Annotated in this window: 110 protein-coding genes and 1 riboswitch (2 of these 111 running past the window's edge); of the genes, 65 read left to right on the top strand and 45 right to left on the bottom strand. The window is 70.6% G+C overall.

Annotated elements, in window-relative coordinates:
• Positions 1-87: the beginning of a glycogen debranching N-terminal domain-containing protein gene (locus ACN26Z_RS18060; protein ID WP_421462495.1), read on the bottom strand. 1,971 nt of this gene lie to the left of the window's left edge; 87 of the gene's 2,058 nt are visible here — the first part of the coding sequence; its start codon is at positions 85-87; its stop codon lies off the left edge, out of view.
• Positions 84-527, bottom strand: a complete 444-nt coding sequence (locus ACN26Z_RS18055) for an SCP2 sterol-binding domain-containing protein (protein WP_421462494.1) — start codon at positions 525-527, stop codon at positions 84-86. Before ACN26Z_RS18055 ends, ACN26Z_RS18060 begins: the two co-directional genes overlap by 4 nt.
• A 455-nt stretch (positions 528-982) precedes the next feature.
• Between ACN26Z_RS18055 and ACN26Z_RS18050 the strand changes: the two genes are divergently transcribed.
• Positions 983-1,303, top strand: a complete 321-nt coding sequence (locus ACN26Z_RS18050; protein ID WP_421462493.1) for a TraR/DksA family transcriptional regulator — start codon at positions 983-985, stop codon at positions 1,301-1,303.
• A 25-nt stretch (positions 1,304-1,328) separates the two neighbouring features.
• On the opposite strand, the gene ACN26Z_RS18045 is transcribed toward ACN26Z_RS18050, so the two are convergent.
• Both ACN26Z_RS18045 and ACN26Z_RS18040 read right to left on the bottom strand, forming a co-directional pair.
• Positions 1,329-1,820: an ATP-binding protein gene (locus tag ACN26Z_RS18045; protein ID WP_093405902.1), complete on the bottom strand. Its 492-nt coding sequence runs from the start codon at positions 1,818-1,820 to the stop codon at positions 1,329-1,331.
• Between the two features lie 62 nt (positions 1,821-1,882).
• Positions 1,883-2,755 (bottom strand): SDR family oxidoreductase, encoded by an 873-nt coding sequence (locus tag ACN26Z_RS18040; protein WP_396885240.1) that lies wholly within the window; start codon positions 2,753-2,755, stop codon positions 1,883-1,885.
• Between the two features lie 206 nt (positions 2,756-2,961).
• Here ACN26Z_RS18040 and glpK point away from each other — a divergent pair, with 206 nt between their 5' ends.
• Entirely contained in the window at positions 2,962-4,479 is a 1,518-nt protein-coding gene (gene glpK, locus ACN26Z_RS18035; protein WP_093405899.1) for a glycerol kinase GlpK, read from the top strand.
• 135 nt (positions 4,480-4,614) lie between these two features.
• Positions 4,615-5,940: a metallophosphoesterase gene (locus ACN26Z_RS18030; RefSeq protein WP_421462490.1), complete on the top strand. Its 1,326-nt coding sequence runs from the start codon at positions 4,615-4,617 to the stop codon at positions 5,938-5,940.
• 61 nt (positions 5,941-6,001) lie between these two features.
• Here ACN26Z_RS18030 and ACN26Z_RS18025 read toward each other — a convergent pair whose 3' ends face one another.
• Entirely contained in the window at positions 6,002-6,832 is an 831-nt protein-coding gene (locus ACN26Z_RS18025) for a TetR family transcriptional regulator (protein WP_421462489.1), read from the bottom strand.
• A 105-nt stretch (positions 6,833-6,937) separates the two neighbouring features.
• Here ACN26Z_RS18025 and ACN26Z_RS18020 point away from each other — a divergent pair, with 105 nt between their 5' ends.
• From ACN26Z_RS18020 to ACN26Z_RS18010, 3 genes are all read left to right on the top strand, one after another.
• The gene (locus ACN26Z_RS18020; RefSeq protein WP_093405890.1) at positions 6,938-7,858 is read left to right on the top strand and encodes an ABC transporter ATP-binding protein; all 921 of its coding nucleotides are present in this window, start codon (positions 6,938-6,940) and stop codon (positions 7,856-7,858) included.
• Entirely contained in the window at positions 7,855-9,480 is a 1,626-nt protein-coding gene (locus ACN26Z_RS18015; protein ID WP_421462488.1) for an ABC transporter permease, read from the top strand. The genes ACN26Z_RS18020 and ACN26Z_RS18015 overlap by 4 nt, the downstream gene beginning before the upstream one ends.
• 195 nt (positions 9,481-9,675) lie before the next feature.
• Positions 9,676-10,149, top strand: a complete 474-nt coding sequence (locus tag ACN26Z_RS18010; RefSeq protein WP_421462487.1) for a DUF559 domain-containing protein — start codon at positions 9,676-9,678, stop codon at positions 10,147-10,149.
• Between the two features lie 17 nt (positions 10,150-10,166).
• Here ACN26Z_RS18010 and ACN26Z_RS18005 read toward each other — a convergent pair whose 3' ends face one another.
• Genes ACN26Z_RS18005 through ACN26Z_RS17995 form a run of 3 tightly spaced genes read right to left on the bottom strand, consistent with a single transcriptional unit; the run spans position 10,167 to position 12,560 of the window.
• Positions 10,167-10,898: an amino acid ABC transporter ATP-binding protein gene (locus ACN26Z_RS18005; protein ID WP_282238280.1), complete on the bottom strand. Its 732-nt coding sequence runs from the start codon at positions 10,896-10,898 to the stop codon at positions 10,167-10,169.
• Complete coding sequence (locus ACN26Z_RS18000; protein WP_421462485.1) at positions 10,895-11,674, bottom strand: amino acid ABC transporter permease; 780 nt, start codon at positions 11,672-11,674, stop codon at positions 10,895-10,897. The genes ACN26Z_RS18005 and ACN26Z_RS18000 overlap by 4 nt, the downstream gene beginning before the upstream one ends.
• A 37-nt stretch (positions 11,675-11,711) precedes the next feature.
• Entirely contained in the window at positions 11,712-12,560 is an 849-nt protein-coding gene (locus ACN26Z_RS17995) for an ABC transporter substrate-binding protein (RefSeq protein ID WP_421462484.1), read from the bottom strand.
• 263 nt (positions 12,561-12,823) lie between these two features.
• A riboswitch (SAM riboswitch) is annotated at positions 12,824-12,936 on the bottom strand.
• Between the two features lie 337 nt (positions 12,937-13,273).
• On the opposite strand from ACN26Z_RS17995, the gene ACN26Z_RS17990 reads away from it, so the two are divergent.
• The 8 genes from ACN26Z_RS17990 to ACN26Z_RS17955 all read left to right on the top strand — a co-directional run bounded on the left by ACN26Z_RS17990 (position 13,274) and on the right by ACN26Z_RS17955 (position 19,849).
• Complete coding sequence (locus ACN26Z_RS17990; protein ID WP_093405864.1) at positions 13,274-13,576, top strand: urease subunit gamma; 303 nt, start codon at positions 13,274-13,276, stop codon at positions 13,574-13,576.
• Complete coding sequence (locus ACN26Z_RS17985) at positions 13,573-13,896, top strand: urease subunit beta (RefSeq protein ID WP_282238283.1); 324 nt, start codon at positions 13,573-13,575, stop codon at positions 13,894-13,896. The genes ACN26Z_RS17990 and ACN26Z_RS17985 overlap by 4 nt, the downstream gene beginning before the upstream one ends.
• The gene (locus ACN26Z_RS17980; protein WP_421462482.1) at positions 13,893-15,596 is read left to right on the top strand and encodes an urease subunit alpha; all 1,704 of its coding nucleotides are present in this window, start codon (positions 13,893-13,895) and stop codon (positions 15,594-15,596) included. The genes ACN26Z_RS17985 and ACN26Z_RS17980 overlap by 4 nt, the downstream gene beginning before the upstream one ends.
• Entirely contained in the window at positions 15,596-16,279 is a 684-nt protein-coding gene (locus tag ACN26Z_RS17975; protein ID WP_093405858.1) for an urease accessory protein UreF, read from the top strand. The genes ACN26Z_RS17980 and ACN26Z_RS17975 overlap by 1 nt, the downstream gene beginning before the upstream one ends.
• Positions 16,269-17,006, top strand: coding sequence for an urease accessory protein UreG (gene ureG / locus ACN26Z_RS17970; protein ID WP_170863470.1), 738 nt, complete (start codon positions 16,269-16,271; stop codon positions 17,004-17,006). Before ACN26Z_RS17975 ends, ureG begins: the two co-directional genes overlap by 11 nt.
• The gene (locus tag ACN26Z_RS17965; protein WP_421462479.1) at positions 17,006-17,788 is read left to right on the top strand and encodes an urease accessory protein UreD; all 783 of its coding nucleotides are present in this window, start codon (positions 17,006-17,008) and stop codon (positions 17,786-17,788) included. The genes ureG and ACN26Z_RS17965 overlap by 1 nt, the downstream gene beginning before the upstream one ends.
• Positions 17,766-18,731, top strand: coding sequence for a DUF6968 family protein (locus tag ACN26Z_RS17960; RefSeq protein WP_282238287.1), 966 nt, complete (start codon positions 17,766-17,768; stop codon positions 18,729-18,731). The genes ACN26Z_RS17965 and ACN26Z_RS17960 overlap by 23 nt, the downstream gene beginning before the upstream one ends.
• A gap of 95 nt (positions 18,732-18,826) precedes the next feature.
• The gene (locus ACN26Z_RS17955) at positions 18,827-19,849 is read left to right on the top strand and encodes a serine hydrolase (protein WP_282238288.1); all 1,023 of its coding nucleotides are present in this window, start codon (positions 18,827-18,829) and stop codon (positions 19,847-19,849) included.
• A gap of 141 nt (positions 19,850-19,990) precedes the next feature.
• Here ACN26Z_RS17955 and ACN26Z_RS17950 read toward each other — a convergent pair whose 3' ends face one another.
• Positions 19,991-20,437: a MarR family winged helix-turn-helix transcriptional regulator gene (locus ACN26Z_RS17950; RefSeq protein WP_093405847.1), complete on the bottom strand. Its 447-nt coding sequence runs from the start codon at positions 20,435-20,437 to the stop codon at positions 19,991-19,993.
• Positions 20,438-20,534: 97 nt separating this feature from the next.
• Between ACN26Z_RS17950 and ACN26Z_RS17945 the strand changes: the two genes are divergently transcribed.
• The 7 genes from ACN26Z_RS17945 to ACN26Z_RS17915 all read left to right on the top strand — a co-directional run bounded on the left by ACN26Z_RS17945 (position 20,535) and on the right by ACN26Z_RS17915 (position 29,124).
• Entirely contained in the window at positions 20,535-21,662 is a 1,128-nt protein-coding gene (locus ACN26Z_RS17945) for a substrate-binding domain-containing protein (protein WP_421462477.1), read from the top strand.
• A 453-nt stretch (positions 21,663-22,115) separates the two neighbouring features.
• On the top strand, positions 22,116-23,360 hold the full coding sequence (gene urtA / locus ACN26Z_RS17940; protein WP_093405844.1) for an urea ABC transporter substrate-binding protein: 1,245 nt from the start codon (positions 22,116-22,118) through the stop codon (positions 23,358-23,360).
• 64 nt (positions 23,361-23,424) lie between these two features.
• Positions 23,425-24,312, top strand: a complete 888-nt coding sequence (gene urtB, locus ACN26Z_RS17935) for an urea ABC transporter permease subunit UrtB (RefSeq protein WP_093406136.1) — start codon at positions 23,425-23,427, stop codon at positions 24,310-24,312.
• Entirely contained in the window at positions 24,309-25,478 is a 1,170-nt protein-coding gene (gene urtC / locus ACN26Z_RS17930; protein WP_421462474.1) for an urea ABC transporter permease subunit UrtC, read from the top strand. The genes urtB and urtC overlap by 4 nt, the downstream gene beginning before the upstream one ends.
• Positions 25,475-26,248 (top strand): urea ABC transporter ATP-binding protein UrtD, encoded by a 774-nt coding sequence (gene urtD, locus ACN26Z_RS17925; protein WP_421462473.1) that lies wholly within the window; start codon positions 25,475-25,477, stop codon positions 26,246-26,248. The genes urtC and urtD overlap by 4 nt, the downstream gene beginning before the upstream one ends.
• An 8-nt stretch (positions 26,249-26,256) precedes the next feature.
• Positions 26,257-26,940: an urea ABC transporter ATP-binding subunit UrtE gene (urtE, locus tag ACN26Z_RS17920; RefSeq protein WP_247672881.1), complete on the top strand. Its 684-nt coding sequence runs from the start codon at positions 26,257-26,259 to the stop codon at positions 26,938-26,940.
• A 207-nt stretch (positions 26,941-27,147) separates the two neighbouring features.
• Entirely contained in the window at positions 27,148-29,124 is a 1,977-nt protein-coding gene (locus tag ACN26Z_RS17915; protein ID WP_421462471.1) for a cellulase family glycosylhydrolase, read from the top strand.
• A 138-nt stretch (positions 29,125-29,262) separates the two neighbouring features.
• Here ACN26Z_RS17915 and ACN26Z_RS17910 read toward each other — a convergent pair whose 3' ends face one another.
• The 7 genes from ACN26Z_RS17910 to ACN26Z_RS17880 all read right to left on the bottom strand — a co-directional run bounded on the left by ACN26Z_RS17910 (position 29,263) and on the right by ACN26Z_RS17880 (position 34,686).
• Entirely contained in the window at positions 29,263-29,775 is a 513-nt protein-coding gene (locus ACN26Z_RS17910; protein WP_093405829.1) for a Rieske (2Fe-2S) protein, read from the bottom strand.
• Between the two features lie 26 nt (positions 29,776-29,801).
• The gene (locus ACN26Z_RS17905) at positions 29,802-30,365 is read right to left on the bottom strand and encodes a DUF6529 family protein (RefSeq protein WP_232511286.1); all 564 of its coding nucleotides are present in this window, start codon (positions 30,363-30,365) and stop codon (positions 29,802-29,804) included.
• A gap of 68 nt (positions 30,366-30,433) precedes the next feature.
• On the bottom strand, positions 30,434-31,234 hold the full coding sequence (locus tag ACN26Z_RS17900) for a hypothetical protein (RefSeq protein WP_282238292.1): 801 nt from the start codon (positions 31,232-31,234) through the stop codon (positions 30,434-30,436).
• 47 nt (positions 31,235-31,281) lie between these two features.
• Positions 31,282-32,961, bottom strand: a complete 1,680-nt coding sequence (locus ACN26Z_RS17895; protein WP_282238293.1) for an MFS transporter — start codon at positions 32,959-32,961, stop codon at positions 31,282-31,284.
• A 191-nt stretch (positions 32,962-33,152) separates the two neighbouring features.
• On the bottom strand, positions 33,153-33,821 hold the full coding sequence (locus ACN26Z_RS17890) for an STAS domain-containing protein (protein WP_282238294.1): 669 nt from the start codon (positions 33,819-33,821) through the stop codon (positions 33,153-33,155).
• 85 nt (positions 33,822-33,906) lie between these two features.
• Positions 33,907-34,176 carry a GlsB/YeaQ/YmgE family stress response membrane protein gene (locus ACN26Z_RS17885; RefSeq protein ID WP_093405816.1) on the bottom strand — a complete coding sequence of 90 codons (270 nt, stop codon included), beginning with the start codon at positions 34,174-34,176 and terminating at the stop codon, positions 33,907-33,909.
• A gap of 45 nt (positions 34,177-34,221) precedes the next feature.
• On the bottom strand, positions 34,222-34,686 hold the full coding sequence (locus tag ACN26Z_RS17880) for an STAS domain-containing protein (RefSeq protein ID WP_421462467.1): 465 nt from the start codon (positions 34,684-34,686) through the stop codon (positions 34,222-34,224).
• Between the two features lie 153 nt (positions 34,687-34,839).
• Between ACN26Z_RS17880 and ACN26Z_RS17875 the strand changes: the two genes are divergently transcribed.
• The 4 genes from ACN26Z_RS17875 to htpG all read left to right on the top strand — a co-directional run bounded on the left by ACN26Z_RS17875 (position 34,840) and on the right by htpG (position 39,527).
• Positions 34,840-35,529 carry a response regulator transcription factor gene (locus ACN26Z_RS17875; RefSeq protein ID WP_093405811.1) on the top strand — a complete coding sequence of 230 codons (690 nt, stop codon included), beginning with the start codon at positions 34,840-34,842 and terminating at the stop codon, positions 35,527-35,529.
• Complete coding sequence (locus tag ACN26Z_RS17870) at positions 35,526-36,881, top strand: HAMP domain-containing sensor histidine kinase (protein ID WP_093405809.1); 1,356 nt, start codon at positions 35,526-35,528, stop codon at positions 36,879-36,881. Before ACN26Z_RS17875 ends, ACN26Z_RS17870 begins: the two co-directional genes overlap by 4 nt.
• Positions 36,878-37,522, top strand: a complete 645-nt coding sequence (locus ACN26Z_RS17865; RefSeq protein ID WP_282238296.1) for a GerMN domain-containing protein — start codon at positions 36,878-36,880, stop codon at positions 37,520-37,522. The genes ACN26Z_RS17870 and ACN26Z_RS17865 overlap by 4 nt, the downstream gene beginning before the upstream one ends.
• Before the next feature lie 88 nt (positions 37,523-37,610).
• A complete protein-coding gene (gene htpG, locus ACN26Z_RS17860; protein ID WP_421462464.1) occupies positions 37,611-39,527 on the top strand; it encodes a molecular chaperone HtpG in 1,917 nt (638 codons plus the stop codon).
• Between the two features lie 144 nt (positions 39,528-39,671).
• Here the strand turns inward: htpG and ACN26Z_RS17855 are convergent, their stop codons facing one another.
• The 3 genes from ACN26Z_RS17855 to ACN26Z_RS17845 all read right to left on the bottom strand — a co-directional run bounded on the left by ACN26Z_RS17855 (position 39,672) and on the right by ACN26Z_RS17845 (position 42,450).
• Positions 39,672-40,889, bottom strand: coding sequence for a helix-turn-helix domain-containing protein (locus tag ACN26Z_RS17855; protein ID WP_421462462.1), 1,218 nt, complete (start codon positions 40,887-40,889; stop codon positions 39,672-39,674).
• Entirely contained in the window at positions 40,879-41,043 is a 165-nt protein-coding gene (locus tag ACN26Z_RS17850) for a hypothetical protein (RefSeq protein WP_421462460.1), read from the bottom strand. The genes ACN26Z_RS17855 and ACN26Z_RS17850 overlap by 11 nt, the downstream gene beginning before the upstream one ends.
• Before the next feature lie 216 nt (positions 41,044-41,259).
• Complete coding sequence (locus ACN26Z_RS17845) at positions 41,260-42,450, bottom strand: helix-turn-helix domain-containing protein (protein ID WP_421462458.1); 1,191 nt, start codon at positions 42,448-42,450, stop codon at positions 41,260-41,262.
• A 203-nt stretch (positions 42,451-42,653) separates the two neighbouring features.
• Here ACN26Z_RS17845 and ACN26Z_RS17840 point away from each other — a divergent pair, with 203 nt between their 5' ends.
• From ACN26Z_RS17840 to ACN26Z_RS17830, 3 genes are all read left to right on the top strand, one after another.
• Entirely contained in the window at positions 42,654-43,619 is a 966-nt protein-coding gene (locus ACN26Z_RS17840; RefSeq protein WP_421462456.1) for a diacylglycerol/lipid kinase family protein, read from the top strand.
• Positions 43,620-43,689: 70 nt separating this feature from the next.
• On the top strand, positions 43,690-44,235 hold the full coding sequence (locus ACN26Z_RS17835) for a GNAT family N-acetyltransferase (RefSeq protein ID WP_421462454.1): 546 nt from the start codon (positions 43,690-43,692) through the stop codon (positions 44,233-44,235).
• A gap of 39 nt (positions 44,236-44,274) precedes the next feature.
• A complete protein-coding gene (locus ACN26Z_RS17830; protein WP_421462451.1) occupies positions 44,275-45,018 on the top strand; it encodes an SDR family NAD(P)-dependent oxidoreductase in 744 nt (247 codons plus the stop codon).
• Between the two features lie 44 nt (positions 45,019-45,062).
• Here ACN26Z_RS17830 and ACN26Z_RS17825 read toward each other — a convergent pair whose 3' ends face one another.
• Positions 45,063-45,827, bottom strand: coding sequence for an arginase family protein (locus tag ACN26Z_RS17825; protein WP_421462449.1), 765 nt, complete (start codon positions 45,825-45,827; stop codon positions 45,063-45,065).
• A 104-nt stretch (positions 45,828-45,931) separates the two neighbouring features.
• Here ACN26Z_RS17825 and ACN26Z_RS17820 point away from each other — a divergent pair, with 104 nt between their 5' ends.
• Complete coding sequence (locus ACN26Z_RS17820) at positions 45,932-46,798, top strand: NAD(P)-dependent oxidoreductase (protein ID WP_421462448.1); 867 nt, start codon at positions 45,932-45,934, stop codon at positions 46,796-46,798.
• A gap of 100 nt (positions 46,799-46,898) precedes the next feature.
• Positions 46,899-47,438 (top strand): DUF6993 domain-containing protein, encoded by a 540-nt coding sequence (locus ACN26Z_RS17815; RefSeq protein WP_421462446.1) that lies wholly within the window; start codon positions 46,899-46,901, stop codon positions 47,436-47,438.
• Here the strand turns inward: ACN26Z_RS17815 and ACN26Z_RS17810 are convergent.
• The 3 genes from ACN26Z_RS17810 to ACN26Z_RS17800 form a co-directional block, all read right to left on the bottom strand.
• Positions 47,389-48,657, bottom strand: coding sequence for an MFS transporter (locus tag ACN26Z_RS17810; RefSeq protein WP_421462444.1), 1,269 nt, complete (start codon positions 48,655-48,657; stop codon positions 47,389-47,391). The two genes, ACN26Z_RS17815 and ACN26Z_RS17810, sit on opposite strands and share 50 nt — an antisense overlap.
• A gap of 77 nt (positions 48,658-48,734) precedes the next feature.
• Positions 48,735-49,214 carry a hypothetical protein gene (locus tag ACN26Z_RS17805; protein WP_282238309.1) on the bottom strand — a complete coding sequence of 160 codons (480 nt, stop codon included), beginning with the start codon at positions 49,212-49,214 and terminating at the stop codon, positions 48,735-48,737.
• A 41-nt stretch (positions 49,215-49,255) separates the two neighbouring features.
• Positions 49,256-49,582: a hypothetical protein gene (locus tag ACN26Z_RS17800; protein WP_198413178.1), complete on the bottom strand. Its 327-nt coding sequence runs from the start codon at positions 49,580-49,582 to the stop codon at positions 49,256-49,258.
• 329 nt (positions 49,583-49,911) lie between these two features.
• Between ACN26Z_RS17800 and ACN26Z_RS17795 the strand changes: the two genes are divergently transcribed.
• The 5 genes from ACN26Z_RS17795 (at position 49,912) to ACN26Z_RS17775 (ending at position 56,415) form a co-directional block, all read left to right on the top strand.
• The gene (locus tag ACN26Z_RS17795) at positions 49,912-52,359 is read left to right on the top strand and encodes a M14 family metallopeptidase (RefSeq protein WP_093406133.1); all 2,448 of its coding nucleotides are present in this window, start codon (positions 49,912-49,914) and stop codon (positions 52,357-52,359) included.
• A 104-nt stretch (positions 52,360-52,463) separates the two neighbouring features.
• Positions 52,464-53,132, top strand: a complete 669-nt coding sequence (locus ACN26Z_RS17790) for a HEAT repeat domain-containing protein (protein ID WP_421462442.1) — start codon at positions 52,464-52,466, stop codon at positions 53,130-53,132.
• 6 nt (positions 53,133-53,138) lie between these two features.
• Positions 53,139-54,143 carry a MerR family transcriptional regulator gene (locus ACN26Z_RS17785; protein ID WP_421462440.1) on the top strand — a complete coding sequence of 335 codons (1,005 nt, stop codon included), beginning with the start codon at positions 53,139-53,141 and terminating at the stop codon, positions 54,141-54,143.
• A 45-nt stretch (positions 54,144-54,188) separates the two neighbouring features.
• Positions 54,189-55,040, top strand: coding sequence for a pyridoxal kinase PdxY (gene pdxY, locus ACN26Z_RS17780; protein WP_093406123.1), 852 nt, complete (start codon positions 54,189-54,191; stop codon positions 55,038-55,040).
• Between the two features lie 238 nt (positions 55,041-55,278).
• Positions 55,279-56,415 carry a nucleotidyltransferase domain-containing protein gene (locus tag ACN26Z_RS17775; protein ID WP_421462438.1) on the top strand — a complete coding sequence of 379 codons (1,137 nt, stop codon included), beginning with the start codon at positions 55,279-55,281 and terminating at the stop codon, positions 56,413-56,415.
• Between the two features lie 357 nt (positions 56,416-56,772).
• Here the strand turns inward: ACN26Z_RS17775 and ACN26Z_RS17770 are convergent, their stop codons facing one another.
• The 14 genes from ACN26Z_RS17770 to ACN26Z_RS17705 form a co-directional block, all read right to left on the bottom strand.
• Positions 56,773-57,882 (bottom strand): 2-oxo acid dehydrogenase subunit E2, encoded by a 1,110-nt coding sequence (locus ACN26Z_RS17770; protein ID WP_421462436.1) that lies wholly within the window; start codon positions 57,880-57,882, stop codon positions 56,773-56,775.
• Positions 57,875-58,897, bottom strand: coding sequence for a transketolase C-terminal domain-containing protein (locus ACN26Z_RS17765; protein ID WP_282238316.1), 1,023 nt, complete (start codon positions 58,895-58,897; stop codon positions 57,875-57,877). The genes ACN26Z_RS17770 and ACN26Z_RS17765 overlap by 8 nt, the downstream gene beginning before the upstream one ends.
• Positions 58,890-59,801 carry a thiamine pyrophosphate-dependent dehydrogenase E1 component subunit alpha gene (locus ACN26Z_RS17760; protein WP_282238317.1) on the bottom strand — a complete coding sequence of 304 codons (912 nt, stop codon included), beginning with the start codon at positions 59,799-59,801 and terminating at the stop codon, positions 58,890-58,892. The genes ACN26Z_RS17765 and ACN26Z_RS17760 overlap by 8 nt, the downstream gene beginning before the upstream one ends.
• Positions 59,794-61,293, bottom strand: coding sequence for an AMP-binding protein (locus ACN26Z_RS17755; protein ID WP_421462433.1), 1,500 nt, complete (start codon positions 61,291-61,293; stop codon positions 59,794-59,796). Before ACN26Z_RS17755 ends, ACN26Z_RS17760 begins: the two co-directional genes overlap by 8 nt.
• Positions 61,290-62,195, bottom strand: coding sequence for a diiron oxygenase (locus ACN26Z_RS17750; protein ID WP_421462431.1), 906 nt, complete (start codon positions 62,193-62,195; stop codon positions 61,290-61,292). The genes ACN26Z_RS17755 and ACN26Z_RS17750 overlap by 4 nt, the downstream gene beginning before the upstream one ends.
• Positions 62,192-62,434, bottom strand: a complete 243-nt coding sequence (locus ACN26Z_RS17745) for a phosphopantetheine-binding protein (protein ID WP_093405757.1) — start codon at positions 62,432-62,434, stop codon at positions 62,192-62,194. The genes ACN26Z_RS17750 and ACN26Z_RS17745 overlap by 4 nt, the downstream gene beginning before the upstream one ends.
• A gap of 1 nt (position 62,435) precedes the next feature.
• Positions 62,436-63,347, bottom strand: a complete 912-nt coding sequence (locus tag ACN26Z_RS17740) for a transglutaminase domain-containing protein (RefSeq protein ID WP_282238320.1) — start codon at positions 63,345-63,347, stop codon at positions 62,436-62,438.
• The gene (locus tag ACN26Z_RS17735) at positions 63,344-65,704 is read right to left on the bottom strand and encodes a peptidase domain-containing ABC transporter (protein ID WP_421462428.1); all 2,361 of its coding nucleotides are present in this window, start codon (positions 65,702-65,704) and stop codon (positions 63,344-63,346) included. The genes ACN26Z_RS17740 and ACN26Z_RS17735 overlap by 4 nt, the downstream gene beginning before the upstream one ends.
• Complete coding sequence (locus ACN26Z_RS17730; RefSeq protein ID WP_421462426.1) at positions 65,701-66,429, bottom strand: SDR family NAD(P)-dependent oxidoreductase; 729 nt, start codon at positions 66,427-66,429, stop codon at positions 65,701-65,703. The genes ACN26Z_RS17735 and ACN26Z_RS17730 overlap by 4 nt, the downstream gene beginning before the upstream one ends.
• Positions 66,422-67,621: an AMP-binding protein gene (locus ACN26Z_RS17725; RefSeq protein ID WP_282238323.1), complete on the bottom strand. Its 1,200-nt coding sequence runs from the start codon at positions 67,619-67,621 to the stop codon at positions 66,422-66,424. The genes ACN26Z_RS17730 and ACN26Z_RS17725 overlap by 8 nt, the downstream gene beginning before the upstream one ends.
• Before the next feature lie 3 nt (positions 67,622-67,624).
• The gene (locus ACN26Z_RS17720) at positions 67,625-67,891 is read right to left on the bottom strand and encodes an acyl carrier protein (protein WP_093405745.1); all 267 of its coding nucleotides are present in this window, start codon (positions 67,889-67,891) and stop codon (positions 67,625-67,627) included.
• A gap of 3 nt (positions 67,892-67,894) precedes the next feature.
• The gene (locus tag ACN26Z_RS17715; protein ID WP_421462423.1) at positions 67,895-69,691 is read right to left on the bottom strand and encodes a condensation domain-containing protein; all 1,797 of its coding nucleotides are present in this window, start codon (positions 69,689-69,691) and stop codon (positions 67,895-67,897) included.
• Positions 69,692-69,766: 75 nt separating this feature from the next.
• The gene (locus ACN26Z_RS17710; protein WP_421462421.1) at positions 69,767-71,272 is read right to left on the bottom strand and encodes a class I adenylate-forming enzyme family protein; all 1,506 of its coding nucleotides are present in this window, start codon (positions 71,270-71,272) and stop codon (positions 69,767-69,769) included.
• Between the two features lie 64 nt (positions 71,273-71,336).
• Entirely contained in the window at positions 71,337-72,260 is a 924-nt protein-coding gene (locus tag ACN26Z_RS17705; RefSeq protein WP_421462419.1) for a ParB N-terminal domain-containing protein, read from the bottom strand.
• A 492-nt stretch (positions 72,261-72,752) separates the two neighbouring features.
• Between ACN26Z_RS17705 and ACN26Z_RS17700 the strand changes: the two genes are divergently transcribed.
• The 14 genes from ACN26Z_RS17700 (at position 72,753) to ACN26Z_RS17635 (ending at position 84,187) form a co-directional block, all read left to right on the top strand.
• Positions 72,753-73,937: a radical SAM/SPASM domain-containing protein gene (locus ACN26Z_RS17700; protein ID WP_170863465.1), complete on the top strand. Its 1,185-nt coding sequence runs from the start codon at positions 72,753-72,755 to the stop codon at positions 73,935-73,937.
• Positions 73,927-74,835, top strand: a complete 909-nt coding sequence (locus ACN26Z_RS17695) for an aKG-HExxH-type peptide beta-hydroxylase (protein ID WP_421462417.1) — start codon at positions 73,927-73,929, stop codon at positions 74,833-74,835. Before ACN26Z_RS17700 ends, ACN26Z_RS17695 begins: the two co-directional genes overlap by 11 nt.
• Before the next feature lie 66 nt (positions 74,836-74,901).
• Positions 74,902-75,060, top strand: a complete 159-nt coding sequence (locus ACN26Z_RS17690; RefSeq protein ID WP_170863464.1) for a hypothetical protein — start codon at positions 74,902-74,904, stop codon at positions 75,058-75,060.
• 81 nt (positions 75,061-75,141) lie between these two features.
• Positions 75,142-76,287, top strand: a complete 1,146-nt coding sequence (locus ACN26Z_RS17685) for a YcaO-like family protein (protein ID WP_421462415.1) — start codon at positions 75,142-75,144, stop codon at positions 76,285-76,287.
• Entirely contained in the window at positions 76,280-76,993 is a 714-nt protein-coding gene (locus tag ACN26Z_RS17680; protein WP_421462413.1) for a TfuA-like protein, read from the top strand. Before ACN26Z_RS17685 ends, ACN26Z_RS17680 begins: the two co-directional genes overlap by 8 nt.
• A gap of 8 nt (positions 76,994-77,001) precedes the next feature.
• Complete coding sequence (locus tag ACN26Z_RS17675; RefSeq protein ID WP_421462411.1) at positions 77,002-77,844, top strand: class I SAM-dependent methyltransferase; 843 nt, start codon at positions 77,002-77,004, stop codon at positions 77,842-77,844.
• Complete coding sequence (locus ACN26Z_RS17670; RefSeq protein ID WP_421462409.1) at positions 77,838-78,554, top strand: hypothetical protein; 717 nt, start codon at positions 77,838-77,840, stop codon at positions 78,552-78,554. Before ACN26Z_RS17675 ends, ACN26Z_RS17670 begins: the two co-directional genes overlap by 7 nt.
• An 11-nt stretch (positions 78,555-78,565) precedes the next feature.
• Positions 78,566-79,225, top strand: coding sequence for a TylF/MycF/NovP-related O-methyltransferase (locus tag ACN26Z_RS17665; RefSeq protein ID WP_093405719.1), 660 nt, complete (start codon positions 78,566-78,568; stop codon positions 79,223-79,225).
• Positions 79,222-80,124: a protein kinase gene (locus ACN26Z_RS17660; RefSeq protein WP_421462406.1), complete on the top strand. Its 903-nt coding sequence runs from the start codon at positions 79,222-79,224 to the stop codon at positions 80,122-80,124. The genes ACN26Z_RS17665 and ACN26Z_RS17660 overlap by 4 nt, the downstream gene beginning before the upstream one ends.
• Positions 80,121-81,056 carry a hypothetical protein gene (locus ACN26Z_RS17655; protein WP_421462404.1) on the top strand — a complete coding sequence of 312 codons (936 nt, stop codon included), beginning with the start codon at positions 80,121-80,123 and terminating at the stop codon, positions 81,054-81,056. Before ACN26Z_RS17660 ends, ACN26Z_RS17655 begins: the two co-directional genes overlap by 4 nt.
• Positions 81,053-81,733 carry a dTMP kinase gene (locus ACN26Z_RS17650; protein WP_421462402.1) on the top strand — a complete coding sequence of 227 codons (681 nt, stop codon included), beginning with the start codon at positions 81,053-81,055 and terminating at the stop codon, positions 81,731-81,733. Before ACN26Z_RS17655 ends, ACN26Z_RS17650 begins: the two co-directional genes overlap by 4 nt.
• Positions 81,726-82,178, top strand: coding sequence for an NUDIX hydrolase (locus ACN26Z_RS17645; RefSeq protein WP_093405712.1), 453 nt, complete (start codon positions 81,726-81,728; stop codon positions 82,176-82,178). The genes ACN26Z_RS17650 and ACN26Z_RS17645 overlap by 8 nt, the downstream gene beginning before the upstream one ends.
• 34 nt (positions 82,179-82,212) lie before the next feature.
• Positions 82,213-83,265, top strand: a complete 1,053-nt coding sequence (locus ACN26Z_RS17640; RefSeq protein WP_421462400.1) for an aminotransferase class I/II-fold pyridoxal phosphate-dependent enzyme — start codon at positions 82,213-82,215, stop codon at positions 83,263-83,265.
• Complete coding sequence (locus tag ACN26Z_RS17635; RefSeq protein ID WP_421462398.1) at positions 83,252-84,187, top strand: Rossmann-like domain-containing protein; 936 nt, start codon at positions 83,252-83,254, stop codon at positions 84,185-84,187. Before ACN26Z_RS17640 ends, ACN26Z_RS17635 begins: the two co-directional genes overlap by 14 nt.
• A gap of 102 nt (positions 84,188-84,289) precedes the next feature.
• Here the strand turns inward: ACN26Z_RS17635 and ACN26Z_RS17630 are convergent, their stop codons facing one another.
• The 4 genes from ACN26Z_RS17630 to ACN26Z_RS17615 all read right to left on the bottom strand — a co-directional run bounded on the left by ACN26Z_RS17630 (position 84,290) and on the right by ACN26Z_RS17615 (position 89,504).
• Positions 84,290-85,267 carry a sugar phosphate isomerase/epimerase family protein gene (locus ACN26Z_RS17630; RefSeq protein ID WP_421462396.1) on the bottom strand — a complete coding sequence of 326 codons (978 nt, stop codon included), beginning with the start codon at positions 85,265-85,267 and terminating at the stop codon, positions 84,290-84,292.
• A 21-nt stretch (positions 85,268-85,288) separates the two neighbouring features.
• Positions 85,289-87,421, bottom strand: coding sequence for a PQQ-dependent sugar dehydrogenase (locus ACN26Z_RS17625; RefSeq protein ID WP_421462394.1), 2,133 nt, complete (start codon positions 87,419-87,421; stop codon positions 85,289-85,291).
• Positions 87,422-87,813: 392 nt separating this feature from the next.
• On the bottom strand, positions 87,814-88,416 hold the full coding sequence (locus ACN26Z_RS17620; protein ID WP_421462392.1) for a dihydrofolate reductase family protein: 603 nt from the start codon (positions 88,414-88,416) through the stop codon (positions 87,814-87,816).
• Positions 88,389-89,504, bottom strand: a complete 1,116-nt coding sequence (locus ACN26Z_RS17615) for a DUF418 domain-containing protein (RefSeq protein ID WP_421462390.1) — start codon at positions 89,502-89,504, stop codon at positions 88,389-88,391. The genes ACN26Z_RS17620 and ACN26Z_RS17615 overlap by 28 nt, the downstream gene beginning before the upstream one ends.
• Positions 89,505-89,649: 145 nt before the next feature.
• Between ACN26Z_RS17615 and ACN26Z_RS17610 the strand changes: the two genes are divergently transcribed.
• Together ACN26Z_RS17610 and ACN26Z_RS17605 are read left to right on the top strand one after the other, a co-directional pair.
• Complete coding sequence (locus ACN26Z_RS17610) at positions 89,650-90,795, top strand: sensor histidine kinase (RefSeq protein WP_421462388.1); 1,146 nt, start codon at positions 89,650-89,652, stop codon at positions 90,793-90,795.
• Positions 90,792-91,433: a response regulator gene (locus tag ACN26Z_RS17605; RefSeq protein WP_421462386.1), complete on the top strand. Its 642-nt coding sequence runs from the start codon at positions 90,792-90,794 to the stop codon at positions 91,431-91,433. Before ACN26Z_RS17610 ends, ACN26Z_RS17605 begins: the two co-directional genes overlap by 4 nt.
• 13 nt (positions 91,434-91,446) lie before the next feature.
• Here ACN26Z_RS17605 and ACN26Z_RS17600 read toward each other — a convergent pair whose 3' ends face one another.
• Complete coding sequence (locus ACN26Z_RS17600; protein WP_421462384.1) at positions 91,447-91,809, bottom strand: MmcQ/YjbR family DNA-binding protein; 363 nt, start codon at positions 91,807-91,809, stop codon at positions 91,447-91,449.
• Between the two features lie 131 nt (positions 91,810-91,940).
• On the opposite strand from ACN26Z_RS17600, the gene ACN26Z_RS17595 reads away from it, so the two are divergent.
• The 3 genes from ACN26Z_RS17595 to ACN26Z_RS17585 all read left to right on the top strand — a co-directional run bounded on the left by ACN26Z_RS17595 (position 91,941) and on the right by ACN26Z_RS17585 (position 95,812).
• A complete protein-coding gene (locus ACN26Z_RS17595) occupies positions 91,941-92,324 on the top strand; it encodes a nucleotide pyrophosphohydrolase (protein ID WP_421462382.1) in 384 nt (127 codons plus the stop codon).
• A gap of 121 nt (positions 92,325-92,445) precedes the next feature.
• The gene (locus tag ACN26Z_RS17590) at positions 92,446-94,395 is read left to right on the top strand and encodes a DNA/RNA helicase domain-containing protein (RefSeq protein WP_421462380.1); all 1,950 of its coding nucleotides are present in this window, start codon (positions 92,446-92,448) and stop codon (positions 94,393-94,395) included.
• 127 nt (positions 94,396-94,522) lie between these two features.
• Positions 94,523-95,812, top strand: coding sequence for a serpin family protein (locus ACN26Z_RS17585; RefSeq protein ID WP_421462378.1), 1,290 nt, complete (start codon positions 94,523-94,525; stop codon positions 95,810-95,812).
• 37 nt (positions 95,813-95,849) lie between these two features.
• Here the strand turns inward: ACN26Z_RS17585 and ACN26Z_RS17580 are convergent, their stop codons facing one another.
• Entirely contained in the window at positions 95,850-96,482 is a 633-nt protein-coding gene (locus ACN26Z_RS17580) for an NADPH-dependent FMN reductase (protein ID WP_421462376.1), read from the bottom strand.
• 64 nt (positions 96,483-96,546) lie between these two features.
• Here ACN26Z_RS17580 and ACN26Z_RS17575 point away from each other — a divergent pair, with 64 nt between their 5' ends.
• From ACN26Z_RS17575 to ACN26Z_RS17530, 10 genes are all read left to right on the top strand, one after another.
• Positions 96,547-96,921, top strand: a complete 375-nt coding sequence (locus tag ACN26Z_RS17575; protein WP_421462374.1) for a MerR family transcriptional regulator — start codon at positions 96,547-96,549, stop codon at positions 96,919-96,921.
• Positions 96,922-97,002: 81 nt separating this feature from the next.
• Positions 97,003-98,169: an erythromycin esterase family protein gene (locus ACN26Z_RS17570; protein WP_421462372.1), complete on the top strand. Its 1,167-nt coding sequence runs from the start codon at positions 97,003-97,005 to the stop codon at positions 98,167-98,169.
• A gap of 156 nt (positions 98,170-98,325) precedes the next feature.
• Complete coding sequence (locus ACN26Z_RS17565; protein WP_421462370.1) at positions 98,326-99,342, top strand: tripartite tricarboxylate transporter substrate-binding protein; 1,017 nt, start codon at positions 98,326-98,328, stop codon at positions 99,340-99,342.
• A 1-nt stretch (position 99,343) separates the two neighbouring features.
• A complete protein-coding gene (locus tag ACN26Z_RS17560) occupies positions 99,344-99,805 on the top strand; it encodes a tripartite tricarboxylate transporter TctB family protein (RefSeq protein WP_421462368.1) in 462 nt (153 codons plus the stop codon).
• A 17-nt stretch (positions 99,806-99,822) separates the two neighbouring features.
• Positions 99,823-101,328: a tripartite tricarboxylate transporter permease gene (locus tag ACN26Z_RS17555; RefSeq protein ID WP_421462366.1), complete on the top strand. Its 1,506-nt coding sequence runs from the start codon at positions 99,823-99,825 to the stop codon at positions 101,326-101,328.
• A 71-nt stretch (positions 101,329-101,399) separates the two neighbouring features.
• Positions 101,400-102,365: an NAD(P)-dependent alcohol dehydrogenase gene (locus tag ACN26Z_RS17550; protein ID WP_421462364.1), complete on the top strand. Its 966-nt coding sequence runs from the start codon at positions 101,400-101,402 to the stop codon at positions 102,363-102,365.
• 223 nt (positions 102,366-102,588) lie between these two features.
• Positions 102,589-104,127 carry an arabinofuranosidase catalytic domain-containing protein gene (locus tag ACN26Z_RS17545; RefSeq protein WP_421462362.1) on the top strand — a complete coding sequence of 513 codons (1,539 nt, stop codon included), beginning with the start codon at positions 102,589-102,591 and terminating at the stop codon, positions 104,125-104,127.
• A 124-nt stretch (positions 104,128-104,251) separates the two neighbouring features.
• Entirely contained in the window at positions 104,252-105,865 is a 1,614-nt protein-coding gene (locus ACN26Z_RS17540) for a flavin monoamine oxidase family protein (protein ID WP_421462360.1), read from the top strand.
• Positions 105,866-106,022: 157 nt separating this feature from the next.
• A complete protein-coding gene (locus tag ACN26Z_RS17535; RefSeq protein ID WP_421462358.1) occupies positions 106,023-107,825 on the top strand; it encodes a RyR domain-containing protein in 1,803 nt (600 codons plus the stop codon).
• On the top strand, positions 107,815-108,321 hold the full coding sequence (locus tag ACN26Z_RS17530; RefSeq protein WP_282238361.1) for a hypothetical protein: 507 nt from the start codon (positions 107,815-107,817) through the stop codon (positions 108,319-108,321). Before ACN26Z_RS17535 ends, ACN26Z_RS17530 begins: the two co-directional genes overlap by 11 nt.
• Before the next feature lie 36 nt (positions 108,322-108,357).
• Here ACN26Z_RS17530 and ACN26Z_RS17525 read toward each other — a convergent pair whose 3' ends face one another.
• Both ACN26Z_RS17525 and ACN26Z_RS17520 read right to left on the bottom strand, forming a co-directional pair.
• Positions 108,358-110,979: a caspase, EACC1-associated type gene (locus ACN26Z_RS17525; protein WP_421462356.1), complete on the bottom strand. Its 2,622-nt coding sequence runs from the start codon at positions 110,977-110,979 to the stop codon at positions 108,358-108,360.
• 15 nt (positions 110,980-110,994) lie between these two features.
• Positions 110,995-111,420: a hypothetical protein gene (locus ACN26Z_RS17520; protein ID WP_093405676.1), complete on the bottom strand. Its 426-nt coding sequence runs from the start codon at positions 111,418-111,420 to the stop codon at positions 110,995-110,997.
• Between the two features lie 242 nt (positions 111,421-111,662).
• Between ACN26Z_RS17520 and ACN26Z_RS17515 the strand changes: the two genes are divergently transcribed.
• Positions 111,663-111,723, top strand: the start of a protein-coding gene (locus tag ACN26Z_RS17515) for a WD40/YVTN/BNR-like repeat-containing protein (protein ID WP_421462354.1). Its footprint extends 1,055 nt past the window's final position; the window shows 61 of its 1,116 coding nt (coding positions 1-61); its start codon is at positions 111,663-111,665; its stop codon lies off the right edge, out of view.

The raw sequence follows: 111,723 nt of genomic DNA, 5'->3' as shown, positions 1-111,723 counted from the left end.
CGGATTGGTGGGGCTGAAGTCCATGTCGCCGTTGTCGTCGCTCAGCGCGAAGATGTTGCCGTCGAGGATGCGGACCAGCTTCCTCACCGCGGCTCCCCGTCGCCGGCCGGGGGCGCCGCCTCATCCGGCGACGGCCGTCGGTATTCGGCCGGTGCCCGCGGATGCTGGCGGGCGGCCACCTCACGGGGGTGGTGGGCGTCGGGCGGTGGTGCGAACAGCCGCTCCAACATGACGACGAAACGGAACTCGCCGTCGGCGGTGAAGTCGTTGCGCAGCCACGCCGGCAGGGGCTTGACCTCGCCGTGGGCCATCCGCAGGAAGAACTGCGCGTCGGTGTAGATCACCGTGTCCGCGTCCGTCATGTCGCCGCGCGACACCGTGATCCGGCCCTGGTCGATGCTGACCAGCCAGTGGTCGACCCGGTCGGGGTAACCCAGGTCGAATCGCACGGTGCCGCAGACCTGCCGAAGCATCCGCCCCCCACCCTCGGCGAGGCCGTCGAAGAAGTCGCGCACCGCCTCCGACATTCCGGCACCTCCTGCGGGGCGTTGCCGGCCGACGAGGGCTGGCGCCAGGGTGGCCCGAGCCGGCGGCGAAGCGCCGGTCAGACTCCTCCGCCATCGTCACCTTAACGGCTTTGGTCCGCTCTGGTGCTGGTCTGTGTTGGCTGGCCACCTTCAGGTAGATCCGGACGGCCCGACCCGCGCCTGGGAAATCGGCATTGGTTTCCTGCTGGCCGCCGCCTATGGTGGTCCGATGCGAACCGCCGCGCCGCTCAACCGCGCCGCCGCCGTCACGGCGGCGGCGGTTGTGCTGCGCGTGCCCGGCGCGGCCACCCCCGCGCCCCGGGTCTGCGGGCGTGCCGGTCACGGCCAGCCGCGTCCCGCGGGCCGCAGCCCTCCGGAAACCGTGCACGGACACGTGACGGCCCAGGGGCGAAGCGCAGAGCTTCGGCCCTTTTTCTTTTCCGGAAGGACCCGAAATGAGCGAACGAACCGGCACCTACGACCAGCAGTGGCGCACCGAACTCGAGGCGACGCTGAACCACGAGTTCGAGGCCCAGACGACTCGGCTGACCGAGTTGACGGCCGACACCGGGGATCCGGCGGAGGCACACACGAATGCCGCGCTGATCGCCGCCACCCGGCAGAGCCTCGACCAGATCTCCGGGGCGCTGCGACGCCTCGCCGCCGGTGGCTACGGCAGCTGCGAGCGGTGCGGAACGGACATCCCCCGGGAACGCCTGGAGATCCTGCCGCACGCGCGGTTCTGCGTGTCGTGCCAGCAGAAGCAGAACGGCTGACCAGGTGGACCGGCCGCCGCTCGTCTCACGGGTGCGGCGGCCGGTCCGTGGCCTCGGGCGACCCGGACGGCTCGTCGCGCAGGCTGGCGGTGACGGTCGCGGTAAGACCATCGGGCCGGCGGGTAAGCGTCAACGCCCCGGTCAGGTGATGGGCGAGCCAGAGACCCCGGCCACCCGGGGTGTTCGTCGCGGGCAGGTTCACCGGCAGGTCGCCACCGTGCTCGTGGCCGTGATCGGTGACCTCACAGACGAGCAGGTCGGCCCGCCGGAACAGGTCGAGTCGCCCCCGGCCCCCACCGTGCAGCACGGCGTTGGTGACCAGCTCGTGCACGGCCAGGACGAGATCCTCGGCCACATCGCCGGTGAGGCCGGCGGCGGCCACCCGGGCGGTGAGCAGGTGCCGTAGCGCCGTCACGGTCTGCGCGGTGAACGACTCGGACAGCAGTGGGGTGGTCTCGCCGCCGCCGGGGGACGGGTCGCGGGAATCCCGGGCGTCCGGCGGGCCGAGGTAGTTCATGCAGGCAGGGTACGTCGTCCGCGAACATCCGCGACCTTTGCCGAGGGGCAACCATCCGGAAGCTACTGGCCACCCTCCACCGACGTCCGACCGAAGGATCGGCCGAGACGGTGTACCTCCGCCTCCAACCGCTCGGCCAGTTCCGCGCCGCCGAAGCGGTCGATCAGCCGGTCGGCGAACCCGCTGAGCACCATCGGGCGCAGCGCCTGGACCAGGGCGATGGACCGTGGCACGTAGACCTTGCGTCGCCGACCTTCGATGCCGCGCAGCAGTGCCTCGGCGCACCGCTCGACACTGACCACGGTGTTCAGCGGCCAGGGCAGTTTGCGCTGCGCGGCGTGGAAGGAGGCGAGGTCGTCGCGGAAGTCGCGCACCAGGTCGGTGTCGATCCAGATCGGGTGCGCGGTGCCCACGGTGAGTCCCCGCCGACGGTTCTCCAGCCGCAGCACGTTGCCGAACTGCTCCACCCCGGCCTTCGACGCACAGTACGCGGCCATCCCGGGCATGGCGGCGAAGGCCGCCGCCGAGGAGACGATCAGGACGTGGCCGCGGGCGGCGCGTACGTGCGGCAGCGCCGCGCTGACCGTGCGGACCACGCCGGTCAGGTTCACCTCGATGGTGCGTGCCAGGGCGTCGACCGGGCCGGTGGACACGGTGCCGATGTTGGCGATGCCGGCGTTGGCCACCACCACGTCGATGCCGCCGTAGCGCTGCACGGTCGAGGCGACGGCGTCGTCGAGGCCCGCCTGGTCGGTGACGTCGCACTCGTACCAGTGCCCGCCCACCTCGGCGGCGACCTGCCGCAACAGCACCGGTTCCAGGCCGACCACGGCGACCCGGGCGCCCCGGGCCGCGGCGGCCCGGGCCAGTTGAGCGCCGATACCCCGCGCCGCTCCGGTGATCAGGATGGTCCGGTCGCGTAGGTCTAGCCGCATGCTGCGCTCCTGGTCCCGGTCGCCGCCGGCGGCGACCCAGTGGTGGTCTGCCGAACGGTACCGGGCTTGCGTCGGCCGACCCACCCGGTGCCGTCCGCCCGCCGCAGCCGACGTCCGCGCCGGCCGTTCGTGGTGAGTGGCGCGGACATCGGGAAGGATCTACCCCGAGGCGGTACCGCAGCGAGGACCAGGAGAAGGAGAACCGCATGGCTGACTTCGTCGGCGCCGTGGACCAGGGCACCACCAGCACCCGGTTCATGATCTTCGACCACGGTGGCAACGAGGTCGGCCGCCACCAGCTCGAACACCAGCAGATCCTGCCGCGCGCCGGCTGGGTCGAGCACAACCCGCTGGAGATCTGGGAACGGACCCAGACGGTCGTGCGTACGGCGCTGAACACGCACAGCCTGGCGGCGGGTGACCTGGCGGCCCTCGGTGTCACCAACCAGCGGGAGACGACTGTGGTGTGGGACCGGCGCACCGGCCGGCCGTACTACAACGCCATCGTCTGGCAGGACACCCGGACCGATCGGATCGCCTCGGCGTTGGAACGCGACGGGCGCGGCGAGATCATTCGGCGCAAGGCCGGTCTGCCGCCGGCGACCTACTTCTCCGGTGGCAAGATCCAGTGGATTCTGGAGCACGTCGACGGGGTGCGGGCGGCCGCCGAACGCGGTGAGGCGATCTTCGGCAACACCGACACCTGGCTGTTGTGGCACCTCACCGGCGGCCCGGACGGCGGTGTCCATGTCACCGACCCCACAAACGCCAGCCGGACCATGTTGATGAACCTGGAAACCCTGGACTGGGACGACGAACTGCTGTCCATCTTCGGCGTTCCACGCGCCATGCTGCCCCGGATCGTTCCGTCGTCCGATCCGGACGCCTACGGCGTCACCCTGCCCAGCGGCCCGTTCGCCGGACCGGTTCCGATCACCGCGGATCTTGGTGACCAACAGGCGGCCACCGTCGGTCAGGTCTGCTTCGCCCCGGGCGAGGCGAAGAACACGTACGGTACGGGCAACTTCATGCTGTTGAACACCGGGTCGGAGATCGTCCGCTCCGAGGCCGGGCTGCTCACCACCGTGTGCTACCAGTTCGCCGGCCAGCCGCCGGTCTACGCGCTCGAAGGCTCCATCGCCGTCACCGGTTCGGCCGTGCAGTGGCTCCGCGACCAGCTGAAGATCATCAGCAGTGCGGCGCAGAGCGAGGACCTCGCCCGCCAGGTCGACGACAACGGCGGGGTCTACTTCGTACCGGCCTTCTCCGGCCTGTTCGCCCCGTACTGGCGATCCGACGCCCGGGGCGCGATCGTCGGCCTGTCCCGCTACAACACCGACGCGCACATCGCTCGGGCGACGCTGGAAGCCATCTGCTACCAGAGTCGCGACGTGGCCGAGGCCATGGCGCGGGACTCGGGCGTACCGCTGGAACGCCTCAAGGTCGACGGCGGCGTCACCGTCAACGACCTGTGCATGCAGTTGCAGGCGGACATCCTCGGCGTGCCGGTCAGCCGGCCGGTGGTCGCCGAGACCACTGCCCTCGGCGCGGCCTACGCCGCCGGCCTGGCCGTCGGATTCTGGCGGAACACCGAGGAACTGCGGGAGAACTGGAACGAGAGTCGGCGTTGGCAGCCGTCCTGGTCGCCCGAGCAGCGCGCGGCCGGCTACGCCGACTGGCGCAAGGCGGTGCAGCGCACGCTGGACTGGGTCGACGTCGGCTGACGACGCCGCGCCCTGTGACGTTTCGGCCAAGTTAACGTCACTGCGTGTCAATGTCGCGGTGCCGGAATGTCCGGTGAGTCTGCCTTAGCATCCCGATGTCCGGCAGCTGCCGGGGGTGGGCACAGGGAGGCATCCATGCGGATCACGCGCGCGATCATGGCGGTCGTGGTCGTACTGTCGGCCGGCGTACTGGCTGGCGCGGCGCACGCGGCGTCACCGTTCACCGTGGTCAACGGCTCGATCCAACCGGCGACGGGCACGCCCCGGCCGCCGTCGGGCACTCACGCCACGCTGTGGCACAACGCCAGCTACGCCAGCATTCCGGTACGGGGCGCCGGCCGGCTGGTCGTCGGGGCGATCGGCGATCACTGCGACGGCTGGCCGACCCTGCGGGTCAGGGTGGCCGGCGAGGTGATCGGCGAGATCACCGTGACCAGCGCCGCCGACTACGGCGGCTATCCGGTCGGTGAGCAGCTGCCGGAGGGGCGGCACGACGTTCGGATCGAGCTGGTCAACGACAGGTACACCGGCGCGTGCGACCGCAACGCACACCTGGCGTACGTGCGGGTGCAGCCGCCGCCGGCGGTCGACGCCACCTTCACCTTCGCCGTGGTCCCGGACACCCAGGAGGAGGTGCTGTCCGCGGGCGACACCCGGCTGCGTCAGCGCGTCGACTGGCTGGTCGACCAGCGCGCCACCCTCGACCTGCGTTTCGTCACGCACTCCGGCGATGTGGTGAACTACGACTCTCCCGGCCACGTGCAGTACGAACGGGCCCGGGCCGCGTTGCGTCCACTGGAGACGGCCGGCATGCCGTACACCCTCGCCGTGGGCAACCACGACACCCAGGCCGCCGGGCCGGACGGGGAGTTGCGCAGCCCCGCCGGGCAACTGCTGCGTGACACGACGGTGTTCAACAGGTACTTCACGGCGGGCCGGTTCGGGGCGGTGCGTGGCCAGTTCGAGGCCGGCAAGGTGGACAACGCCTACGCCACCTACACGGCCGGCGGCGTGCGGTGGCTGGTGCTGAGTCTGGAGCTGTGGCCGCGCCGGGCGGCGGTCGCCTGGGCGAAGGCCGTCGTGGCCGCCCATCCCCGGCACAACGTCGTGATCGTCACTCATCACTACCTGGAGAGCGACGCCTCGATCGGCCAGTCGGCCGGCTACGGCTCGACCAGCCCGCGGTACCTTTTCGACAACCTCGTGGCGCGATACCCCAACATCCGATTCGTCTTCTCCGGCCACACGGGCACGGCGGCCTCCCGGGTGGACACCGGCGTGCACGGCAACCGGGTCCACTCCTTCCTCCAGACGTTCCACTCGCGCCGGACCAACCCGGTGCGGCTGGTGGAGATCGACACGGCTGCCGACTCGCTGCGTACCTGGATCTACGCGCCGCACACCGACGAGGAGTTTCCGGCGCACGAGCGTACGTACGCCGGGCTCGGCCTGGTGCGGTGACCTGCCGGCGGCGGGGCGCCCCGCCCCGCCGCCGGACCGGCCGGCCGAGGCTGTCTCGAAACTATCTTAGAACTGTCTCGTTATCGTCGTCCGCGTCGAGGTGGCGGTAGACGGTGGCGCGCGAGACGCCGAACTCGGCGGCGATCTCGTCGGCCGAGTGGGTGCCCGCCAGATGCATCCGCCGGGCGGACCGTACCTGTTCCGGGCTCATCGACCGGGGTCGCCCCGGCCGCCGCCGCCCCACCCGCTTGGGCGTCGCGGAAGCGGTGCCGGAGGCCACTTCGGTTACCGGTGTCGTCCGGTCGGTCGCCGGTGCGGACCGGTCCACCGGCTCCGCCACGTCGGGTGGTGTCTCGCCGAGCAGGCGACAGGCGCCGTCGAGCATGTCGCCCCGCAGCACCGACGCGGGCACGTCGATCATGAACACCACCGGATCGCTGCACATGGCGATGGCCTGAACCGCCCGGACCCGATCCCGGCGTCCGGCGTCCGGTCCGGCGACGATCTCGTTGGCGCGCATGGCGATCTGCATCAGCCGGTGGTACGTGCTGCCCCGGTCGACGAGCGCGAGGTCGTGAAAGAGCATGCCGAGCGGGCCGCGGTGCGCGAGCATGGTGTCCACCCAGCCCGCCAGCAGCGTCCATCTCGCCTGCTGGCCGGGCAGTGCCCCGGCCTTGTCCAGCAGCGCCTCCAGGTCGCGGATCAGCGGCTCGGCTAGTGCGGTGAGCAGATGCGCCTTGCTGGGGAAGTGGTAGAGGATGGCGGCCTTGGTCAGCCGCAACCGTTCGGCGATCTGCCGCAGCGAGGTGCGTTGGTACCCCTGCTCGGCGAAGAGGTCCGATGCGGTGCGCAGGATCCGGCTGCGGGTGCCGTCGGTCTCCTCCCAGCTCATGCGCCAAGCGTAGTGCCTCCTGACCGCCGGGCGGGACGCCTCGTATCGACCCCTTACCATCGGTCAGTACAGTGGTCCGGTAGACACCGTACGACGGGAGGCACCATGTCCGTGATCTCCATCGAGAACCTCGTCAAGACCTTCGGCGGCGTACGCGCGCTCGACGGGCTCGACCTGACGGTGGAACCGGGGGAGGTGCACGGATTCCTCGGACCCAACGGCTCGGGCAAGTCCACCACCATCCGGATCCTGCTCGGCCTGCTGCGCCGCGACTCGGGGCAGGTCCGCATCCTCGACGGCGACCCGTGGCGCGACGCCGTCACGCTGCACCGGCGCTTGGCGTACGTGCCGGGCGATGTCAACCTCTGGCCCAACCTCTCCGGCGGGGAGGCGATCGACCTGTTCGGCGCGCTGCGCGGCGGGTTGGACCGGCGTCGCCGTGACGAACTGCTGCGACGCTTCGATCTGGACCCGACGAAGAAGTGCCGCACCTACTCGAAGGGCAACCGGCAGAAGGTCGCCATCGTCGCCGCCTTCGCCTCCGACGTCGAGCTGTACGTGCTGGACGAGCCCACCTCCGGGTTGGACCCGCTGATGGAGGCGGTGTTCCAGGAGGAGGTCCGCCAGCTCACCCAGGCCGGCGCCAGCGTCCTGCTCTCCAGCCATGTGCTGGCCGAGGTCGAGGCGCTCTGCGACCGGGTCAGCATCATCCGGGAGGGCCGGATCGTCGAGTCCGGCACGCTGTCCGAGCTGCGGCACCTGGCGCGTACCACAGTCACCGTCGAGACCGGACGGCCGGCGACCGGCCTCACGGAGCTGCCCGGCGTGCACGAGGTTCGCCCGGTCGACGGTCGCGTCCGGCTGGAGGTCGAGCCCGAGCACCTCGACGCGCTCCTGGCCCACCTGGTCCGTTTCGAGGTCCGCGCGCTGACCAGCACACCGCCCACGCTTGAGGAACTGTTCCTGCGGCACTACGGCGAGGCCGTCAACGGTGACCGGCAGGCGACGACCGGAGGCACCCGATGAGCGCCTTCACCGGAACCGGCCGGCTCACCCGGCTGGCCCTGCGTCGCGACCGGGTCCGCCTGGCCATCTGGACGCTCGGCAGCCCGCTGATCGGCTACGCCCTCGCCGAGAGCGTGGCCAGCATCTACCCCGACGAGCAGAACCGCATCGGGTACGCCGAGGTGGCCAACACAAGTGTCGTCGCCCGCGCCTTCAACGGCCCGGTCGCCAGCACCGACCTCGGTGCCGTGGTGGTCACCGAGACGTACCTCACCCTGGCCGTGCTCGCCGCGCTGCTCAGCACCTTCGCCGTGGTCCGGCACACCCGGCAGAACGAGGAGACCGGCCGCGCGGAACTGCTCGGCGCTGCCGCCGTCGGCAGGTACGCGCTGCTCACCGCGGCCCTGGTCGTCGTGGTCGGCGCCAACGTGCTGGCCGGTGCGCTGCTCGCGCTCGCCTTCGTCGGTGCCGGGCTGCCGGCCGCCGGCTCGGTGGCCGCCGCCGCCGCGATCGTCGGGGTCGGCCTCGCCTTCACCGGGGTGGCCGCCGTCACCGCCCAACTCTCGGTGACCTCCCGGGGTGCGAACGCGCTCGCCGCCGCCACGGTCGGGGTGGCGTTCCTGCTGCGGGCCACCGGTGACGTGCTCGGTCAACGCGCCGCCGACGCGGTACGCCTGGACAGCGCCTGGCCGACCTGGTTGTCGCCGCTGGGCTGGGGCACCCAGATCCGTGCCTTCGGCGGCGAGCGGTGGTGGGTTCTCGCGCTGCCGGTCGCCCTGCTGGTCGTCGGGGTTGCCGGGGCGTACGCGCTCGCCGAACGGCGCGACCTTGGGGCCGGCCTGCTCGCCGCCCGCCGGGGGCCGGCCACCGCCGCCGCCGGCCTGCTCAGCCCGGCCGGACTCACCTGGCGTCTGCACCGTGGCGCGTTGACCGGCTGGGCGGTCGCGGTCGCGGTGCTCGGCCTCGCCATGGGCCTGGCCGGCAACGAGGTCGACGACATGATCGCCGACAACCCGGCCGCCGCCGAGGCGATCGCCCAACTCGGCGGCGGGGCCGACCTGGTCGACGCCTTCCTGGCGGCGATGCTCGCGCTGTTCGCCCTGACCCTCGGGGCGTACGTCGTGCAGGCCCTGCTGCGGGTGCGTGGCGACGAGTCCGACGGCATCCTCGAACCGTTGCTCGCCACTGCCGTCAGCCGCTACCGGTGGTTGGGCACTCAGGTGGCCGGCGCGGTGCTCGGTGCGCTGGCGCTGATGCTGCTGGCCGGTGCCACCACCGGCCTCGGGTACGGGCTGGCGGTCGGTGACCCGGTCGGCTGGACCGTCGAGCTGACAGGTGCGGCGCTGCTGTGGTTGCCGGCCCTGCTTGTCGTCGCCGGGGTGGTGACCGCCCTGTTCGGCGCGCTGCCGCGTCTGTCGGTCGCGTTGAGCTGGGCGGTGCTCATCGTGTTCCTGCTGCTCGGCCAGCTGGGTGCCGCGCTGGACCTGCCGCAGGCGGCGCTGAACCTCTCCCCGTACACCCATGTGCCGTCGGTGCCCGCCGTCGACGTCACCGTCCTGCCCCTGGTGGTGCTCACCGCCGTCGCCGCCGCGCTGCTCGCGCTCGGCCTAACCACCTTCCGCCGCCGCGACACCCCCACCTGAGCCCGCCTGAGCCCGCCTGATCCGTCTTGATCGTTTGCAGACGAGTGACTCGACACGCCGCTGCCACTGTCACTCGACTGCAAACGATCAAGACCCCTATCACAAGCAGCGCTGGGACGACGTGTTGTGCACAGCTTGTCGCGGCGTCCACAGGGGGCTGCGGGGTCGGCGTGGCCTGGGGCAGGCTCGGTCGCCGTGGATGCCGTGCTCCGATCGCTCGTCGAGGCTGGTGGTGGTGTGGTGACCCGCGCCCAGGCCCTTGAGGTGGTACCGCCGTGGACGTTGCGGCGGGCGTACCGCAGTGGCTGGCTGCGTCGCGTGCTGCCGGCGGTCTACGTCGACGGCTGCCGCAGCCCGCTGGAGATCTGGGGTCATGACCGGGTCTTCACCGGTCCGGGGATGCCGGTGCTGATGCGACAGGTGCGTGTCCGGGTGAACAAGCGAACCATGTACCTGGACCTGTTCGCCGAGCAGGAGCGAGTCAACATCGAGCTGGACGGTGCCACCTCGCACGGCGACCCGCGCCAGCGTGAGATCGATCTGCGGCGCGACGCGTTACTCGCCACGGTCGGCATCCTGGTGGTCAGGTTCAGCCACCGTCGCCTCGTGCGGGAGCCCGACGAGGTGCGCCGGGAGACCCTCGCGATCCTCGCCGGCCGCCGTCGCTGACCAACGACTGCCCGAGGTCACAGCACCTGGGACAGGAAGCGGCGTAGCCGGGGGTGCTGCGGCGACTCGAAGACGGACTCCGGCTCGCCGGCCTCCAGCACCACCCCGGCGTCCATGAAGGCGACCGTATCGGCGACCTGGCGGGCGAAGCCCATCTCGTGGGTCACCACCACCATCGTCATGCCCTGGGCGGACAGCTCCGCCATCAGCGCCAGCACCCCCTTGACCAGTTCCGGGTCGAGCGCGGAGGTGGCCTCGTCGAAGAGCATCACCTGGGGCTGCATGGCCAGGGCCCGTGCGATGGCGACCCGCTGCTGCTGGCCGCCGGACAGGTGAGCGGGCCGGGCGTCGGCCTTGGCGGCCAGGCCGACCCGGTCGAGTTCGGCCCGGGCCCGGGCCACCGCCTCGTCCTCGCCGAGCCGGCGGATGCGACGCAACGGCAGCGTGATGTTGCGCAGCACGCTCATGTGCGGGAAGAGGTTGAACTGCTGGAACACCATGCCGATCCGCTGCCGCAGGGCGTCCGGGTCGTCGCGCAGCACGCTGCGCCCGTCCAGCAGCACGTCGCCCCGGTCCGGTTCGAGGAGCCGGTTGACGGTACGCAGCAGGGTGGACTTGCCCGACCCGGACGGGCCGATGACGCACGCGGTGCCGCCGCGCGCCACGTCCAGGTCCACCCCGCGCAGTACCCGGTGACGCCCGAAGGCGAGGTGCACGTCGCGCAGGCTCAGGCTGACCGAGGTGTTCATCGTTGGTTGCCTCCGGCGGCGCCGGGCAGCGCCAGGTCCAGGTCGTCGGGGTCGTCGGTCGGTCCGGCCGCCGGCCGGCCGTGCCGCAGTCGCTTGTCGATCCAGTTGACGGCGTGGGTCAGCGGCACGGTCAGCGCGAGGTAGAACAGCCCAGCCAGCAGCAGCGCCGACTGGTTGCCGGTGTTGGCCGCGTAGTCCTGACCGATCCGGAACAGCTCGCGCTGACTGGCCAGCAGGCCGAGGAAGTAGACCAGGCTGGAGTCCTTGATCAGGGCGATGAGCTGGTTGACCCAGGCCGGCAGGATCCGCCGGATGCCCTGCGGGATGATCACCCTCCGCATCGCCTCGCGCCAGGAGAAGCCCAGCGCACGGGCCGCCTCCAACTGGGTGGCCTCCACCGACTGGATACCCGAGCGGAAGATCTCCCCGAGGTACGCCGACGCGATAAGCGACAGCGCCAGGATGCCCAACGGGTACGGGTTCGGCCCCCACACCTGCATGCCCAGCGGGGCCAGGCCGACCCCGATCAGCAGGATCGTCGCCGCCGCCGGCAGGCCCCGGAACACGTCGGTCCAGACCCGCGCCGGCCACTGCAGCCAGCGGGTACGCGAGATTCCCGCCACCGCCAGCAGGATGCCGAGTGCCGAGCCGAGCAGGGCGGCGGTGACCGCCAGGATCAGCGTGTTCGGCAACCCGACGGTGAGCATCTCGGGTAACGCCTCACGCATCGACTCCCAGTCGAAGAACGTCTCCCACAGGGTGTGCAACGGATCCACGGGTCAACCTCCGCCCTGCTCGCTCGTGCTCCTACCGTCAGGAAGCGGCCGGAGCCGACACCTCGCCACTGCCCGGGGTGAAGTCGACCGGGATCGGCCGGCCCGGGTAGTACTGCTCCTGAAGGCGGGTCCAGGTGCCGTCGGCGATCACCTCGTCGAGGGCCCGGTTCAGCGCCTCGCGCAGCGCGTCGTTGCCCTTGGCGAAGGCGTACGCCGTCGGTGCCGGGCTGAGTTCCTTCGCCGCCACCGTGATCTTGCCGCCGCTGTCCGCGGCGGTCTTCTCGCCGATCTCGGCGGGGGCGATCCAGGCGTCGGCGGTACCGGCCTTGAGCTGGTTGATCGCGCCGTTGTAGTCGGGCACCCGGACCGGGTCGAGGCCCTTGTTCGTGGCGTAGTCGTCCTGGACGGTGCCCTGCACGACCACCACCCGCTTGCCGGGCAGTTCGTCGAAGCTGCGCAGCGCCGATCCGGCGGGCACGTCGAGCCCGAAGTAGCCGAAGTCGTACCCGTTGCCGAAGTCCACCGTCTTCTTGCGTGCCTCGGTGATGGTGATCGAGGAGCTGCCGACGTCGAACTTGCGGTTGCCGACCTGGGCGAGCAGGGCGGAGAAGTCGGTGCCGACGAACTCCACAGTCAGGCCGAGCTTGTCGGCGGCGGCGACCAGCAGGTCGTTGTCGAAGCCGGTGAACTTGCCGTCCTTGAGGTACACGTTCGGTGGTGCGTCGGTAATGGTGCCGGCCCGCAGCACGCCCGGCTGCACCAGGTTGTACGGGTTGTCGGCCGCGTTGCCGGCGGAGTTCGAGCCGCAGGCGGTGAGGGTGGCGGCGCCGAGGATGGCGGCGACGCCGACGGCGGCGGCCCGGGTCAGGGCAGGAAGGAATCGCACAGGTGTCTCCTGGTTGAGCTGCGGCGGGCACGGACGTGCCACACCGACGGTCCGCCGCAGGGCGGACCGCTGGGATGGGGATCGATGACAGATCGGTCAGCCGACCCGTCAGGGATCAGTGACCGGGGCGCTGCGGTCAGCTACACGCGGCGCTACAGACCCGCATCATGTCGACGTGCCGACGCCGGGTCAGGCCCGGGCGGGCCACAGATCGATCGCGGTACGACATGGTTCTCCTCAAGGTCGTGATGACCTGGGAACCCAGGCCACGCTTGCACCGGTGGTTGCACCGATGCCTGGTCCTCACCCGGGGCACCCCTGCGCGGTGGAGGGTTGCCGGCCAGCGAGCCGGGGCTTGGCGCTGGCACTCATGACCTGCGGCCGAGGCTAGCAGCCGCTGACCGCCCAGCGTCCACCCGTTATGACCACCCTCACCCCGACCCCCCGTACGCCGACCTCCCACCCGGGGCGTACGCCGGTTGGGGTGTTGCCGGGGAAGCGCGTGATCCCTTACCGTCTGCTGAGCGGTGGGCGGTGCGGTCCGCATCCGAGAAGCCACCGCCGGTGATCCGTCACGTGGGCCGGGAGGGTGGAACTCCCAGGCCCGATGCGCGTGGCGGGTCGGGCCGGCGGGCGAACCCCGAACCGTGCGGCGGCGCGTCGAGGCGCCGGGCCGGCGGCGTCGGGAGCGCGGACATCCACCGGGAGCACCCGTGTATCTCACCCCTCACGAGCAGGACCGCCTGCTCGTCCACGTGGCGGCCGACGTCGCCCGACGTCGCCGCGAGCGCGGCCTGCGTCTCAACTATCCGGAAGCCGTCGCGGTGATCACCGCCTTCCTGCTCGAAGGGGCCCGCGACGGTGCGTCCGTGGTCGACCTGATGGCCGCCGGACGCACCGTGCTCAGCCGGGACGACGTGCAGGACGGCATCCCCGAGTTGCTGGGGGAGGTGCAGGTGGAGGCGACGTTCCCGGACGGCACCAAACTGGTGACTGTGCACCACCCGATCCCGTGATCCCCGGGGAGATCCTGCCGGCGGACGGGCCTGTCGAGATCAACGCCGGGCGGCCGGTGACCACGCTGCTGGTGGTCAACACCGGTGACCGGCCGGTGCAGGTCGGGTCGCACTACCACTTCGCCGAGGCCAACCCGGCGCTGGATTTCGACCGGGACGCCGCCTGGGGGCAGCGGCTCGCGGTACCGGCCGGCACCTCGGTGCGGTTCGAGCCGGGCGTGAGCCGCCGGGTGGACCTGGTGCCGCTGGGTGGCGCGCGGATCGTGCCGGGCCTGCGCGGCGAGTGCGCCGGAGCGCTGGACGAAGGACGGAAGGCGTGAGCATCGTGGAGCGGAACCGCTACGTGGCCCTCTACGGGCCGACCACCGGAGACCGGATCCGGCTGGCCGACACGAACCTGCTGATCGAGATCGAGCACGACCACTGTGCCGGCGGTGACGAGGCGGTCTTCGGCGGCGGCAAGGTGATTCGCGAGTCGATGGGTCAGTCCCGGGCCACCCGCGCCGAGGGCGCCCTGGACACCGTCATCACCGGTGCGGTCGTCCTCGACCACTGGGGGGTGGTGAAGGCCGACGTCGGGCTGCGCGACGGGCGGATCGTCGCGCTTGGCCGAGCCGGCAACCCGGACACCATGGACGGTGTCCATCCGGACCTGGTCATCGGCCCGGCCACCGAGGTGATCGCCGGCAACGGCCGGATTCTCACCGCCGGGGCGGTCGACACCCACGTGCACTTCATCTGCCCACAACTGGTCGCCGAGGCGCTCGCCAGCGGAGTCACCACCCTGGTCGGCGGCGGCACCGGCCCGGCGGAGGGCACCCGGGCCACCACCGTCACCCCGAACGCCTGGCACCTGGCCCGGATGCACGAGGCCCTCGACACGTTCCCGGTCAACGTGCTGCTGCTCGGCAAGGGCAACACCGTCTCGGAGGAGGCGCTGTGGGAGCAGTTGCGGGCCGGGGCCGGCGGGTTCAAGCTGCACGAGGACTGGGGCACCACCCCGGCGGCGATCGACGCCTGCCTGCGGGTCGCCGACGCCTCCGGCGTGCAGGTCTCCATCCACACCGACACGCTCAACGAGGCCGGATTCGTCGCCGACACCCTGCGCGCCATCGGCGGCCGGGCGATCCACTCGTACCACACCGAGGGCGCCGGCGGCGGGCACGCGCCGGACATCATCACCGTCGCCGGTGAGCCGAACGTGCTGCCGTCGTCGACCAACCCGACCCGCCCGTACACCCGCAACACCCTCGCCGAGCACCTCGACATGCTGATGGTCTGCCACCATCTCAACCCGGCCGTGCCGGAGGACCTGGCGTTCGCCGAGAGTCGGATCCGACCGTCCACGATGGCGGCCGAGGACCTGCTGCACGACCTCGGGGCGATCTCCATCATCGGCTCCGACTCGCAGGCGATGGGGCGGATCGGAGAGATCGTGCTGCGTACCTGGCAGAGCGCACACGTGATGAAGGCGCGGGTGGGCGCCCTGCCCGGCGACGGCGCCGCCGACAACCACCGGGCCCGTAGGTACGTCGCGAAGTACACCATCTGCGCGGCCATGGCCAACGGACTCGACCACGAGATCGGGTCGGTGGAGCCGGGCAAGCTCGCCGATCTGGTGCTGTGGGAGCCGGCTTTCTTCGGCGTACGACCGCACCTGGTCATCAAGGGCGGCATGATCGCGTACGCGCAGATGGGTGACGCGAACGCCTCGATCCCCACCCCGCAGCCGATGCTGCCCCGACCGATGTTCGGGGCGTACGGCGGCGCGGCTGCCGCCACCAGCCTGGCGTTCGTGGCACCCGCGGCGGTGGAGGCCGGGCTGCGGTTGGACGTGCGGCGTCGGGTGGTGCCGGTGGCCGACGTACGGTCGCGCGGCAAGACCGACCTGCCGGAGAACAACGCCCTGCCGCGCATCGAGGTCGACCCGGACACCTTCACCGCCCGGATCGACGGCGTGGTGGTGGAGCCGGATCCGGTGACCGAACTGCCCATGGCCCAGCGGTACTTCCTGTTCTGATGGCCACCCCGACGATGCTGCTGCTCCTCGCCGACGGGCGGTTCCCGGCCGGCGCGCACGCCCACTCGGCCGGATTGGAGGCAGCCGTCGCCGCCGGCCGGGTGACCGATCTGGACACCCTGGCGGAGTACCTGCGGGGTCGGCTGGCCACTGCGGGACTGGTCACGGCGGCGTTCGCGGCGGCGGCCCGTGGCGTGGCGTGGTCGGCCGGCCGCTCCGCCGCGCTGGCCCGACTCGACGCCGAACTGGACGCCCGGACCGCCTCGCCCGCGCAGCGGTCGGTGTCCCGCCGGCAGGGCCGCGCACTGCTGCGAGCCGGTCGCCGGATCTGGCCGCAGGCCACCTTCGACGACCTGCCCGCCGCGCCGGACGGGCCACACCAGCCGCTGGTGCTGGGGCTGGTCGGTGCCGCCGCCGGTCTCAACCCCGGACAGGTTGCCACGGTCGCCGCCCACGCGACGGTGACCGGCTCGGCCAGTGCCGCCGTACGCCTGCTCGGCCTCGACCCGTACCAGGTGCAGGCCCTGCTGGTGCGGCTCGCCGGCACCTGCGACGCCACCGCGGCGCGGGCGGCCCGCGCCGCCGAGGAACCACCGGAGCGGCTGCCCGCCGCCGCCGCTCCACTCGCCGACATCCATGCCGAAGCTCACGTCACCTGGGAGGTGCGTCTCTTTGCGTCCTGAATTCGATCACGACGAGTCCGTTCCCCACACCCACCCCGAGCCGGGGGTCGACCCGCACGCCCCGCTACCGACTGCCGCGCGGGCGTTGCGGGTCGGCATCGGCGGCCCGGTCGGCTCCGGCAAGACCGCGCTGGTCGCGGCGCTGTGCCGGGCGTTCGCCGACGAGTTGCGCCTCGGCGTGGTGACGAACGACATCTACACCACCGAGGACGCCGACTTCCTCAAGCGCGCCGGGGTGCTCGATCCGACCCGGATCAGGGCGGTGGAGACGGGCTGCTGCCCGCACACCGCCATCCGAGACGACATCGGCGCCAACCTCGACGCCGTCGACGAGCTGACCGACGCGTTGGGCCCGTTGGACCTGGTGCTGGTGGAGAGCGGTGGCGACAACCTGACCGCCACGTTCAGCCGGGGCCTGGTGGACCGGCAGATCTTCGTGGTGGACGTGGCCGGCGGGGACAAGGTGCCCCGCAAGGGCGGCCCCGGGGTGACCGCGGCCGACCTGCTGGTCATCAACAAGACCGACCTGGCGCCGATGGTCGGTGCCGACCTGTCCGTGATGGACCGCGACGCCCGGGCCCGTCGGGGCGACCTGCCGACGGTGTTCCAGTCCATCAGCGAGGATCCCCTGGCGACCCAGGTCGCCGCCTGGATCCGTCACGAACTGGCCCACCACCGGGCCGCGCAGTCCACGCCGGCCGGCCCGGTACCCGCCGGGCAGGCCTGATGCGGGCCACCGCCCGGCTGGTGGCCCGCGTCGACCGGCGCGGCCAGACCGTGCTGGCCGAACTGCGCGGCGAGAGCCCGCTGCTGCTGCGCCAGGTACCGGCCCCCGGTGGTGGTGTCACGGTGTACGTCGTCGGCGGAGCGGCCGGTCCGCTCGCCGGCGACGACCTGCGGCTGGACGTCGAGGTCGGCCCCGGCGCGGTGGTCCGTGTGCACACGGTGGCCGCGTCCGTCGCGCTGCCGGGCCGCCCCGGCGCGGTGTCCCGGACGCTTCTCCGGGCCACCGTCGCCGAGCGGGCGGCCCTGTTCTGGCTGCCCGAGCAACTGGTCGCGGCGGCCGGCTGCGCGCACGTCGCGGACTCGCAGGTGGCCGTCGCGGCCGGGGGCACCCTGCACTGGCGGGACGAGCTGATCTGCGGGCGGCACGGCGAGCAGCCCGGCAACATGGAGATCAACACCTGGGTCGACCTGGACGATCGGCCGCTGCTGCGGCAGTCCCTGGCGGTCGGGCCGAACGCCGCCGGCTGGGCCGGACCGACGGTGTTGGCCGGCGCGTCCGCTACGGGTTCGCTGCTGATCGTGGACCCGGCCCGACCGGCGCAGTCGGCTGCGGTGTGCGGTACGCGGGCCCGACTGCCGCTGGCCGGCGGCCCGGCGACCCTGTGGAGCGCCACCGCGCCGGACGCGCACACCCTGCGGGAGTACCTCGAACCCGACACCGCGGCGGATACCATCGCTGCCTCGGCCGGGGGAGAGGAGCGTGAGGTTGTACGAGTTGGGTGAGGTCGTCGCCGAGCGGCGGATCGCGATGGTCCTTCCTGACGACGGCACGTCGGAGCTGGTCGTCCGTTTCGGCAAGCCGCACCCCGACCCGCTGCCGGGCGGTGACTGGTGCTGCCCGTTCCAGATCGAAGGGCTGGCCGACGGTGCGGTCGACGCCGCGTTCGGGGTGGACTCCCTGCAGGCGATGCTGCTGGCCGCGTACCGCGTGCGGCTGCTGCTGACCGAACACGCCGAGCGGACCTCGGCTCGACTGGACTGGCTGGGACAGCCGGACCTCGGCCTGCGCGTCGACCCGGGCCTGTTGTCCCAGGACGTCACCACCCGGAGCGCCTACCTCGCCGCCGCCGACGTCGCCGCCTCGCTGCTGCGTACGCCGGTGCTGGCGGAGCGCTGGACGACGCCGAGCGCCCTGCCGTACTACTCGACCGGCGGGCTGGCCCGGCACCTCGCCAACCAGATCACCCGGACTTCGGAGCTGCTCGACGCGCCGCCCGGGCAAACCGCGATCGACGTCCTGGCGCACTTCACCGGCAGCGGCTGGGTCACCACCGGCGCGGAGGAGGCGGACAACACCGACATCCGCGAACGGGGTGAACGGGCCGCCGCCGAGACCGACGCCGCCCAGCTCGCCGTGGAGGTGGACGGGGTTCTGGCGAAGCTGCGCCGTACAGTGCCGGCACAGCCGCCGTACCGGATCGTCGACCTCGGCGACTGGGGACTGGCCGTCGACGACTTCCTGCTGACCCGGCTGTTGGAGCTGGTGGTGCACACCGATGATCTGGCGGTCAGCCTGGGCCTGCCGACGCCCGAGATGCCGGCCGCCGCCACCGAACTGACAACTGACCTGCTCACCCGGATCGCGGCCTGGCGGCACGGTCCGCTCGCGGTGGTGCGGGCACTGTCCCGTCGGGAACGGGCCCCGGAGACGATAAGCGCACTCTGACCGGTCCGGTATCAGCAGTGTCCTTTGTGGTCATATGGCAGGGTGTGTCAGGTGCCGGTGCTCGCCGGCGCCAACGGAAACCCTGGGGAGAGGCAATGACTAAGCGGATCAGTCGTCGGGCCGCGATCGGGTTCGGTGCGGCAGCGGTGACGTTGGCGGCGACACCGTCCGGTGCGGTGGCCGCTCCGGGCGACGACGCCACAGCGCCCAACGGCAGGGTGTCGCCCCGAGAGGTGATCCGCCGGACGTACCGGCAGCAGAAGGCCCGGGCCGGCGGGGTGTGGCGTTCGCACGTCGCGATGCTCGACGCCACCGGGGCCCTCCGGACCGTGATCGCCGACGACGCCGACCGGGTGACCCACGGGTACAGCGTGCAGAAGTTGGCGGTCGCGGTCGCCGTCATGGACAAGATCGACCGTGGCGAGCTGCGGCTGGACCAGCGGCTCGACCTGAGCGCCGACATCATTCTCGGCGGCAGCGGGATCTACTTCCTCCAGACGGTCTGGGGCGACGAGGTCACTGTGGCGAACTTCCTCACCGCGATGCTGCTCGTCTCCGACAACACGGCCGTGCGGATGTGTGGCCGGGTGGTGCCGGCACTGGAGATCAACGAAATTCTGGCGACCAAGGGCTTCACGCACACTCGGGTCGAGCCGGTGGCCAACCCGAACCGATTCTTCCTCGGGGTGACGACCCCGCGCGAGACCCATGACCTGTTGTGGCGGCTGGCCAACAAGACCCTGCTCTCGACCCGGTCAAGTGACTTCCTGCTCGGCATCCTGCGCTGGATCAACGGTTACCACGACGGGATCCGCCGCGACATGTCCTCGGCCGAGCGCAGCCGGGTCGCCACCAAGTACGGTGCCGACTTCGACGCCTCCGGTGCCGCCCGGCACGAGGCCGGCGTCATCTTCGACGCGACCGGCGCACCCACCCTGACGTACGCCTTCTTCGCCGACTCTCTCGGCGACCTGGACAACTACGGCGGCACCCACCCGGCCGTCCGCGCCCACGCGGTCCTCGGCCGGACCATGTTCGACGCCGTCGCCCGCACCACAAACCCCACCCCCCGCGCCCGCCACACCGTCCCCCAATTCCGCCCCGTCAACGGCGGCTGACCCACCCCCGCGTTCGGCGATCTTGCACTTTTGGTCGGGTTGTAAGCCGCAGATAGTGCATATCGGCGACCGAAGGTGCAAGATCGCGGCGTGCGGGGCTGCGTGGGTGTGGGGCGCCCTCGGCACCGGGCAGTGAACCGGTCAGGCGGGGGTTGGGGTGCGGCGACCGGAGTCCAGGCGGGTGATCAGGGCGTCGAGGAGGCCGGCCAGATCGGTGTCGTCCGTCATGCTGAGCCCGGCCAGGTCGGCGCGGATCTCGGCGTCCACCCGCTCGTGCTCGCGACGCCCCCGTGCGGTCAGGTAGGCGCGGATGCGGCGACGGTCGACGGGGTCGATCCGGCGGAAGACGAGGTTGCGGTCGACGAGCTGGTCGACCAGCTTGGTCAGGGTGCCGGGCGGCAGCGACGCCTCGGCGGCGACCTCGCTCATCGGATGCCCGAGACCGTCGGCGAGCAGGCAGAGGACCCGCCACGCCTCGATGCTCAGGGACTCGGCGGCGAGCACCCCGCCGACCCGGCGCGAGAGCAGCCGCTCGGCGCGGGTGAGCAGGGGTAACAGGTCGGCTGCGGAACCGGGAAGGTCTGACATGGCACTCCCGCCTCGCGGTTGCGGTGTCATCGTAGCGAGATGTCCCGCTGACTGGGGAGGGCTGGTCTTCACCAGCGGCGGCGGCCACCATGTGTTCATGTCCGCGCCGGCACCGGGGTCCGGGCGCCCGCAGGCGGGGGAGAGCATCACCGCCGGGGCGTCCTGGCTGACCGTCGATCGCGGCGTGGTCAGTATCGCCTTGGTCTATCCGATGCGTGGGCCGGCGGGGATGTTCGGCCCGAGCTGTGAACTCTGCGCGCAGCTCGCGGTCGAGGAGCTGAACCGGCGCGGCGGTGTGCTCGGCCGGGAGTTGCGGCTGGTGCCGGTGGACGGCGGGGCGCCGCCGGCCGAGGTGGCCGCCGAGGTGGAGGCGCTGGTGTCGGTGGGCGCGGTGCAGGGCGTCACCGGCTGGCACATCTCCTCGGTACGACAGGCGGTGGCGCCGCGCATCGCGCACCGGGTGCCGTACGTCTACACAGCCCTGTACGAGGGGGGTGAGCGCACCGAGGGTGTCTTCCTGACCAGCGAGACGCCGGATGCGCAGCTGTGGCCGGCGATGCGGGTGCTCGCCGGGGATCTCGGCGTGCGCCGCTGGTTCGTGGTCGGCAACGACTACGTCTGGCCGCGCCGGACGACCCGGGCGGCACACCGGTACGCGCTGCGCAGCGGCGGACGCGTGGTCGGCCAGCACTTCCTGCCGTTGGAGACCCACGACTACGCGGAGGTGCTGCGGCGCATCGAACGCAGCGACGCCGACGCGGTGCTCATGCTGCTCGTGGGCGCGGACGCGGTCCGGTTCAACCGGGCGTTCACCCGCGCCGGGCTGGACCAGCGTTGTCTGCGCCTGAGCACCCTGATGGACGAGAACATGCTGCTCGCCAGCGGTGCCGCCAACACCCGGGGGTTGTTCAGCACGGCGGGTTTCTTCGCCGGCCTGGTGACCCAGGAGAATCTCGACTTCCACGGCAGCTTCGGTCGCCGCTTCGGCTTGGAGGCGCCACCGCTGGGCAGCCTGGGGGAGTCCTGCTACGAGGGTGTGATGTTGCTGGCCGCGCTGATCGCCAAGGCCGGCACGCTTGACGTACGGGCGGTGGAGGCATCCGCGGACGTGGTGTCGTACGACGGGCCGCGCGGCGAGCTGCGGTTGCGCCGCAGGCATGTCCGCCAGCGCATCTACCTGGCCGAGGCCGACGGCCTGGACTTCACCGTCCTGACTGAACTGTGATGCCAGCGGGGCGTGACCGGACCGTGCCTTGACAGCTCCGCCGGCCGGCGGCCAAGATACTTCCTACGTGAAGCATCCGACCGTCACGTCGGATATCACCACCGTCCGACGAGGGACGGAAAAGCGCAGCCGAATGCGGCTGAAAATCGTGTGCCGGTGTCATTCTGCCGATTCTCCTCGGCGATGCACCGGCATTTTTCGTGCCCCCATCAGAGCGGCCGGGCCAGCGGAAACACTCTATTGAGGACTGGGAAACATCCGTGCAATGAAACGGATCGAAGCTTTCCCTGCCCGATATCCGAATCGCCGCCCGGGTCGGTGTCCACCCGCCGTACCGGGCAGCGCCAATGTTCCGACGGACCGCACCGCAGTTAGACAGATCCGCACTTCGACTCGGGGCCGACGACCGTTCCCGGGCACTGACTGACGTCACACGCGACGCAGGGAGATTTGATGACACTGATCCGGGGCCGCCGCATCCTGGCGGGTGCCATGACCCTGGTCGCCGCGGCCGCGCTGGCCGCGTGCGGCAGCAAGACCACCGATGGGAACACCTCGGCGGGAGTCGCCGCCGATGTCTCCGGCGACACCGTCAAGGTGGGCCTGCTCAACTCCCTCTCCGGCACGATGGCCATCAGCGAGGTCACCGTCCGAGACGCGATCATGCTGGCGATCGAGGAGATCAACGCCGCCGGGGGCGTGCTCGACAAGAAGATCGAACCCGTCGGCGAGGACGGCGCCTCGGACTGGCCGACCTTCGCCGAGAAGGCCGAGAAGCTGATCCGGGAGGACCGCGTGGCGGCCGTCTTCGGCTGCTGGACCTCGGCCAGCCGCAAGGCCGTGAAGCCTGTGTTCGAGAAGAACAAGGCGCTGCTGTTCTACCCGGTGCAGTACGAGGGCCTGGAGCAGTCGCCGTACATCTTCTACACCGGCGCCACGACCAACCAGCAGATCGTCCCCGGCCTGGACTACCTCAAGGCTCAGGGCGCCACCTCGCTCTACCTGGTCGGCTCCGACTACGTGTTCCCGCGCACCGCCAACAAGATCATCAAGGCGTACGCCGAAGCCAACGGGATGAAGGTGCTGGGGGAGGACTACGCCCCGCTGGGCTCCACCGAGTTCGGCACCATCACGAACAAGGTGAAGTCCTCCGGCGCGGACGCGGTCTTCAACACGCTCAACGGCGACAGCAACGTGGCGTTCTTCAAGGAGTACAAGTCCGCCGGGCTGACCGCCGCCACCATGCCTGTGGTGTCGGTGTCGATCGCCGAGGAGGAGGTCAAGAGCATCGGCACCCAGTACCTGGAGGGCCAGCTCACCGCCTGGAACTACTACCAGACCACTCCCGGCGCGGCGAACGAGAAGTTCGTCGCGGCGTACAAGGCCAAGTACGGGGCGGACAAGCCGACAAGCGACCCGATGGAAGCCGCGTACGTCTCGGTCTACCTGTGGAAGGCGATGGTCGAGAAGGCCGGCACCTTCGACGTCGAGAAGGTTAGGGAGGCCTCCGACGGAATCACCTTCGAGGCGCCCGAGGGGCTGGTCACCGTGGACGGTGCCACCCAGCACATCGCCAAGACGGCACGCGTCGGCAAGGTCGGTGCGGACGGTCTGATCACCGAGGTCTGGAACTCCGGACAACCGATCACCCCCGATCCGTACCTCAAGAGCTACCCGTGGGCCGGTGGCCTGAGCTGACCCGGTGGGCCCGGGCGGCGCGACCGCCCGGGCCCACCCCCACCAGCAGTTCGGAGTACGCACCGTGACAGTTCTCATCGGCCAACTCTTCACCGGCGTCAGCATCGGGGCGGTGCTGCTGCTCATCGCGCTCGGCCTGGCCCTCACCTTCGGCCAGATGGGCGTGATCAACATGGCCCACGGCGAGTTCATCATGGCCGGGGCCTACACCACCTACGTCCTGCAACAGGTCATCACCGCGGCCGGCTGGTCGCTGCTGATCGCCCTGCCGGTCGCCTTCGTGGTGGCCGGCGCGATGGGTGTGCTGCTGGAGTTCCTGCTGATCCGCCGCCTCTACGCCCGCCCGCTGGACACCCTGCTGGTCACCTGGGGGGTGTCGCTGATCCTGCAACAGCTCGCCCGGGACATCTTCGGCAGCCCCAACGTGCAGACCCGCGCACCGGAGCTGCTCACCGGCAACATCGCGCTGCCCGGCGGCATCACCGTGGCGAACAACCGGTTGTTCATCCTCGCCCTGGCCGGCGGCGCCGTCGTCGCGTTGACCCTGGCCCTGCGGGTCACCCCGCTGGGTCGCCGGATCCGGGCCGTCGTGCAGAACCGGGATCTGGCCGCCGTCTCCGGCATCCCCACCGCCCGGGTCGACCGGATGACCTTCTTCATCGGCTCCGGCCTGGCCGGCATCGCCGGCGTGGCCCTCACCCTGCTCGGGCCGATCGGCCCCACCATGGGCACCAACCTGATCATCGACGCCTTCCTGGTCGTCGTGGTCGGCGGGATCGGCCAGCTCAAGGGCACCGTCATCGTCGCCTTCGCCCTGGGCGTGCTCCAGGCCACCGGCGAATACCTCACCACCCTCAGCGTCGCCAAGGTGATGGTCTTCATCGCCATCGTCGCGTTCCTCCAGTGGCGACCCCAGGGCCTGTTCACCCTGCGCACCAGGAGTCTGGCATGACCACCGTCGCCCGAGATCCCGTCACCGCCGCCGACCCCGCGCCGGCACCACCGACCAGACCGGCGGCCGGACCGTCCCGCCACCGGTACCGGGCCGCCGTCGGATTCGCCTTCGGCGCGGCCCTGCTCTTCGCCGTCGCGCCGCTGGTGCTGTCGGACTTCCGGCTCTCCCTGCTGGCGAAGTACCTCTGCGTGGCCATGGTCGCGGTCGGCATCGGCCTGGCCTGGGGGCGCGGCGGCATGCTCACGCTCGGCCAGGGGGTCTTCTTCGGCCTCGGCGGCTACGCGATGGCCATGCATCTCAAGCTCGCCGACGCGGGCCCGGGCAACATGCCCGACTTCATGCTGCTGTACGGGCAACTCGACGAGTTGCCCCTGTGGTGGCGACCGTTCGCCAGCCCATGGTTCGCCCTGCCCGCCACGGTGCTGCTGCCGATGGCTGTCGCCTTCGTACTCGGATCGTTGGTCTTCCGCCGCCGGGTGCGCGGTGCCTACTTCGCCATCCTCAGCCAGGCTCTCGCCGCCGCCATGGTGATCCTGCTGATCGGTCAGCAGGGCACCACCGGCGGCACCAACGGGCTCACCGACATCCAGGGCTTCTTCGGCTACGACCTGGACGACCCGGTCAACCAGCGGATGGTCTACTTCATCATCGCCGGCACCCTGCTGGCGCTGCTGGCCCTGGCCCGGCACCTGATGCAGAGCCGCTACGGCGAGCTGTTGGTGGCCGTCCGCGACTCGGAGGAACGGGTCCGCTTCCTCGGCTACGACCCGGCCACCGTGAAGCTTGTCGCGTACGTGGTCGCCGCCGGGATGGCCGGGTTGGCCGGCGCGCTTTTCGTGCCCGCGGTGGGCATCATCTCCCCGGCGCTGATCGGGATCGTGCCGTCCATCGAGTTCGTCATCGGCGTCGCCATCGGCGGGCGAGCCACGTTGCTCGGCCCGGTCCTCGGGGCGGTCGCGGTGGCGTGGGCGCGTACCGCCCTGTCGGAGCGCTTCCCGGGCACCTGGACGTACCTTCAGGGTCTGCTGTTCGTGGTGGTGGTGGCGTTCCTGCCCGGCGGCCTGGCCTCGCTGATCGGCCTGGCCCGCCGCCGCGACGACGGCGAACCTCGCCCGAGTCGACTCGGTCGATTTCGACCTCGGCGACGGGAGGGGGCGGCATGACCGGGCAGTTGCACGGGCTCTACGTGCGTGACCTGCGGGTCAGCTTCGACGGTTTCACCGCCGTCGACGGGGTCTCCCTCGACGTCGCCCCGGGCGACATCCGGTTCCTGATCGGGCCCAACGGCGCCGGCAAGACCACTCTGGTGGACGCCGTCACCGGCCTGGTCCGGGCCACCGGCTCGGTGCGCTTCGGCGACCGGGAACTGCTCGGCAGGCCGGTGCACCGGATCAGCCGGCTCGGCGTCGGCCGCACCTTCCAGACCTCGACGGTGTTCGAGGAGCTGACCGTGTTGCAGAACCTCGACATCGCCGCCGGGGCCCGACGCGGCTGGGCGACGTTGCTGCGCCGCCGCCACGGCGTGCCCGACGAGGTGGCCGAGGCGCTCGACGTGATCGGCCTGGCGAGCCGCGCCGACCAGCTCGCCGGCACCCTCGCCCACGGGCAGAAGCAGTGGCTGGAGATCGGCATGCTGCTGGTGCAGGACACCCGGCTGCTGCTGCTCGACGAGCCGGTCGCCGGCATGAGCCACGAGGAACGCGACGCCACCGGGCAGCTGCTGGAGAAGGTGAGCCAGGACCGCACGGTGGTGGTGATCGAGCACGACATGGACTTCCTGCGCCGCTTCGCGCGTACCGTCACCGTGCTGCACGCCGGTCGGGTGCTCAGCGAGGGCACCGTCGCCCAGGTGCAGGCCGATCCGCGCGTGCAGGAGGTCTACCTCGGTCACCCGGTCGACGCCGGGTCGGCCCCGACGCCTACGGAGGCATGATGCTCGCGATGCGTGGCGTGCACGCCGGTTACGGGCGCAGCCGGGTGCTGCACGGTGTCGACGTGGCGGTGCCCGCCGACGGGGTCGCCACCGTGCTGGGCCACAACGGCGCCGGCAAGTCCACCCTGCTGCGGGTGGCCGCCGGCCTGCTGCGCCCCAGCGCCGGCCGGGTCGAGCTGGACGGTGCGGACATCACCCGGCTGGCGCCGCACGAGCGGGTCGCCCGGGGGATCGCGTACGTGCCGCAGGGGCAGCAGTGTTTCCCCCACCTGACCGCGGCGGAGAACCTGCGCCTGGTCGCCGACGGCCGTCGCGACGGGGCAACGGCTACCGCGGAGGTGCTGGACCTCTTCCCGGCGCTGCGTCCGCTGCTGCGTCGGCGGGCCGGGCTGCTCTCCGGCGGCCAGCGTCAGCAGTTGGCCATCGCCCGGGCGCTGATCACCCGGCCCCGGCTGCTGATGCTCGACGAGCCGACCGAGGGCATCCAGCCGTCGGTGGTGACCGAGATCCAGGACCGGATCGTGGCCCTGATCGCCCAGACCGGGTTCAGCGTGCTCCTGGTCGAGCAGCACCTCGGCTTCGCGCTGCGGGTGGCCGACCGCTACCACGTGCTGGAGTCCGGCCGCGTCACCTCCGCCGGCGACGGCGGCGCCACCGCCGAACACACCGTCCGCGAGGCCCTCGCGGTGTGACCCCCGCGATCTTGCACTTTCGGTCGCCGAGATGCCCTTCTCGCGGCTTTTGTGGCGACGGAAAGTGCAAGATCGCGGAGGTTGGGGGGTGGGTCTTCCGTTGTGGGGGTTGACCGCCTAGGGTGGGCGTGGAAGCGCTCCCACGGTCCCTGGGCAGGACTGTTCTCTCGACGTGCTCGCTCCCTCACCCACCACAGAGGAAGTCGCATGTCTGCACGTACAAAACTTCAGGCCGCCGCGACGGTGGCCGTGGCTCTGCTCGGCGTGGCCGCCGCCGCGCCCGCCGCGACGGCGGCGCCGACGGTCGGTGCTCCGGCCGTCGCCGCCGCACCCACCGCCGACTGGCTGCACACCGACGGCAACCGGATCGTCGACGAGGCCGGCAACCAGGTCTGGCTCACCGGGGCCAACTGGTTCGGCTTCAACGCCAGCGAGCGGGTCTTCCACGGCCTGTGGTCGGGCAACCTCGAATCGATCACCCGCCAGATGGCCCAGCGCGGCATCAACATCGTCCGGGTGCCCATCTCCACGCAACTGCTGCTGGAGTGGAAGGCCGGGCAGACGATCCGGCCGAACGTCAACACGTACGTCAACCCGGAGCTGGAGGGCCTGAACAACCTCCAGGTCTTCGACCACTGGCTCGCGCTGTGCGAGAAGTACGGTCTGAAGGTCATGCTCGACGTGCACAGCGCCGAGGCGGACAACTCCGGCCACGTCTATCCGGTGTGGTGGAAGGGCAGCATCACCCCGGAGCTGTTCTTCCAGGGCTGGGAATGGATCACCACCCGCTACCGGACCAACGACACCATCGTCGCGATGGACGTCAAGAACGAGCCGCACGGGACGCCGAACGATCCCGAGCGGGCCAAGTGGGACTCCAGCACCGACCAGGACAACTTCAAGTACGCGTGCGAGACGGCGGGCCGGCGGATCCTGGCGATCAACCCGAACCTGCTGATCCTCTGTGAGGGCATCGAGATCTATCCGCGGGCCGGCGCCACCTGGGACTCGCCCAACACCAACCCCGACCGCAGCCCCAACTACCACTACAACTGGTGGGGCGGCAACCTGCGCGGCGTCGCCGAGCACCCGGTCAACCTCGGTGCCCAGCAGGACCAACTCGTCTACTCGCCGCACGACTACGGACCGCTGGTGTACGAGCAGCCGTGGTTCGAGGGCGACTTCGACAAGGACTCGCTGACCAACGACGTGTGGCGACCGAACTGGTTCTACATCCACGAGCAGAACATCGCGCCGCTGCTGATCGGGGAGTGGGGCGGCCGGCTGGGGCAGGACGCCCGGCAGGACCGCTGGATGGCCGCGCTGCGCGACCTGATGATCGAGAACGGCATTCACCACACGTTCTGGTGTCTCAACCCCAACTCAGGTGACACCGGTGGCTTGCTGCTCGACGACTGGGCGAGCTGGGACGAGACGAAGTACAACCAGATGCTCAAGCCCGCGCTGTGGCAGCACAACGGCAAGTTCGTCGGCCTCGACCACCAGGTGCGCCTCGGCGGCACCGACTCCACCACCGGCATGAGCCTCGCCGAACGCTACGCCGGCGGCCCCGGCCCCGGTGACACCACCGCGCCGACCGCGCCGGGGCGGCCGACCGCCACCGACGTGACCGCCACCGCCGCCACGCTGAGCTGGGCGGCGGCCACGGACGACGTGGGCGTCACCGCGTACGAGGTGCTGCGGGCGACCGGATCCGGGGCGGCCACCGTGGTCGGCACGGTCTCCGGAACCACCTACCGGGCGACCGGGCTGAGCGCCTCGACCAGCTACACCTTCACCGTGCGGGCGCGCGACGCGGCCGGCAACGTCTCGGCGGCCTCGCCGCCGTCGACCGTCACCACCCCGGCCGGCAACGACAACGGCGACGCCGGTTGCGCCGCCACGTACCGGGTCACCAGCTCCTGGCAGGGTGGCTACCAGGCGGAGGTGACCGTCCGGAACACCGGTACGGCGGCCATCTCCGGCTGGACGGTCAGTTGGACCGCCCCCGCCGGCACCACCATCTCGTCACTGTGGAACGGCCGGCTCACCACCTCCGGAACCACAGTGACGGTGCGCAACGAGCCCTACAACGGGCAACTCGCCGCCGGCACCAGCACCACGTTCGGGCTGACCGGCAGCGGATCGGGCACGCCTTCCGGGCTGACCTGCGCCGCGTCCTGACGATGGGTGTCCCTGCCCCACCCGGTGGACCGCGGGTGGGGCAGGGGCCGTCCGGGGGCGTGACGCCACCTCGGACGGCCCCGCGCGGCCCGGGCCTGGGTGGGCCGCGTCACCGCGTTCGCATCGCCGAGCGCCGGGTCAGGCCAACCGGATGGCGTCCCCGTCGACGGTGACGTTCGCGGCGGGCAGCGGCGCCCCCGCCGGGCCGCTGCGTACCGAGCCGTCGGCGATGTCGAACACACTGTTGTGGCAGGCGCAGACGATGGTGCCGTCGGAGACCGAGGTGACCGTGCAGCCCTGGTGGGTGCAGGTCGCCGAGTACGCCTTGATGATCCCGTCGGTCGGCTGGGTCACCACCACGCCGGCGTCGGCGAAGATCGCGCCGCCACCGACCGGGATGTCGGCCAGCGTGGCCAGTGCCGGCGTACCGGGATCCGCGCCGTCATCGCCCGGCGTGGCGGTGCCGGACGGGTCGACACCCGAGGTGTCCGACGGGTCGACGCCGGAGCTGCCGGCGGGCGGTGCGGCCGGCGGTGCCGCCGTGGGCTGACCGTACGTCGCACAGCCGGTCAACGCGGCCACGCCCACCGCGCCGGTACCGGCCAGCAGGGCGCGTCGTGACCGGCAGCAGCCAGCCTGCTCGTGGTTCATCCGAGGTGCCTTGCCTTTCCGGGGGATCAGAACTGGATGCCGAACGTGGTGAAGTACCAGACCGACGACGTCAGGAAGACACCGATCAGGGCGACGAACACGACCCCGCCGATGGTGGGGAGCACCCAACCGGCGAGGCCCCGCTTGGGCAGGGTCAGCATCTTGGTGGCGAAGGCGCCGAAGAAGAAGCAGCCCAGCAGGGAGTGCAGCAGCGTACGGGTGTCGTAGTCGGCGAAACCGAGCGCGTAGAGGCAGTGCACCGCGACCGGCACGGTGAGCAGGAACGCGATCCGCCCTGACCAGCGGTGCGCAGAGCCGGCCCAGGACGGGGAGAAGCCGCCGAGCCGACCCCACATCGCCAACGCGGACAGCAACTGGATGACGGCGAAGAACGCCGCCCCGGTGCCCAGCCACACCTTCACCGTCAACGGCGAGGAGAAGCCGGCCACGTTCACCGCGATGCCGGTGGGGGTGTGGGTGCGTCCGTAGACACCGAGCGCCACCGCCACCCCGGCCCCGACCACCAGCGGCACCAGCAGCGAGGGCCGCCGTCTCGGTGCGCTCGGCGGCGGGGCGCCGAAGTCACGCATCACCTCGACCGTGGGCTCCGGCGCCCGGCGGGGCACGGTGCGTGCCCCGCCGTGTCGGTGCTGGGACATCACCGCGCCCCGGGGACGACCGGCTCGGCGACGAGGGTCACTCCGTTGACCACGGTGCTGTTGAAGGCGGGGTCCAACGGCGGTGCCGGAATGGGCTTGCCGTTCCAGGTGACGATGCCGATCTGGGTGCCGTCGGGCCGCATGATCCAGCCGCCGTCGTAGCCGGCCCTGCGGGTCTCCCCGGTCACCCGGTAGATCGCCGGAGCGGTGCCCGAACCGGACTTCACCACCGCTTCGTCGGCCGACGTGTCGTCGGGTCGGGCGGTGAACTTCCAGCGCCGTACGCCGACGATCATCTCACCGCTGGCGCGGTCGCCCCGGATGACACCGGTCAGCTTCGCGTCCTTGCCGGTCAGCTCGATCTTGCCGTCGCGTACCGTGCCGGACAGCCACAGCTCCATGCTCCGGCCGTCGCAGACATACGCCTCGGCCTTGCCGTCCTTCACGGTGATGGCGATGGTGGCACCGTTCTCGAGTTCACCGATCCAGTTCTGCTCGACCGATGTCACCTCGGTCCCCGCCGACGGGGCGTCCGGATCCGTCGGCGGCGAGGTGCCGGCCGGTCGCCGGGCGTCGGCGTCGGCGTCGGTCGGTTCCTCACCGGGCGCGACCGCGTCGGGGTCCACCTCGGCGTCGGCGTCCGCCTCCACGTCGGCGGACGGGGCCGGCGCGGCGGCCGGTGCACCTCCGCCGGCCGCGGGTTGGGTGCCCGGCGGGGATGCCTGTGCACTCATTGTGAACAGCACAGCAGCCGTCACCGCCCCCGACAGGAGGGTGAGCAACGGGGTCAGGCGCTTCATGGGCCACTCCCTTCGCACTCAGGTACGGGCGGAGGTGGTGGATCGGTTCAACCGCGCGCCAGGAACCTCCTGCGGGAGTCGTCTGCGACGCCGTCAGTGACGCTTCCGTGCCGTTGACGCGCGAGTGGCCCGACGGATGCGCCCAGCTCCGGCCCGAACACCAGCAGCAGGACCGCGGCGACCAGACACAGCACGCCCAGCGCGATGGCCGGCAGCACGAGCCCGTTACCGAGGGAGAGGACCAGCAGCATGGTGGACGGTCCGAGGATGCCACCGACCTTGGTGGCCGCACCGGCGAAGCCGGAGCCGGTGGCCCGCATCGCGGTCGGGTAGATCTCGGCGCTGTACGGCAGCAGCATCGCGTTGACCGCGGACAGCGACAGCACCAGCAGGCCGATGGAAGCCAACAGCAGCGCCGTCCCGCCGCTGTCGGCGCTCCAGAGAGCCACTCCGCTGAGCCCGATCGCGGTGATCGCGATGAACAGCGCCAGCGCCCGGCGACCGCTCCAGGCCGCGTAGAGCAGCACGACGAGCGCCAGGGCCGGGGTCGAGTAGAGCGCCGAGTCGGCGAGCAGGCCACTCGCGACCCCGCCGGCCAGCCCGGCCTCCCGCAGTTGCGCGGGCAGCATGACCAGGAAGCCGAAGTTCACCAGCCCCCACACCACACCGACCACGCCGATCACCGACGTCACGACGGGATACGTCCGAAGCATCGCCCCCACGCCGAGCTGTGTCTCCGCGACCCCGGCTGCCGGTGGCGCGGCGCTCAGACGGGATCCGTAACGACGGAGCACCGCCTCCGCCTCGGTGCGCCGCCCGGCGCGCAGCAGGTACAGCGGCGACTCGGGGATCGACGGCGCCATCAGCAACAGCAGCAGCCCGGAGGGCAGCCCGATCAGCCAGAGCGCGCGCCAGGTCAGCGCCGGCTCGAGGTGGCGGGCCGCCTCACTGGCCGCCAGGTACCCGCCCAGACCACCGATCCCACCGACGGTCACCGCCACCCAGCCGCGGTGTCGGCGTGGGGTCAGCTCGGCGATCAGTGTGAACACCAGGGGCAGCAGGCCACCGGCGGAGGTGCCCATCGCGAAGCACATCACCAGGTTCCACTCGAAGCTGGGCATGGCCCCGCACGCCGAGGTCGCGATGAACAGCAGGGTGGCCAGGAGCAGGGCGGTCCGCCGACCGTACCGGTCGCCGAGCAGGCCCCAGAGGACCGACCCGACGGCGGTACCGGTGAGGGCGACCAGGGGAAGAATCGAGATCGATTCGAGTGACATGCCGTACTCGTCGCTCATGCCGGGCATGACGAAGCCGAGGGTGAGTGGCTTCATGATGTCGACCACCAAGGCGATGGTCAGCACCGCGCAGGTGATCCAGTAGGCCGGTCTCAGCCGACCATGCTCGATCGACTCCACGGTGACGCCTTCGGAGTCCGGTCGCTGGATGCCCGCGAACAGCGCCCGCCCAGCCAGCAGCAGGCCGGCGAGGAGCAGCAGCATGCCGAGGATCATCGTGGGCGTCCACATGTCCATCGGCTGGCCGGGGGGAACGCCTTCCATGCCGGGCATGGAGGGCTCCGCCTGTCGCATGCGGGCATGGTCGATCATCATCCGTACGTCAGGCAGTTGAAACAGGACGCCGGCCGTCACCAGCGCCACGCCGAGCAGGAATCCGAGCCGTCCGCGACGCTTCGTGGATATGACGCCGGCACTACGGGTTTCGGGCATGGATTACCGACCTCCGGGTTGTCCCGGTACGAGAAGAACGTCGGCGGATCGACGACTGCCGAAACCTACTGGGGCTTTATCAGACAATCATCAATGTTGTGCTCGGGTCGATCACGTTGCCCGTACGTGATCGGCGGCCTCTCGCCCTGGTCGGGTCGGACTTCAAGGGCAGCACCGGCACCCCGCCGAGGTCAGACGGTGACGCGGCTTGCCGGACGGCGGGCCGTGGGCAGCGAGGACACCTCGGCGGCGGGCCGTGGCACGTCGTTCGGCGTCACGTCGACCGACGAGATGCCGGCCGGAACGGCGTTCTGCACCGCTGCGGCACTCAGTTGATCGAGCGCAGCGTCGAGGCTGTCGAAGATCGGGAAGACCCCGTCGAGCTTCATGGTGTGCAGGACGGTACGGATGAACCTCGACGGGGCGGCGAGGCACAGCCGCCCACCCTGCTCGCGTACGTCCCGGTGGGCCCGGACGAGCATGCCCAGCCCGACTGAGTCGATGACCTGCACGTGGGTCAGGTCCACCACCACCGTCCCGGCCACGTCGAACGCGGCGCGCAGCGCGGTCCGCAGCGCGTCGCCGGTGCCCGGGTCGAGGTCGCTGTCGGCGGGAGCCGCCTCGGCGCTGCGGACCGACCCGCCGCGCTCGCTGTCACCGGGTGGGCTGCCCGGCGGCAGCGAACTGCACCGGGGGCAGCGGTGCGGACCGGTGGCGAACGGTGAACCGCTCCACCCGTGGTCGGAGACCAGCGTCCAGACAACCTCGGCGTCGGGCAGCACGCAGGCGGTGCCGGTGGTGGTGTCGCCACAGACGTCGCAGATCAGGGTCATCAGGTTGTCGTCCGGTACGACGGTCATCCTGCTTCCTCTCCGGTGCCGCGGCCGGTCGGCCGGGGTACGGAACTCGGGGCGGCGGGCGGAGCGCCGTCGCCGTGCGGACTACTCACCGGGAGTCGGAGCGTTCCTTGCCGGTCGTGGCGACCACGATCACCACCGCGATCGCGGCGAGCCCGGCCTGCACCACCAGACCCAGCAGGCTGAACCCTTGAACGCCGGCGAGCCAGGCGGTGATGGCACCGAGCAGCGCGGCTACCGCGCCGATGGTCGTGGTGAGCCACAACGGCACGGCCGGGCGGCCGGGCAGGACCAGTCGGCCGAGGGCGCCGACGGCAAGGCCCACGGCGAGAGCCGCGACGATCCCGGCGCTGGTCATGCTGCTCCTCGTGCTCACGTTCTGCTGCGGTCGGCTGTGGTGGGGTCAGGTGCGCACGGTGACCGCGGCGCGGCCGTACGCGGCAGCGCGCGGCGCCGCACTCGGCGGCGGTGTCCCGCCGGCCGGTGGGCCAATACCCGCTCCGACGGAGGTAGCGGCGGCGGGGGCCGCTTCGGGGAGCGGGGCCGGGGCGGCTTCAGCGTCGGTGTGCACCGGCAGGATCTGGTCCAGCCGGGCGGTCTGCAGGATCCGGGTGATGCGCGGGTTCGGATTGCGCACCGCCAGCACACCTCCGGCGCGGACCATCCGGCGGTGCACGTCGAGCAGCAGGCCGATGGCGGCGGCGTCGATGTGTCGGCAGCCGGCCAGGTCGATCACGATCTGTTGGGGGCGCAGGGCCAGCAGCTGATCGAGGACCGCGCCGGTCTCGGGCAGGCAGCTCAGATCGAACTCGGTGATGGACACCTCCACCAGCGGCACCGAGCACTCGGGGCGTCGTGGTGCGGTCACGGCCAAGGCCCCCTCTCCTGCGGTCTCCAAGTGGCTCTCACCCTGCCCAGCGGGGTTGGCGGGCACCGCGCGGACGGATGACAGTTGCGTGACAAAACACCCTGTTGTCGATCGTGGTTGGCCCGGTGGTCAGGGCTTGGGGATGATTCCGGTATGACAGCGGTACTGGTGATCGAGGACGACGACCGGATCCGGCTGGCGTTGCTGCTCGCTCTGGAGGACGAGGGCTACGAGGCCCGGGGAGCGGCCACCGCCGAGGAGGGGCTGCGTACGCAGCGCCGGGATCCCGCCGACTACGTCCTGGTCGACCTGATGCTGCCCGGCATCGACGGCTTCGAGGGCATCCGCCAACTGCGCCGCGACGACGACGTCCCGATCGTCGTGGTCAGCGCCCGCGACGACACCCACGACATCGTCGCCGCGCTGGAGGCCGGTGCCGACGACTACGTGGTCAAGCCGGTGGCGATCAAGGAACTGACCGCCCGGCTGCGCGCCCTGCGCCGACGCGGTCGCGCGGTGACCGCGCCGGACGGCCCCGAGCCGGTACCGGTGCTCGCCTTCGGCGAGCTGGAGGTGAGCCCGGAGGCGGGGGAGGTGCGGCGGTCCGGCGAGCCGGTCGCGGTCACCCGTACGGAGTTCCGGTTGCTGTGCGAGCTGGCCGAACACGCCGGCCGGGTGCTGTCGCGTCAGCAGCTGCTCAGCCGGGTCTGGGGGTACGACAGCGGCGACGAACGGCTGGTCGACGTGCACGTCGGTCGGCTGCGCCAGAAGATCGAGGCCGACCCGGCAAACCCCCGGCACCTGGTGACGTTGCGCGGCCTCGGTTACAAACTGCAACGATGAGACGCCTCGGACTACGTGCCCGGGTCACCGCCGCGTTCGCGATCGGCGCGTTGCTGCTGTCCGCCTCGATGGCTCTGGTGTCGTACGAGCTGACCCGCCGCACCCTGCTCAACGAGCGGGAGCGCACCGTGCTGCGGGCGGCGTACTACGACGCGGCGGTGGTCCGCGCCGGCCTGAACACCGAGAACCCGGACGTCGCGGAGGCGCTGCGGGCGCTGGACACCGGCACCGGCCGACGACCCCTGGTGCTGCTCGACGGCGAGTGGTACGCCCGCAGCGCCGACACCGGGCTCACCACAATCGTTCCGGCCCAGCTCCAGGACCTGGTCTCGGCGGGGGAGCCGGCGGTGCAGCGGGTACGCCTCAACGACAGCCCGGTGATGTTGGTCGGGGTGCCGCTGTCCGAGTCGACCGCCTTCTACGAGATCGCCTCGCTGCGGGAGCTGGAGCAGACCTTCCAGGTGCTGGCGCTGGCGCTCACCGCGGTCGCAATCATGGTCGCCGGGTCGGGGGCGGCCCTCGGCTGGTACGCCACCCGGCACGGGTTGCGCCCGTTGACAGCCGTGGCCGACGCCGCCGAGCGGATCGCGGCCGGCGACTTCACCACCCGGCTCGCCCCGGACACCGACCCGGACCTGAACCGCCTTTCCACCTCCTTCAACCGGATGGTCGACGAGTTGGCCGGGCGGATCGACCGGGACCGGCGCTTCGCCGCCGACGTCAGCCATGAGCTGCGCTCGCCGTTGCAGACCCTTGCCGCGGCCGCGAGTGTGCTGTCCAGACGCCGGGAGAACCAGGACGAGCGGACCGCCACCGCCGCCCGGCTCGTCGCCGACGAGATCGAACGTTTTCAGCAACTCGTCAACGACCTGCTGGACCTGTCCCGTGGTGATCAGCCGGTGCACCGGGAGCCGGTGGACCTGCCCGAGCTGGCCCGACAGGCGTGCCGGGACCGGGACCTGCCGGAGTCGATGGTGCAGCTGGCGGCGGGCACCCCGCCCAGTTGGCGGGTGGACCGCCGCCGCGTCACCCAGGTGTTGACCAACCTGCTGGACAACGCCGAGCGGTACGGTGCGGGGCCGATCGCGGTGCGGTTGTCGCACACCGCGGACACGGGCGTGATCGAGGTCGACGACGAGGGCCCGGGAGTGCCGATGGAAGACCGCGAGGTGATCTTCGACCGCTTCGTCCGGGGTCGGGCGGCCAACTACCGGGGCGGCGGCGACGGCACCGGCCTGGGGCTGGCCCTGGTGGCCCAGCACGCCGCCGCGCACGGCGGAGACGCCTCGGTCAGCGACCGCCCGGAGGGCGGCGCCCGGTTCCGCGTCACCCTGCCCGGGAGCGTCTCATGACCCGACCCGTCGCCGTCGGGCCCGCGTACGCCGGTCAACCTGCCCGGGCCGCGCGTACCGTTCGGGCCGGGTGGAAGGCCGGGGTAGCCCTGGTGGTGGCCACGGTGCTTGCCCTGCTCGGGGGGTGCGGGGTGCCCGCCGAGGACCAACCCCGCGCGGTCACCCCGCCACCCGTACCCTTCCCGTCCACCGCCACGGCGGCACCGACGGCGGCCGAGACCGGCGCGGTCACCGAGGTGCTCTACTTCTCCCGCGACGAACGCCTGGTGCCGGTGATCCGCCGCGCCGACCAGGTGCCCGCGCTCGACGCGCAGTTGCGGGCCCTGCTGGCCGGGCCGACCCCGGCCGAGCGCGACGACGGGCTGACCAGCGCCCTGCCGGGGGCCTTCACCAGCGCGGTGGTCGAGCTGGTCGACGGGTTGGCCCGGGTCACCGTCGGACTGACGGCGGTGGACACCGGCCGCATCGACGGTCGGCTGGCGTACGGTCAGATCGTCTGCACGCTCAGCGCCCGCACCGACGTCACGGCGGTGCTGTTCCTGGAGGGCGGCACGCCGTTGAGCGTCCCCCGGGCGGACGGTTCGCTGTCGTCGGGGCCGCTCACCGCGGCCGACTACGCCGTGTTGATCAATCCGCGTTGAGGAGAGGCGGACCACCCGACGCACGCGCAGCGCGACGACTCGTATCCTTTCCGCGAACCGTCGTGGCGACGACCGGAAAGGACTTGGTGTGAACGACCGGGCCGAGACGTTGGAGTTCCAGGCCGAGGCGCGTCAGCTGCTCCGGCTGATGGTCCACTCGATCTACTCGAACAAGGACGTGTTCCTCCGCGAGTTGATCTCGAACGCCTCCGACGCGCTGGACAAGCTGCGCCTGGCGTCGATGGTCGACAAGGATCTTGCCGTCGACACGGGCGACCTGCACATCGCCATCGAGGTCGACAAGGACGCCCGTACCCTCACCGTGCGCGACAACGGCATCGGCATGAGCCGCGACGAGGTGGTCTCCGTCATCGGCACGATCGCCAAGTCCGGCACCGCGGAGCTGCTGCGGCAGTTGCGCGAGGCCAAGGACGCGGGTGCCTCGCAGGAGCTGATCGGTCAGTTCGGCGTGGGCTTCTACGCCGCGTTCATGGTCGCCGAGCGGGTCGAGCTGGTCACCCGGCGGGCCGGCGAGAGCGGCGGTACCCGCTGGGAGTCCACCGGCGAGGGCACCTACACCATCACCGAGCTGGACGACGCTGCCCAGGGCACGACGGTGACCCTGCACCTCAAGCCCGCCGACGCCGATGACAACCTGCACGACTACACGGCCGAGTGGACGATCCGGGAGATCGTCAAGCGCTACTCCGACTTCATCGCCCACCCGATCCGGATGATCGTCGAGCGGCCCGGCGCCGACGACGCCCCCGCCACCACCGAGACCGTGACCCTCAACTCGATGAAGGCGCTGTGGGCCCGCCCACGCGGCGAGGTCGAGCCCGCCGAGTACCACGAGTTCTACAAGCATGTCAGCCACGACTGGGCGGACCCGCTCGAAACCATCCACATGCGCGGGGAGGGGACCTTCGAGTACGAGGCGTTGCTGTTCATCCCCACCCACGCGCCGCTGGACCTGTTCTCCCCGCAGGGGCGCCGGGGGGTGCAGCTCTACGTCAAGCGCGTCTTCATCATGGACGACTGCGACGCGTTGATGCCCAACTACCTGCGGTTCATCAAGGGTGTGGTGGATGCCCACGACCTGTCGCTGAACATCTCCCGGGAGATCCTCCAGCAGGACCGGCAGATCCGCGCCGTACGCCGCCGCCTGGTCAAGAAGATCCTCGCCACGGTCAAGGAACTCAAGACCGACCAGCCGGAGCGGTACCGCACCTTCTGGACCGAGTTCGGGCCGGCGGTCAAGGAGGGCCTGCTGGAGGACACCGACAACCAGGAAACCCTGCTGGAGATCCTCTCGGTGGCCTCGACCCACGACCCGGCCGAGCAGACCGACCTGGCCGGCTACGTGGAACGCATGCGGGAGGGGCAGAGCGACATCTACTACGCGACCGGCGAGAACCGGGTCACCATCGAGAACTCCCCGCACATGGAGGCGTTCCGCGCCAAGGGCTACGAGGTGCTGCTGCTCACCGACCCGGTCGACGAGGTCTGGGTCGAGCGGGTGGGCAGCTACGCCGGCAAGGCGCTGCGCTCGGTCGCCAAGGGGCAGGTCGACCTGGACACCGAGCAGGAGCGTACCGAGGCCGAAGCCGAGCGGGAGCGGCAGCGCACCGAGTACGCCGACCTGCTCGGCTGGATGGGCACCGTGCTGGCGGACAACGTCAAGGAGGTCCGGCTGTCGTCGCGGCTGACCACCTCGCCCGCCTGCGTGGTCGGCGACGCCCACGACATCACGCCCACCCTGGAGAAGATGTACCGGGCGATGGGGCAAGAGGTGCCGAAGGTCAAGCGGATCCTGGAGATCAACCCGACTCACCCGCTGGTCACCGGCCTGCGCAAGGCACACGAACAGGGCGGCAGCGGCGACGCCCTGGCGGAGACCGCCGAGCTGCTCTACGGCACCGCGCTGCTCGCCGAGGGTGGCGACCTGGCCGACCCGTCGCGGTTCGCCCGGATCCTCGCCGACCGCCTCGCCCGCACCCTGTAGCCACCCTCGCTCCCGGGATCGAGTGGCGTCGCAGCCAACTCGATCCCGGGAGCGGGCCTGATCGTCGCGGTGTCGGCGGGCCCCCACATCATGGCGTCGAGACGCGGGGCGGCGTGGGGTCTCGACGTCGGTCGGGGCGGCGGGTCAGCGGGTGAGGCCGGCGAGCGTGCTCAGCCGCGCCACGCCGGCCGGTGCGGGGCGGCCTCGGGCGATCTCCGCCAGCAGGGTACGCGCCGACGACCGCGACCGGACCTCGGCCGGCGCCACCGCGTCGGCGGCGACCAGCATCCGGCCGGCGCCGAGCAGGTCGCCCGCGAGCAGGTACGCCCGTGCGGCGTCCACCAGGTAGGCACCCCGGTACTCGGCCGGCAGCCGCCGCCACCCGTCGCGCCGGATCACCACCTCGTGCCGGCACACCGCCTCGGCAGCCTCACCCCGTTCCACCGCCACCAGCACCCGCGCCGACTCCACCACGACCGGCCCGAAACACGTGCGCTGCGCGTCCTCCCCGGCACTTCGCTCGCTACCAGCGCGTTCGGGTGACGCGTCCGCGAGCGCGGCGGCCCGGTCGAGCAACTGCCCGGCCTGTCGAGCCTCGCCGCAGGACGCGGCGGCGAGCGCGGCCTGGAGCAGCAGCGTGCCACCCACCGCGGTAGCGCCCGGCGTCGGATCCGGCGTTCCGGCCGCCGGAGACAGCGGCACCAGCCGTACGGCGGCGTCCAGAGTCGAGGTCAACGCGAGCCGTTCCCGACCCGCGGCGCGTAACGCCTGCCCGACCGAGATGGCCGCCGCGCCGGCCCACAACGCGTCTCCGCCCGCCACCGTCGCCGCCCGATCGGCGGCCAGCCAGGCGAGATCCGGCTCGTCGAGCTTCACCAGCACGGACGAGGCGATCCGGTACACCTGCATCAGCAGTTCGGCATCGGTCCGAGGGATGCCCCGGGCGGCGTCCAGCAGCCCCGGCAGCAACCGGACCACCTGCGGATACCGCGCATGCTGGTAGGTCAACCAGGCGTGCCCGACCTGTCGCCGCACCTGGACCACCGGCACCTGGCACTCCACCAGGGGAAACGTTCCGTAGCGGGCCAGCGCGATCTGCACTCCGTCGAGCCCGTCCACCGGCACGGTGCCGACGAACGTCGCCGGTCGTTCGCCGATCAGTACCGCCGGCTCGACCCGCAGCACGTCGGCGATCTGCCGGATCACCGAGAACTTGTCCAGGGCACGGGCACCCCGTTCCACTTTGTCCACCCAGCTCTTTGACTTGCCGAGCCGGTCGGCGAGCGCCTGCTGGGTGATCCGCCGTCGAGCCCGCCACTGGGCCACCCGCCGCCCGATCGGCACCTCACCCCTACCGGTCACGTCGCCAACGCCGTTCCGGTACCGCCCGCGTGGTCTCGTCCACCGGAATCCGCTCCGCCTCGGCCTGCTCCAGCAGTCGCCGCCGCGCAGCGTCCCGCTCGGTCGCCTCGACCTGCTCGCCCCGGCTCACGGGTTCGTCGTCCTGCGCGTTCATTGCACCTCCACCGATCTCTGCCGCGAGACGTCGGTCAGGAGGGGCTGACCACTGAATCCTTCGTCCGGGCCGCGTGGCGCGCACCGCCTCCTCCCGTGTGATCCGTCGGACAACACGGGCGGGTGAAGGGGTTTCTATCTCATCGGGCCGAAGAGGACGGCTGTCCTCTCCGAATCGGACAGTAGGAGAAAGTGGTGACTGAGCAATTACTGGCAGTTATGTGGCGAGCCTGATACCCATTCGAACAGCCAGCAGCCGAAGATCATCTGGGACAGCCCGACGCCTTGCCCGCTGGGCGAGGGACACCACCGCGTCGCGCGCGAGGGGGTTCAGCGCGAACGGGATGGGTGCGGCTCGCTCGGCCTGTACGAATGCGCCCAGCGCTTCCGCGTCTCGACGGCCGGTTTCCGCCAAGGCGCGGCCAAGGTCGAGCCAGTAGGACAGTTGCCGGTTCGTCGCTGCGAGCACCTGCGGTCGGACAGTGCGGGAAAGTTCGATCACCCGGCCCATCTCGCCCTGCTCCGCCGCGATGGACATCTGCCAGAGCCCGACGTTGGTCGGCCCGAAGCCGCAGCCGTTGAAGCCGCCCCCGTCGACCGGATCGCCGAGACTGGCCGCCTCCCGGGTCGCCTCGGCAAGATGGTCGCGAGCGACGTCCAGGCGACCGTCCACGGTCGAGGTCAACGCGGCCGAGAGGTGCAGTTGGCCGAGCATCTGACGCACCCGCACGTCGCCGGCGTCGGCCTGCAACTCGGCAAGTGACCGGTCGGCGGCCTTGGCCGCGAGCGCCGCCGACTCGATCGGCAGGCTCTGCACGTAGGCGAAGCGCGCCGCTGCCATCCAGGCAGGATCCTCGACGTTCCCGGCCGCCGACACCGCGACCCTGGCCGCGTTCAGGGCCAGGTGCCGGTACCCGAGGTGCCGAAGGCACGTCGATGCCTGGTAGGCGGCCTGCGCAAGTGTCGGACCACCCACGGCGGCGGCCTCCACCAGCAGGTTGGGAAGCATCCGGGCCATGGCCGGGTAGTTGCAGCTCATGCGGAGCCGGTCGCTTCGTTCGATGTCGCCAGTCAGCTGTTCGCCGGCACGCGTCGGGGGCCGCCGCTCGCCGTCTTCGATTTCGATCAGCGCCGACCAGATCGCCGGCACGCACTCCGCCGCCCGCTCCCGGGCGGGGTCGCCGGTCTCGGTGCCCTGGCCTAGGAGGTCGGCCACGGTGACCTGGAGAGCAGCAGCGAAAGCAACGAGGGCGGAGCGCCGGTCGATGGTCTTCCGCCCCGACTCGATCTGCGAGACGTAGGATTGGCTGACTCCAGCGAGCCCGGCGAGGACGGCCTGGGACATGCCGCCCCGACGCATCCGCCAATAGCGGATCCTCGCACCCACGGTGTCGGCACTCTTCACCATACTTACCGCCTACCTCCCGAGTAGCCGGCTCGGCAAGCGGCACGCGCCCCAAGCCACAAGTTGGACGGTACCCCGCTTCGTTGCCGATGAGACCCATGCCGTATCGGCCAAGTCGGGCACTGCCGTAATGTCTCGGCACGCCGAAGCCACGGCGGTATCACTCCAGGAGTGGAGTTCCGGGCGGCTGGGTACCAGAGGCCGGCATGAGTGCGAGTGTGCTTGTGGATCCGGACCGGCCTGCGCCCGCCGTGGCGGTCGGCACCGTCGCGGTCGTGGCCCACCGAAAGAAGAACCTCGGTGGCGGCCTGGACGAGCTGCGCGCCGCCCTCGTCGGCGCGGGCGTCGAACACCTGCTCTGGTACGAGGTGCCCAAGAGCCGTAAGGCACCGAAGAAGGTCCGCAAGGCGCTCGACAAGGGTGCCGAACTGGTCATCGTCTGGGGCGGAGACGGCATGGTCCAACGCTGCGCCGACACCCTCGCCGGATCCCGCGTACCGATGGCGATCCTGCCCGCAGGCACTGCCAACCTGTTCGCCACCAACCTGGGCGTTCCCGAGGATCTGCGCGAGGCGGTCCGGATCGGCCTGCACGGCCGGCGGCGCCGGCTCGACCTGGGCAAGCTCAACGGCGAGCACTTCGCGGTGATGGCCGGTGCCGGCTTCGACGGTGACCTCATCCGCGAGGCCGACCGGGAGATGAAGGGGCGTCTCGGCCGGCTCGCCTACGTGTGGACCGGGCTGCGTCACGTGCGTGGCGAGCTGACCCGGACCCGGATCACCGTCGACGGTGCCCTGTGGTTCGAGGGTGAGGCCAGTTGCGTGCTGTTTGGCAACGTCGGCACCATCACCGGCGGCATTCCCGCCTTCGACGACGCCCGCCCCGACAGCGGCTCGCTGGAGATCGGTGTCTCCACCGCCAGCGGTGCCGTCGACTGGGCCCGGACCCTCGGCAAGATGGCCACCGGCCGTTCCGACGACTCCAAGTTCGTGCGGATCACCCGGGGACGAAAGGTCAAGGTCCGCTTCGCCGACCCCAAGACGTACGAGCTGGACGGCGGCGCCCGCAGCAAAGCCCGGAAGTTGAAGGTACGTGCCGTGCCCGCCGCCCTGACCGTAAGCTGCCCCGACCGGGACGCCGAGGAAACGGCCGAGTCGCCGCAAGGGGCGTGACGCGGCCGAGGCCCGTTCCGCCCAGGCAGTTGCTCCGAAGGCGCTCATCTCGTCGTTACTGTGAACCACTGTGCCTGAGGGAGCTCCGCAGAAATACGTCAGAGAATGCCGAGCGCAGGACATCCCCGTCCTGGAGAAGGCCGTCCCGACCGGCCGGAACCGCTACCACGAGGCCCGCTATCGCCGGCAGAGCGAGGGTCTCAGCACCTTACTGATCGCTTACCTGGATGATGCTCCGGCTGGCTGCGGCGAGGTGAGGTGGCAGGGACCCAAAGAGTCGGATGTCCGTGCCCAGTTCCCAGGCTGCCCGGAGATCAACGGCTTGACTGTTGTTCCCGACCGGCGGTCTCAGGGCGTCGGAACGACGATCATCCGTGCGGCCGAGGAGCTCGCAGCACGGCGCGGTCATCACCGGATTGGCATGGGCGTCGGCGAGGACAACGCGCGGGCGTTTGCGCTGTACCTCCGACTCGGGTACGAGGACACCGGCTACCGCTATCTCGACCGGTACCACTACCTGGATGACCATGGAACGCGTCACGAGGTTGCGGATCCCTGCCGTTTCCTGGTCAAGTCGCTCCCGCCCGCCGCCGCACGGGAACGCGGCGTCCGATGACCGCCGGACAGTTGACCCTCGGTCGACCAGGCTTTGGTCATGAACAACGCACTTGACGGCAAGGTGGCTCTGGTCACCGGCGGTAGTCGTGGGATTGGCGCGGCGGTGGCGTTGCGCCTGGCCGAGGAGGGCGCCGATGTGGCGCTGACATTCCAGCGGAATCAGCAACGCGCCGACGACATGGTGGATCAGATCAAGGCCGCGGGTCGGCGGGCGGTCGCCGTGCGGGCGGACAGCGCCGACCCGGCGGCCGTGGTCGGCGCGGTCGACCGGGTCGCCGACGAATGGGGTCGGTTGGACACCCTGGTAAACAACGCCGGCGCGTTCCTGCTCGGCCCGTTGGAGGATCTGAGCCTCGATGAGTTCGAACAGACGGTAGCGGTAAACGTCCGGGCGCCGTTCGTCGCCACCCAGGCGGCGGTGCGCCACATGCCGGCCGGTGGGCGGATCATCAACATCGGCAGCAACATGGCCGAGCGGGCAGTCTTCCCCGGTTTCTCGCTGTACGCAATGAGTAAGACCGCCCTGATCGGACTGACCAAGGCACTCGGACGCGAACTCGGGGGCCGGGCGATCACCGTCAATCTGGTGAACCCAGGGGCCACGGACACCGAGCTGAACCCGGCCGACGGCCCCAACGCCGAGACGATCAACGGGTTCACCGCCCTCGGTCACTACGCGGACCCCGCCGACGTGGCTGCCGCGGTGGCGTTCCTTGCCGGTCCGGACGGGCGCTACATCACCGGGGCGACGATCAACGTCGACGGCGGCTTCACCATCTGATCCCCGGCTCTCCGCCGTCCTGTCCACCCTGGCTGGGCTGAGGCTCAGCCAGGGTGGGCGAGAGCTGCCAGCCGGGACAGCAGCTGCGTACGGATGGTCCGCTGGCCCTCGTCGTCGGTCCGCAACCACGGGCACGCCACGTCGAACGCCACCACGCGGCCAGTCGCGAACAGCCGCGCGCAGGCGGCCACAACAGCGTCTGCGGGCGGTCCGTTCGGTACCGGGAAACGGAGACCGGGCACCTCGCCCGAGTCGATGACATCCACGTCGATGTGCAGGACCAGCGGCCCGGACGGCACGGTGTCCGCGGAAACCTCGGAGACCGGGATTCGGCGGGTCGCGCTGACGGCCAGATACTCGACCTCGGCAGGATCCAGGTCCCGCGCGTCGACCAGCACGGTGCGCTCCGCCGGCACCGGCCGCAACCCGATCACGTCGGCGTACCTGTCGGGATGCGCACCGTTCAGCAGCCGCAGCGAAAGACCTCCCAGATAGCCCGATGTGCTCGTCTGCAAGGTGTGCACGTCACCATGGGCGTCAAACCAGACAACCGCCGGGTCGACTCCCGCTTGTTGCACCCCGGCGACGGTGCCGCCGGCAACCATGCAGTCGCCGGAGAGCACCACCGGTATGTCGCCGGCGGCAACCACCGGCGACACGGCCGCCGCAGTAGCGGAACACACCCCCGCCATGCGCTGCCAGGCATCTCCGTCGAGTACCTGCGACCGAACAGTGATATCCGCCGACACCGGGATCTCATCGCCCAGCAGTCGCTCATCTTGGTGGTAGGGCACCAGGATCGTCGTCACGCCTCACCCTAGCCAGGTGCGAGCCAGTACCGACACCGACATCGAAGCTCCTCGGCATGTCGTCCGCTTGACCTCAAGCGAGGTTGAGGTCAGAGGATCGTGCCATGGGTGGAATCGAGAAATCGGCAGCCAGGGTCGCGGTCATCGGCACCGGAGCCATCGGTAGCGCGGTGGCCCATCGCCTACTGCGAAGCGGGCACGATGTCACGGTCTGGAACCGTACCGAAGGTCGGGCGACCGACCTGGTGGCCGCCGGGGCACTACCAGCGCGGTCCATTCGGGAGGCAGTGTCAGCAAGCTCCCTCGTCTTCCTGACTCTCAAGGACTTCGCAGCGGTGGAGCAGTGCCTCACCCAGATCGACATGGACCTGTCCGGGCGCACGCTTGTCGGGATGTACACGGGGACCGCCAGTGAGGCGCGGGTAGCGGCCCGGCGGGTAACCAGCGGCGGCGCACATTACCTCGACGCGGGGATCCAAGCCTCGCCCGAGATGATCGGCACCGATACCGCGACCATCCTTTACAGCGGATCTCCGTACGCCTTCGAGCAGCATCGGACGGTCCTCGGTCTGCTGAGCACGCCGCGCTTTGTCGGTGAAGCGCCGGAAGCAGCTGCGGTCTGGGATCTCGCCCTGTTCGGCGTCTGGTACGACGCCCAACTGGGCCTGCTACGAGCCCTGGAAACGGCACGCGCGGCTGGTGTCGACGTGGTCGAATTCTCCCGCACGGCGAGTACTCAGCTCAGCCACGTCGTCGCGGCGGTTCCCAGCACCGTCTCGGAGATGCAGCGGGCCACCTACCCGCCAGGTCCCGCAGACCTCACTGAACATTTGACTGTCCTCCGTCATCTCAGCGCGCTGCGGGCCGACCGACGTCTCGGCGATGGCGGATTAGCAGCGATGGCGGCGCGAGTCGAAGCGCTCATCGCAGACGGCCGCGGCGGCGAGGGCCTGACCGCAACTGTCGGGTAGCGAAAGTTCGAACCGCACGATCGGCTGGCCCGGTTCTCCTCCTGCGTCAGAGCGGCAACCTCATACAATCTGATCCTCGGATTCGGAACGACGGGGGTCGATGATGCGGGCAGGGAAGACCAGTTCGTTGGTGGCTGCTGCCCCGCTGGCCGTGCTGTTGCTCGGCTGCGCCGCCCCCGGCGCCGGGGGCGACGACGTGCAGGCGACACCTACGAGCACGTCGGCGTCGCCCACCGTGGTCGCGAAGCCGGCCGCTCCGCAGGCGGGCGTACCCAACAACCATGCCGACAACAACGGCTGGAAGCGACGGCACGAGCTCTCCACCGCGGACCAGCGCACCGGGCAGAAGCTCGCCGCGCGGATCCGGCCCAGGCTCGAGGCACTACGCGAGGCTGGGGACTTCGCACCGGAGTCCACCCAGCGAGTGCTGCTCGACCTGGGCATCGAGGCAGACGCGATCGAGGTCACCACCATGCGAACGCCTATCGGGCAGGAGACGACGCCCCCGCCGGGTGCCGTGTACGCGGTGCGCTTCGCGGACGTGGGCTGTGTGATCGGGTCCGTGCGGCCCGACCGGGTCATGGTCAGGGTCACCGGCTCGGCTGCCGAATTCGGGTGCCTGGAGCCCTTCTCGCATTGACGCCGTCCGGCGCAGCTCGCGACGTCAGCCCGGGACGACCGGCCGACGCGGGGGAGGGGCGCGACGGTGAACGGTCGCGCCGACGTCGCCAGGTCAGCGGGCAGACGGTGAGGCAGACGGCGGCCGCGAGGACGAGCGGTGGGCGTGGGCCGAGCAGCACGGCGGCGGAGCCGAGCGGAGTCATCGCCGCGATCGGCCCGAACATGACCGTGTTGGCGGTGGCGGCGACCCGACCGAGCAGCGCGTCGGGACTATGTGTCTGGACGGCGGTGACGGCGGCGACCAGCGCCCACGGCAGTCCGAGGCCGCCCAGCACCGACGCGGTGACCACTGCTGGCCACCAGGGCAGGCACCGGACCAGGCAACTGAGCGCGAAGAGTCCGGTACCGGCCAGGGCCACGGCCGTGGGGCCGAGCCGGGAAATCAGCCGGCCGGCGACCAGTCCAGCCGCGACCGAGCCGGCGCCCTGGGCGCTGAGCAGGACACCCAGGAACGTCGCCGGTAGGCCGAGCGTGTCGGTGACGACGGCGTAGCCGGCGGCGGTGGTGAAGCCGGACATGCCGATGGCGACTCCGGCCAGGACCACAGGTCGTCGGATGGACGCCGCGCCGAACAGAACGGCCAACCCGACTCGGACTCCCCGGTCCGGTTGCGCGACCGGCGGCGGCGTGCGGGTCAGGCGCAGCGCCGCGAAGCCGGCTGCGGCGAGGGCCGGCAGGCCGGCGGCGAGCAGGGCGACCAGGTGGCCGCCCTGCCAGGTGTACAGGCCGGCACCGGCCAACGGGGCCACCAGCTTGACGCCTTCCTGGGCACTGGAGCGCCACCCGTTCACCCGTCCGAGCTGAACCGGCGACAGGGCCGCCGGCAGCAGCGCGCTCTCGCCCGCGTCGACCAGGACGTACGCGATGCCGTAGACCGTGGCCACGCAGAACAGCAGCCACACCTGGCCGGGGCCACGGACCGCCAGCAGGCTGGGCAGGGTGGCGGCGAGGGTCAGGTTGGCCGCGATGACGAGCGGGCGCCGGGGCAGCCGGTCGACGAGCACGCCGAGCCACGGGCCGCCGAGGGTGGGGGCGTACCCGCAGAGGCCGGCGAGCGCGGCCAGGCCGGGGGAGCCGGTGAGGTCGAGGATCCAGATGCCGGTGACCAGGGCCATCGCGCTGCCGCCGAGGCCGGACAGCAGGGATACCGCCACGAACAGGATCGCGTTGCGCCGCACGAGCCCTCCGGAATTGAGTCAGAGTGGCTCACAGCGTCCTGTCTTGAGTCGCACGAAGGCAATAGTTGGGCTCGACGTCAACGTTGCATTGACAGCGCCTCGGCGAGGCGGCGGGTGATGGCGTGTACCGGGGTGGGCAGTCCGGAATCGGCGGCCGGCAGGTCGGCACGGATCCGGGCGGCCAGGTCGTACAGGGCACCCGGCTCGGCCTCCAGCGCGAGCACGGTGGTGCGGCGGGTCAGCGCGGCCCGGGGAAAGCGGCTGTCCCAGCGACGGTCGGCGTCGATCCAGCGCCGCAGGTCGGTGAGGAGGCCGCGCAGTGCTGCCACCTCGGCCGGCCAGCGCCTGTCGGAGTCGGTCCGGCGGGCCGTACGCGCGGCGGCCAGGCGCTGGCGGCGCTGTTCGGCGGCCTGGCGACTGCCCAGCCCGAGGGCTTCGGCGACCTGGTTCCAGGTGGCGCCGGCCTGCCGGGCCCGGTCGATGAGATCGAGTTCGGTTTCGTCGAGCCGGTCCCGGGCGGACGGGATGTCGGCGAGTTGATCGAGCGGGTCGAGCACCCGTCAACGCTACATTGACACCTCGGTCCGGCCTGGCTCGCTCAAGCGGCGGCGGACTGGCGGCGGGAGTGGTCCGTCGACCAGGTCGGCCGGGCGGTCGAGTCCGCCCAGGTGTCGTCCCGGCTGGCAGCAGGAGCTGTCGTCTCGTCGGCCGTACCGCCCTGGGCGAGGTTGAGCGCCCGCTGGGCCTGCTGCCACGGTTCGCACGGCCAGTTCTGACCGGCGCACAGCAGGTGGGTGCAGCCACCGTCCTCGCCCGGCGCGTGCGCGTCGGCGACGTCCAGGGCGAGCCGCCACAACAACGGGTCGGTGACCCCGGCGGGCCGGTCGGTTGTGTGGTGGTGCCGGTCGATGGCGTTCTCGGACACGCGTGATCCCCCTCGTTGTCGAGCCTCACGCTCTTGATCTCCAGTCTGCACGCAGGTCAAACACGAGTTCCGGGACCGTCGGGCGGGGTGGGCGCGGTCACCGGGGGCGGGGCCGCCGATGATTGACAGATCCCTATCTGCGGGCGAAGGATGTCGGCATCTCGATCACTCCTACGACCCGGATGCGCGACGCTGCGTAATCGGCGATGCGGGCAGCGTCGACCGCCGAGCGCGTCGCCGTGACTGTCCCGCAGGCTGGGGCGGCCCGGCCGGTCCGCGCTGAACCCGCTGCCTCCGTGCCGCGCGCCGAGAAGAGGGGCGACCGCCTCATGTCCAAGGTCCGTACGGGCTTGCGCTGGCGACCCCAGCTGCCCGCCGCCACCGCACTGGCTGCCTTCGCGGCCGTGCTGCTGTTGGTCAATCCCGCTGCGGCGATCGTGCCGCAGGCCGCCGCGCCGGTGACCGCGCCCGCCGACCTCGGCCGGCTCGCCGACGAGCGGGCCAGCGTGGTCGAGGTGATCCTGGCCGACGACGCCGAACTGGACGCCCTGGTGGCCACCGGCGTCGACCTCGACCATCACATCACCCACACCGGCGACGGCATCGTCGTGCACGCCGTGGTGACCGGCAACGAGGTCGCCACGCTGACCCGGGCCGGCTACACCTTCGGCAAGGTGCTGCACACCCCGGAGGACGCGGCGCAGCGGCTGGCCGAGCGGGAGGCCACCATCGCCGCCCACCTGGCCGAGAACCGGGAGTACGCGGCAGCGGCCGACTTCTCGGCCCGGTCCACGGTCTCCGACGTCAAAATCATCCGGGCGGACTACTACACCTCCGGCGACACGCAGGTGCTCTCGGTCGAGGCGAAGTGGGCGCAGGGGCAGACCGACGCCAGCCCGTTGACCGTCGAGCGGGACAGCGGGCCGGGCACCGAGATCGGCTCCGGCGGCACCCAGACCATCTCCCGGTTCGTCGACGCCGGTGTCTACCTCTACCACCGGGGCGCGGCGCAGGTGACCAGTCGCCCGGCGTACGTGCGGATCACCAGTCCGAGCGGTGACATGGCGGTGGCCAAGGTCAACGAGTGGCTGCCCATTCCGCCGAAGGACCCCGAGGGGCCGGGCTACATGAAGGACTTCGTGGCCAGCTACCTGACCCCCACCGAGCTGTACGACCGGATCAAGGCCCTGTCCGCGCAGTACCCGAAGATCTCGGAGATCGTCGAGTTGCCGTACCGGACCAACGGCTACCGGCGTAAGGCGCAGGCCGTGCTCGGCACCGCCAACGACAGCCGGGTCGCGGTCGACTCGCTGGCCTGGGGCCACCAGGGCGGCAACGACATCTCCGTCGAGTTCGCCGATCCCGGCGTCGCCGACGCACCCTTGGCGGTGACCGTCACCGGCACCCAGGTCAGCGTCGACCTCGCCACCGACGGCAGCGGCACCGTCACCAGCACCGCCGAGCAGGTCGTCGCCGCGCTCAACGCGCAGGCGGGGACGCTGCTGACCGCGTACACCTATCGGGGCAGCCCGGGCACCGGCGTGGTCGCGCCGGTCGCGCGCACCGCGCTCTCCGACGGCCTCGCCGCGCCGGCGTCGGTCTCCCGCGACCCGCACCCGGTGTACGCCATCCGCATCGGCAAGCACCGCGACGGCTCCCGGCTCGGGGTGCTCGCGTACGCCCAGGAGCACGCCCGGGAGTGGGTGCCGCCGCTGGTCACCATCGAGACCGCCGAGCGGCTGCTGCGCAACTACGCGCACGACCGCAAGACCCGCGACCTGGTGGACAACCTCGACATCTGGATCGCTCCGTCGATCAACCCGGACGGCGGGCACTACTCGTTCTACGACTTCAACTCCCAGCGCAAGAACATGACAAACCACTGCGCCCCGGAGGCGCCGGCGGACTTCCTCGGCCGCAACTCGTGGGGCGTGGACAACAACCGCAACTACACCGAGTACAGCCTCTTCGACGGCTATGCGGGCGCGTCGACCAGTTGCACCAGCGGCACGTACGCCGGGCCGAGCGAGCTGTCGGAGCCGGAGAACCGCAACGTCGACTGGCTGGCCGCCCGACCGAACATCAAGTTCTCGATGAACCTGCACTCGTCGGGTAACTACTTCATGTGGTCGCCCGGCTCCTACGCCGTGCCCGGCCGGATCTCGGCGCCGCGACCGACGCTGGCCGAGGAGTCGCTGTTCTGGGGGGCGTCGTCGCGCATCCTGACCGCCATCAAGCGGCACCGCAACCTGGCGGTCACCCCGGCCCGGACCGGCCCCATCGCCGACGTGCTGTACTCGGCGGCCGGCAACTCCGGTGACATGCTCTGGTACAAGTACGGCATCTACGCCTGGAACTTCGAGGTCGGCACCTCGTTCCAGCCGGCCTGGCAGGAGGCGCACGCCGAGACGATGGAGTTCGCCAACGGCCTGACCGAGATGCTGCGGGTGGCCCGGGACTTCGACACGGACCGGAAGCGGCCGAGAAGCTCCCTGTCGGTGACTGCGAGCGCCACCCCGGGCATGGTGGACGTCACCTTCTCCACGAGCGAACCGGCGGCGGTGTTCTACACGCTGGACCGGAGCCGACCCACCTACGACTCCACGCTCTACGGCTCGGCCGGCATCCGCGAGGGCGGTGAGACGCTGACCATCCCCGTCGGTACGACCGTGCACTGGTTCTCCGTCGACGCGGCCGGAAACGTCGAGCGCAACTACAAGCCCGACGGTCGGGGCAACAACCACAACAAGCAGAAGGTCAAGGCGCCGAAGCGCTGACCGGACGCCTCGGCGAGCCGTGGGTGCCGCGGAGATCTGCCGGCACCCACGGCTTGACCTTGACAGAGTGACAAGGTCTTCACTGTGTCGAGGAGGTGATCCGGATGAGCAGGCCCCAGGAGGCCACGGACACGGTGCGGATTCTGCGCGGACTGTCGAGCGACATCTCGTCGGTGCGGCTGCGGGCGGCGATGGCGGCCGGCACGGCCCCCGACCCCGGCTTCGTCGACACGCTCGTGGAGCGCTGCGCGGTCGAGCCCGAGTTCTCCGTACGCGAGATGCTCACCTGGGCCCTCACCCGGCACCCGGCCGAACTGACCGTGCCCCGCCTCGTCGCGGAACTTCGCTCGGAAACCGCCCAGGCCCGCAGCCAGGCGCTACACACGCTGTCCAAGATCGGGGACCGGCGGGCGTGGCCGGCGATCACCCGGGCGTTGCTGACCGACGCCGACGACGAGGTGGCCCGCAGCGCCTGGCGGGCGGCGGTGGTGCTGGTACCTCAAGGTGACGAGCCAGCCCTGGCCGAGGTGCTGGCGACCCAGCTCGGGCGCGGCGGGCGGGAGACGCAGTTGAGCCTCAGCCGGGCGCTGATCGCGCTCGGTGAGGTGATCACTCCGATCCTGCGGGCCGGGGCGCGCGATGCCGACCCAGGGGTACGTCAGCACGCGATCGCCACGGAACGTCTGCTCGACGACCCGGACGCCGGCTTCGCATTCGCGATCGAGGAGGCGAAGCGCGTGGTGGCCCTCGGCGAGAACGATCGGAAGCGGTGACCGGCGGTGCTGATCGGTGAGGTGGCGCGACGGTCCGGCGTCAGCGCCCGCATGCTCCGGCATTACGAATCGCTCGGTCTGGTCGAGCCGACGGGCCGCAGCGGAGCCGGCTACCGGGAGTACTCCAGCGACGACATCCGCCGGATCTTCCACATCGAGAGCCTGCGGTCGTTGGGGCTGTCGCTGCGGGAGGTCCGGCGGGCGCTTGACGACCCCGGCTTCACCCCGGCACAGCTCGTCGAGGATCTGATCCAGCAGACCCGGGAGCGGATCGCGGCGCAGACGGAGCTGCTCACCCGCCTGCGTCGGATCGGGGCCGCGCAACCCGCCGACTGGGCGGACGTGCTCCAGGTCGTCGCCCTGCTCCAGGCCCTCGGCTCGGAGAACGCCGGGCGACGCCAACGCGCGGCCCTGTCCTCGACCGGCGAGGCGGCGGTGCCGGTGGAGGCACTGGTCGAGGCGGTACTGAGCGAGTCGGACCCGAACGTCGCCGGTGCCCTTCGCTGGGCGCTGGCGCAGTCGGCCGACGGCGCCACCGCGCTGCTGGCAGCGGGGCTCGACGAACTCGACCCAGAGGTACGCAAACGCGCCGTCAAGTCCCTCGCCGAGATCCCGGACGACGACGCGACCGCGCTGCTGCGGGACGCCCTCGCCAACCCCGACCTCGTCGTCCGCAGGTATGCGGCACTCGCGCTCGGGGCACGTGGCGTGGCCGAGGCGATCCCGACCCTGATCGAGATGGTCGTCGAGGAGACGAACGAGGCCGACGCCGCCGACGCACTGACTGCGCTGGCCGGTGAGCCCGCGCTCGCGGAACAGATCGCCGGCCGCCTGGTCGCGCGCCTCGGCAGCGACGGCGTCGCCTCACCCGTACGTAGTCGGCTGACGCAGGCGCTCGCCGACATTCCCGGGAGCGCTGCCGCCCGTGCCCTCGGCGAGCTGTCCCAGGATGCGGACCGCACCGTCGCGCTCACCGCCAGTTATGTGCTCAGGCTGCGCGCCGGGCGATAGCCGGGCCCGGTCCCATCGGGGGCCGCCGACCGCCATGATGAGACGGTGAAAATCCTGTCCATCCAGTCCTCGGTCGCTTATGGTCACGTCGGCAACTCGGCGGCGGTGTTCCCGTTGCAGCGGCTCGGCCACGAGGTCTGGCCGGTGCTGACGGTGCACTTCTCCAACCACACCGGCTACGGCGCGTGGCGCGGCCCGCTGCTGGCCCCCGCCGACGTCGCCGAGGTGATCGCCGGCATCGCCGACCGTGGTGTGCTCGGCGACGCCGACGCGGTGCTCTCGGGCTACCAGGGGGATCCGGCGATGGGCGCGGTGATCCTCGACGCGGTGACCCTGGTGAAGACCGCCAACCCGGACGCCCTCTACTGCTGCGACCCGGTGATGGGCGACGTCGGCCGGGGCATGTTCGTCCGGCCCGGCATCCCGGAGTACCTGCGCGACGTGGTGGTGCCGCGCGCGGACATCGTCACCCCCAACCAGTTCGAGCTGGAGTTCCTCGCCGGCCGACCGACGAACACGGTCGACGACCTGCTGGCCGCCGTCGACGCGGTACGCGCCACCGGGCCCCGGCACGTCCTGGTGACCAGCGTGCTGCACGGCGACCTGCCGGCGGACACGCTGGAGGTGGTGGCCGTCTCGGACGCCGGTGCCTGGGCGGTGACCACCCCGCTGCTGCCCATCAACCCCAACGGTGGTGGCGACGTCACCGCCGCCCTGTACCTGGCGCACCTGTCCACGACGGGTTCGCCGGCCACGGCGCTGGAACGCACCACCGCATCGATCTTCGCGGTGCTGGAGGCCACCCTGGCAGCCGGCACCCGGGAACTTCAGCTGATCGCCGCCCAGTCGGCGATCGCCGATCCGCCGGCCCGATTTCCCGCCCGCCGGCTGCGGTAGCCAACCGCGGCGGCGCTCGGGCGCGGCCGGAGACGAGGCGCTGCTGCCCTGCGGGCGTCCCGGGCCGAGGGGAATCGGGCAGGTTGAGCAGGCGGCGGCACCCCAGATGACCATCTAAACTGCGTCAGCTCCTCCCACCGGGGCAGACGAACCGCGTCCCCCGGGTCCGGATGGACACAGTGGATGGAGAGCGAGCCCCTGGGTGCCAGGGTCGTAGCGCAGTCGAAGAGGAGGCCGAATGGCCGTGATGTCGGTCGAGTCGGAGTTGTTGCTGCTGCTTGGCAGGCAACATGTCGCGGACCCGCAGCTGGCTCGCGTGCGCGAGATCCTTGCCCAGGACGCGCCAGGGTTGGACTGGGGGCAGTTCGCCGCTCAGGCGGCGCGCCACCGCGTCGCCGCTCTCGTGGGTTGGCACGGGTGGCGCTTCCTGACCGACAAGACGGTGACCGGTCTCGACCCCGCCGTCATGATGCTGCTGTACGCCACCTACCGCGACACCCGGCGGACCAACGAGGTCATGTTGCGCGAGATCCAGGCGATCAGCGACGCCGCCGTCACGCAGGGCGTCACCGTCCTGCTGCGCAAGGGCGGCCATCTGGCCTTCTCGGCATACCAGGAGCCGGGCCTGCGGCCGATGGGCGACCTGGACGTCCTCGTCGTCCGAGAGCAGGCGCCGGCACTTGTCGAGGTGCTTGAGCAGCTGGGCTATGTGGAGGGCCACCCGTCGGTGAACGGGATCGTCCCGCTCAGCAAGCGGGAGCGTGCCTTCTGGCGTCTTTACGGCAGCGACCTGCCCAAGTTGAACAAGCTGACCGGTGAGATCGACTGCCCGATCGTCAGCGTCGACGTCAACGTGTCGCTGGCCCTGCCGGGCAAGGGCTACGACGTCCCGGTCAGCGCCGTCGTGGCACACGCCCAGCACCACCGGTACGGTGCTGCCTCGTTCCTCGTGCCGTCCGCCGAGGACGCGGTCGTCGATCTGGCCGCCCACATCTACAAGACGTCGACGACCCTCAGGTTCATGACCCGTGGCGGCAAGCATCGCCGGCTGATCAAGTATGTGGACATCGCCGAGTTGGTGCGTTCGGCCGGTCCGGACTTCTCGTGGGACCTGCTGCTCGCACGCGTCGACGAGTACCGCGTCGCTGAGCCCGTGTACTACGGGCTCGCCCACCTCAACATGCTCTTTCCGGACACCGTCGCGGCGGACACCCTCGCGGCGCTCCGGCAGCGATGCAGCGCGCCGGACCAACTGCTCACCCAGTACGGCCAGTGGGATCTGGCCGAGCCTCGGGTGTGGCAGCAGGACTTCCTCAGCCGGTTCTTCGACCCGGCCGTCGACCGTGAACTGCCCGCCTCGAAGTCGCTCGTCTGAAAGTGGGACGGAGGCGCCTGAGCACAGCGGCTCAGGCGCCTCCTACCGACTAGTCGTCACTGGCAGGCGTTGGGGCCGCCGACGATGTCGTCCAGCTCCTCGTCAGCCATCTCGCGGATGTCGACGGCCTCGAACTCGACCTCGGTCATGTGATTTCACCCCCTTCCAGGGTCGCCGATAGGCGTGTTCCTCCACCACGGCGGTCGATCCAGGAGTAGGAGGTGGAAGTGGTCGATTTCCACCGGTAGCTCCAGAGCGGATCGATGACACCGATGGAGCGTGGAGGCCACAGGATATCTCCGAAATGTCGGCAAAGACGCCGCCCAATGGTGTTCAACCAACAGCCGGTGGCGGTCGTCATCGTGACTCCAGGTCGGCCTTGACCGCCCGTAGGAATGCCGCCGCCGACCGGCCGTTGATAAACCGATGGTCGTATGCGAGACCGAGATGGAAATACTCGCTTGTCGTGACGGATCCGTCGCCCTGAAGTGTCAACTCACGCTGCATCGAGGCAAGCGACAACGCGCAGGTGTGCTCCGGGAAAATGAGCGGCTGCGCGTGGACGATGTCGGCGTCCGTGTGGATCGTGAGCGCGATGTTGGATCCGGTGAGATCCGCTTCGGCGAACCCGCCACGTACCGCGGCATGCCGGAACCGCAGCAGGTCGGCCGCGATGTCCCGCAGCGGTCGGGTGTCGGCGTCGGCGACGACCGGCAGGTAGAGGCCCGTCCCGACGTCGATCGTGACACCGACGTGGGCACCGGGCCGTACGGTCGCCGCCTCGTCGTCCACCGGACGTGCGAAGAACAGGGGAAACTCGGCCCGCTGCGCCGCGATCGCTTCGACGACAAGCTCCGCAACGCCGAGATAGCCGATGGACGCCGCCTGCTCACGCAGGCGTCGTCCGAGCCGGTCGGCGACAACCTTCGCCACGGTGTAGGCGGCGGGAATCTCCCGGTGTGCGGCGGACACGGTGCGGGCGATCCGTCGCTGGGCGGGTGTGATGGTCACCCGGTCGGCCGCGTCCGGCGCCGGCTGCCCGGCGACGAGCCGTTCGATGTCCGACCGGGAGACGACCTGCTTACCGATCGAACGTATCGCCGCGTCGGTGAGGCCATGTTGGGCCATGAGCTGCCGAGCCGGTTCGGTGACGGTGAACGCGACCGCATCGGTGCCGGCGGCCACCGATCGGGCACCGGGAGCATCGGTGTCCGCCCGCGACCGCTGCGGATGGTCGCCTCCGGCGACGGTGGCGATCAACTGCCCGGGGCGGCAGGTGGCGGGTGCGTCCAACCGGTGCCACAGCATTCCGGCGACGTCCGTGACCAGTTCGTGCGCTGCCTTGGACGTCTCCACGAGAGCCACCGCGGTCCCCACGCCGACCGGTGCGCCGTCCCCGACCAGCCATTCGAGGAGCGTGTACTCGTCGTCGGTCGCATTGAGCCGGGGCAGGCGGAGGTCACCCACGGGCCACCGCCGTCACCGTGGCGCGGATATCGTCGGCCTGCACCAGCACCGCACGCTCCAGATGAGCGGCGGCAGGGATGGTGCCCGACGGCGCGTGGAGCAGTCGGACGGGCCCGGACAGCAGGTGCCACATCCGCTGGTGGATGGCTTGGGCGACCTCGGCTCCCCAAACCCCGCCGGCCACCGCGTCCTCGACGACCACCACCCGCCGCGCCCGGCCGACGAGCGGGGCCAGCGGTGCCGGGTCGAACGGGTAGAGCCGGGACGGCACCACCGCCCGCACCGCTGTCTCGTCACCGAGATAGGCGTCGCGCATCGCACCGAGGACCCGGTCGGTGAGGCCGCCCGGCGCGATCACGACGACGTCGACCGGGTCCACGTCGCGAATGCCCAGCACCGCGAAGTCGCAGGAGCCACCGATCAACTCACGGTGGAACATCTCGTCGCCGGTGGCTGCGCCGAACCGCCGCCGGCCGTAGAGCACCTTGTCCTCGAAGTACAGCGCGGGAGCGGCGGAGTCGAGGATCTGGGCGAGTGTCGCGTACCCGTCGTGCACCGGGCTCATCTCGTACAGGGCGAGATTGGGGATCCCCAGGAAATGCTTCTGGAGGCTCTGGCTGTGGGTGGGACCGTAGCCTCGGTTGCCGCCGGTCGGGCAGCGGATCACCAGTGGCATCCGCACCTGCTCGCCGTACATGCTGACCACCTTGCCGGCGAGATTCGCGATCTGGTCGAAGCACAGGGTGGCGAAGTCGGAGAACATGATCTCCACCACCGCTTCCCGGCCCCGCAGGGCCAGGCCCACCGCGAAACCGACGATCGCCTGCTCGCTGATCGGCGTGGTGAGTACCCGGTCGGGATGCTCGGTGGAGAGACGCCGGGTGACACCGAAGGCTCCGCCGTACGGGTCGGCCACGTCCGCACCGATCAGGTAGAGATCCGGCCGCCTCGTGAGCAGGGCGGCCAGCGCACGGTTGAGGTGCGCACCGACCCGCTCCGTGCGCCGGTCATCCATGACCGGCACCGATCAGCGGCCGGGCCAGTACCTCGTCGACCACGTCGCGGATCCTGGCGGTCGCGACGGCGTCGAGCCGGTCGACCTGCTCGGGAAAGGCCGCGCGGCACCGTGCGTACCAGTCGCGTCCGGCGACGGCGTCGAGCTGCGCCGGGGTACGGGTGTCGTCGCCCTTGCTGTGCGGTCCCAGCCGTACCGTCTCGAACTCGACCACCAGCGGGGCGCCGTCGTGGCGGACCTCGGCGACGAGCGGCGCGAGGGTGGTCCGTATGCGGTGGACGTCGACATCGACCAGCTTGACGTGCCGGATGCCGAACCCGGCGCAGCGCCCGGCGACGGTCCCGGCCATCTGGGCGTGGGTCGGAGTGGACTGGGCGATCCCGTTGTGCTCGACGATGACGACCAGCGGCGCCCGCCAGAGCGCGGCGAGGTTGAGCGCCTCGTACACCACGCCCTGCCCCCAGGTGCCGTCGCCGATGTAGGCGACCGAGACCGCCCCTGCGCCGGTGCGACGCAGGTCGAAGGCGGCACCCGCCGCGACGGGTACCAGCTGCCCCTGGATCCCCGTGGAGATGAAACCGGCCCGGCGGATGTGCTGCGAGCCGCCCATCCCGCCGCACACCGCACCTACCCGGCCGGCCAGCTCGGCGAGCAGGCCGGCCGGGTCGTCGTACCTGGCCAGGTAGTGCCCGTGTCCGCGATGGTTGCTGAACACCTCGTCGTCCGGCCGGAGCAGGGACTCGACGGCCACCGGGATGTACTCCTGCCCCAGACAGGTGTGGGTGGTGCCGCTGATGAGTCCGCGGCCGAGCAGGTCGAGTACCGCGTACTCGAAGCGGCGGATCGACAGCATCGCCCCGAGGTCGGCGTCGGCGGGCGGGCACATCGGCGGGCACTCAGGCATGGGCGACGCGCTCCCCGCCGGTGAGGTCCCGGGCGCGCGCGGCGAGGCCCGCGCGATCGATCTTGCCGTTCGCGTTGTGCGGCAGCGCCTCGACGTGCTGGCACAGCCTCGGCACCAGGTAGCCCGGCACGAGCGAGGCCATCGGGCCGCGGACGTCCAGGCCGGGCGCACCGACGTAGAACACCGCCAGTTCGGTTCGCCCGGCCGCCTCGTACGCCACCGCGACGGCCCGCTGCACACCGGGCAACTGCTCGACGTGCCACTCGACCTCGTCCAACTCGACCCGGTAGCCGCGCAGCTTCACCTGGCGGTCCATCCGGCCGAGGTAGGCGAGTTCGGCACCGGCGAGCTGCCGGACCCGGTCGCCGGTGCGGTACCAGCGCCGGCCGTCGCCGGTGTGGAAGCGGCCCTGATCGTCGGCGGGGTCGAGGTAGCCGGGGAACAGCTGCGCTCCGGTCACGCACAGCTCACCTTCGACGCCGTCGACCCCGTCCTCGATGATCCGGTACCGCAGATGCGGGTACAGCGGGCCGATCGGGACGACACCGTGCACGGCGAGGTCGGCGGAGTCGGCGCTGAGCCGATGCGCCGAACAGGCGATGGTCAGCTCGGTCGGGCCGTAAAGGTTCTCCACGGTGGACCCGGGTGCCGCCCGCTGCCAGTCCAGGGCGTCGGTCAGGCGCAGCGCCTCACCGCAGAACAGGCTCCACCGCAGCGTCGGCATCGCACCGGGGGCCAGCCCGCCCCGGCGCCGTACCACGGCGATGGCACTCGGCACGGAGAACCAGAGCGACACCCGCTCGGCGGCCAGGAAGTCCGGTAGCGCGGCGAACACCTGTGGTGGCGTGGACACTACCGTCGCGCCCGCGCCCCAGGCCATGAACAGGTCGAACATCGCCAGGTCGAAGGTCTGGTCGAAGGTCTGCGAGCAAACGTCGTCCGGGCCGATGTCGTACCGCTTGAGGTTGTACCGCAGGAAGCTGTCCATGTTCGCGTGCGTGATCGGGGCGCCCTTGGGCTGGCCGGTGGAACCCGAGGTGAACAGCACATAGGCCGCGTCGTCGTACGCCGTTTCGGGCAGGGTGGGCAGTGGCGTCGCGGCCGGCGCCGCCACCCGAAGGCCGGGCAGGGCGGCGACGAGGTGCGGCAGGGCCGCCACCGACCGGTCGGCGATCACCGTGTCGACACCGGCGATCGCCGCCATCCGGCAGGTCCGGGCCACCGGGAAGGCCGGGCTGAGCGGCACCGCCGTGGCACCGGCGTAGAGCGTGGCGAGAAGTCCCGCGTACGACTCGATGCTGCGCGCCGCGAGGATGCCGACGGTCCGGGCACCGTTGGCGGTCAGGTCACCGGCCCAGCGTCGGGCCACGTCGTCCAGCTGGGTGTAGGTCCACTCCTGACTGCCGATCCGCAGCGCGACGCGGTCGGGTGCCGTCGCCAGGCCGGCGGTGAACCACTCGTGCAGGAGCCGTTGCGGTAGCTGGCCGGTCACCAGGCGACCGCTTCCTCGGTGAACAGGCCCATCCGACCGAAGAACCGGGTGGTCTTGCGCATCACAGCCCGGTGGAACTCCTGACGGTAGGGGTCGCCGATCACCTCGGACCGGATGCGCCTGGCGCCGTCGAGGCCCGCGTCGGCGTACACCGCCGGGTTGTAGAAGGCCCGCAGACACGAGGTGATGTAGCGCGACAGATACGTCGCGGCTCTCTCGACCTCCTCCGGTGTCGCGTTCCGGGTGGCTTCGTCGTACAGCGCCCACATCATCTGCCGGCCGAACGCGATGTGTCTCGACTCGTCCTGATGATGGACGGCGTTGATCCGCTGCGCGATCTCCGGAAGCCGGGTGTCCGTCGCCATCTTCGCGTTGAAGTAGTCGCACAGTTCCTCGGCGATGAGAATGCGACCGAAGACCATGACGTCGCGGATCGCGTCGTTGCCCTCGGCGGCCTGTCCGACGACACGTTTGGTGCCGTAGACCCTGCCCCCGTACCGGTTGCAGAACTGGGCGAAGAACCACATGTGCTCGTTCTCTTCATGAATGAAGTCGTGGAAGAACTCCGACAGCCCCGGGTAGCGCGTGTCGTAGATCCGTCCGGCCACCTCACCGATCAGGTCCCGGATGAGGTGAACGTTGAGGCTGAAGAAGTTGACCGCCTCGGCCTGGGTCAGGCGCAGCCGATCGGTCTCCGACAGGCGGTCCCACACCGGGGTGCCGTAACACGTGGTCAGCTCCGGGCTCATCCAGTGTTGGTCGGTCGGCAGTTCGCTCGGCCAGTCGAAGACGTCGAAGACGTGGTAACGCTGGTCGCGCGACTGGTCACTCAACTTGGCGGCGACGGTGGCGAGCCGGGCCCAGGTTGGCCCCAACTGTCCCTCCTCGGCAGGGCCGCTCATACCAGACCCCTGACCGCGGCCCAGATGGTGCCCGGCGTCGCGAACACCTCTGGCCGCAGCAGCCCGGGCGGGAGTTCGATGTCGAACTCGGTCTCCAGATTGACGATCAGCTCGACCACCTCCAGCGAGTCGACCCCCAGGTCGGACAGGCCGCGGTCGGGGTCGAGTGGCGTGTCGGCGCCGAGCAGCCGACTACGCTGCCGGATGAGCGATTCGAAGGCGGGTGGCCAGTCCACCATGTCAATCTCCTGTCTCGACGTAGGTGGGAAACTTCGCGGCAACCGGCTGACCGGCGTGGGTCACGAGGTCACGTCGTCGGGCGCCGACGCGGCCGAGGACGGTGCCGAGCGACGAGGTCCGCTGCCATCCCGGTCCGGCGATGCCCCAGTGCCGCAGCGCGTCCACGAGCACCGGGTCGACGGGAACCCAGACCCCGTCCAGGTGGAACTCGGCCCACGAGTGTGACGCGGAGATGGGCGGGGTCAGTGACCTGCCGTGGGAGAACCGTGCCGCCAGCCCGCGACGGCGGGCCTCCTCGACCAGCAAGTGGGCCACGCCGACGCAGTCCCCGACGCCGGTGGCCCGGACGAAACTGGCATCGGCGCGCAGCGTCTCGGGGAGCCAGAGAAACCGGATGTGCCGGGTCTCGTCCAGCAGGCCGAGCAGCGCGGCCGGCAGCTCGGGCCACCGGCGTGGCCGGTCGAACGTCACCGAGTGCAGGACGGCGCCGTCCTGCGGCACCGCGCCTGTCTCGTGCCAGTCGTCCTCCGGCACCGCGAGGCGGTACCGGCACGGCCCGGCATGGCCGGGCTCCGGGCACCGTGCCACGTAGTCCATCCGGTAACGGGTGACGGCGGCGGGGCGCTCCAGCTCCCGGATCCACCAGGCCAGCACCCTACGCTCGCGGGACCGCGCGAACAGGTGGACCGCGACGTTGCGCAGGTCGGTGGCGTCGAACCGGCTGCCGTCCGGACCGGACGTCGAGGGTAGGCCAGCGGCGGCGAGGAAGGCGGTCGTGGGCTCGTCGATCTCGTACCTGGCGGCGGCGGTGGCGGCGTCGACCTCGAACCGCCGGTGTCTGTCCGGCACGCGCAGGATCAGCGCCAGCAGGTCGTCGAGCGCCCCGGCGTCGAGGCCCTGCGGCGCGGTCACGGCGCAACCCCTACGAGCCGTCGGTACGGGCCGTCCTCGGCGACGAGGCTCTCGTGCCGGCCGCGTTGGACGATCCTGCCGTCGCTCATCACCAGGATCTGGTCGGCGGCTTCCGGGTGGGACAGCCGGTGCGCGATGACCACCAGGGTGCGGCCCGTTCCGCGCAGGTTGGTCACGATCCGGTCCTCCGTGAGCCGGTCGAGGGCGCTTGTCGCCTCGTCGAGGATGAGCAGGTCACAACCGCGGACCAGGGCCCGGGCCAGCGAGATGCGTTGGATCTGACCACCCGACAGGCCTGCCCCGGCGGCGCCGAGCAGCGTCTCGTACCGCATCGGCATCGCGTCGATGTCGTCGTGGACCTCGGCCAGCCGCGCCGCCGCGATGACGTCGTCGAGAGTGCACTCCGGCCGGCCCAACGCGATGTTCTCCCGGATGGTGCCGGCGAACAGCCGGGCGTCCTGGCGTACGTAGGCCATCGACCGCCGCACGGCAGGTCGGTCGAGCTGCTCGAACGGCCTCCCGTCGAGCTGGACCGTGCCGGCGCTGGGCAGGTAGAGCCCGGCCAGCAGCATGGCCAGCGTCGACTTGCCGGAGCCGGACGCACCGACGACGAGGGTGAACTGACCGGGCACGATCTCGAAGTCGATGTCGGCCACCGCCGGTGTCCTGGTGCCGGGGTAGGCGAACCGGACCGCGTCGAGTCGGACCGCGCCGGTGACCCGGGCCGGCACCACCGCGTCCGGACCGGCCTCGGGGCGAGCGTCGAGGATGTCAGCCAGCCGGGTCAACGTCGCCCGTAGCCCGGCGACCTGCAGGCCGGTCTGGGTGAGACTGGCCAGCGGCACGAACATGCCCATGGCCAGGGCGGAGAAGCCCACCACCCGGGACAGTGAGATCTCGCCCCGATCGAGCAGGACCAGACCGGCGGCGAGCACCGTGAGGGGCGCCAGGAACTGGATCGCCGTGCTGGCAGCCTCGCAGACGGCGAGGAACCGCCGGCTGCTGGTCCTGGCATTCACCTCGGCGGCGAAAGTGTGGCTCCAGTTCTCGGCCGCCGCACCTTCCAGCCCGGACGCCTTGAGCGTCGGCACGCCGTCGAGCAGCTGGAACAGCTCAGTCTGTGCCCTCGCCTGCGCCTCCAGCAGGGCGGCGGTGAGGTACTCCTGCCGGCGCCAGCTGACGGCGAGCACACCGACCTGGACGACGGCGAGAGCGAGCACCAGCGTGCCGAGGCGCGGGTCGGCGATGACGACGAGCCAGCCGTACACCAGCACCAGCACGCCGTCGAGCACGGCCGACAGCGCACTCCCGGTCAGCACCTGACGGACCGCGTTGCTGGTACGGACCCGGATCGCGAGGTCGCCGGTGTGGCGGCGGGCGAAGTAGTCGAAGGGCAGGGACACGAGATGCTGGACCGTTCCCAGGGTCACCGACTTGTCGGCAAGAGTCTGGATGGACAGCAACGCCATCCGCCGGGCGGTCTGCATCCAGAAGTACATCGCGAACAGCACCAGCGGCGCGGCGACGAACAACCAGACGCTGGCCGGTTCGCCGGGCCGGCTGGCCCAGTCCACGACGTAGGAGGAGGCGATCGGCACGACCAGGCTGCACAGGGTCAAAGCGACCGAGGTCAGGACCAGGGGCAACCAGGCGCTGGTGCGGGGGAAGAACCTGGTCGCGTAGGGCATGCGAGCGGCGCCGAGGGCGTGGCGGCCGGCTGCGCGCCTCGGATCCGCGCCGCCGATCGGCGGGTGGAACTCCAACGCCACCCCGGTGAACGCCTTGCCGGCCTCCGCCAGGCTGACCTTGCGCCGCCCGAAGGACGGATCGACGACGTATATGTGGCTGTCGGTCACCCGCTCCAGCACGACGAAGTGTACGAAGTTCCAGAACAGGATGGTGGCCGGGGGAAGGTTACGTAGCCCGCCGATGGAGACGCGGACACCGCGGGCGACGAGGCCGCGACGCCGGGCGGCGGCCAGCATCGAACGGGCCGCGACCCCGTCCCGGCCGGTGTTGGTCTCCGTCCGGAGGGCATCGAGCGGCACCGGCTGACCGAAGTAGGCGAGGACCATCGCCAGGGCGGCGGCCCCGCAGTCGCTCATCTGGGACTGGAGCACGACTGGTACGCGGTTGCGCCGATGCGCCAGCGCCGCCCGCAGGTTTCGCCACCGCAGGTCGCGCAGGAAGCCCAGCCCTGGTCGGGCCCGCCAGCGCAGGTCCACCGGCTCTCCGGTCTCCCGGGTGAGGCCGTAGTTGCGTACCGCCTCGCGCCGGAAGCGTTGGCGCCGGTTGGTGAATTCGGTTGGCGGTGGGGTGGGCTGCTCCACCTGCCCACGCTCGTCCAGCGTGCTCATCCGCCGCTGCCCGAGTCGACCCGGACCACCTGCGCGGTGATGGCCGCCGCAGCGGGGGAGAGCAGGAACTCCACCGACCGCGCCACGTCGCCGGGGGTGGCGTCTCGGTCGAGCATGTTGCGACGGTGGATCGCGGCGCGGACGTCGTCCGCGATCGCGGTGGTCATCGCGGTGTCGATGAAGCCGGGAGCGACACAGTTCACCGTGATGCCCCGGCGGCCGACCTCGGCGGCGAGCACCCTGGAGAACCCTTCGAGAGCACACTTGGTGGCGGTGTAGGCGCCGAGCCCGCGGAAGGTCCGGTGGGCCGCGATCGACGAGATGTTGACGATGCGTCCACCGCTGCCGTACATCGCCTTGACCGCGGCCTGGCACAGGGACATGGGCACCTCGACGTTCAGCTGCCACATCCGGCTCACGTCGGCGCTGGCGGTGGCCACGTGCAGCGCGCCGGTCGCCACCCCCGCGTTGTTGACGAGGCCGTGCAGGTCGGCGCAGCCCCGGATCCGGGTGGCCACCGCGACCCGGTCGTCGCCGCGGGTGAGGTCGGCGGGGAGGAACGTCAGGGCAGCACCGACGGTGTCCCGCAGGCTCACGAGTTCGCCGGACAGGGTGCGCGACACGGCGACGACCCGGTATCCGGCGGTGAGCAGCTGGCGGGTGACCGCCAGGCCGATGCCGCGCGACCCGCCGGTGACGAACACCGTCCCGCTCGTCTCATCCACCACGGGCCGCCTTGCCGGAGGTGGCCACCGCGAGCTGGTCGACCACGGCGAACCGGCGCGGCTGTTCCGGCGGGGAGAGCACCCGGCGGGCGTACGCCCTGACCCGCTGGACGACCACGTCGGGGTCGTTTTCGGACCGGGTGACGATGTCCACGCCGACAACGGCGCCGAGCACGCTGCTGCGGACCGCGTACACCCGGGCCGCGGCGACGTCCGGGTGCTCCTGCAACAGCCGGGCCACGTGACCCGGCAGGACCTTCGTGCCGCCCACGTTTATGACATCGCCCTGCCGGCCGAGGATGTGGACCCGCTCGTCGTGGACGGCAGCAAGGTCGCCGGTCGGCAGGTACGGCGCACCCGGCCCGGACGACACCAGGAGTTCGCCGTCGCGGATCGCCAACGCCTTACCCTCCGGCCCGTACCCGTCGAGGACCGAGCAGGGCAGGCCGGGAAGCCCGTCGGTGACGGTGGCGATGCGGCCGAGTTCGGTGCTGGCGTAGATCTGCAGCACGCGGCGTGGGGTGAAGGCGGCCCGGATCAGGCGCAGCAAGCTCGCGTCCACCGGTTCGCCGCCCATCGAGACGGTGTCTATCCGGGGTCGGGCGCTCTCGGTGCCCAGGTGCAGCGCTGCCATCCGCCAGAACGAGGGGGTGCCGGCGACGACGTCATAGTGCGCGGATGCGCGGGTGGCGAACTCGGTGGGGGTGAGGAAGTCGACGTGGGCGGCCCGGCCGAGCGCCTGGCTCACGGCGGCCACCGCGGCGTACGTGGACGGGTTGTAGCCGACTCCCCACCGCTCGCCGCCAGCCGCGTCGAGCCAGTCGGCACCGCGGCTCAGCTCGTGCCAGCTCCAGTGGGTCGGGGTGGGGGTGCCGGTGGTCCCCGACGAGAATATCCACACTCCGGCCGGCCGGCCGCCGGGCTCGCCGTCGGCCTCGGTGGTGCGCCGGATCCGCTCCTCGCCGACGTCGAGCAGGGCCTGCGGCCGGAGGTGAGCCAACGCCGGCGCGGCAGTGGTCGGGCCCACCAGGACGACGGACACGTCGAGCGGGCGCAGCGCGCGCAGCGCCACCACGAGGTCGGCTCCGGCGGTCACGTTTACCGCGAGGTGGCGTAGGCCGGCGGCGGCGACGGCGGCCCGCAGCCGCGCGACCCGCGAGCTGATCTGGTCATCACACAGCGACACGGGCACGGATCAGCCCGCCGCCGGTCGTAGGGCCTGGCAGAGGTCACCGAGCGTATCCATGCGGTCGACGGCCACGACGTCGAGCAGGATGCCCAGTTCCTGCTCGAACTCGATGATGAGTTCCGCCATCACGAGGCTGTCGATCCCCAGGTCGGCCAGGCGCATGGCGGCGGTATAGCGTGCCGCGGCATCGGTTGGTGGCACGGTGAGGACCCGGGTGGCCACCACGTCGAGGACCTTCTCGTCGATCGTCGTGTCCGAGTGGACGTTCTCCACCGGTCAACCAACTCCATCCCTGAGTAGCGCCTCGGGCCGGTCGCCGGAGGCGGAGTCGTGTCCGACCGAGATCCGTCCGGGCACCGCCAGGTATGGTCGGTGCGCGAGCGTGGCGCGGACCCGATCGGCGAGATCGTCCGCCGTGACCGGGACGCCGCCGGCCCTGACCTCGGCGGCGACCCGCGATCCACCGTCGTCCGCGATCTCCACGGCGGCCGTGGCGCTGGTGACCTCGGGCTGCCTTTCGAGAGCCGCGGTGACCTCGGCCAGGTCGACGACCAGCAGCACCGCGCCGTCGGGTGCCCGCAGTGGCGCGAGAGCCGGTGCGCCGGCCGGGGCCGCGGCGACCCGGCCGGAGTCATCTCCGTCCAGTCGCGCCCGGAAGGCGGTGACGAACCTGGTGAAGCTCTCCTGCGACATGGTGCCGCCGTCGACGGTCAGCCGGATCCGCAGCCCGTCGGGACGCTCGTTGACGGCGATCCGCAGGCCGTCGGCGATCCGCTGGAAACCGGGGGTGTACGCGCCGCGTTCGATGGTGACCGGCGCACGACCTGACGGGTCGAGGCCGGCGGTGTCCGGGGCACGACCTGACGGGTCGAGGCCGGCGGTGTCCGGGGCACGACCTGACGGGTCGAGGCCGGCGGTGTCCGGGGCACGACCTGACGGGTCGAGGCCGGCGGTGTCCTCAAGGTATGTCATCAGCAGCGTGCGGTGGACGGGATGCCCCAGCCGCCGTGCCGTTGCCGCCCACATCTCGTCCAGGACCTGCGGCGACACGTCCCGACGCGAGGTCGCCGCCAGTTGCTCCCGTCTGACCTGTACCAGCAGGTCGGCGGGCCGTGCCGGTCGGTCGAGCACGACCGGCACGGTGACGTCGAACATGCCGACGACGCCGCGCTCGGCGTGACGCCTGCCGTTCAGCCGCATCGAGACGGCGATCCGGTCCTGCGGCGTGACCAGGAAGACGGTGGCGGCGAACACGGCGAGCAGCCACTGGGCCGTGGTGAAGCCGGACTCCTGCCAGCGGTGGCGCAGCGCCTCCCATTCGGGGCCGACGACGGGCAGCAGTTCGGTCCGGGCGGTGGGCGTGGCCGGTCCACCGATGCCGGGAAGGAACTGGCAGCGAGGCGGGAGCCAGGGTGCGCGCCGTCGCCAGTACGCGGACACCGCCCGCGAGCGTCCGGTGGTGGCGGCAGCTGCCCGGGAGGTCACCGCGGCGAGATAGTCGGCGTCCTTCGGCTCGGTGCCGGGCGGGCGACCGAAGTACGTGTCCCAAATCTCGCGCACGACGGTCATCCGGGCGGTGGCGTCGACGGCGAGGGCGGAGAACACCCCGATCGCCGCGTGCAGCGTCGGTGAGAAACGCAGGAGTCGGATGATGAACGGGTACTCGACCGCCAGATCGAAGGTGTGCCTGAGATCGGTCGCCAGCACGGCGCGTACGTACCGGGTGAACTGTTCGGTGTCGTTCGCGGTGACCTGGGTCAGCGTGACGATCGGGTGCTGGTCCGGCATCGGGCGAACCCACTGGACCGGGGTGCCGTCCTGCGTCGTGACGCCGATCCGCAGCCCCGCGTGCCTGGCCACCGTCGACCGCACCGCATCGACGAATGCGGAAACGTCCAGCGGACCGTCGATCCGATAGGACATCCAGAGGGATGTCATGACCTCCGGCATTTCCTGGAGTGTGCGGTGAAGCGTGAGCTGACCCGGCAGCAATGGATAGAGCGCGCGGGTTTCTGAATGGACCGTGTCGGTTTCGGTATCGGCCGCAGTGGGGCGGGCTTGTCGAGACGACATCCGGTTCTCATCCCAACAATGGTCATCGACGGGGGCTGGCTGAAGATCGGCAGACTAACAATCACCCCGATATCGTCAAGGTGTCCGCACTTGAACGGGGGTCGGCGATCGGCGTGAGTCCACGATCGCGCGGATCCGTCGACGGTCGACTTTGCCGTGTGCGGTGAGCGGCAACGCGTCGAGCGTCACGCAGTGGACCGGCACCTTCGCCGGTTCGAGCCGGCCGGCCAACTCCCTCAGCACGTCGCTGGCTGGCCGGCCGGTGACCACCACGACGGTGAACGGGCCCCGCTCGTCCGGCGGAAGGGTGACGGCGCCGCCGACACCGGCGACGTCCATCGCCGCCGCCTCGATCTCGGCGGTACTCGACCGCACCCCGCGATGTGTGAAGACATCGTCGCGCCGGCCGTGCAGATACAGGTAGCCGTCCGCATCGAGGTGGCCGCGGTCGCCGGTACGCAGTCGCCGTACCCCCGCGGTCAGCTGGAAGACGGCGGCGCTCAGCCGCCGGTCGCGCCAGTAGCCGGACATGACGTTGCCGCCCTCGACGACGATGTCACCGACGCTGCCCGGAGGCAGCGGACGCCCGCGACGGTCGACGACCCGTACCAGGGTGCCGGGAATCGCGCGTCCGACCGAGCCGGGGCGAACCAGGTCGCCGTCCGGCTCCAGGATGGTGGCCCGTTTGCACTCGGTCAGCCCGTACATGTGCGTCAACGCGGCGCCGGGGAAGGCGGCGCGCAGGCCGTCGGCGAGCTGCGCCGGCATCCGGGCGCCGGTGCTCGTGAACAGCCGGACCGGCTGCTTTACCGGCGGCGGCTTTCGGGCCGCCAGCCGGAGCAGCGCGGTGGCGATCTCGGGCACCAGGGGTACGACTGTGGCCTGGGAACTGGCTATCCGGTCCAGCAGAGCGATGCCCTCTCCCGCCCCGAGGATCTCCAACCGCGCGCCCGCAGCCGTGCTGAGCAGGATCTGGTAGAGCCCGTAGTCGAACGACGGCGGCACGCAGGAGAGCACCACGTCGTCCGGCCGATATGCCAGGACCTGCCCGATCGCCTCGGTCGCGAAGAGGATCCGTTCGTGCGGGCAGACCACACCCTTGGGCTGCGAACTGCTACCCGAGGTGTACATCAGGAGTGCCGGCGCCGCCGGCGCATCGTCGGCGACGCCTGGACGCGGATCGGCGACGGGCTGGTCGAGGGTGGCCAGGATCTGCCCGAACCGCTCCGCCGACCAGGTCGGCGCGGGGACGTCGACACTCGCCGGGTCGACCCCGATCACCAGGACCGGGGCAATGTCCGCGAGGACCGCGCGAAGCTGGAACGGGCGCATCCCGGTCGACAGCGGCGCCAGCGTCAGGTCCGCGTACGCGGCGGCGAACAGGATCGCCGCGAAGCCGGCGCCGCCGGTTCGCACGGCGATCCGGTCACCCGGCCGTAGGCCCGCTGCCCGGAACAGGTTCGCGAGGTTGATGCTGCGTCGACGGAGCTGTTGGTAGCTCCACCGGTGGAGCCGGTCGCCGACCGCGACGCGGTGTGGATGCCGTCGCGCGGCGGTGTCCAGCAGGGAGTTGATCCGCATGTCACCTGGTATCGGAGCAGGGTGCGACGAGACACGACGCTCGTGGCGTGGGGGACCGGGGCAGCTATTCGGCAAGCATCTCGCTGAACTGGTGCCACCCACCGGCACAGGCCTGGGCGACCGCGCGCAGCGGTTCGTGGCAGTGCGCGGGAACGGTCCCGGCGGCATCCGCGGACTGCGCGATGAACGTGAGCGTTGCCGTGAGCAGCCGGAGCAGGGCCTTGCCGTGGTCGGTGTACCGCAGCGAGGGATCCTGGACGAGCCGCTCCAACCTCGGCCGGATGACGGCTTTGAGGTCCGCAGCTGTCGCCGGCAGCCGATCGGTGGATGTGGGTACGGGTGCCGGCGGCTCGGGTGCCGTCTCGGCGGCGGTCACCTCGACCGCCGGGGCGGAAGCCTCGCCGAGCGCCTTGCGCCGGACGTCGAACGCCGTGCCCACGGAGATGCCCGCCCGGCGCGCTATCTCGCGCAGGCTGACACCCGGCTCACGACGCACGATCTGCTCGGCCAACCGCCGGCCCGCCTCCGCCGACACCGGATGCCGGCGGCCGTCCCGGCCGATCCGGACGTTCAGCTGGTGACTGTTGTCGGTTGAACGTCGCCGCAGCGCGGCCACGGTCTTCGGGGCGACCCCGCACACGGACGCGATCCGGCGGTCGGACCACTGGGAGTGCGAGGCGAGGATCCGTTCGGCCGCGGTCAGTCGATCCCGAGTGCTCAGCGGCAGGCCGTGCGCGATGTTCAACTGCACCGCCGCGACGAAGGCGTCCGCGTCGGAGCCGTCGAAGTAGACCACCGGCACTCGCCTGTCGCCGCGCGCACGTGCCGCCCGCAGTCGATGCATGCCGTCCACCACCCGCAGCGAGGACCGCTGGACAACGATCGGCGGCACCACGTCGGTCAACTCCCCGAGCAGCCTGGTGTGGCTCGCGCTGATCCCGTCCAACCTCGGTGAGAAGCCCCCCCGAAGTGAACTGACATCGACCATTTCGACTTGCGAAACTGTATTCGATGCCTCACTGTACGTGTTGTCGAGCTCGGCGACCTGGCCGCTATCCGGTTGCCTCTTCATTTACACCCCGGTACCTGTTCTCCCCCGCATTGCACTTTGTCGAAGGTGCATCCGCGGCGCACATGGTACGACCGGGCGTGCATATTCAGCGCACATGACGTGTACATGCGAGACCTGCGAAGTGGTGGGGTCGACGGGGTGGCGGTGTGTGCGTTCAAGTCGCTCGTTGATCGGGGCTTGTGGATCACGGTAGTGCCGGGTAGGGTCCGAATCCCGAAGCCTCCAGCGTGTTATCGGGCCAGAAAAAAGGGCGGCGACGAGGCTGTGTCGTCCGTCTTCCCGTACGAGGTGCCAGATGTTTCCGGCGCCTACTCGGGACGCATGGGCGGGATATCTGATGACCCGAAAACCAGAACTGTCGACCGCGGATAAGGGCGATCTCCTAGATAGGTCATGGTGGTAGCAGCGATGACGACAGAGCAGGCGAACCTGCGAATACCCGGACCGGCTGAGCCGTTGTCGGTGATCCTGAAGCTCGTCGGCGACGCCTGCAACATCAACTGCTACTACTGCTACGAGAAGCGCAAGCCCTACGCCGGCTACGACAAGCTTCCCCTCGACGCCCTCGCGCGCCTGCTCGACCTGGCCGGCGGCCGGCCACTGAGCCTGGAGTTGCACGGCGGCGAGCCGCTGCTGTACGGGATGGAGGCGACCTCCGACCTCCTGCGGCTTCTGCGGGGCTACCCGGGGAACATCTCCCTGAGCGTCCAGACGAACGCGACGATGCTGACGCCCGAGTGGTTCGATCTGTTTGCCGAGGAATGGCCCGAGATAGACATCGGCGTGTCCCTCGACGGTGATCCAGAGGCCAACCGCAACCGGGTCGACTATCGCGACCGGAGCACCTCCGAGCGCGTCCATGTGGCATTGGAAATGGCCGCCGCGCGTGGTCTCGCCGTGGGCCTGATATCGACCGTGACGAAGGACGTGTCCCGGCGCCCGGAGGAGACGCTCGACTTCGTTGCCGGGTTCGACGCGGTGAAGGCGCTGAAATTCTCTCCCTGCTTCGACTTCAACGTCATGCCGAAACGCATTCCGGTCGGTAACCGCGAGACGATGCTCCCCCTGCTGCCCAAGGGGGAGGAGCATGCCGGTTGGGCGATCACGCCACTCGAATTCTCCGCGTTCCTGGTCCGGGCGTACGACCACTGGCGCGGTTCCGGTCTGTTCCGGCGGTTCCTGCTGGAGCCTTTCACCAGCGTGATACGCGTACTCGCCGGCCGCGACACCCGTTTCTGTCACTTCGCCGAACAGAAATGCGCTTTCGTGCTGACCCTCTATCCGGACGGCCGCCTCGGCAGCTGTGACGAGTTGGGCGTACCCGACGGGCTGCTCGGCACCATTCACGACCTGCCGTCCCTCGACGTGGCCACCTCCCTCGTCACCAACCCGACGCTGCGCGACGGCCTCGACGAACTGCTCGACAAATGCGTGGGCTGTGGCTATCGGAGTACCTGCGGCGGCGGTTGCCTCGCCACCCGCATGCGCTACCGCAACAGCGCCTTCTACGAGGACTACTGCACCCATCGGATCGAGATCATTGACCACATCGCGGCGGATATCGCCAGAGAGCGAGTAGCCAGTGAGCACTGACCTCGCACTGCCAGAAGTCTGGCCGGGACTCGCCCACGAGTTGGCGACGCTACGCGAGCATCGCGTGGCACAGGTACGCACCGCCGCGGCCCGCCTCGACGGGCGGTTCGTCGTGCCACCGGCCCTCGATGCCCGGCAGTACGCCCTGATGCACCACTTCACGTACGCCATCACGGCGGCCGTGCGCGAGCGGCGCCTCGACGACGCACGTGACCTGGTCCAGCGTTGGGCAGCTGTGGATGCCGCGAGCGGCGTGCCGCTGCTGCCGGGCCATGACGTGCGGATCGTGGCGGCCGACAGTTGTGCGCGGTCCGACGACGACCGCTACGAGTCGCCGCTCTTCCTCGACCTGGAGCCGGACCGGCAGGCGGTGCCGTCGGCGCCGTGGTCGGCTGCCGGGGAGGCGATCAAACGCGCCGGCTTCGACCACTTCATCACGTCGGTGACCGGCGTCGTGGTCACCATGCAGCTACGCGCCGACCGCGACACCACCCAGAGCTACGCCCTGAAGGCACTGCCCGGCACGATCTTCATCGACGTCGTGCAGGACCCAGTCCGCCTTGGTGAACTGATCCTGCACGAGTCGGCACACACGTTGCTGAACGAGATCTTCGCGGCCTGCGGGGTCGAGCTGGATCCCGAGGCGCGCTGGTTCTCGCCGTGGAAACAGGCATACCGCCCGGCGTACGGCTTGCTGCACGCCGGCTTCGCCTTCGGGGTCCTCCAGAAGTACTTCGAGTACCACGCGGCAGCCGACGAACGGCCGTCCGCGTACGCCCGGATCCGAGCCGAGATCGGCTCGGAACAGTGGGACCTCGCGCGCGGATCAGTACGAGACGCCCTGACCGAGGTCCGCGATGAGCGGGTGGCGTCACTGCTGTGGAGCTTCGTCGCCTGAGGGCGTGCTCCCCAGCGCCGGACGCCGGCCGGTCCAGGTAAACCACGAGCCACAGGAAGGAGCAGCATGAAGTCAGACCAGGAGTTCGAAGAGTTCGTGGACGCGATCCAGTCCGCCAACTTCGACCCTCGCGACACCCGCGCCACCGCGCACACGGCAGCGGTCTTCGCGAGCGACTGGGATCGCGTCGAGAAGGCGATCCAAGCCGACAAGACCGACAACTGATCCGGTGCGGCCAGTGGCTCCCGAGCCTCGGTGGCCACTGGCCGCTCCCGGTCGACAGCCTCGGAAGAGTAGCAAGTGATCATGCCGTCGAGTCCCACCGAGGACGCCGTGCTGGCGATGGCCCGTACCTGGTCAGCCGATGTGGGAGTGACCCGCAGCAGCAGCATCACCCGGCTCGACCGGGTGGGGGTGCCCGTCGCCATGGCCGTGCGCCCGGGAGCACTCGTCGGATCCCTTGTCGTCACGGGGGGCAAGGGGACGACGGAGGCGGCAGCCGAGATCGGGGCGCGGCTGGAGGCGATGGAACTCGCGGCCGCCGAGCACACTCGCTGTCAGGTGCCGCTCGTACGGACCACGTACCGGGCGATCGCCGCCCAGCTCGGCGGCGCCGCCGCGCTCCTGCGGCTCTGTCCCCGCCTGGGCGTCCGGATCCCGTTGGACGAGGAGGTGACCGCGGCGCAGGGGACGGACCTGCGCAGCACGACGCCCGTCCTGCTGCCGAGCGAACTGGTTCTGCTGCCGCCACCGCCGGACGCTGCCGCCCGGGCGTACTTCGGCGCGAACTCCTTCGGACTGGGCTGTGGCCTGACGCTGGAGCAGGCCACGATGCACGCCATGCTCGAGGTGCTGGAGCGCGACGCCCTGTCGTTTCCGGCCGCCGCCGGTCAGGAATGGGCCATCGACGAGCACTCGCTGCCCGACCGGCTCACGAGCCTGACCGCGCGGATCCGTCGCGCGAACGTGGCGATCCGCCTGCTGGCCGTCAAGCAGGACCTGGGCCTGCCGGTCGCACACGTCGTGCTCTGGGACCGCGACGAGACGGACCGGCGGTTCGTCAACGGCGGGCATGCCTGCGCGCTCGACCTCGACCTGGCGATCGAACGTGCCCTGCTGGAGGCGCTGCAGAGCCGCGCTGCCTTCATGCACGGCGGTCGTGAGGATCTGCCGAGCCTGGTCGACGTCGCGACGGAGCAGGCCACGGTCGGTGAGCGCAGCGCGCTGTCCGACGTCCGGCAGCAGTTCAGCCAACCGGTACCCGCAGACGCCGTCGGGCTGGCCGACTGGCTGGCCGAACGCGGCATCGGTCCGGTGATCCGCTTCGTCCTGCGGGACGGGAGCACCGACGGGGCCTGGGTGGTACGCACCGTCATCGTCGGCTGCGAGTCGTATGTCGCCGGGCTCTCGCCCCGGGTGGGGCCACGGCTTGCGGCGTGGTCCCATGGCTGACCGGGATCTGATCTTCGTCGGGCCGACCGGCTACCAGTCGAACCTGCTCGGCGTCTCCGCGCGATATTCGGTGCTTCCGCCGCTGACCCGGGGAATGCTGGCACCGGCGCTACGCGACCACCCGTCCGGACGGGTGATCATCGTGGACGGTGGGTTCTACCACGAGTTCGCCGTCGACCACCGGGAGATATGCGCCGCGCTGCGCGACGGACGTGACGTGATCGGGCTGGGCTCCATGGGCGCGCTGCGCGCCGTCGAGCTGCGTACCCACGGCATGCGCGGCTACGGCGCGGTGGTGGAACTCATCGAACGCCACGGACTCCACGACGACGAGGTGATGCTCCTGCACGCGGCCGAGCCGCCGTACCGGCCGGTGACGGTTCCGCTGGTGGAGGTGCGTGCGGCGCTCGGGCAGCTGCTGCTCGCCGGGCTGGTGGACGGCGACGAGGTGGCGGGAGTCATCGCCGAGATCGGCGACCTGTGGTTCGGCGACCGCAGCCTGCCCAGGATCCTGCAGGCGCAGCAGCGGCGAGCTCCGGACCGTCCGCACGTGGCAGCGGCACTACGCGGCAAGTTGCAGGGTCCGGCGCTGTTGAAGCGGATCGACCTGGAGTGCCTGCTCACCGGCGCACCGCCACCCGTGGTCCGCATGCTGCCCTGCGGCGCGGTCATCCCGAACCCGTCGCAGCCACCCGGACCGGCCTGATGGTCACCATGCCGGACACCACAGTGGACTGGACCTACATCTGCGCGAACGGTATCCCGTACCGCGATCCGGTGATCGGATCCTGCCTCGCCGACGTGCAGTGCCGCGACGACAGCGAGGTCGCCGGCCGCAGCGCTGCGGCGGTGCGCCGGGAGCTCGACTGGCTCACCCTCACCGGCGACGAGCGGATCTACCACCCCTGGTGCGGCCCGGGCACCTACGCCCGCGAGATCGCGAACGGCACCGGGTGCCGCAGTTACCTCGGCGTCGATGTCAACCCGGCGGCGATCGTCGCGGCGCGCCGCCGATGCCCGGATCGACGGTGCCACTTCCAGGTCGGTTCCTTCGACACGGGCTCCGTGGTGCCGGCGCACGACCTCTGTCTGCTCACCTATGAGCTGGTCAACCAGTTCGACCCGTCGACGCTCGGCCCGGCACTCGACCGGATCGCCGCGGCCCTGCGGCCCGGCGGGCGGGTGTTCGCAGACGTGCGGACCCGCACCGGCTCGGGGATGCACCCGGTCGACCGTGAGTCCACCCACTATCCCGCCGGCACCGGCATCTTCCTGCGGGCCGAGCACGTCGTCGAGTATCAGGCGCGGTTCGCGGCGGAAGGTCGCCTCTACCTGCAACGTTTCCGGATCACCCGGGACGACGGCCCGAGGCGGGAGTTCTACTCCTGGCTGTGGCTGTACGACCAGGACGAGATCGAGCGAGCCGCCGCGTGCGCCGGGCTTGCCCTGACCGCCGCCGCGCACGTCCACGCCGGCAGTGACATGCGGCCACCTTCGGCGGCCGGCTCGATCCAACTGGTATTGGCCAAGAAGGGGAAAGGCACGGAATCATGTTGACGACCTCGGAATCCCTCCTGGTGCACAGTATCGAGCAGTTCCTGACCCCGATGGAGTGCCAGGCGATCTGCGATGCGGTGGACCGGCAGATCACCGCCGACGGCCGCGCCGCCTTCGAGGGCGAGCGCGCCGTGTCGGTGCACGCCGTCGACGGGATGAGTACCCGCGACGTGATGGAGCTCTACGAACCGGCCGGGCGGTTGGAGCTCTTCCCGCTGCCGGTGGGGGCGACGACGGTACTGGACGAGGCGGCGCGGCGGGCCCTGCCGCACCTGCGCAGCCTGTTTCCCAGCGGCCGTCGCCTGACCTCGTGGATCTATCTCGAGTACGGCGTGGGCCAGTACATCACACCGCACATCGATATGCCGTTCGACGAGACCGACCCGGATCACGTGAAGGTCGCCGGGGTGAGCATCACCCTCAACGACGGCTTCTCCGGCGGCGATTTCGTGGTCGAGACCTGCGGCAGCCCAGACCTGTGGGAGGAGCCCACGGACGGGCTGCGCAGCCTCCGCGAGGGCGACGGGCTGCGCAGAGTCCGCGAGGGCGCGGACCACACCACGCAGTGGTACAAGGCGCTGCCCCGGACCCGCTGGCGCACCCGGATGGCCGCCGGGGGCCTGGTCATGTTCGGCAGCCAGCTCAGCCACAGCACGGAGCCGGTCACCCACGGACGGATCAAGAAAGTCATCGGCTTCTTCACCAACTGACGGAGAGTGCAATGGACGCACGTCTTGCCTACGAGCTAGCTGAGCTCAATGCCAACATGTCCGATGTCGAACGTCTCGTGACGCTGCACTGGGGCCTGTCCTCGGTGCTCCGGGCGAACGTCGCAGGCGACGTCGTGGAGGTCGGTTGCAACGCCGGCTACACCAGCGTCTGGCTCGCGACGACCATGCGGGCGCTCGCCCCGGAACGCGAACTCGTGCTGTTCGACAGCTTCGCCGGGATGCCGCCACCGGGGGAGTTGGACACCCACCTGCCGGAGGGCGAATGCCTGGCCTCGGCGGAGCAAGTGGAGCAGAACTTCCGCAGCAGGGACCTGCCGATGCCGCGCGTCGTCGCCGGCTGGTTCGACGAAACGCTCGCCGAACTGCCCCAGCGGATATGTTTCGGTTACCTCGACGGGGACCACTACCGCTCCATCCAGCTGAGCCTGGAACAGGTGTGGCCCCGCCTGGAGCCGGGCGGACTGCTCGTCATCGACGACTACTGCGACCTGAGCCGCAACGAGCGGGCCTGGGACGGGCTGCCCGGGGTGAAGAAGGCCTGTGACGAGTTCTTCGCCGGCACCGACCATGTGGTGGAGGTCGTTCCGGGCACCTCGGACCTGACCCTCGGTTACGTCTACAAGCCCACGTCGGACGGCGGACCCCGATGACGGTCGACACCACCGCGGCGGTGAACCTCGATTCCCTGGCCGGCATCTCGCCGACGCGCGTGTTCCGCCAGGTGCTTGAGACGAGCACGCCCTACACGTGCAGTTCGGTCGTCTCGTTCACCGGATGGAGCACCCTCCTGCTGGTCGAGCGGGCCGACCGGCCCGGCGTGAAGTTCGTCGCCAAGGGGCTGTTCGGCTACCACAGCGTCATCGCCGCCGCGCCGCCGCACCTACGGGCCGAGCTGCACGGCTACTACTGGTACCGCCAGTTGCCGGAGCGGGCACACCGGCAGGCGAGGGACCAGTTCGGCCAGGAGGCCGACCTCCTCTCCCGCCTGAGCGGCTCGCCGTACTTCCCCGACCTGGTCGAGATGGACCTCGGTGCCCCGGTGCCGTACTACGTGATGGAGCACCTGCCGCTCGGCTCGGTCCGCCACTGGCTCGGCACGCACGGGGCACCGGCCGCCGAGACCGCCATCGCCTTCGCGCGTCGGCTGCTGACCGGGATGACCGTCCTGCACGACATCGGCTACGTCCACCGCGACATCAACGCCGAGAACGTCCTGATGGCCGACGGCGGACCGGTCATCGCCGACCTCGGCTGCGCCCGCGCCCGCACCGCCACCGAGCCCCGATCGCCGAAGTCGGCGCTGATCTCGTGGCCACCGGAGTACGACGTGGGCTACCACGAGGCGGACATCACCAGCGATATCTACTGCTTCGGCATGGTCATGTACGAGCTGCTGACCGGCACCATGCCCCGCTACGGCGCACCGCCGCTGCCCAGCGTGGTGACCGGACACGACCCGCGCCTGATCGAGCTGGTCGAACGGTGCGTGCGGTGGGAGCCGGACCGCCGGCCACCCAACGCCACCGCCGCATTGGAGGTGCTCTCGTGACGACCCGGACGCTCGGCCCCCGACCGCAGACGACCGCCCCAGCCCACCCCGACGACCTGATGCGGCACATGTTCCTCGGCCGGTTGATCAGCCAACACACGATGATCTTCGAGCCACTGGTGTACGCCGAACACCTGCGCGTCCTGGCCAAACTGGTGGACGACTACGTATTGACCCCGACCGGAGCCGGACAACTCGCCACGTACACGCCCGCGAACGTGGCTACCGTCTGCGTGGCCGCAGCCACCGGGGTGCCGGACGGTGGCTGGCCGGAGTTCGCCGCGAGCCTGCGAACCCACGAGGTCGCGGTGGGCATCCGCCGCCACCAGCTCGTGGTCGGCTCGTCCGGCCCCGCGGACCTGCGATACGTCCGGGAGGCGGTGGAGATTCTGGTCGACGGTGACCTGGGCGCGCTGGTGGAGCTGGGCACGGGCGGGCTGTTTCCCGCCGCTTCGCTGCCGCGCCCGCCGGGCCTGGGCGCCGGGCTGCTGCTGGCACCGGACCGAGCGTTCACGTCGGAGGCCTCCGCGCTGGAGCGCCTGCTGTACGAGATGATCGCCGCACCTGCCCGGATCTGGGCGGCGGTCGAGCCCTCCGTGTACGAGTGCCTTCGTCGCAGTCTCGGCGATGTCGGCGTCGACGATGTCTTCGTCGCCGGCTGTGTGGCCCAACTGCTCACCAGCGCCGACGAGCGGGGGCAGGACCTGGCCGCGCGGCTACCCGCGCTGGCCGCGCTGGTGGAGACGGTCCGTTCGCCGCGGACCAGCGCCGCCCGAACCGTGGCCCTGGGGTTGAAGGAGGCGTCCCTCTTCGCCGAGCTGCTGTGCTGCTGGTGGCCGGGGACCGAGCGGTCGGTGCATCTGTTCACCTCCCGGCTCGACTACCTGACCCGGCACCCGGCCGGGCGTGCACCGCAGGAGCGTCAGCCGTGATCCCGGCGGGCCGGCAGGAGCGGCGATTTCCGTTCATCGCGTTGGAGGGCACCGACGGCAGCGGGAAGTCGACGCTACGGATCAGCCTCGCGCAGGCCCTCCGGCAGGTCGCGTCGACGGTGACGGAGTTCGGCCAGCACAGCTGGCTCGACACCGACGCCGCTCGGCTCATCGTGGGCAACCGGATGGCCCGCAGCAACGGGAACGCCGACGCCGTCGTGGAGGCGTACCTGCGCGACAAGCGGCTGCACTTCGAGTTCAACATCAAGCCCGCCCTCGCCGTCGGTCCGGTCCTCACCGACCGGTACGTGCTCAGCGACATCGTCTACCACCACGTCCTGCACGGCGTACCGATGGAACGCATCAGCGCCGCCATGACGGCGCTGCGGATGCCGACGCCCGACGTCATCGTCTTCGTGGACACCCCACCCGCGCTGGCCTGGACGCGCATCGGCACCCGCAACAAGGAGCTGCGGCCGTACGAGCGCCCGGACACCCTGGTCCAGCTGTACGACGCCTACGACCGCGCCATCCAGGCGAACCTCGTACCGACGCGCGTGCTGCGTTTCCGCAACCACGAGGAGTTGTCCGACAGCGCGACGCAGCGCCTGGTCGCCTCGCTGCTGTCACAGTTTCCGCAGTTGTCCCACGACCGAGAGGTGCCCACAGATGTCTGAGGTCCGAGTCCGCGTCGCCGTCTATGTCGTGCGTGACACGCTCACCGGGCCGGAGCTGCTGGTGTTCGACCACCGAGACCAGCCTGAGGCGGGCACGCAGGTGCCCGCCGGGGGCATCGAGGCCGGTGAACCACTTGAGGATGCGGTGCTGCGCGAGGTGGCCGAGGAGACCGGCGTCACCGCCGTCACGGTGCGGAAGAGTCTCGGCGTGCAGCAACGGCCGCATCCGCACACCGGTCAGCCGCGGGTCACCGTCTTCTACCACGCGAGCACGACGGAGCGTCGGGACCGCTGGTCCCACCAGGTCGCCGGCAGCAGCGGCACCGATGACGGCATGGTGTTCGAGTGCTTCTTCATCCCGGTGGCGAAGGCGTTGGACCTGCTGCCCGACCGACAGGACGAGTTCGTTGCGGCGCTGCTCCAACTCCTGCCCGAGAATGCGTAGCGCGGCCACGGGCCTGCGGAAGGCGCCCCGTCCGATGTCGCGGTCGGGCGACCTCTCGTCGGGCAACCCGGATCCGGACCTGCTCCTCTGGCGTCACGACCGCTGGCCCACCGCCGTCGCGGCCAACCTGCTGCTCTACGGCACCCCCAGGATCGTCGATGCCCTGCTTGTCCCGGCCCAGGCGTACCTGGCCGGCCAGGGCGTCGCCAACGACCACCTGACGGCGTTGCCCGGTGGGCTTGAGGCTGTCGATCGGGCGTTGGCCACGCTGCTGCGTCCCGGGGACCGCGTGATCGTGGAGAGCCCCACCTACAACGGAGACCTTCCGCTGATCGCCGCGCTCGGTCTGGTGCCGGTGCCGGTGCCCGTCGACGAGGAGGGGCTGCGACCAGAACCGTTCGTCGCGGCGCTCCGGGACGCCGCCGGTGTGCTGTACCGCCCGCGCGCACAGAACCCCACCGGGGCAGCACTCACGTCCGGGCGCGGCAACACGCTGCGCGCCATCATCGAACGCTTCCCGAGCCTGCTCGTGATCGAAGAGGACCATGCGGGCGGGATCGCGGGCGCCGACTACCACTCCGCGATACCAGCCGGCCATCCACGATGGCTGCACGTCGCGTCGGTGTCCAAGTGGCTGGCCCCCGATCTCCGGTTCGCGTTGGTCTCTGGTGACCGGGAGTCGATCCAGCAGGTGGACCAGCGCAGGCTCCTGGGCGGTGGGTGGATCAGCCGGATGACCCAGCTCGCCGTGGCCGCCCACCTGGCCGACCCGGACCTCGCGGCAGACCTCGCCCGGGTGCGGGACGAGTACGGCAGACGCCGCCGCCACGTGCTCGATCTGTTGGCCGAGCGGGGTCTGCGCGGATACGGGCGCACCGGACTGAACGTGTGGATCGAGGTGCCCGACGAGGCGGAGACCGTGTCCCGGCTGGCCAGGCGCGGCTGGCAGGTCGCCCCTGGGTCGCGATTCGCCGCACCGACACCGGCGATCCGGGTGACCGTGGCCGCGCTCGCTGTGGCACAGGCGCAGCGGTTCGCCGACGATCTGTTGTCGGCCACCCGGGGGCCCGGCCGTGTCGCTGATTGAGACCGCGATCCGCCACGAGTTGCGCACGCGTCCGGATCAGGGCCAGCGGTCGGTCGACGAGATCCTGACGGGCAGGTCCTTCGCAGCCGTCGTCCTCGATGACGGCAGCGTCGGCACCGCCATGGACTACCAGGGTTACCACGGCGGCGGGTCACCGGGCGCGGTCGTGTGCCGGCGTGGCAGCCAGGTCACCGACTACCTCGGTACCTTGCCCGGCAGGTCGCTGCTGGACTGTGACCTCGTGCGTACGCCCCCGGCCGGGTTGGACCTGACCCGGCAGGCCGTCAAGATCGCGCTCCTCAGTGCGCTGTCCCGGCCCTGGCTTCGGCCGACCGCACTGGCGGAAGCGGGCCTGGGTCACGTGGTCGCGCCCTTTGACGAGGTGCACGCCCACCAGGCGGGATCGGCCGTTACGGAGGCGCTGACCCGGGCGGTGGGGAGCGCGGGCACGGTCGGGGTCATTGGCTTCGGCGGGCTGATGGAGCACCTGGCCGAGGTGGACGGGGTGAGCCGCGTGCTGGTGGCCGATCTGCACGACGCGCCACGAGCCGAGCGTGTCCGGTCCACTCTCGCCCGGTTCAACGCGAGGTTCGGCGAGGCGCGCATCCAGCTGGTCGGCGATGACCTGCACCGGCTGGCCGACGAGTGCGAGGTCGTCCAGATCACCCCATCGTCGCTCTGCAACGCGACGATGGACGAAGTCCTTCGTACGCTGCGGGGGTTGCGGCTGATCGTCGTCGGGCCCAGCGGCGCGGTGCCACCGCCGGTGTGGCAGGCGCACGGAGCCGTCCTGGTCTGCACCGAGCTGAGGGACAGCCGTTTCGTCCGGGCGTACCACCACGACGATCATCTGTACGAATGGTACGTGGAATACGATCGGCGGCTCACCTACTGGCCGCAGGAACGGCGACCGACCGAGTGACCGGGCACTTACGGTCGAGTCGCGCCGGGTTCCGCCCCGGGGTGGTCGGGGCACCACCTCGACCGTGGCCGACGTGGTGCCCCGACTACCGCAGAGCGATCGTCAGTACCGCAGGTTCCGCAGGTAGCGGTAGCCGATCTCGGCGGTGAGCTGAGGCGTCACGTCCGGAGTGTCGTTCTCCACGATGTACTCAAGCACCGGGTGCTTCCGGAAGATCCGCCTGAAGTCGATCATTCCGGTGCCCAGGTCGGCCATGTCGCCGTCGGCGGCATGCCGGTCCTTGACGTGGTACTGGAGCACCCGCTGCGGCGCGGCGCGGATGACGTCCAGGGTGAAGCCCTCGGGGTCGGTCACCCCGTCACCGGACTCGATGCCGCCGGTGACCGCCCAGTAGATGTCGATCTCCAGGTGGACGAGCCGGGGGTCCAGTTCCTCGGTCAGCACGTCCCACGGGGTGCGACCGCCGCCGAGGTCGATGGTGAACTCGTGGGCGTGGTTGTGGTAGCCGTAACGCAGACCGGCGCGGGCCGCCGCGGCGGCCTCGACGTTCATCTGCTCCGCCCACCGCTTCCAGTCGTCGGCGTTCTCCGAGTAGAGGTACGGCACCACCATGAACTTCTGGCCCAGCGTCACCGCGTTGCGGATCTTCTCCTGTAGCGCGGCGGGAGTTTCGCTGATCCCGTCGTGGCTGGACGTGGCCTTGATGCAGATGCTGTCCAGGAAACGACGCAGCTGGGCGGCGTTGCGGCCGAAGTAGCCCAGCGCCAGCTCCACCTTCGGGTAGCCGATCCGGGCCAGGTGCCGCAGCGTGGCGTCGTACCCCGGCTCGCCGTTCAGCGCGTCACGGACCGTCCACAACTGAATGCTGATCAGCCCCGGCGGCACCCGCCGCCGACCGGCATGCCCGTGCCCGGGACCGTGCCCGTGCCCCGGACCGTGCTTGGGACCGGCGGAGGCGGCCGTTGCGCCCGCCGTGGCGAGGCCGACACCGGCCATCGCGGCCACCGAGCCGCGTAGCAGGCCCCGCCGGTCGAGGACGGAACGCCGCAGTGCGGCCATCCCGTCGTAGCCGTAACACATGATGACTCCTCTCGTGGGTGTCTACACGCCCGGTACGAGCACGACCTGGTCGGTCCCGGTCAGCGGCGGCAGCCCGTCGTCACCCGGGTCGGTGTAGGAGGCGACGAACACGGCGGACAGGTTGTCCGTCTCCGGGTCGTGCCCCGAGGGGACGGTGGTCAGGATCGACCCGGTGCAGCCGTTGGCGGTGGTCTGCGGGTGGCCGTGGTCGTCGTGGCCGAGGATGTAGGTCACGCTGACCCGGGCACAGTCCACCGGCTGGTCGTCGGTCACCCGTACCTCGTACTGAATGGTGTCGCCGAAGGCGAAGGGTTGGCCCTCGACCGGCGCGACCAGCTCGACCACCGGCACCGCGTTGCCGACCACGACCCGCACCGACGCCGACGCCGAGCGTCCCTTCCGGTCGGTGACCTTGAGCGTCGCGTCGTAGCTGCCGTTCTCGCGGTAGGTGAAGGTCGGGTTCGCCGACCGCGAGTCGACCCGGTCGTCGTCGTCCAGGTACCACTCGTAGCGCAGTCGGTCGCCGTCCGGATCGGTGGTGCCCTCGCTTGAGAACTCCACCGTCAGCGGGGCCAGACCCGCGGTCTGGCTGGCCGAGACCGCCGGAATCGGGCTGCGGTTGCCGTCCCGACCGATGAAGTCGATCCGGGCCACCTGCGCCTCCGGGTTCTCGCTGAAGAAACCGTCACCGTACTCGAGGACGTAGAGCGCGCCGTCGGGGCCGAACTCCAGGTCCATCGGGTTGTCGAAGACGATCGAGGGCAACACCGGCTCGATTCCGTCGAGCTTGCCGCGCCGGTCCAGCTGGAACGCCTTCACGTAGTCGCGGGTCCACTCGTAGAACAGCGGCTTGCCGTCGTAGTACGCCGGCCACGCCACCGGGTTGCGGCCCCGGGTGGTCGCCCGGTCGAAGCGGTACGCGGGCCCGGCCATCGGGCCGATGCCGCCGGTGCCCAGCTCCGGGAACTCGGAGGAGAGGTCGTAGCTGTACCACACGTCCGGCTGCTGCGGCGCGGGCAACTTCCGCAGCCCGGTGTTGTTCGGCGACTCGTTTACCGGCGCCGAGCAGTCGAACTCCGCACCGGACTCCTCGGTGGCGAAGTCGTAGTCCCGGTAGGGCAGTTGCGGAGTGATGCAGTAGGGCCAGCCGTGGTTGCCGGCCTTGCGGGCCACGAACCACTTACCGTGCCCCGCTGGTCCGCGCAGCGGGTCGGGTTGACCAGCGTCCGGCGAGTAGTCGGCGACGTACAGGTCGTTGGTCTTGCGGTCCAGTTCGATCCGGAACGGATTACGCAGACCCATCAGGTAGATCTCGGGCCGGGTGTTCCGGGTGCCGGGCTTGAACAGGTTGCCCTTGGGGATGGTGTACCTGCCGTCGGCGCCGACCTTGATCCGCAGGATCTTGCCGCGCAGGTCGTTGGTGTTGGCGCTGGTGCGCTGCGCGTCGTACGCGGGATTACGGCCGGGCCGCTCGTCGATCGGGGCGTACCCGCCGGACTCGAACGGGTTCGTGTCGTCCCCGGTGGACAGGTACAGGTTGCCCTTGGCGTCGAAGACGATGTCCCCGCCGACGTGGCAGCAGATGCCCCGGTCCACCGGCACATCGATGATCCGCTGCTCGGTGCGCAGGTCCAGAATGTCCTTGACCAGCCGGAACCGGGACAGGCGGATGACGCCCTGGAACGGTGCGAGTTCCTCCTCGGAGCCCCAGGCCGGCGCGTCACCCTCGTTGACGTCCGGGGTGGACGGGTCGTCGACCGGGGTGTCCATCGGCGGCGAGTAGTACAGGTAGACCCAGTTGTTGCCGCGTCGGCCGAAGTTCGGGTCGACGGCGACGTTCTGCAGGCCCTCCTCGTCGTGCTGGTAGACGTCGAGAGTGGCGGCGACCGTGTTGCGGCCGGTGTCGGGGTTGTGCAGCCACACCACCCCGGCCCGGGTCACGTGCAGCACCCGGCCGTCGGGCAGCACGGCGAGGTCCATCGGCTCGCCGGGGCGGTCGTTGAGGGTGACCTTCTGGAAGGCCGTGTCGGGTGGGGGACTGGTGGTGCCGGGCGCGGCCGTGGGGGTGGTCGGCGCGGCCATCGAGCTGGCGGGCGGGGCGACGAGTGTGATGGTCGTCAGGCCGGCCACGGCGAGCGCGAATCGTCTCTTCAACTGCCTCTCCTAGGTGTGAGGACGGGTCGGGCAGGTCGGGACGTACGGGTGCTGGGCTTCTCCTCCGGGTGTCGGGCAGCACCGGATGGCCCGTTGAATCGCCGGTGGGCGACGCGGGCGCGGGAACTGGGAGTTGGGGGTAGGTGTCCGAGGGGCCGTCGGAGGTCACGATCGAGGCGCTGGCCCCGGCGGCGGTTCACCTCGTCGTAACATCCGGGCTGAAGTTAACAAAAGCGATGTCGATATGTCCATGGCTTCTGCCAGGTTTAATCGAACTTTTGGCTATGGTGGCGAAAGGATCGTCCACACACGAAAAACCGCCCTCGGTCCCCGAGGTGGCTCCCCAGGACCCGAGGGCGGTGCAGGTCGGATCGACTGCTCAGCGTGGCCTGTCAGGCCATGGGGCCGGTGTCGTGGGCTCCCCGGACCGCGTACCGGTGCATCGTGACACCCTGAACGAACGACGCCTGCTCGATCAGATCCAGCTCGACCGGCTCGTCGTGCGTGTCGAACAACGGCCGACCGGTGCCGAGCACCACCGGATGGGTGAAGAGCAGAAGCTCGTCGAGCAGCCCCGCCCGCAGCAGACCGGTCGCCAAGGTGGCGCCGCCGACCCCGATGTCACCGTCGGACTGCGCCCGCAGGCGCGCGAGTTGCTCGATCGCGTCGTCGCCACCGATGACCCGGGTGTTGTGCCCGGCGCTGTCACGGGTACGCGAGACCAGCACCTTGGGCATCGAGGTCCAGATCTCGCCGTACTCACGCATGAAGTCCGGCAGGGATTCGTCGTCACGTGCCGCCGGCCAGAACGCCTCCATCGTCTCGTAGATCGTGCGGCCCTCGATCATCAGCGACATCGCCCGAGCCCGCGCGTTGAACTCCCGGTGCAACGACTCCCCGATGCGCATCCAGTCGCCGCCGCCCTGCTCACCCGGGGTGCGCTCGATCCGCAGATCGACCGACACGTTCATCCAGTACACGAACCGACCCGACACGCTGCCTCCCCAAGGTGATCAGGATCTTGCTTCCGTGCAGACGCTACCTCTCCGTTCTCCACCAACGGAGCCCGTCGCCACCACGTCAGGCAACGCCACACCCACTCCGCCGGTCCGTAGCGGAACGATCGCAGCCACAGCGTGCTCCACACCGCCTGCACGATCAGGATGCCGATGCTCAGGCCCACGATCCGGGGTAGGTCGCCGGTGCTGTCGATGCCGAGCGGCCCTGCGGCGAGCAGAAACAATACGGTGGCGCTCAGGTAGTTCGTCAGCGCCATCCGACCCATCGGAGCCAGCACGGCGGTCAGCGCCGGTCCCAGCGGCGTACGCAGCAGCAGAAGCAACCCACAGCAGTACGCCAGACCGGTGGCGATACCGGCGAGCGGGGGAAGCAGGCTCACTCCGCCACCGGGCCCTCCGATGAGATTGACGAATGGCAACTCCGCTCCGCGTAGCCGCAGCACGATCCACCCCACGGACAGGGCGGTGAGGAGGACGAACCCCGCCGCCACCCGCCCGGTACGACGTTCGAGCGCGGCCGGCACCTCCAGCATCGCCAGGGCGTAGCCGAGCGCGAGCAGGCCGGGGATCGGGCCGAAACCGTTTACGACCTGCGCACCGGCGAGCAGGAGCAGGACCGCCACGACCAGCGCCGCCCGCCCGCCCAGGTAGCTCAACGGGAGCAGAAAGAGCAGACCCGCCAACGCGTACGCCGTCAGCGCCTCACCGGGATGGACGACGAAATGAACGACGCCGATGAGTAGCAGCACACCCAGCCGGCGGGCCAGGACCAACCGGGGCCGGTCGGTCCGGGTGGCCGCACGGCGCAGGAAGATGCCGAAGCCGATGCCGAACAGAATCGAGAAGATCGGATAGAACCGCTGGTGAAAGAGGAGCTGAACCGCCTCCGGCAGCTGCGACGCCGTGCCTGCGGCCGCGCCGCGGAAGACGACCTGCTGGTAGATGTTGATGATCAGGATGCCGCAGAGCGCGAAGCCGCGCAGCGTGTCCAGGGCGTGGATACGCCGCCCGCCGGTGGACACGTCTGCCGCCGCCAGGTCGGAGGCCGGTCTCGATGGCGTCATGAGTCCATCAGATCGAGACAACGGGCCGTCAGGTCAGCGGTGAAGGTCGGGACCGTAACCTACTTTCGTCGTACGGTCCGGGTCGTTTCGTCGTGACCACGGGCGTCCGGCGGGCGTTCTCCGGGCGCGCGGTTACCCTGGTGCCATGGCTCGTTGCCGAGTCCTTCCGGTCGCCGTCGACATGTTCCTGGTGGTCGTGGCGGCGGTCGTCGGGGCCGGCCTGGAGCTGGCCGACCCGGATGTCGGCACCAAGCTGATCCCGGCACCGACGCAGGCGTACGTGGCCGCACAGGTGCTCGCGGCGGCCATGCTGCTGCTTCGCCGTCGACATCCCTACACCGCCGCGTCGATCATTGCGGTGATCAGCCTGTTCGCACCGGCTTGGGCCGCCGTCCTCGTGTCGTACGCCGTCACGGCCCACGGCGACGGCCGACGGCGGCGGCAGTGGGCGGTGATCGCGCTGCTCACCGTGGCGTTCCTGGTGGGGGCCCGCGCCTGGGACATCGACGACCCGTTCACCGCACCGATCGTCATCGTCTTCGGCGCGGTGCTGGGCCTGTACGTGCGGGCCCGGCGTGGCCTGCTGGCGGAGCTGACCGACCGGGCGGAGCGGGCCGAACGGGAGCGGCTGCTCCTGGCCGAACAGGCCCGCGCCGACGAGCGGATCCGGCTGGCCGGCGAAATGCACGACGTGGTCACCCACCGCATCAACCTGATGGTGCTACAGGCCGGCGCCCTGCGGGTCAGCACCACCGACCCGACGGCCCGGGCGGCGGCAGAGGAACTGCGGGTGACCGGCTGCCAGGCACTGGCGGAGCTGCGTGATCTGGTCGGTGTGCTGCGCAGCGAAGGCGGGACGCCAGACGCGGGCGAGGAACCGAATGAGGGGCCGGCCCTGGCGGAGCTGGTCGACCAGTCCCGCACGGTCGGCCTGCCGGTGGGGCTGGCCGAGGAGGGTGACCCCGGCGCGGTCGCACCCACCGTGCGGCGCACCCTCTTCCGGGTGGTGCAGGAATCCCTGACCAACGTGCACAAGCACGCCCCGGGCGCCGCCGCCACCGTCACCGTCAACTTCGGCAGACAGCACGTACGGGTGCGCGTGCACAACAGTCGCCCGAACCGGCCACCCGACGCCGACCTGTCCGCCGCTGGAGGCGGCAGCGGCCTGGCCGGGCTGCGACACCGGGTGGAGGTGCTCGGCGGCACGATGACCGTCGGGGCCACGGAGGACGGAGGCTTCACCGTCGACGCCGACCTGCCGACGAACGTGCCGACGGCGGTGCGCCGATGATCAAGGTACTGGTCGTCGATGACGAACGGATGGTCTGCGCACACCTGCGCACCATCCTCAGCTCAGCCCCGGACCTGGAGGTGGTCGGCGAGGCATACGACGGTGCCGACGCGGTGGAGGCCACCGTACGCTCGCGCCCCGACGTGATCCTGATGGACCTGCGGATGCCCGGAGTCGACGGGATCCGCGCCATCGAGCGGATCCGGCGGCTACCCGCACCGCCACGGGTGCTGGCGCTCACCACCTTCGACCTGGACGAGTACGTGCTCGGAGCGCTCCACGCCGGGGCGGTCGGGTTCCTGCTCAAGTCCACCCCGCCCGAGGACCTGCTGGACCTGGTCCGGGTGGCCGCGGCGGGACACACGGTGCTGTCGTCGGCGGCCGCCGGCCGTCTCCTCGCCCAGGCCGGAAACGTCCCGCAGGCCCGTGACCTGATCGGCTCGCTCACCGATCGCGAGGTGGAGGTGCTGGAGAGCCTGGGCGCCGGCCGGTCGAACCAGCAGATCGCCCGCCGGCTGCACCTGTCCGAGGCCACCGTCAAGGGCTACGTCTCGCGGCTACTGGTCAAGCTCGGCTGCGCGAACCGCACCCAGGCTGCTCTGCTGGCTCGCGAGGCAGGCCTGGGGCCGGATCGTTGAGGCGTGCGGTGACCTACCCGTCGAGCCGGGTGAGCAGGGTCCGGGGTGCCACCGCCCGGTAGCCGTCCTCAATGATCTCGGCCAGCTCGGCCTCGCCGATGCCCGTGTCGAGGCGTACGCCGACCCAGCCGCGATGCCCCACATAGGGCGGGCGGAAGTACGTCCCCGGGTTCTCCGCGATCAGCTCGACGGCGGCACCCGGCGGCGCGGCACACCACAGGTGCGGGAAGTCCTCCTGGTGATGGCCGTCCGGCCAGACGGTGGCGAACGACCGCTTGCCCCGGACGAACCAGGTCGGCGTGCCGTGACTCAGCCGCTCGCTGACCTCGGGAAGCCGCAGGCAGGCCCGCCGGACGATCGCCACCATGTCGGTCATCGCCCCACGCTAGGACACCGGTCTGACAGAACTCGGGACCGCCGGAGGTCGGATCGGGACGCCGGGCAGGGCGGCACTCACCGGCCTGGCCGAAGTCGGCTGGTGAGCTGGCGGCGGTAGGGTTCGGCCCCGTGGAACACGAACCGAATGACCCCGGGCTGGCCGACCTCGTGCACCGGCTGCGCCGGTTCGCCGACGAACGGGACTGGCAGCGGTTCCATACGCCGAAGAACCTGGCGATGGCCCTAGCCGGCGAGGTGGGCGAGCTGCTGGCCGAGTTGCAGTGGCTCACCCCGGAGGAATCCGCGCAGGTGATGGCCGATCCCGAGCACGGCGCACGGGTGCGCGCCGAGATCGGCGACGTCATGATCTACCTGATCCGACTGAGTGACATCCTGGGCATCGATCCGCTGGCTGCCGCCACCGACAAGTTGACGGAGGCAGCGCATCGCTACCCGGTCGAGCGCTCGTACGGATCTGCGGCCAAGGCTCCTTCGGTCGACCGCACCGACTAGCCACCAAGACCCTGATCCGACTCGGTAAGGTGCTCAGAGCCAAGCGGTCCGACGGGCTTCCGGTGCACGGATATGCCCCCCATCCGCACGATCACATCGTGCTGCCTGGGGGCATGTGCCAATGTCGGCGTTTCGGACGTCCGCCGCCAATCTGTTGCGTCTGGCCACTGACGGCACCCTCGCCGACCGGGTCGCCGAGCATTTGTGGTCGATCCGCCACGGAGTGAGCCCGGCTGAGCGGCGGTCCTGGATGAACAGCCTGCCGGTCCTGGCGCAGGACCTCGCCGACGCTGGCCTCGATCAGGTGGAGGTGCTGGTCGAGTACCAACTGCCGTTGACCAGCCGACGTATCGACGCGGTGCTCGCCGGCGTTGATCCTCGTAGCGGGGATGACTCCTATCTGGTCGTCGAGCTGAAGCAATGGTCCTACGCGACCGCGTACGAGGAATCCGACACCCTGGTCGCGGTCGAGCACGCACGTGCACCACGACTGCATCCCGGCGTGCAGGTCGCCGACTACTGCCAGTACCTCACCGATTTCCTCGGCATCCTGGGCCGCCGCCGCTACCCGCTCAATGGGGCCGCCTACCTGCACAACGCCGTCGACCGGGACATCGTCGACCTGCTCGATCGACCAGTCACCGAGCAGAGCCGACTCTTCACCAGGCAGCGTCGCGGCCAGTGGCTCGCCTATCTCCAGTCGCGGTTCGCGCCGAAATCCGGCGCGGCCGCCGCCGATCGCTTCCTGACCAGCACCGTCCGGCCCAGCCGACATCTGCTGCGGTACGCCGCGCAGGAACTCAAGGACCGGTCACAGTTCACCCTGCTCGACGAGCAGCATGTGGCGTACGAATTGGTGCTGCACGCAGTCGAGCGGGCCCGGAAGGCGAACCGAAAGCGGGCAGTGGTGGTGGCCGGCGGACCGGGCAGCGGCAAGAGCGTCATCGCCCTGTCGGTGATGGGTGAACTGGCCCGTCAGGGTCGGACCGTGCTGCACGCCACCGGCTCCCGCGCGTTCACCCAAACCCTGCGTCGCTACGCCGGACACCGTTCGACCCGGCTCCAAGGGATGTTCAAGTACTTCAACAGCTTTATGGACGCCGGGGCCAACGACATCGAGGTGCTGCTCTGCGATGAGGCACACCGGATCCGGGAAACCTCCGTCAACCGGTACACACCCAAGGCTCGGCGGGACCGGGCGAGGCCGCAGCTGGACGAACTGATCTCGACTGCGCGCGTGCCGGTCTTCCTGCTCGATGAGCATCAGGTGGTCAAACCGGGGGAGCTGGGCAGCGTCGAGGTCATCTCGGCGTACGCCGGGAAGCTGGGCCTGGAGGTCGAAGTCGTCGCCCTGCACGACCAGTTCCGGTGCGGCGGCAGCGCGGCGTACGAGGACTGGGTGCTCACTCTGCTCGGCCTGGACGGCGATGGACCGACCGTGTGGGCCGGCGACGGACGGTTCGATCTGCGGCTGGCGGAGTCCCCGACGCAGCTGGAGGCGTTCCTGCGGACGCGCCAACGCCCGCCGGGCGCTGCCGGTGAGCCGGGACAGACGGCCCGGATGTCGGCCGGTTACTGCTGGCCGTGGAGCGACCCTCGACCCGACGGCACCCTGGTGCCGGACGTAGTCGTCGGCGAGTGGGCCCGACCCTGGAACGTCAAGAGCGATCGCAGCGTGGGTGATGCTCCCGGTAGTGCCTTCTGGGCCACCGATCCGAACGGCTTCGACCAGGTGGGCTGCGTCTACACCGCCCAGGGCTTCGAGTACGACTGGTCCGGTGTCATCATCGGCCCCGACCTGGTGGCGCGCGACGGCCGACTGGTGACTCGGCGGGGCGAGTCGAAGGACCCAGCATTGCGGAGCCGCAAAGCCGTGAGCGACGACGAAGCTGACCGGCTGATCCGCAACACTTACAAGGTGCTGCTGACCCGCGGCATGCGCGGGACGATCATCCACTCGGTCGACCCGGAGACCCGCGAGTTCCTGGCTGCTCTGGTGAGACCCACCCGCGAGGTGGAAACCCACTATGCGCAGAATGGCGACGGCGGGGGTGGCCGCACGTTCGACTGACCGGTCCTGGCGGGGCAGAGGGCAGCGGTTGCCGGAAGCCGTACGCAAGTAACGAACATTGGTGAACTTCGATGCATTCTGGACCTTCCTCCGTCACGTCCCGGTAACACTGCACTACCGTCGGGACATGGTCTCGCGTCGATCGATTCTCGGAGCGGTGCCACTCGCGGCCGTCGCTCTCACCGCCACCCCTGGTCATCCCCGCTGGCTCACCGGAGCGTCCGCGTCCAGCGATCCGGTACGCGTACCGCCCGACCCGGCCACCATGCAGGCCGCCGCGACAGCGGTACGCGGCTTCACCGCCGACCTCTACCGCACGATCGCGTCGATCCACACCGGTGGCAACGTGGTGTGCGCGCCGTACTCGGTCCAGTTGGCTCTGGCGATGGCCAGGGCGGGTGCTGGCTCGACCACGGCGGACGAGATGGATGCCGTGCTGCACGCGCCGCATCCGCGACCCGGCGCGCTCGACAGCGGTCTGAACACCGTCGACCAGTCGCTCGCCGGGCGGTTCCAGGATGGCGACGGAGTGCGGCAGCCCCGGATGACCACGGCCAACGCGGTGTGGACCCGGCTCGATCTGGGCCTGCGATCCGGGTTCCGGGACACCCTGGCGGGCTACTACGGTGCCCTCCCGCACCCGGTCGACTTCCGTGACGCGCCGGAAGCGGCCCGCCAGGAGATCAACACCTGGGTGTCCGATCGCACCAATGCGAAGATCCCGGAGTTGTTGGCCCCGGACTCGGTGCGCTCCGACACCAGCCTGATGCTGACCAACACGGCCTACCTCAAGGCGGCCTGGTACTACCCGTTCAGGGCGGCGGCCACCGTGCAGGAACCGTTCACCCGGGACGACGGCACGGTCGTCCAGGTGCCGATGATGCGTGGCCCGTTCGACCGGATGGGCCATGTCCTGGGCGACGGTTGGCGGGCGGTCGACGTGCCGCTCGCGGGTGACGGGCTGGCCATGGCGATCGTGATGCCGACCCGCGACAACCTCGCCGCGGTCGAGGCGAACGTCGACGGGGCGTGGCTGGGCGCGTTGTTCGCCGGCTTCCAGTTCACCGACATCGAGCTGCGGATGCCCCGGTGGACGTTCCGCCTGCCGGCCCAGTTGGGCGCGGCGCTGAGTGGCCTCGGCATGCCCACGGCCTTCACGCCGTACGCCGACTTCACCGGCATGAGCACCACCGACCCGTCGCTGTGCATCGACGACGTGGTGCACGAGACGTTCATCGGGGTGGACGAGAAGGGCGTCGAGGCGGCAGCCGCGTCGGCAGTCATCATTCGGCCACCGTCCATCCCGCAGGGGCCGCAGTTCTTCGTGAACCGGCCGTTCCTGTACGTCATCCACGACCGGGTCACCGGCGTACCGCTGTTCCTCGGCCGGGTCCACGACCCGCTGGTCACCGGCTGACCAACCCGGCAGCACGGCCACGTCCGGGCCGGTCGGGTCAGGTGGGCGGGGTGCGGTTCCGACGGGCGTCGGCAAGCACCTCCGCCCACCAGCGCAGTTCGGCCAGGCTCGCGGTCAGGCCACGGGAAAGCTCCGCGTCCGGCGTGTAGCGGCCCTGGCCGTCCAGCGACGTCCACGGCGCCGGTAGGCCGAGGGTCCGGCGGGCGGTCACCACGCTTAGTTCGGCAAGTACGCCGCGCAGGTGTTCGATCGCCGCGTACCCGCCGTGGACGCCGTAGGCCACGATGGTCGCCGGCTTGAGCCGCCACTCGCCGTAGTGCCAGTCGATCAGGCGCTTCAGTGAGGCGGGGTAGCTGTGGTTGTACTCCGGCGTGACGAACACGAACGCGTCGGCGGCGGCGATCCGGTCGGCGACCTCGCTCTTCGGCCCGCCGCCGGGGTAGAGGAGGCTGTCGTCGGGCAGCTCCACGTCGGCCACGTCGATCAGGTCGACCGGAGCAGGGTCGACGGCGGCAGCAGGGTCCAGCGCGGCAGCGGGGTTCAGGGCGGCGGCGACCCAGCGGGCGATCGTCGGCCCCATGCGGTCCTTGCGGACGCTGCCTGAGATCACGGCCACCCGTAGGCCGGCGGCGGGGGACAAGCTGCTGTGCTGGTCGGTCGAAACACTCATGTCTCAGACCGTGCAGGTTCAACATATGTTGAAGTCAAGTCGCCCGCGTGCCTATCCTGCCGCCATGACAGTGCTCGCGGGTTCCCCTCAAACGTTCAGCGTCGGTGAGGTCGCCGTCGACAGCGGCGTCGCGCCGTCCGCCGTGCGGTTCTACGAGACCCACGGGGTCATCAACGCGGTACGCACGTCCGGCAACCAGCGTCGTTTCGACGGATCCGCCGCGTGCCGGATCCAAGTGGCCAAACTCGCCCAGCGGGCCGGTCTGAGTGTCCGCGAGATCGCCGCCCTTTTCGCCGCCCTCTCGGCCGACCCGACGCCCGACGAGTGGGCGGGCGTCGCCCACCGGCTGGTGGCCGAGGTCGAGGAGCGGGTACGCAACCTCAAGGCGCAGCTCGCGGCGATGGAGTCGGGCACCCGGGTTGGTCATCGGGCGGGCTGATCCCGCACGATGACCAACCCGCGAACGTGACCGCCTCGCGGACTTGACTTCAACATAGGTTGAACCCCGATCGTCGGGGGCATGAGTGATCTCCCTTCGTCCGCCCGGACGCTTGCCGCCCTCGTCGAATCGGCCAGCATCGTCGGCCTCGGCACCAGCACCCGGGAGGCCACCGAGACCTTCCGGCTGGTCGAGGAGACCACCCACGAGTTGATCCGGCGCGGATTCCGGGTCGTCGCGCTGCTGGACAACCAGCGGGTCGGCGACCTGTACGACAGGTACGTCCGGGGCGAGGACGTCGACCTGGACGCGGCGCTCGGCCAGGCGTGGGGTCCGTGGCGGACGATCGAGATGCGCGACGCGCTCGTCCGGTTGCGCCGGCACAACGAGCATCACCCCGACGATCCGGTACGCGTCATCGCGGTCAACGGGCGGCGTACGCTGCCGGCCGACTATGACCGGGTCGTGGCGCTGCTCGACCCGGTGGAACCGGCGACCGCGGCGCGGATCGGCGAGATCTTCGCCGTCATCCGTACCGCCCACGACAACGGTGAGCATGTCCAACGCCTGCGCGGCACCCACCCGGGCGTACCCTTCGTCGAACTCGCCCGCACCGCCCGCGACCTGGCCGCCAAGCTGCCCGACAGCCCGGGGCGCGACGAGGCGCTACCGCTGATCGACGCGATCGTCGACTTCCACGCGCACGCCCTCGGCGGCGGCTACGACGCGGCTTCGGAGGAGCGTGCGGCCGCCGAGCGACTCCTCGATCACCAGCGGCGCACCGGCGACCGGGTGGTGTTCTGGGAGGGCAGCGCCCACGTCGCGGCGCACGGCGACACGATGATGGGCGCACACCTCCGGGCGGCCCTCAGCCAGGGGTACGCGGCCGTCCACCTCACCTTCGGTCACGGCCGGCTCCCTGCGACGGACATTCCGCGCCCCGCCCCGTCGTCACTTGAGGCGGTGCTGCTCGACGACCCCGGTGAGCGGATCATCGACCTGCGCTCCGCCGTTCCTGCGAACCTCGCGGAGCGGCGTGAACGGCCGTGGCGAACCCGGTTGATCTCCGGCCTCTACCAGGCCGAGCGCGACGGGGACCACTACTACGAACTGCCCACCCTTGCCGGCAGCTTCGACGTGATCGCCTTCGTCCCCACCGTCACCCCGATCCACCCGCTGGTGATCGAGCCGGAGACCCCGGCTGGGCCGGTACGGTCGGCAGACTCCGCGCCACCTCGTCCTCGGTAACGGGTTCGCACGGTGGCGAATTGTACGGCCTGGAGCCGGATTCGGTGGGCCGTCCGTACTTGGGATTCTTTCTGACAGTATCCGCGTCGCACGCATCCGAGACTGAGACGGTGCATCCACCGATGGATGTGCATATCTCGACGAGGAGGTGCCGATATGACCACGACCAGGCAGCGGGCCGCCGGGCGGGTGATCGCGGTGATCGGCGCTGTTGCGCTGCTGGCCGCCTGCTCCGGCACCGGTGGTGGCGGCGGGGGCGACGTCGCCAAATACCCGGACCGGAACATCACGTTCGTTGTGCCGTTCAGCGCCGGTGGCCCGACGGACACCGTCACCCGCATGATCGCCGAACCGATGGCCGCGAAGCTGGGTGCCAAGATCGTCGTGCAGAACGTCGAAGGTGCGGGCGGCACGGTGGGGGCCGGCGATGTCGCGCGGGCCGAGCCCGACGGCTACACCGTGCTGATGCACCACATCGGCATGTCCACCGCGCCCGCCCTCTACAAGAACCTGGGCTACCAACCGCTCGAGGACTTCGAGATGGTCGGGCTCGTCACCGAGGTGCCGATGACGATCGTGGCCCGCAAGGACCTCCCACCCGCGACCCTGCCGGATCTGCTGACCCACGTGAAAGCGAACGCCGAGAAGGTCACCCTCGCCAACGCCGGTGTCGGCGCCGCGTCGCACCTGTGCGGCCTGCTGTTCCAGCACGCCGTCGGGGTCAAACTCCAGGAGGTCCCGTACAAGGGGACCGGTCCGGCGTTGACCGATCTGGTCGGCGGCCAGGTCGACTTCCTGTGCGACCAGACCACCAACACCAGCGGCCAGATCGCTGCGGGTGAGGTCAAGGCGTACGCGGTCACCACTCCCGAGCGGGTGCAGAGCCTGCCGGACCTGCCCACCACGACCGAAGCGGGGCTGCCCCAACTTCAGGTGAGCGTCTGGCACGGCCTCTACGCCCCGGCCGGCACGCCGAAGGAGGTCGTCGACAAGCTCTCCGAAGCCCTCCAGGCGGCGCTTGCCGACCCGGGTGTGATCGACCAGATGGCGAAGCTCGGCACCGCACCGGTCGCGGCGGCGGACGCCACCTCGCAGGCCCACCGGGCGCACCTTGAGGAGCAGCTCGGCACCTGGGCGAAGATCATTGCCGACGCCGGGGTCGAGGCCTCCTGAGGTGGAACGCCGACGATCGTTTCCGGACGTCCTCGCCGGAGGAGTCTTCGTCCTGATCGGTGGCGCATTCGTGGTGGGGGCGCTCAGCTACGAGCTGGGCACCCCCTTGCGGATGGGCCCTGGCTACTTCCCGCTGCTGTGCGGCGTGATACTCGCCGCCCTGGGCCTGCTCATCGTCGGCAAGGGACTGGTCGCCGGCGAGGTGGTCTCGTTCGGGGCGGTCCCCTGGCGTGCGGTCGGCGTCATCGTGGTCGCGGTGGTGTTCTTCGGATACACCGTGCGGCGCCTCGGGTTCGTGCCCACCTCGGCGGTGACCGCTCTCCTGGTCACCCTGGCCAGCCGGCAGGTGCGGATCGGTACGGCGCTGGCCGTGGCCGTCGGGCTGACCGTGCTCAGCACGCTCATCTTCGTCGTCGGACTTCAGCTACGGATCCCGCTCTGGGGTCCGTGGCTCTCGTTCTGACCTGACCGGGCTTTCGCATGGAACTCTTCGACAATCTCGTGCTGGGCTTCTCGACCGCGCTGCTGCTCCAGAACGTCCTCTACTGCTTCGTGGGCGTGCTGCTCGGTACGGCGGTCGGAGTGCTACCCGGCATCGGACCGACCGCGACGGTGGCGATGCTGCTGCCGATCACGTTCAACTTCGAGCCGGTGACCGCGCTGATCATGCTGGCCGGCATCTACTACGGCGCGCAGTACGGCGGCTCGACCACGGCCATCCTGATCAACCTGCCGGGTGAGTCGTCCGCCGCGGTGACCGCGCTCGACGGCCACGAGATGGCACGGCGGGGCCGGGCGGGGCCGGCGTTGGCCGCTGCCGCGATCGGGTCGTTCGTGGCGGGCACCGTGGCCACCGTCGCGCTGGCCGTCGCGGCGCCACCGCTGGCCCGGATCGCGTTGCAGTTCGGCCCGGCCGACTACTTCTCGCTGGTGCTGTTCGGCCTGATCGTCTCGATCGCGCTGGCGCGCGGCAGCGCCCTCAAGGCCCTGGCGATGATCGCGCTCGGCGTCCTGCTCGGAATGGTCGGCCAGGACATCTACACCGGCGTGCCCCGATTCGTGTTCGACAAGCGCGAACTCTACGGCGGGATCGACTTCGTGTCGGTAGCCGTCGGCATGTTCGGGGTGGCCGAGATCCTGCGCAACCTGGAGCACGAGCAGACCCGTACGACCATCCTCGGCAGGGTGACGAACCTCTGGCCGACCCGCGAGGACCGGCGTCGGATCGTCGGCCCGATCCTCCGCGGCACCGGGCTGGGCAGCGCGCTCGGTGTGCTGCCGGGTGGTGGCCACGTGCTGGCCTCGTTCACCTCGTACGCGGTGGAGAAGCGCATCTCGAAGCGGCAGCAGGAGTTCGGGCGCGGTGCGATCGAGGGGGTCGCCGGTCCCGAGTCGGCCAACAACGCTGCCGCGCAGACGTCGTTCGTCCCGCTGCTCACCCTGGGCCTGCCCGCCCACCCGGTGATGGCCCTGATGGTCGGGGCGTTCATCGTCCACGGCATCACACCGGGACCGAACGTCATCAACGACGAGCCGGCGCTGTTCTGGGGCCTGATCGCCTCGATGTGGATCGGCAACGTGCTGCTCGTCCTGCTGAACCTGCCGTTGATCGGCGTCTGGGTGCGGATGCTGCGCATCCCGTACCAGGTGCTTTTTCCGATGATCGTCCTGTTCGCCGCGATCGGCACGTACTCGCTGAGCTTCAACGCGTTCGACGTCTACGCGATCGCGTTTTTCGGAATCCTGGGCTATTTCCTGATCAAGTGTGGCTGCGAGCCCGCGCCCCTGCTGCTCGGCTTCGTCCTCGGCCCGCTGCTGGAGGAGTACCTGCGCCGTGCGCTGATCATCTCTCGCGGCGACGCGTCGGTCTTCCTGACCCGACCGATCTCCGCGGTGCTCCTGGTCATGGCGGTGGCGGCCCTCGTCGTCGCGGTTCTCCCGGCGATCCGTAGGCGCCGCGAGGAGGTGTTCGTCGAGGACGAGTAGACCGGTGGGGCCGTCACGACCGCCGTCGGCGGGACCGGGCGTGGTGGCGGGGCCACCGCAGAATGGTGCGCATGCGAGCGGTGATGTTCGAGGCGTACGGGCCACCGGAGGTGCTCACTCAGGTGGAGCTGCCGACCCCCGAGCCCCGGGCCGATCAGGTGCTGATCCGGGTGCACGCCACCACGGTGACCACCGCCGAGTGTGGGATGCGCCGGGGCGAACCCCGCTGGGGGCGGGTCATCATCGGTCTGCGCCGGCCACGCAGAAGCGTCCGGGTGCTCGGGTTGGAGTTCGCCGGTGAGGTCACGGCGCTCGGGCCGGGGGCGCGTCGGCTGCGCGTCGGTGATCGCGTCTTTGGCTTCACCAGCTTCGGCGCCGGCGCGAACGCCGAGTACAAGTGCCTGTCCGAGCGGGCCTCGATCAGCACGATCCCGCCGAACGTGACGTACGCGCAGGCCGCAGCCACCGTCGACGGGTTCACCACCGCCTGGCACTTCCTGCGCGACCTGGCCGACCTCCAACCCGGCCAGAAGGTGCTCGTCATCGGCGCTTCCGGCAGCGTCGGCACGTACGCCGTCCAACTCGCCGGGCACCTCGGCGCGACGGTGCACGGGGTGTGCAGTGGCCGGAACACCGCGCTCGTCGGGTCGCTCGGCGCGAGCCGGGTCTTCGACTACACGGTGGAGGACTTCACCGGCAGCGGCGAGCGCTACGACGTCGTCTTCGACACGGTCGGCCGCAGTTCGTTCGCCCGGTGCCGGGCGGTGCTGGCACCGGGTGGCCGTTATCTGCCCACCACCGGCCTGGTGACGAACAGCCTGCTCGCGCTCGGCACCATGCTCACCCGCGGTCGACGGGTCCGGACCGGGATGTCGGTACGCAAGCACGCGGCCCTGGCCGCCCTGCGGGACCTGCTCGCCGAGGAGCGGCTTCAGATCGTCATCGACCGCAGCTACCCGATGACCGAGATCGTCGAGGCGCACCGGTACGTCGACACCGGACACAAGGTCGGCAACGTCGTGATCGACGTACGTTGACGGTTCGAGCTGGGGGCTGTCGGAGTCTCCGGCGCAGCTGGAGGCGTTTCCGCGGGCATGCCAACGACCGCCGGGAACCTCGCCGACCGGACCGACCGGAGTGACAGGCCGTGCCGACGCTCACGCATCCAGGGTCGTCGGACGTCATACCAATCATGTTTAAGTTCCTCTATGCTCTCGGAAGTCGCACCCGACCTCCACCACCACCCCCGGAGGAATCACCATGATCGTTGCGAGACGTCGCCGTCCCCGACGGCTGGCGGCCATCGGCGCGTCAGCTCTCGTCCTGGTGGGTGGGGCCATCCTGGCCCCACAGGTCCAGGTCGCGGTCGCCGCGCCGGGCCCGGTGATCGCCGAGGCCATCGTCCCGGGGCAGAGCGCCGTGATCACCGGTGTGGCCTCCGGGCGGTGCCTGGAGGTGCCGAACGCGAGCACCACGAACGGCACCCAGACCCAGCTGTGGGACTGCTTCGGCGCGGCCCACCAGACCTGGACCTACACCGCCGGCCGGCAACTTCAGGTGTACGGCACCAAGTGCCTGGACGCCAACGGCGCCGGCACCAGCAACGGCACCCAGGTGATCATCTGGGACTGCCACGGCGGCACGAACCAGCAGTGGAACGTCAACGCCAACGGCACCATCATCGGCGTGCAGTCCGGGCTCTGCCTGGACGCCAACAACGCCGGCACCGGCAACGGCACGAAGATGATCCTGTGGTCCTGCCACGGCGGCGCCAACCAGCAGTGGACCTCGCCGGCACCCCCGCCGACGAGCCCGCCGCCCACCCCGCCGGCCGGGTCGCTGCCCTGCGACATCTACGCGGCCGGCGGTACGGCGTGCGTGGCGGCCCACAGCACGACCCGGGCGCTCTACGCCGCGTACCGCGGCAACCTCTACCAGGTGCGACGCTCGTCGGACAACACGACCCGCGACATCGGCCTGTTGACCACCGGCGGCACGGCCAACGCTGCCACGCAGGACTCGTTCTGCGCCGGTACGCAGTGCGTGATCACCGTGATCTACGACCAGTCCGGTCGGGGCAACGACCTGTGGTACCAGGGCTCCACAGTCGTCCCCGGCTCGCCGCAGAGCCGGCCGGCGATCGCCACCACCGAGTCGCTCACCGTCGGGGGCAGCAAGGCGTACTCGCTGTACATCAACCCGGGCAACAGCTACTGGCGCGACGGCCACCTCACCGGCGTGCCGACCGGCAGCGCACCCGAGGGCATGTACATGGTGACGAGTGGCACCCACGTCAACAACGGCTGCTGCTTCGACTACGGCAACAGCGAGACGACCCGCAAGGCCGACGCGGCCGGCGCGATGGACGCGATCAACTTCAGCACCCAGTGCTGGTTCGGCGGGTGCTCCGGAACCGGCCCGTGGGTGCAGGCGGACCTGGAGTGGGGCCTGTTCCCCGGCGGCAGCCAGACCTGGAACCCGAACCAGCGCTCCTTCCCGCACAAGTTCGTCACCGCCACCCTGAAGAACAACGGCACCACCCGCTTCGCCATCAAGGGCAGCAACGCCCAGTCCGGTAGCCTCTACACGCTCTACGAGGGACCGCTGCCGCCCGGCTACAGCCCGATGAAGAAGCAGGGCGCGATCGTCCTGGGCAGCGGTGGGGACTGCTGCAAGCCCGACGGCGGGGCCAACCTCAGCGCCGGCACCTTCTACGAGGGCGCCATGGTCGCCGGCTACCCCTCCGACGCCACCGAGAACGCCGTGCACGCCAACATCATCGCCGCCGGCTACCGCTGACGAACGCCCACCGAGCGTGGATCACCGGCCGCACCCCGGGCCGGTGATCCACGCGTAACAACAGAGATTCGTCGAGGAAACCCGCCACTGAGATCGTCGGTCATCGATCTTGCGGGAGGTGGCGGTGACGATACCGACGACGCGGCGACAGTTCCTCCAGGCCGTCGGGGTGTCCGGCGGCGCGGGCGTGCTCTACGGCACGATGGGCGCGCTCGGTCTGGCGCCCGCCGCGCAGGCGGCGCCACCGTTCCGTCCCCCGAACCGGTCCGACTTCACGCTTACCGGCCGCTCGGCGAAGTCGGTACTGGTGCTCGGGGCCGGCATCGCCGGCCTGGCCACCGCGTACGAGCTGGGCAAGGCGGGCTACCGGGTGCGGCTGCTGGAGGCGCGTGACCGGCCCGGTGGGCGCAACTGGACGGTGCGGGGCGGCACCACCGAGACCGACCTGGACGGGCGTACCCAGCGCGCCCGTTTCGCCGACGGCCAGTACCTCAACGCCGGTCCGGCCCGCATCGCCCAGCACATGGTGACCCTCGACTACTGCCGGGAACTCGGCGTGCCGATCGAGATCTTCGGCAACCAGAACGCCGACGCCTACTACGTCAACGAGAACGCCGGGGCGCTGTCCGGCCGGCCGATCCGGCACCGCGAGGCCAAGGCGGACGTCTACGGGTACGTCTCCGAACTGCTCGCCAAGGCCACCGACCAGGGTGCGCTCGACACCTACCTGACGGGTGAGGACAAGGAACGGTTGCTGGAGTTTCTGCGCGGCTTCGGCGCGATCGGCGGTCGGGTCGCCGACGACCCGGCGGCCAGCTGGCGGTACGCGGGCACCAACCGGCGCGGCTACCTGGTGGAGCCGGGCGCCGGCTTCGAGGCGGGCACCCCGAAACTCAGCCCGTACCCGCTGACGGACGTGCTGGCCAGCGGCATCGGCAGGTACTTCTCCTTCGAGTTCGGCTACGACCAGGCGATGCTGATGTTCCAGCCGGTCGGCGGGATGGACCGCATCGCGTACGCCCTCGAAGCGGCCGTGGGGCGTCGGCTCGTCACCTACGGCGCGCAGGTGCGCTCGATCTCCAACACCGGCTCCGGGGTGACCGTGGTCTACGACGGGCCGGGCGGCCGGCCGCGTACCGCCACCGCCGACTTCTGCGTCTGCACCATCCCGCCGCAGGTGCTGGCGAAGATCCCGGCCAATCTCACCCAGCCGGTCCGGGACGCGTTGGCCTACCCGCTCCCCAACGCCACCGGCAAGATCGGCTTGCAGTACCGGCGACGGTGGTGGGAGCAGGACGAGAACATCTACTCCGGCATCACCAACACCAACCTGGACCTCGCCACGATCTGGTACCCGTCCTACGGCTACCACGGGGCGAAGGGCGTGGTGGTCGGCTACTACAACTTCGGCGCCAACGCCCAGGCGTACGCGGCGCTGACGCCCGCCGAGCGGGAGGCCCGCGCCGTCGCCCAGGGCGTGCGGATCCACGGCGAGGCGTACCGGACGGAGTTGGAGACGTCGTTCTCGGTGGCCTGGGACCGCACCCGCTACTCGGAGGGCGGCTGGGTGTCGTGGCCGTCGCGCACCAGCGGGCAATACGGCCGGCTGCTGGAGCCGGACGGTCGGGTCTACTTCGCCGGTGACCACCTCAGCCACTACATCGCCTGGCAGGCCGGTGCGTTCGAGTCCGCCCGCAAGGTGGTCACCGACCTGCACGCCCGGGTCATGTCGAGCTGAGCCCCGACAGTCCGACCTCGACAAAACGGCGCCACCTGCGAAAAGTGCCCGGCCGGCCGGCACGTCGCCGACCCTGGTGATCGACTTTGTCCAATAGCATTGCGCGCATGGTCGTAATCCGGTGGCTGGGGCACCGGCGGGTTCAGGCAGCCGCGCGATGACCCAGCCGGTCCCCGGTGCGGCCCGTCCCGCCACGTGGTGGCTGCGGGTCGTCTTCGGGGTGATCGGCCTGGTTGCCTCGGTGCTCGGTTACATCGGCCTGGACCGCCTGTCGCGGGTACGCCCCGAGGCCATCGGGGACCGGTACGACATCCTCTACTACGACCTGCAACTGTTCTTCCTCAGCGCCGAACTCTTCGAGCAGCCCGGTCCCTATCCGTGGCAGTTGCAGGTGGCCCGGTTCATGGCGCCGCTGTTCACCCTGCTGGCGGTGGCCGAGGCCGGCCGGCTGCTGCTGGCCACGGAGATCCGGCGGCGGCGGGCCCGGCGCGCCGGCGGCCACGCCGTCGTCTGCGGCGACTCCCAGTTCGCACACATGCTGGCCGACCGGCTCTACGCCGACGGCGACCGGGTGGTGGTCGTCCGCTCCGAACCGTTCGGGCCGCTGGAGTACCGCCGACGCCGCTACCTCGGCGTCGTCGGCGACCCGACGAACGAGGAGGTGCTGCGGGGGGCCGGCCTGCCCCGGGCGCACACCGTCTACGCGTGCACCGACGACGACGACCGCAACCACGCCATCGCCAACACCGCCAACCGGCTGATCCAGGACCGACGCCACCCGCCCCGGGTGTACGTGCAGGTCCACGACCCGGAGATGTGCCTGTCGTTGCAGGCCCGGCGGCTCGGCGCCGCCGGGTCCAGCCGGCTGCGTCTGGACTACTTCCACGTCGACGACATCGCCGCCCGGGCGCTGCACCGGCACCATCCGCTGCCGTCGGCCCCCGACCGGTCGACGACCGTCCTGATCGCCGGTGGCGGCAGCTTCCGCCGGGCCCTGCTGGTGGAGACCGCCCGGCACTGGCGGGCGCGTCAGGCCGACCAGAGCGGTTCCGGCCGTCGGCTGCGGGTGGATCTCGTGGCACCGGACGCCCGGGCCGAACTGGCCCTGGCCACCGCCCGTTACCCGTTCCTGCGGGAGGTCTGCCGGTTGGTCGGGTACGACCGGGACATCGCGGGGCTGGTCGGCCTGGAACATTTCGCCGCCGAGGGCTACGACCGCATCTACCTCTGCGCCCCCGACGAGATCAGCGGCCTGCGTTTCGCGCTGGACACCCCCGCGCTCTGGCGCGGGGCGCGCAGCATCGTCTTCGTGCCGGTCTACCGGCAGGCCGCGCTCGCCGCCGCCTTTCACGGCGACGTCCGCCACGACCTGCTCGACGAGGTGCACGGCAAGCTGCGGTTGTACCCGGTGCTGACGCACGCCTGCGACGCCCGGCTGATCGCCGAGGACCTCACCGAACGGCTCGCCCAGCAGATCCATCTGCGGTACCTGCACGCCCAGCAGCGGGCCGGCGTACGTCTCGGTGACGCACCCGCCATGGTGCCCTGGTCCCGGCTGCCGGAGTCGCTGCGCCGCGCCAACCGCAGCCACGTCCAGGACATCGCGGCCAAGCTGCTGAACCTGGGCTGCGTCGTGGCGCCCCGGCACGGCGGTGCCGGTGACGCCTCCGCGGCCGGGCGGGCCATCGACGACCGGGTCGAACAGCTGGCCCGACTCGAACACGAGCGGTGGTGCCGGGAACGGCGCTCCGAGGGCTGGACGTACGGCGAGCCACGCGACGACGTCCGCCGTCGGCATCACCTGCTGCGGCCGTGGGACGAGTTGCCACCGGCGGCCAAGGAGCAGAACCGGGAGGAGATCCGGGCGTTGCCCGATGTGCTGTCCGACAGCGGCTTCGAGTTGATCCGACTGGGCCACACCGTGCCGGTCCAGCGGGGAGGGTCGGCCGATGCCGCCTGAACGGGAACCGGTCCGCGTCGGGGTCACCGGCCACATCAACCTGACCCCGGCCACCGAGCGGCTGGTCGCCGAGGCGATCCGCCTCGAACTGCGCCGGATCAGCGACCGGCCGGTGCACGGTGTCACCTGCCTGGCGGCCGGCACCGACCAGATCTTCGCTCGCGCGGTTCTGGACAGCGGCGGCACGTACGAGGTGGTCCTGCCGGCCCCCGATTACCGGGACACCATCGCCCCGGCGGCCCGGGGGGCCTTCGACGAGCTGCTGGGTCGCGCCACCCGGGTCCTGCACACCGGCCACCGCACCGCCGGCACCGCCGCCTACGTGGCCGCGAACCGGGAGCTGCTGCTGCGGGTGCAGCGGCTGGTGGCGGTCTGGGACGGCGAACCGGGCTGCCACGACGCGTCGACCGACCGGACCGTCGGCTGGGCCCGCGAGCGGGGCATCCCCACCACCGTCATCTGGCCCACCGACGCGCGCCGGTCCCCGGCGGGATGAGCCCGGCAGTCGCGGCCCACGGTGGCGGGCGACGAGCTACTCGAACGGTATGTCACGCAGACCCGCGGCCACCGAGAGCCAGAAGAAGCCGTGCCCGGCGATGCCCAGGTCGTACTCGCCCGAATCCGGCACGCCGGGAAACTCGGCGCCGCCGGTCAACTCCCGGGGCCGGCAACCGACGTGCGAGGCCAGGCTCAGCGTGGTGGTCTGCGGGTAGCGGGAGAAGTTGAACAGGCAGAGCACCTCGTCGTCGGGCTCACCGCGCAGGAACGCCAGCACCGCCGGGTTTGTGGAGCGGACGATCCGGCAACCCGGGCGGGAGAACGCCGGGCAGGCGTGCCGGGTCTCGATGAGTTTCTCGACCACATGCAGCAGCGACGAGCGCGAGCGGAGCTGGTTCTCCACGTTCACCGCCATGTAGCCGTAGATCGACTCGTGGATCGGGGGGGCCGGCAGGTTCTCCGGCTGCGCCACCGAGAAGCCGCCGTTGCGGTCCGGGGCCCACTGCATCGGGGTGTTGAACGCCAGGTGGCCGGGCAACGCCAGGTTCTCACCCATGCCGATCTCGTCGCCGTAGTACAGCACCGGCACGCCGGGCATCGACAGCAGCAGGGCGAAGGCGAGCTCCAACTGCCCCCGGTCGTCGTTGAGCAGGGTCGCCGTGCGGCGCCGGATGCCTGTCGCACTGCGCATCCGGCCCAGCGGCGCGTACGCGTGCAGCAGGTCGTCGCGTTCCCGCTCGTGAAGCAGGCCCAGCGACATCTCGTCGCCGTTGCGCAGGAACACCGCCCAGTGCCGGTCGGGCGGTTGGTCGCCCATCTGCGCCAGCACCCGGGACACCGGCCGGTGCGCCTCCCGTCGCATGGCCAGCAGCAGGCTCGGCATCAGCGAGGCGTACATCACCAGATGGCACTCGGGGTGCTCGGCGGTGCCGAAATAGGCGCCCGCCCCCTCCGGCCAGTCCTCACTCCAGGCGATCAGGATCCGGTCCGGGTACGTCGTGTCCAACCAGGATCGGAGTTGACGCAGGTAGCCGTGGGTTTCGTCGAGCCCCTTGCTGGAGGTGCCGCTGCGCTCGAACAGGTACGGGACGGTGAGCAGGCGCAGCCCGTCGACGCCCTGGCGGAGCCAGAACGCCATCACGTCGCGCATCGCGGCGCGTACCTCGGGCGCGTCGTAGTTCAGGTCCGGCTCGGACCGGCTGTAGCGGTGCCAGTAGTACTGGCGGCGTTGGCTGTCGTAGGTCCACCCCGCGCCGTGGCTGCCGAGCGGGTCGTCGGCCTCGGCGTAACTGTCGCCGCTGTCGCTCCAGACGTAGAAGTCGCCGTACGGGCCGGACGGGTCGCTGCGCGACGCCTGGAACCACGGGTGCTGGTCGCTGGTGTGGTTGAGCACCAGGTCCAGCACCACCCGCAACCCCTGCCGATGCGCGAGGCTGAGCAGTTCCAGCAGGTGCGACGGGGCGCCGAGGCCCTCGTCGATCGCCTCGAAGTCGGCGGCCGCCCGACCGTCGCCCAGCGGCGGGGCCGCCATGATCGGGTTGAGCAGCAGGCAGTCGACGCCGAGGCGGCGCAGGTAGTCCAGCTTCTCGGTGACACCCCGCAGGTCGCCGTGTCCGTCTCCGTCGGAGTCGTAGAAGAACCGGACGTTGACCTCGTAGAAGGCGCTGCCGGCCGCCCAGCCCGGCTCGCCCGCGGGCTCCGGTGGCCCGGGATCCTCCGCCACCTCGGCCCGGGTGACCCGCAGCCGCCCCGACAGGGCCTGGCGGGCGCGCTCGGCCACCCGTTCCGCCGGATCCCGTTCCAGGGTCTCCAGCGTCTCGAAGGCGGCGACCAACTGGTCCCGGCTGCGCTGGTGGCCGTACGCCCAGTTGCTCAGCTCGTCCACCGCGAGCACCCGGGCCGCCGCGAGCCGGCTGCGGGTGAGCGCCAGCAGTTCCTCCGGGATCAGCTGGGGCCGGCGGGGCGCGTTGCTGAGGATGAGATCACCAACGCCGGCGGCGCGCATCTGCGGTGTCTGCCGGCGTTCCCGGTCGACCATGCGCACGGCCGCGTACTCGAACGCCTCCCGCACGCTGATGATCCCGTTGCCGTCCCGGTCGGCCCCGCCGGTACGCAGCCCCTCCAGGAACGGACCGGAGAACGCCGACGGCAACGCGTGCTGCCTGTGACCGTCGCCCTCGTGGGCCAGCTCGGTGGCCCCGGCGGAGACCACGACGATGCGACTGCGGTCGCCGCGCTGTTTGAGGTCGCCGAAGGCGCCCGCGTGGCAGCAGTCGAGGATCAGCACCAGCTCGCGGGCGCGGCACTCGTCGACCCAGTGCCGGAACTCGTCGGTCGGCACCGAGGTCGGTGGCAGCCGGTCGGGGTCGGTGTCGGTCGCGGTGAGGTAGAGCCGGTGATCGTGATGCAGCCGCCCGTGGCCGGAGTAGTAGACGAGCAGGAAGTCGTGCGGGTCGGCGCTGGTCAGGAAGTCGTAGAGGGCGAGCTGGAGGCGGTACGAGTCGGCGTCCAGGAGATCGCGTACGTCGTCGAAGGCGCCGAGCGTCGGATCCCGTAGCAGCCGGGCCCAGTCCTTCAGGTCGCTGGCGGGGGAGTCGAGGGTGGGCAGCGCCTCGTTGACGTAGCTGCCCACCCCGACCAGCAGCGCCCGCTTCACCGTGGCTCCGCCGGGTCAGTCACCGTCGACCTTCTCGGGCACGGCGGCCGTACCCTGCCGGGGCACCGACACCGACTTGATCAGCTCGGCCAGCGTCTTCTCCGACACGTCCCGTACGTCGATCTCGGTGCCGTCGGGAAGGGTCATGCGCAGTCGCTTGCCCTTGTTGCGCTCCTGATAGCGCTTGATGACCTCGGCCAGGTGCCGGATGTCCGCCGCCGCCCGCTTGACCGTCGGCACGGTGAACACGGCGAGGGCCAGTACGCCGAAGATGTAGCTCGCGGTGTCCCGGGTACCCGGGGCGGCTTCGGCGGTCAGTTCGCTCGCCTCGACACCGGGCAGCTGGTTCAGGTGTTCCTTCAGATGGCGCGCCTGCTCGGCCAGCTCCTCGTCGCTGAGCGGACCGTCCGACCCGACCTGCAAGATCAATCCATCGACCATGATCCCATCGTGGTCGCTGTCACTACCCCGTGCAAGGCCCGCCACGGCGGGATACGGGTCAGGGGCGGCAGTGACGGGCATCCGACAGAAGGCGGAGGATCCCGCGTGGCGGCGGAGCACTGTCCGTTTCGCTGATGCCAGTTCGTCGTACCTCAGGAGTAGACCGACCAGGACTGATGCACGTCGGTGTGGCGGCCGCGCGGCGACCCCCGCACCGACCCGAGGAAGACGAGAGAACGCTCATGAGTGGTGTACGCGTACTGGTGGGGACGCGCAAGGGCGCGTTCATCCTGACCTCCGACG

The sequence above is a fragment of the Verrucosispora sp. WMMD703 genome (assembly GCF_049178935.1).
GTDB classification, from domain to species: Bacteria; Actinomycetota; Actinomycetes; order Mycobacteriales; family Micromonosporaceae; genus Micromonospora; species Micromonospora sediminimaris.
Note: the sequence above shows the minus strand (reverse complement) of the source record. Positions and strands in the feature narration are given on the sequence as shown.

What these genes read in the sequence shown, in the direction of transcription:
- ACN26Z_RS18050 (WP_421462493.1), top strand. Translation starts at nt 983, where the DNA reads ATGAGCGAACGAACCGGCACCTACGACCAGCAGTGGCGCACCGAACTC.
- ACN26Z_RS17685 (WP_421462415.1), top strand. Translation starts at nt 75,142, where the DNA reads ATGCCGTCGAGTCCCACCGAGGACGCCGTGCTGGCGATGGCCCGTACC.
- ACN26Z_RS17830 (WP_421462451.1), top strand. Translation starts at nt 44,275, where the DNA reads ATGAACAACGCACTTGACGGCAAGGTGGCTCTGGTCACCGGCGGTAGT.
- ACN26Z_RS17565 (WP_421462370.1), top strand. Translation starts at nt 98,326, where the DNA reads ATGACCACGACCAGGCAGCGGGCCGCCGGGCGGGTGATCGCGGTGATC.
- ACN26Z_RS17815 (WP_421462446.1), top strand. Translation starts at nt 46,899, where the DNA reads ATGATGCGGGCAGGGAAGACCAGTTCGTTGGTGGCTGCTGCCCCGCTG.
- ACN26Z_RS18005 (WP_282238280.1), bottom strand. Translation starts at nt 10,898, where the DNA reads ATGAACACCTCGGTCAGCCTGAGCCTGCGCGACGTGCACCTCGCCTTC.
- ACN26Z_RS18015 (WP_421462488.1), top strand. Translation starts at nt 7,855, where the DNA reads ATGAGCGCCTTCACCGGAACCGGCCGGCTCACCCGGCTGGCCCTGCGT.
- ACN26Z_RS18045 (WP_093405902.1), bottom strand. Translation starts at nt 1,820, where the DNA reads ATGAACTACCTCGGCCCGCCGGACGCCCGGGATTCCCGCGACCCGTCC.
- ACN26Z_RS17820 (WP_421462448.1), top strand. Translation starts at nt 45,932, where the DNA reads ATGGGTGGAATCGAGAAATCGGCAGCCAGGGTCGCGGTCATCGGCACC.
- ACN26Z_RS17840 (WP_421462456.1), top strand. Translation starts at nt 42,654, where the DNA reads ATGAGTGCGAGTGTGCTTGTGGATCCGGACCGGCCTGCGCCCGCCGTG.
- ACN26Z_RS18025 (WP_421462489.1), bottom strand. Translation starts at nt 6,832, where the DNA reads ATGAGCTGGGAGGAGACCGACGGCACCCGCAGCCGGATCCTGCGCACC.
- ACN26Z_RS17890 (WP_282238294.1), bottom strand. Translation starts at nt 33,821, where the DNA reads ATGACCGTCGTACCGGACGACAACCTGATGACCCTGATCTGCGACGTC.
- ACN26Z_RS18030 (WP_421462490.1), top strand. Translation starts at nt 4,615, where the DNA reads ATGCGGATCACGCGCGCGATCATGGCGGTCGTGGTCGTACTGTCGGCC.
- ACN26Z_RS17955 (WP_282238288.1), top strand. Translation starts at nt 18,827, where the DNA reads ATGACTAAGCGGATCAGTCGTCGGGCCGCGATCGGGTTCGGTGCGGCA.
- ACN26Z_RS17575 (WP_421462374.1), top strand. Translation starts at nt 96,547, where the DNA reads ATGACAGTGCTCGCGGGTTCCCCTCAAACGTTCAGCGTCGGTGAGGTC.
- ACN26Z_RS17700 (WP_170863465.1), top strand. Translation starts at nt 72,753, where the DNA reads ATGACGACAGAGCAGGCGAACCTGCGAATACCCGGACCGGCTGAGCCG.
- ACN26Z_RS17665 (WP_093405719.1), top strand. Translation starts at nt 78,566, where the DNA reads ATGGACGCACGTCTTGCCTACGAGCTAGCTGAGCTCAATGCCAACATG.
- ACN26Z_RS17760 (WP_282238317.1), bottom strand. Translation starts at nt 59,801, where the DNA reads ATGCCTGAGTGCCCGCCGATGTGCCCGCCCGCCGACGCCGACCTCGGG.
- ACN26Z_RS17600 (WP_421462384.1), bottom strand. Translation starts at nt 91,809, where the DNA reads ATGACCGACATGGTGGCGATCGTCCGGCGGGCCTGCCTGCGGCTTCCC.
- ACN26Z_RS17640 (WP_421462400.1), top strand. Translation starts at nt 82,213, where the DNA reads ATGTCGCGGTCGGGCGACCTCTCGTCGGGCAACCCGGATCCGGACCTG.
- ACN26Z_RS17865 (WP_282238296.1), top strand. Translation starts at nt 36,878, where the DNA reads ATGACCCGACCCGTCGCCGTCGGGCCCGCGTACGCCGGTCAACCTGCC.
- ACN26Z_RS17870 (WP_093405809.1), top strand. Translation starts at nt 35,526, where the DNA reads ATGAGACGCCTCGGACTACGTGCCCGGGTCACCGCCGCGTTCGCGATC.
- ACN26Z_RS17795 (WP_093406133.1), top strand. Translation starts at nt 49,912, where the DNA reads ATGTCCAAGGTCCGTACGGGCTTGCGCTGGCGACCCCAGCTGCCCGCC.
- ACN26Z_RS17845 (WP_421462458.1), bottom strand. Translation starts at nt 42,450, where the DNA reads ATGGTGAAGAGTGCCGACACCGTGGGTGCGAGGATCCGCTATTGGCGG.
- ACN26Z_RS17775 (WP_421462438.1), top strand. Translation starts at nt 55,279, where the DNA reads ATGGCCGTGATGTCGGTCGAGTCGGAGTTGTTGCTGCTGCTTGGCAGG.
- ACN26Z_RS17915 (WP_421462471.1), top strand. Translation starts at nt 27,148, where the DNA reads ATGTCTGCACGTACAAAACTTCAGGCCGCCGCGACGGTGGCCGTGGCT.
- ACN26Z_RS17590 (WP_421462380.1), top strand. Translation starts at nt 92,446, where the DNA reads ATGTCGGCGTTTCGGACGTCCGCCGCCAATCTGTTGCGTCTGGCCACT.
- ACN26Z_RS17705 (WP_421462419.1), bottom strand. Translation starts at nt 72,260, where the DNA reads ATGGTCGATGTCAGTTCACTTCGGGGGGGCTTCTCACCGAGGTTGGAC.
- ACN26Z_RS17965 (WP_421462479.1), top strand. Translation starts at nt 17,006, where the DNA reads ATGCGGGCCACCGCCCGGCTGGTGGCCCGCGTCGACCGGCGCGGCCAG.
- ACN26Z_RS17680 (WP_421462413.1), top strand. Translation starts at nt 76,280, where the DNA reads ATGGCTGACCGGGATCTGATCTTCGTCGGGCCGACCGGCTACCAGTCG.
- ACN26Z_RS17850 (WP_421462460.1), bottom strand. Translation starts at nt 41,043, where the DNA reads ATGAACGCGCAGGACGACGAACCCGTGAGCCGGGGCGAGCAGGTCGAG.
- ACN26Z_RS17645 (WP_093405712.1), top strand. Translation starts at nt 81,726, where the DNA reads ATGTCTGAGGTCCGAGTCCGCGTCGCCGTCTATGTCGTGCGTGACACG.
- ACN26Z_RS17555 (WP_421462366.1), top strand. Translation starts at nt 99,823, where the DNA reads ATGGAACTCTTCGACAATCTCGTGCTGGGCTTCTCGACCGCGCTGCTG.
- urtA (WP_093405844.1), top strand. Translation starts at nt 22,116, where the DNA reads ATGACACTGATCCGGGGCCGCCGCATCCTGGCGGGTGCCATGACCCTG.
- ACN26Z_RS17885 (WP_093405816.1), bottom strand. Translation starts at nt 34,176, where the DNA reads ATGACCAGCGCCGGGATCGTCGCGGCTCTCGCCGTGGGCCTTGCCGTC.
- ACN26Z_RS17950 (WP_093405847.1), bottom strand. Translation starts at nt 20,437, where the DNA reads ATGTCAGACCTTCCCGGTTCCGCAGCCGACCTGTTACCCCTGCTCACC.
- ACN26Z_RS17900 (WP_282238292.1), bottom strand. Translation starts at nt 31,234, where the DNA reads ATGAAGCGCCTGACCCCGTTGCTCACCCTCCTGTCGGGGGCGGTGACG.
- ACN26Z_RS17580 (WP_421462376.1), bottom strand. Translation starts at nt 96,482, where the DNA reads ATGAGTGTTTCGACCGACCAGCACAGCAGCTTGTCCCCCGCCGCCGGC.
- ACN26Z_RS17585 (WP_421462378.1), top strand. Translation starts at nt 94,523, where the DNA reads ATGGTCTCGCGTCGATCGATTCTCGGAGCGGTGCCACTCGCGGCCGTC.
- ACN26Z_RS17710 (WP_421462421.1), bottom strand. Translation starts at nt 71,272, where the DNA reads ATGCGGATCAACTCCCTGCTGGACACCGCCGCGCGACGGCATCCACAC.
- ACN26Z_RS17660 (WP_421462406.1), top strand. Translation starts at nt 79,222, where the DNA reads ATGACGGTCGACACCACCGCGGCGGTGAACCTCGATTCCCTGGCCGGC.
- ACN26Z_RS17630 (WP_421462396.1), bottom strand. Translation starts at nt 85,267, where the DNA reads ATGTGTTACGGCTACGACGGGATGGCCGCACTGCGGCGTTCCGTCCTC.
- glpK (WP_093405899.1), top strand. Translation starts at nt 2,962, where the DNA reads ATGGCTGACTTCGTCGGCGCCGTGGACCAGGGCACCACCAGCACCCGG.
- ACN26Z_RS17905 (WP_232511286.1), bottom strand. Translation starts at nt 30,365, where the DNA reads ATGCGTGACTTCGGCGCCCCGCCGCCGAGCGCACCGAGACGGCGGCCC.
- ACN26Z_RS17550 (WP_421462364.1), top strand. Translation starts at nt 101,400, where the DNA reads ATGCGAGCGGTGATGTTCGAGGCGTACGGGCCACCGGAGGTGCTCACT.
- ACN26Z_RS17750 (WP_421462431.1), bottom strand. Translation starts at nt 62,195, where the DNA reads ATGAGCGGCCCTGCCGAGGAGGGACAGTTGGGGCCAACCTGGGCCCGG.
- ACN26Z_RS17715 (WP_421462423.1), bottom strand. Translation starts at nt 69,691, where the DNA reads ATGTCGTCTCGACAAGCCCGCCCCACTGCGGCCGATACCGAAACCGAC.
- ACN26Z_RS17745 (WP_093405757.1), bottom strand. Translation starts at nt 62,434, where the DNA reads ATGGTGGACTGGCCACCCGCCTTCGAATCGCTCATCCGGCAGCGTAGT.
- ACN26Z_RS17765 (WP_282238316.1), bottom strand. Translation starts at nt 58,897, where the DNA reads ATGGATGACCGGCGCACGGAGCGGGTCGGTGCGCACCTCAACCGTGCG.
- ACN26Z_RS17975 (WP_093405858.1), top strand. Translation starts at nt 15,596, where the DNA reads ATGGCCACCCCGACGATGCTGCTGCTCCTCGCCGACGGGCGGTTCCCG.
- ACN26Z_RS17570 (WP_421462372.1), top strand. Translation starts at nt 97,003, where the DNA reads ATGAGTGATCTCCCTTCGTCCGCCCGGACGCTTGCCGCCCTCGTCGAA.
- ACN26Z_RS17690 (WP_170863464.1), top strand. Translation starts at nt 74,902, where the DNA reads ATGAAGTCAGACCAGGAGTTCGAAGAGTTCGTGGACGCGATCCAGTCC.
- ACN26Z_RS17895 (WP_282238293.1), bottom strand. Translation starts at nt 32,961, where the DNA reads ATGCCCGAAACCCGTAGTGCCGGCGTCATATCCACGAAGCGTCGCGGA.
- ACN26Z_RS18040 (WP_396885240.1), bottom strand. Translation starts at nt 2,755, where the DNA reads ATGCGGCTAGACCTACGCGACCGGACCATCCTGATCACCGGAGCGGCG.
- ACN26Z_RS17535 (WP_421462358.1), top strand. Translation starts at nt 106,023, where the DNA reads ATGACCCAGCCGGTCCCCGGTGCGGCCCGTCCCGCCACGTGGTGGCTG.
- ACN26Z_RS17910 (WP_093405829.1), bottom strand. Translation starts at nt 29,775, where the DNA reads ATGAACCACGAGCAGGCTGGCTGCTGCCGGTCACGACGCGCCCTGCTG.
- ACN26Z_RS17790 (WP_421462442.1), top strand. Translation starts at nt 52,464, where the DNA reads ATGAGCAGGCCCCAGGAGGCCACGGACACGGTGCGGATTCTGCGCGGA.
- ACN26Z_RS17615 (WP_421462390.1), bottom strand. Translation starts at nt 89,504, where the DNA reads ATGACGCCATCGAGACCGGCCTCCGACCTGGCGGCGGCAGACGTGTCC.
- ACN26Z_RS18055 (WP_421462494.1), bottom strand. Translation starts at nt 527, where the DNA reads ATGTCGGAGGCGGTGCGCGACTTCTTCGACGGCCTCGCCGAGGGTGGG.
- ACN26Z_RS18020 (WP_093405890.1), top strand. Translation starts at nt 6,938, where the DNA reads ATGTCCGTGATCTCCATCGAGAACCTCGTCAAGACCTTCGGCGGCGTA.
- ACN26Z_RS17670 (WP_421462409.1), top strand. Translation starts at nt 77,838, where the DNA reads ATGTTGACGACCTCGGAATCCCTCCTGGTGCACAGTATCGAGCAGTTC.
- ACN26Z_RS17945 (WP_421462477.1), top strand. Translation starts at nt 20,535, where the DNA reads ATGTCCGCGCCGGCACCGGGGTCCGGGCGCCCGCAGGCGGGGGAGAGC.
- ACN26Z_RS17610 (WP_421462388.1), top strand. Translation starts at nt 89,650, where the DNA reads ATGGCTCGTTGCCGAGTCCTTCCGGTCGCCGTCGACATGTTCCTGGTG.
- urtC (WP_421462474.1), top strand. Translation starts at nt 24,309, where the DNA reads ATGACCACCGTCGCCCGAGATCCCGTCACCGCCGCCGACCCCGCGCCG.
- urtE (WP_247672881.1), top strand. Translation starts at nt 26,257, where the DNA reads ATGCGTGGCGTGCACGCCGGTTACGGGCGCAGCCGGGTGCTGCACGGT.
- ACN26Z_RS17675 (WP_421462411.1), top strand. Translation starts at nt 77,002, where the DNA reads ATGCCGGACACCACAGTGGACTGGACCTACATCTGCGCGAACGGTATC.
- ACN26Z_RS17520 (WP_093405676.1), bottom strand. Translation starts at nt 111,420, where the DNA reads ATGGTCGATGGATTGATCTTGCAGGTCGGGTCGGACGGTCCGCTCAGC.
- ACN26Z_RS17605 (WP_421462386.1), top strand. Translation starts at nt 90,792, where the DNA reads ATGATCAAGGTACTGGTCGTCGATGACGAACGGATGGTCTGCGCACAC.
- ACN26Z_RS17530 (WP_282238361.1), top strand. Translation starts at nt 107,815, where the DNA reads ATGCCGCCTGAACGGGAACCGGTCCGCGTCGGGGTCACCGGCCACATC.
- ACN26Z_RS17875 (WP_093405811.1), top strand. Translation starts at nt 34,840, where the DNA reads ATGACAGCGGTACTGGTGATCGAGGACGACGACCGGATCCGGCTGGCG.
- ACN26Z_RS17735 (WP_421462428.1), bottom strand. Translation starts at nt 65,704, where the DNA reads ATGAGCACGCTGGACGAGCGTGGGCAGGTGGAGCAGCCCACCCCACCG.
- urtD (WP_421462473.1), top strand. Translation starts at nt 25,475, where the DNA reads ATGACCGGGCAGTTGCACGGGCTCTACGTGCGTGACCTGCGGGTCAGC.
- ACN26Z_RS17545 (WP_421462362.1), top strand. Translation starts at nt 102,589, where the DNA reads ATGATCGTTGCGAGACGTCGCCGTCCCCGACGGCTGGCGGCCATCGGC.